Here is a 111,115-nt window from a genome sequence, read left to right on the forward strand (position 1 = left end):
TGTTCCGCGAAATGAAGCTCAAGCAACATTTCGAGAAACCCTCCGAGAAAAAAGCGCGCGAGAAAGCTGAAGCGATTCGTCGTGCCCGTAAACTGGCACGTAAGAAAGCACAGCGCGAAGGTCTCCTCTAAGATCTTCCTCCGGTTTTTTCTGGACGCTTTTGACGACCCCCGTGGCCCGCCCCGGGGGTTTGTCGTTTCTAAGATACATATTTTACGGCGGAATATCGGTTCTGCGGCTAAATAGTTAAACTTATAAGTGTATTCAGAGTCCATCCTTGCTATCAATAGTAGCAGGGCACCGAAACCTCACGTTTCCCAAGGCGGACGGCCCTGTTGCCGAAGTTGGAACGGTCGGCATTTCCCGGAGGAGGCACATCGCTCCCCCCCAAACCTGGCGATAGCCTTGCTCCCTGCACCAAGGCGTCTGCCCCTCCGGGTGACTTCCTCTTGAGCCCCTTATTGGTCTGATCTGCGCGTGCCTCCCGGCGCTCTCCGCACTTACCGGCTCCTCTCCCCTTCGGCCCAGGTCACCGGCATTTCAAGCGGACCGCGGAAAGCCCATCCGCCGAACCGTGCCTCCCCCGCAAGGGATAGATCCGGTAGCCGCTCAAACAGCATCGGTAGCGCCGCTTCGGCGATCAGCGCCCTTGATATCCAGGCCCCGGCGCAAAAATGTGGACCGGCGCCAAATGAAATGGCCGCGCTGATATCCTGATGGATGTCAAAGGCATCGGGGCGCGCAAACACCTGCTCGTCCCGGTTCCCAGAACCGAACATCAGAAACACACGGTCCTCAGGCTTCAGCGCCACCTCGTGCAGCACATAAGGCTGCGCCACCCGGCGCGGTGACATTCCGATGGGGGACATCCAGCGGGCATATTCCTCGAACGCCTGCAGCCAGCTGGCACGGCCGACGCGGACATCTTCCAGTTGCTCCGGATGGCGCAGCAAGGCCCAGACGGTCCCGGCGATCGCATCGCGTGGCTCGTTCTGCCCGCCCGAGATCGCCAGCTTGATATTGGCCCTGATCTGATCCTCCGGCAGGCCCGCAGCCTGCTGAACCCGCAACAGGGAATAGTCATCCGCGCCAGAAGCACTCTGCCACATCTCGGTAATGTGCTGGTCGATCAGCCGGGTGCTGTCATTGCAGCGCGCCTCAACCTCCGGATCACCTGCATAATTGGCACAGCCATCGATCATGCCCTGGCTCACCGCGTCCATCTCTTCGGCGCCCATGCGGGTCAGGCCGGTGACTGCCTTCAGCGCCTCTGCCGAGACCGGCATGGCGAAGTCACGCACCAGATCGCACGCCCCCCGGGGCGCCAGGTCGTCAAGGATCCGCGCCGTCGCGGAACGGAACTGTGCCAGCCAATGATGTTTCACCGTCTTGGGAGAGACCGCCGGAAAGATCGCCTTGCGCTCTCCCATATGGGCGGCGCCGTCCTTGCGCATCATGTTCTGCCCCATCAGCTGGGTCATCAGCCCCTCAGGCTGGTCCGAGGAAAACACCTCGATCCGCTTTTCCTCCCGGAAAATATCGTCACGGCGGGTGATCAGAACCGCGTCCAGCTGCGGCACATAGACCACCGGCGCCTCGGCGCGCATACGGGCCAGATCCGGATAGGGATCCTGCCAGAACGCCTGCGGATCGATGTCATAAACTGGCCTTTCCATCGCAGCCCCTCCCCCCGATTGTCAGCTTCAGGGAAGACTGCGCGGCAACTGTTGTCTTGTCAACTCGCCTGACCTAAGCTGCCTGGATGAGCGATTTACCCGACGATCTGTTCCTGATCCTGCCGGATGGCAGTGAGGACAGCCCCGCCGCGCCGACACTGGACTACAGCCGCAACCCGGTGGTCACGGTGACATTCGCAGGCAACCGGCTGACCCGGAACGCTGCGCGCGCCTACCAAAAGGAATTCGGAATCGGTGTCATGGACTGGCGCATGCTGGTCATGCTGACGCGCGATCCGGGCTGTTCCGTCGGTCAGGCTGCGAACCTCACCGGTATCGACAAGGCCGCCGTCAGCCGCGCACTGCAGCGCATGGAAAAGGCCGGTCTCGTCCGGGCCGAGGTACGGGGCGGAGATGAGCGGCGCAAATCCTGGTTCCTAACCGAGGCGGGGCATGCCCTGCACGCCCAGATGTTGCCGCGCGCGCTGGAGCGGCAGCGCGACCTGCTCAAAGGCTTCTCCCCCGAGGAGCTCACCGCCTTCACCGGGTATCTGCAACGGTTTCTCGACAATATGGCGGATCAGGCGGACACGCCCGAATAAAGATCACAACGGCCTTGAGGCAGGCAGCCTGAAACAGGCGCACGCCGCGCCCCGGCGCGGCGCCGCGCCCAACGGCGGCAGCACAGTCCGCAGGCTGTGCCGGAACCGGCGGGAGGGCCACCCCCATCCGTCTTTGCACAGAGGTCGCTCAGTAGATCTTTGGCACGTACAGCTCGTCCGGCAGAACCCTGCGTTCATAGTCGGGATTATATTCCCGGTCCGGCAAGGACACCTTCTCCTGCGGCACCTCTTCATAGGGCACTTTGGTCAGCAGGTGCTCGATGCAGTTCAGACGCTCGCGCTTCTTGTCGTTGCCCTCGACGATATACCAGGGCGCTTCGGGGATATTGGTGCGCTCGAACATATCCTCCTTGGCCTTGGTGTATTGCTCCCAGCGGATACGGCTTTCCAGATCCATCGGCGACAGCTTCCACTGCTTCATCGGATCATGGATCCGCATCATGAACCGCAGCTGCTGTTCCTCATCCGTAATCGAGAACCAGTATTTCAGCAGGATGATCCCCGACCGCACCAGCATCCGTTCAAATTCCGGAACGTCCTGAAAGAACTGTTCGACCTGATCCTCACTGGCAAAGCCCATCACCCGTTCAACCCCGGCGCGGTTGTACCAGGACCGGTCAAACAGCACGATTTCCCCCGCAGCCGGCAGATGCGGCACGTAGCGCTGAAAATACCATTGGCTCTGCTCACGGCGCGACGGTGCGGGCAGAGCCACGACGCGGGCAACACGCGGGTTCAGACGCTGGGTGATCCGCTTGATCACACCGCCCTTGCCAGCGCTGTCGCGCCCTTCGAACAGGATGCATACCTTGGCGCCGCTGTGCTGCACCCAATCCTGAAGCCGGATCAATTCCGCCTGCAGGCGCAACAGATTTCTGAAGTAGACCTTGCGATCCAGCATTTCGGGATGCTGCGAGCGGTAGATCTTGCGCAGCTCCATCGACAGCATTGGCTCGGCAAATTCAATCTCGAAGTCCTCGTCCAGCGTGTCCTGAAGCTCGGCATCCAGCCAGTCAAATGAATCAGGGGTTGTATCGCTGGTCACGGCGCGGCTCCTTGTTGTTACTCGTCTGTTTCGGCCGCTCTAACGCACGGATGTGATTGTTTGATGTCACAGCAGCACCCGCTGCCCGAATGGCCTGAAAAAGGCAGTTCCGATCCGGCCTGACCGGAACTGTCACAAAGGGCGTTAATTCGCCCGGGTCAAAGGCAAACGAAAATCCCGACCGGGTGCAAGCGCAAAAGCACCGGCTTCCGGCTTTCTGCCGAATTCAGCCGCGCGCAGCTGCAAGGATCATGTCAGATGCCTTTTCCGCGATCATGATTGTCGGCGCATTGGTGTTGCCGCTGGTGATCGTGGGCATCACGCTGGCATCCACCACCCGCAGCCCCGATACTCCGCGCAAGCGCAATTCGGGGTCCAGCGGCGCGCGTTCGTCGCTGCCCATATACACGGTGCAGGTGGGGTGGAAGATCGTGGTGCCGATATCCCCGGCCGCCTGCATCAGATCGGCCTCGCTATCAGATGCGATCCCCGGCTTGATCTCCTCGGGGCTGTAGGCCTGCATCTTGGCCTGCCCCATGATCGCCCGCGCCTGCCGGATCGCCGCCACGGCCACCTGACGGTCGCCTTCTGTAGACAGGTAGTTCGGCTGGATACTCGGCGCGGCCATTGGATCGGCCGAGGCGATCTCGACCCGGCCCCGGCTTTCGGGGCGCAGGTTGCAAACGCTGGCAGTCAGCCCCGGGAAATCATGCAGAGGCTTGCCGAACGCCTCCAGCGTCAGCGGCTGCACGTGATACTCCAGATCGGGCGTTTCCAGATCCCGGCGCGAGCGGGAGAAGGCGCCCAGCTGGCTTGGCGCCATCGACATCGGACCAGAGCGCTTCAGCGCGTATTCCAGACCGATTTTGGCCTTGCCGATCACGGAGTTCGCCAGCGTGTTGAGCGTATGCGCCCCCTCCAGCCGCCAGGCGCAGCGCAGTTGCAAATGGTCCTGCAGATTTGCACCGACCTGCGGTATGTCCCGCAGAACCTCGATCCCGTGCTGCTGCAGCAAGGCGCCCGGCCCCAGCCCGGACAGCTGCAGGATCTGTGGGCTGTTGATCGCACCTGCCGACAGGATCACCTCGGCGGCGGCATGGGCGACATGCACCTCGCCGCCCTTTTGATACTCGACGCCCGTCGCGCGGCCCTCTTCGATCAGGATCCGGCGGGTATGGGCCTGGGTTTCCACCTTCAGCCCCTGCCCTGTCGCCGTACGCAGGAATGCCTTGGCGGTGTTCATCCGCCAGCCCGCACGCTGATTGACCCGGAAATAGCCGACGCCTTCGTTGTTGCCGGTGTTGAAATCCGTGACTTTGGGCAGGCCCCAGGCCGCGGCGGCCTCCATCCAGTCATCCAGCACATCCCAATGCAACCGCTGGTTCTCGACCCGCCATTCGCCGCCCGCGCCATGCATCTCGGATGGGCCTTCGACGTAATCTTCGGATTTCTTGAAATAGGGTAGCACATCGTCCCAGCCCCAGCCCGCGAGGCCGCGCTGGCGCCAACCATCATAATCCGCTGCCTGCCCACGCAGATACAGCATGCCGTTGATGGACGAGCAGCCTCCCAGCACCTTGCCGCGCGGATAGATCAGCGCCCGACCATTCAGCCCCGGGTCGGCCTCTGTGCGATACATCCAGTCGGTGCGCGGGTTGTTGATGCAGTAGAGATATCCCATCGGGATATGCACCCAGTGATAATTGTCACGGCCGCCCGCCTCCAGCAGCAGCACCTGCTTGCCCGCCTCGCTCAGCCGCTTGGCCAGAACACAGCCGGCACTCCCGGCGCCCACGATGATGTAGTCGAACTGCATGATCTGCTCCCCCGTCTTTCCCTCGTCCTCCTGTTGAACCAGAAGCAGGACCGAAATGTAAGACAAATAAGTCCTCTATGCGCCGATCTGCATTCACAGCACACAACTGTCCGGCCAAACCAGCCAAGCAAGAGGCCCTCCCGCGCCCGCGGGGGCCCCGACTGCGTCCGCACCCCTTGGCAGCCTTGGGCGCGGCAGCGCGCCCAAGGCTGCCACGCCCAACGGGAGGCGGTCTTTTTCAAAAGACCGCCGACGGGCGGGAGCGCTACGAAGAGAAAGCTCAGACGGGCAGCGCCGTTGTCTTGAACACCGTGCGCAGAGCGAAACTCGATTGCATCTGCGCCACCCCCGGAAGCCGTGTCAGATGCTGGCGATGGATGCGGGCAAAATCATCGGTATTTTCGGCCACGACCTTCAGGATGTAATCCGCCGATCCCGCCATCAGGTGGCACTCCAGCACATCCGGGATCCGCGCCACCGCACGTTCAAAAGCATCCAACAGCTCGTCCGCCTGCCCCTGCAGGGTGATCTCCACGAAGACGGTTGTCGGAACGCTCAGCTTGCGGGCGTCCAGCAGGGCGACGTAGTCCTTGATATAGCCCTCAGCCTCCAGCCGCTGCACCCGGCGATGGCAGGCAGATGCGGAAAGGTTCACCCGCTCACTCAGATCCGCGTTGGAAATACGGCCCTGCCGTTGGAGGACCTCCAGAATACGACGATCCGTCGAATCAAGAGACATAATTGCGTAGTACCTTGCTCATATTCCGCATCTATTCGAATTATCTTCGATCCGCATCTTTTTATTTCGCCCAAAAAAGCAGCACATTTCCCAGCAGCGGATCTAGGGTTTTAGTATAGCAGGGAGGAAGCTACATGAAAATCGGATGCCCGACTGAAATCAAACCGCAGGAATTTCGCGTCGGCATGACCCCCGACGCGGCCCACGAAGCCATCGCACATGGCCATGACGTTTTCATCCAGACCGGCGCCGGGGCCGGTGCCGGATACACCGATGCCGACTATGCCGCCGCCGGTGCGACGCTGCTGGAGACGGCCGAAGAAATTTTTGCTACCGCAGACATGATCGTCAAGGTCAAGGAACCGCAAGCCGGTGAGCGCAAGATGCTGCGCGAAGGGCAGTTGCTGTTCACCTACCTGCACCTGGCCCCCGATCCCGAACAGACCCGCGACCTCCTTGCCTCAGGCTGCACCGCGATTGCTTATGAAACCGTCACCGACAGCTTTGGTGGCCTGCCGCTGCTGGCGCCGATGTCCGAAGTGGCCGGGCGGCTGGCACCGCAGGTCGGTGCATGGACCCTGCAAAAAGCAAATGGCGGCCGCGGCGTCCTGATGGGCGGCGTACCCGGCGTCCCTCCGGCAAAGGTGGTGGTGATCGGCGGCGGTGTGGTCGGCACCCATGCGGCCCGCATCGCCTCGGGCATGGGCGGCGATGTCACCGTTCTGGACCGCTCCCTGCATCGCCTGAAATACCTCGATGATGTATTTGGCCGAGACTTCCGCACCCGCTATTCCACCGCTGCCGCCACCGCCGAACTGGTCCGCGAGGCCGATCTGGTTGTTGGCGCAGTGCTGGTGCCCGGTGCAGCGGCACCGAAACTGGTCTCCCGCGCGCAACTCAGCGAGATGAAGCCGGGGGCTGTCCTGGTCGATGTCGCGATCGATCAGGGGGGCTGTTTCGAAACTTCGAAAGCCACCACCCACGCCGACCCGATCTACGAGGTCGATGGCGTGATGCATTACTGCGTAGCGAACATGCCAGGCGCCGTTGCCCGCACCTCGACCCAGGCTCTGGGCAATGCAACCCTCCCCTTCCTGCTGGCATTGGCGGACAAAGGCTGGAAACAGGCCTGCGCCGATGATCCGCATCTTCTGAACGGGCTGAACGTCCATGCGGGCCAGCTGACCTACTATGCCGTCGGCAAGGCGCTGGGGATCGATGTCGTTTCCCCAGCACTGGCGATCAAATCCTGAGTTCCGGTCCGCGAACCTGACTGATCATTACGGATTACCCTGCCACATCCTCCCCGCCAGCGCCTGCGCACTGGCGGGGATTTTTATCTTCCCCTATTCCGCCACCACCAGCCAGGCGACCCTGTGCCGGGTTGCTAAATGCAAACGTGGCCAAGAAATTCCCTGTCAATTCAAACAATCTTGATAGTAACAATAAGGCTGAGTCGGAGAATCCGATGTCGACCAAAGCAGGTCCGCGCCGGATGACAGGATTGAAAGAGGATCTATTGGTATGGAAGAGATGATTGAACAGGCTGGAGCCCTCTGGCCGCTGGCACTGAGCGCTGCCAAGGCGCTTGTTGTTCTTATCCTTGGCTGGGTGGCAGCGGGAATGATCAGCAACATTGTGCGCCGCCGCATCAACAAGACACCTCAGATCGATCCGACGCTAGGCAATTTTGCCGCCAGCATGATCCGTTGGGCGCTGCTGGCTGTGGTGCTGGTTGCGGTTCTCGGGATCTTCGGCATCGAAGCCACCAGTCTTGTCGCCATGCTGGGCGCTGCTACGCTGGCCATCGGTCTGGCCCTACAAGGCACGCTGAGCGATCTGGCAGCCGGTTTCATGCTGATCCTGTTCCGTCCTTACAAGCTGGGTCAATACGTCGACATCGGCGGCACCGCCGGGACGGTAAAGGATCTGAACCTTTTTGTGACCGAACTGGCCACTGCGGACAACGTGCAGATCATCATCCCTAATGGTCAAGCCTGGGGATCGATCATCACCAACTTCTCGGCCCATGACACCCGTCGGGTAGATCTGGTCTTTGGCATCGATTATGGCGACAGCGCCGACAAGGCCAAGGCAATCATCCTGCGACAGGCTGCCGCCGATGCACGGGTCATGACCGATCCCGAACCCTGGGTTCGCGTGACCAACCTTGGTGACAGCTCGGTCGATTTGACCGCGCGCCTGTGGTGCAAGGCATCGGATTACTGGGAGCTGAAATTCGCCATGACCCAGGCGGTAAAGGAAGCCTTTGACGCCGAAGGCATTTCGATCCCCTACCCGCACAGCGTGGAAATCCAGAAAACGGAGGGGTAAGCCTCCCGCCCGTTATCGGGTCTTGCGACCCTCTGCCCGTTGGGCCTGGCGCCCCGCCTTTGGCGGGGCGTTGTTGTTTCCAGGCCCCCTGTGCGCCCAATCGCAGACGCCGATGAAGGCAGCCGCGCCGCAGATCAGCTGCCGGACCCCCGGACCATCACGACGGTGGGATCGCCCCGATATACCGCCGCCTCTTCGCGCATCTCGTAGCCCAGTTTCCGGGCAACGTTCTGTGACACCAGATGTTCCGGGTCGAACAGGCAGACCGTTTCCGACCAGTCCATGCAGCGATCCGCCCAGTCATGGATAGAGCGCACCGCCTCGGTCGCGATGCCGCGGCCATGGGCATGGGCTGCCAGCACCCAGCCGGCCTCGGGCACACCGTTCAGCGGCGGAACGATGCCGCGCTTGAAGTCGGAAAACCCGACCTCTCCCAGGAACCGGCCATCGGTGCGATCCGTGACCGCCCAATAGCCAAAACCCATCGCCTGCCAGTGCCCCATGTTCCGCAAGAGCCGCGCCCACGAGGCTTCTGGGTCAGAGGGAACGCCGCCGATGTATTTCACCACCTCGGGATCACCCCAAAGCGCGGCCACATCGGGGAAATCCTCAGTCCGGTGCGGACGCAGGATTAGCCGGTCGGTTTCAAGGATGACCTCGCTCACCCGGGCAGCTTGCCCGTCAGCACATAGGTCAGGATTTCCACCACCTGCCGCGGCTCTTCAGCCACCGCCAGCGCGGCGGCGTGCACTTCTTTCAGCGCGTGCTGATGGTCCGGCTGGCTCAGCACGATGATCGATTTGCCCAGCGCCGCCGCATAGCCTGCGTCAAAGGCGGCATTCCACTGCTTGTACTTGTCGCCAAAGCGCACGACGACCACATCGGCATCCTCGATCCCCTTGCGGGTACGGATCGCGTTGACCATGGCCCCTTTGTGATCGTGCCAGTATTTGTTCTCTTCGGCGCCCAAAATGGCCACACCGCAATCATCGCTGGCCCCGTGGTCAGTGACCGGGCTGTTGAAAGCCACGTCCAGATCCGCCGCGCCAGTCACGATCTGCTCGCGCCAGTCCGTGTGGATTTCACCCGAAAGATATACGTTCAAAGTCATCGCACCCTCCATTCGCTGTTCCGCCATGCTTAGACCGGATCGCCCGAACGGACCAGCCCTGCCCCCGACAGATCACTTGCGGCGCGCAACCAGAAACCGGTTGGGCGGATCGGCCGGGTAGTTTCCGGTCTCGATGATCTCGAAACCCGCAGCCTCCAGCCGGGCCTGCCAATCGGCGACCGACAGGAAATGCACCACCGAGGGCGGCGCCTTGCCGACAAGCCGCATCACCGGAATCGCAACCCGCATCATCAGGCGCTGCAGCGCGCTTTTGCTATCGGCCAGGCAGGGCGTTTTCGAGATGAAGGTGCCACCAGGGCGAATGGTCCGGTAGATATGCGCCAAGGCGCCATCCAGATCGCCGATCAGGTGGAACAGGTTGAATGCCATCACCGCATCAAAGGGTCCCTCGGGCGCATTTGCGATGTCAGAAACGACGAACCGCAGATTGGTGACACCTTCCTCATCCTTCTTGCGCTGCGCGATGGCGATCATTGAAGGCGCCAGATCGGTGGCAGTATAACAGGCGACCGCCTTCCTGAGGCGCAGCGCGGTGGTTCCGGTGCCGCAGCCCAGTTCCAGAACCCGGTCGCCCGGATTCAGATAGGCCTGAGTGCGTTCCAACGTATAGTCATAAGCGGCCGGATCCCGGATCTGACTGCGGGCATATTTTTCGGCAATTCCGTCCCAGAACTGAATTGAGGTCTGCATGGTTTTGTCTCCTTTACGAGGAAACTACGAGAAAGCCACACATGCAGGAATTGCCGAAATATGCAGGCACGATATACGGTAATGTATGACCAGCACCCCAAACACCTTCGACTGGAACCACATCCGCGCCTTTCTCGCCACCGCCGAGACGGGCTCTCTCTCTGCGGCGGCCCGGCGTCTGAACCTGACACAACCCACGCTGAGCCGTCAGGTAGCTGCGCTGGAAGAAAGCCTTGGACTGATGCTGTTCGAGCGGATCGGCAAATCTCTGCAGCTGACGCAAGCCGGGGTCGAACTGCTGGAACATACCCGCCCCATGGGTCTGGCAGCGGACCGGATCGCCCTTGCGGCGCTGGGACAATCGGAATCCATCACCGGCACCGTCCGGATTACCGCCAGCGATGTTTATTCTGCTTACCTGCTGCCGGATGTGCTGCGGCGGTTGCGCCAGTTGGCGCCGGATCTGCACATCGACATCATCGCCTCCAACGACATCCGCGATCTGATGCGCCGCGAGGCGGATATCGCCATCCGCCACGTGCGCCCCGAGCAGCCCGAACTGATCGCCCGTCTTATCCACGAGGAAACCGCCCGCTTTTATGCCGCTCCGCAATATCTGGCAAAGGCCGGGCGGCCCGAAGACGTCCGAGATCTGAGCAGCCATGACTTCATCAGCTTCGGCGATGCAGAAGGGATGGTCGGTCATCTCACGCCCTTGGGGTTTCCCCTGACAAAGCGCAATTTTAGATATGAATCGCAAAGCGGGCTGGTCGCGTGGGAACTGGTCAAACGGGGGTTCGGCATCGCCCCCATGTCAGATCGCATCGCCCGGCAAACACCCGAGGTCGAGCGGCTCCTGCCGCAGATGGAGCCGATCCGGTTCCCCGTCTGGCTGACCACCCACCGGGAGCTGCACACCAGCCGCAAGATCCGCCTGGTATTCGATCTGCTGGCAGAGCACTTTTTTAAAAAAAATAAGGCCGCGCCCGGATCGGGCACGGCCTGAAATTCCAACCATTCCGCTCAGAAGATCAGCCCCGCAGAATGCCTCCGGTGGCCTTGCTCACCTTGGCGATGATCTTCTCGCTCACCGCTTCGATGTCTTTTTCCTTCAGCGTCTTGTCGGTCGGCTGCAGGCGCACGGTGATGGCCAGGGATTTTTTGCCCTCACCCAGGCTGCCGCCGATGAATTCGTCAAAGACGCGCACGTCCTCGATCAGCGCCTTGTCGGCACCAGCAGCGGCATTGACCAGGGTCAGCGCCTCGACACTCTCATCCACCACAAAGGCAAAGTCACGCTCGACCGCCTGCAGGTCGCTGATGTCCAGCGCCGCGCGGGTGGCACCGGATTTACGCGGCAGCGGCACCTCGTCCGGCCAGATGGTAAAGGCCACGGCAGGCCCTTTGACGCCCATTTCGCTCAGCGCCTTGGGGTGCAACTCACCAAAGACGCCCAGCACCTTTTTCGGGCCGAGGCAGATCTTACCGTGACGGCCCGGATGCCACCAGGCATCGCCGCCACGCAGCACCTGCACCTTGGCCGGTGCGCCGATGGCAGCCAGAACCGCCTCAACATCGGCCTTTGCATCAAAAGTATCGACCGGGCGCGCCGCGCCATGCACATCCTTGGGACCAGTGCGGCCAACCAACAAACCCGAGATCTGTTCGCGCTGCTCGCCCGGCTCGCCGCCGTGGAACACAGGACCCGCCTCGAACAGGGCTAGATCCATGAAGCCCCGCGCCTGATTGCGCGCGGCGGCCTGCATCAGACCGGCCAGCAGATCCGGACGCATATGGGACATTTCGGAGGAAATCGGATTGGCCAGCATGGTGGCATCGCTGCCGCCGCCAAACAGCGTCGCAGAGGCCTTGTCGATGAAGGTGTAGCTGACGATTTCATTGTAACCGAGGCTGGCCGCCGTGCGGCGTGCCATCTGCTGTCGGCGCTGCTGCGGCGTCATCACCGGCTTGGGGATACCCGGCGTCAGGCGCGCCAGCGGCTTGCCCTGCAGCTTGGTCAGCGAAGCGATACGCGCGACCTCTTCCACCAGATCGGCTTCACCCTGCACGTCGGGGCGCCAGCTTGGCACATGGGCCAGGTTGCCCTCCAGCCGGAAGCCAAGGCGGGTCAGGGTCTGACGCTGATCGCTTTCGGGGATATCCATACCGACCAGCGACTGCACCCGCTCCGGATCCAGCTTGTAGGCGCGCGAATGATCCGGCACATCGCCTGCGATCACAACTTCGGACGGCTCGCCGCCACACAAATCAAGGATCATCTGAGTGGCACGGTGCAGCCCTTCGAGGGTGAATTCCGGGTCAACGCCACGCTCAAAGCGATAGCGCGCGTCCGAATTGATCTTGAGCGCGCGGCCCGTGGTCGCGATCTGCACGTGATCCCAGAAGGCACTTTCGAGGAAGACATCAACCGTCTCGTCGGTACAGCCGGTCTCCTCACCGCCCATGATACCGGCGATGCTTTCGGGGCCATTTTCATCGGAAATCACCATCTGGCCTGCGCCAAGGGTGTATTCCTTTTCATCCAGCGCCAGCAGCGTCTCGCCACCTTTGGCACGATGCACCCGCAGATCGCCCTGCACCTTCGCGACGTCAAAAACGTGCAGCGGACGGTTCTGATCGAAGGTGAAGAAGTTGGTGATATCCACCAGCGCCGAAATCGGGCGCAGACCGATGGCTGTCAGCCGGTCCTGCAGCCATTGCGGGCTGGGGCCGTTCTTGACGCCCTTGATCACCCGGCCGGTGAACAGCGGGCAGCCATCCAGCGTGTCCTCGTCGATGGTCACTTTGACCGGGCTTTCGAAGTCACCCGGGACCGCCTCGTAGTCGTGGGTTTTCAGCGTGCCGATCCCGCGCGCCGCCAGATCGCGGGCAATGCCAAAGATACCCAGCGCATCGGGGCGGTTCGGAGTAATGGCGATCTCGATCACCGGATCAACCTTGGCCGGATCGTTCTCTGCCAGCCAGTCAATGAAGCGGTCGCCGACCGCGCCCGAAGGCAGCTCGATGATGCCGTCGTGCTCATCGGACAGTTCCAGCTCCCGCTCGGAGGCCATCATGCCGAAGGATTCGACACCGCGGATCTTGCCGACGCCGATGGTGATATCCAGACCCGGCACATACATGCCCGGTTTGCAGACCACCACGGTGATGCCCTCCCGAGCATTGGGCGCGCCGCAGACGATCTGCATCTCACCTTCGTCGGTGTCCACCTTGCAGACACGCAGTTTATCCGCATCAGGATGCTTCTCCGCGTGTTTGACATAGCCCAGGGTAAAATCCTTGAGCCGGTCGGCGGGGTTCGAGACCTCTTCGACTTCCAGTCCCAGGTCGGTCAGGGCCTCGGTGATCTCCGCAACGGAGGCATCGGTATCAAGGTGGTCTTTCAGCCAGGAGAGAGTGAATTTCATATCTCAGCGCCCTTTTGGCAAATCGGTTGACTGGCGGCCCGGCACTCCATTTCTGGCAGCGCGCCCGGCCCGGGGTGGGTGCGGAACGCGCCCGCCCATGGGGCGGGTCGGGCGCGTCGCAGGGCTAGGGCCCTGCGGTTCAAGCGTTATCGGCTCAACCCGCCATGCAGTGTTGGAACGTCCAGGCAGCTGAAGCCATAATGGCGCAGCCAGCGCAGATCGCTGTCAAAGAAGGCACGCAGATCGGGGATGCCGTATTTCAGCATCGCCAGACGGTCGATACCGATGCCAAAGGCAAAGCCCTGGTAGACCTCGGGGTCAATGCCACCGGCGGCGATCACCTTGGGGTGGACCATGCCGGAACCAAGGATCTCCATCCAGTCGTCGCCCTCGCCGATCTTCAGCTGACCGTTGTCCCAGGAGCAGCGGATATCCACCTCGGCCGAAGGCTCGGTGAAGGGGAAGTGGGAGGCGCGGAAGCGCAGCTCCACATCGTCCACCTCGAAGAAGGATTTGACGAATTCCTCCAGCACCCACTTGAGGTTCGCCATCGAGATGTCCTTGTCGAGCGCCAGGCCTTCGACCTGGTGGAACATCGGGGTGTGGGTCTGATCGTAGTCGGCACGGTAAACACCGCCCGGGCAGATGACGCGCAGCGGGGCGCCCATCTTCTCCATCGACTGGATCTGTACCGGCGAGGTGTGGGTGCGCAGCACATGCGGCGGGCGGTCGTCGCCTTCGGCCCGGTGCATGTAGAAAGTATCCATCTCGGCGCGGGCGGGGTGGTGGCCCGGAATGTTCAGCGCATCGAAGTTGTACCAGTCGGTTTCAACACGCGAGCCTTCGGCGACCGAGAAGCCAAGTTCGGCAAAGATCGCGGTCAGCTCTTCGCTGGCCTGGCTGATCGGGTGCAGGCTGCCGCGGCGCTGCGGGCGCGTGGGCAGCGTGACGTCCAGCCATTCCGTGCGCAGACGCTCGTCCAGCGCCGCATCGGCCAGCGCGGCCTTCTTGGCGGCCAGGGCAGAGTTGATTTCATCCTTGAGTGCGTTCAGCGCCGGACCCACGGTCTGGCGCTCCTCGGGCGTCATCTTGCCCAATTCCCGCATCTTCAGGGCCACCTCGCCCTTTTTCCCGACGGCGGCGAGGCGGATCGCCTCCAGCGCGTCCTCGTCGTGGGCATCGGCGATCTGCCCCAGATATTTTGCCTTAAGATCGTCCATGACGGTCCCCTGAATTTTGCTTGGCTCGTGCTACCACAGCAGCCGCTGAAAGCAAGGCCCGACGGACCAGCCTCCCCCAGCTTAGGGATCCGTTTACCTGGCCAAAGCGCAAAAAAAGCCGCCCCTGAGGGGCGGCTTTCTTAAATCTCAGCGTGGAACGCTTCAGGCTGCCAGTGCGGACTGTGCCTGCTTGACGATCGCACCGAAGGCTTCGGGCTCGTGCACGGCCAGATCCGCCAGGACCTTACGGTCGACTTCGATACCGGCCAGGTTCAGACCGTTGATGAAGCGCGAGTATGTCAGCGATTCGTCGTGGCTGCGGACGGCAGCGTTGATACGCTGGATCCACAGGGCGCGGAAGTTACGCTTGCGCGCCTTACGGTCACGGGTTGCGTACTGGTTTGCCTTGTCGACGGCCTGACGGGCGACCTTGAAGGTATTCTTGCGGCGGCCATAGTAACCTTTGGCTGCCTTGATGACCTTCTTGTGACGGGCGTGAGTTGTGGTACCACCTTTAACGCGGGACATGTGTCAAATCTCCTCTTAGCGGTCGTAGGGCATGAAGCCCTTGACGATCTTGGCGTCGGGGGCGGACAGGGTCGTGGTGCCGCGGGCATCACGGATGAATTTCTTGTGACGTTTGATCATGCCGTGGCGCTTGCCGGCCTGACCTGCCAACACCTTACCGGTGGCGGTCACCTTGAAGCGCTTTTTGGCGCTCGATTTCGTCTTCATTTTGGGCATTTCCGTCTCCTTCAATGCGAGTTCGGTAGATACGCGACTCGGCATGCCACTCTGGCCGGCCACGTGAACAGGGCCGCCATGTACGAAAACGGGATCACAAGGGCAAGCGGTTTCTTCTAAAAAACCTGGCCAATCACGTTGAAAAACGCATCTGGCACATCGCGCAGACGATAACCGCCCGGCTGCGTCAGAAATGCATAGGCGATCAGGCCCGCACTGCCCAGAAGCAGGAAGACAGAGACCTGTGGCCGCCGCTTGTCGCTATAGGCCGACAACATGGACGGTATCGCCAGCCATGCAAGCAGAAGGCCAAGCACCAGAAACAGGTCACTGTTCATGCAACATCCCTCCAACCGCAGCCCGACGCCGGGCTGGAGGAAAGCTTATTCCGGGTCGGTGCTGTAAATCAAACGTTCATCACAGGGGGCGACGCGGAGGATGTTGGTGGTGCCGGGCACGTTGAACGGCACGCCTGCGGTCACGACGATCTGATCTGTCTCGGAGGCGAACCCGCCGGCGCGGGCGGCGCGGGCGGCGTTGACCACCGCCCCCTTGAACCGGTCCTGTCCGCTGGTCACCACGCAGTGGCAGCCCCAGCTGAGCGCCAGACGCCGGGCGGTGCCTTCCAGCGGGGTCAACGCGATGATCGGAACACCGGGACGTTCCCGCGCGGTCAGCAGCGCAGTTGTGCCGCTCTGTGTGAAGCAGCAGATCGCCTTGATATCCGTCTTCTCGGCAATTTCGCGGGCGGCAGCAACGATGGCATCCGCAATCGTGTTGCCCTTGGAGGAGCGTGAAGAGGCGATGATCTGCGCATAGGTGGGGTCGGTCTCCACCTCGGCGGCGACGTTGTCCATGGTTCGCACCGCTTCGACCGGATACTGCCCGGCAGCGGATTCAGCGCTCAGCATGATGGCATCGGTGCCCTCATAGATCGCGGTCGCCACATCCGAGACCTCGGCGCGCGTGGGCATCGGGCTTTCGATCATGCTTTCCAGCATCTGGGTGGCGACGATCACCGGCTTGGCCGCCGCGCGGCATTTGCGCACCAGCCGTTTCTGGATCGGCGGAACAGCAGACACCGGCAGTTCGACGCCCAGATCGCCGCGCGCCACCATGATCCCGTCCGAGGCATCGAGGATTTCCTCGAACTGCTCCACGGCGGAAGGTTTCTCGATCTTGGACAGCACCGCAGCGCGGCCATCGACCAGGCCTTTGGCCTCAAACACATCCTTGGCCCTCTGCACGAAGGACAGTGCGATCCAGTCCACACCCAGGGTGCAGGCAAACTCCAGATCATCACGGTCCTTGTCCGACAGAGCCGCCAGGGGCAGAACCACATCGGGCACGTTCACGCCCTTGCGGTTGGAGATGGTGCCGCCGGTCACGACGCTGCAATCGGCAAAATCGGCGCCGCAGCGCTCCACCCGGAGGCGGATCTTGCCATCATTCACCAGCAGATGCGCGCCGGGCTCCAGCGCCTGAAAAATCTCGGGATGCGGCAGGCAGACCCGCGTGGCATCACCATCGGTGGGATCCAGATCCAGCCGGAAAGACGCGCCCTCTTCCAGTTCCTCGGAACCATTCGCAAAGACGCCCACGCGCAACTTGGGACCCTGAAGGTCGGCCAGAATACCGATCGAGCTGTCCAGATCCTTTTCCACCTTGCGGATGATCTCGTGCTTTTGGGTGATCTCTGCATGGGTCCCGTGCGACATGTTCAGGCGGAACACGTCGGCGCCGGCCTCGTGCAGGGCGCGGATCGTTTCATAGGTTTCGGACGCCGGTCCCAGGGTGGCAACAATCTTCACACTGCGGGAACGTTTCATGGGGTGGGTCCTTCTGGTGTCAGCTCAGCAATAGGCGGTGTTACCGCAAACATATCTTGCGGTGCTTATCGCGCAATTTCCATTTTGCCGCAACTCCCCTAAAGGTATCGTCAACAATCGATGACAGGCGCATGACATATACTCCCTTCTTTGTTCACGGGGCCGACCGCCCTGCCCGCTGGCTGATCACCTGCGACCATGCCACCAACCGCGTACCTCCCTTCGTCAACGGCGGCGACCTTGGCCTGCCGCACGAGGATATGGAGCGTCATATCGCTTATGATGTGGGGGCCTATGCCGTCGCCCGCCATCTGGGTGAGCTGCTGGACGCGCCGGTTGTGGCCTCCAATTTCTCACGGCTGGTGATCGACCCCAACCGGGGTGAGGACGATCCAACGCTGTTGATGAAACTTTATGACGGGACCATCATTCCCGCCAACCGTCACGCCGGTGCGACAGAGCGCGCGGCGCGGCTTGAGGCCTGCTACCGCCCCTATCACGCAGAAGTGAGCCGCCTTGCCGCGCGCCCGGACACGGTCATCGTCTCGATGCATTCCTTCACCCGACAATTGCGCGGACGTCTCCCACGCCCCTGGCAAATCGGCGTGCTCTTCCCCGAAGGTGAGCGGTTTTCCCCGGTGCTGATCGACACATTGCAGGCCGAGCCTGACCTTTGTGTCGGGATCAACGAGCCCTACACCGGCTACCTGCCCGGCGATGCCATCGACACCCACGGCACAGCCCATGGTCGCCCCAATACGCTGATCGAACTGCGCAACGATCTGATCGCTGATGCGGCAGGACAGCGGCAGTGGGCCGAACGACTCGCCAAGCTCCTGCCCCGGGCCCTTGCGAACTCGGGCCTGTAGCAGCGCTTGCCTCTGGACAGTGGCACCCACATATTACGGAACGCAAGACAACCGGGAGGATCCCCATGGACCAGCAAACCGAGATCGAACTTCAGGCCGCCGCATTCCGCCGCCTGCAAAAGCATCTGATGGAAGACCGCACCGATGTGCAGAACATCGACCTGATGAACATGGCCGGGTTCTGCCGCAACTGCCTCAGCCGCTGGTATCAGGAAGCAGCAAACGAACGCGGCATCGAAATGGACAAGAATGAAGCCCGCGAAATCTACTATGGCATGACCATGGATGAGTGGAAGTCCAAGTACCAGACCGAGGCCAGCCCGGAAAAACAGGCCGAGTTCGAAGTCGCCTTCAAGGAAAACGTCACAGACAAGGCCTGATCCCTGGCGGATTGCCCTCCCCCTGTCGCCATCGGCGCACAGGGGGTGTTCGCCACTGAGTATAACCCCGGCGGCCCGGATCCCTTAACATCTGAACCAACAGTATGTGTGATGGAGGTTCGGATGCGTTCAAGGATGCCAAGCTATTTCATTTCCCACGGCGGCGGACCGTGGCCCTGGATCCCGAACATGCGGGAGGCGCTGGCACCGCTGGCAGATGCGCTTGCCCGTATGCCGCAGGAAATCGGGCGCCGTCCCTCGGCGGTTCTGATGATTTCCGGCCACTGGGAAAAGGACACATTTGCAGTGATGAGTGCTGCAAAACCGCCGATGGTCTATGACTATTACAACTTCCCGCCAGAGACCTACGAAATCCAATACCCGGCGCCCGGCGCGCCAGAGCTGGCCCAGCACACTGCGGATCTGATCGCAGCGGCGGGATTGCCGGTCTCGATGGACGCGGAACAGGGATACGACCATGGCACCTTCGTGCCCATGGCCCTGATGTACCCGGAGGCCGATGTTCCGCTATTTCAGGTCTCCATGCGCCATGGTTACAGTCCAGAAGAGCATTTCGCCCTTGGCCGCGCGCTTGCCCCCCTCCGTGACGAGGACGTGCTGATCGTTGGCTCCGGTCTCAGCTACCACAATCTGCGGGAATTCGGCCCCCGGGCCAAGGTGCCCTCGGAAGAGTTCGACACATGGCTGAATGCGGCGCTGCAACTGCCAGCCGCCGCGCGGACCGAGGCACTGCTCAACTGGGAACAGGCCCCCTATGCCCGCGCCTGCCACGCGCAGGAGGATCACCTTGTGCCGCTCTTTACGGCCCTTGGCGCGGCAGAAGAGGAAGCAGCAACGCAGGTCTACCACCAGAAAGACATCTTTGGCGGCGTCACAGCCTCCAGCTTCCGGTTTGGGTAACGCCTCGTTTGCGGGCAGCCTCAAGACCGCTCGGACAAAGGCAGCTTATGATTGTATTTTGGCAATAATATCACGATAGAGTTGTGATACGTTTACGTTGATGTAATCGAAGGAAGACTTATTCAATGAAAGCCTTGTCTCTGGCCGCACATATTGCGCTCGCCACTGCTATACCGACCATCAGTTTTGGGGCCTCATTCTCGCATGCGGGCCTGCAGGCCGATACTTTGGTCCAGCATGGTGGAGGCTGCCGCAAAAGCTCTCCACCGGGCAAATGCTGCCATATGCAGACCAGCACAGGCAGAGTGCACTGCCACTGAAACAACAAAAGGCCGCCCCGTCAGGAGCGGCCTTAATTGTTGATACGGATACGCGCAGCGCTCAGATCGCGGCCTTCACCGATTCATCCAGATAGATCTCGCGCAGACGCTTGGCGATCGGGCCCGGCGTGCCGTCACCCAGCGCAGTGCCATCAATCTCCACGACCGGCATCACGAATGCGCTGGCCGAGGTGGTAAAGGCCTCATCCGCCTCTTTCGCTTCGTCGATGGTAAAGAGACGCTCTTCGATTTTCAGCTGCGCTTCTTCTGCCATGCGCAACACGGCCTTGCGGGTGATGCCGTGCAGGATGTCATTGGACAGCGGGCGGGTGACGATCACACCATCCTTGACGAAATAGGCGTTGTTCGAAGTGCCCTCGGTCACGTAGCCGTCTTCGACCATCCAGGCATCGTCGGCTCCGGCCTTCTTGGCCATCATCTTGCCCATTGACGGGTACAGCAGCTGCACCGTCTTGATGTCGCGGCGGCCCCAGCGGATGTCCTCAATCGAGATGATCTTGGCACCCTTCTTGGCGGCGGGGCTGTCGGCCAGACCCGGCTTGTTCTGGGTGAACAGCACAATCGACGGTTTGGTGGTCTCGGGATCGGGGAAGACGAAATCGCGGTCACCATCGGACCCGCGGGTGACCTGAAGATAAACCAGACCTTCGTCGATGCCGTTCAGTTCCACCAGCTTGCGGTGGATCTCCAGCAGTTCGTCCTTGGTGCAGGGTTCCTGCATGTCCAGCTCATCCAGCGAGCGTTTCAGGCGCACCGCGTGGCCTTCGAAATCAATCAGCTTGCCGCCCAGAACCGAGGTCACCTCGTATACCGCATCAGCCATCAGGAATCCGCGGTCGAAGATCGAGACCTTCGCTTCGTCTTCCGGCAGGTATTCGCCATTCACATAAACAGTACGGGTCATTGTCATCTCCTCAGCCCCAGAGTTCTGCCTTGGGCGGATGCACACCGGCAGCATCGTATTCCATTGTCGTTTCGCGGTCTTCGGACAGAAGCAGCGGCCCGTCAAGGTCCGTCACCATCGCCCCCTGCGCCAGCAGCACCGCAGGCGCCATCGCAAGTGACGAGCCCATCATGCAGCCAACCATCACGCGGTAACCTTCGGCCAGCGCCGCTTCGCGCAGTTTCAGCGCCTCGGTCAAGCCGCCGGTCTTGTCCAGCTTGATGTTGACCACATCGTATTTGCCTTTGAGTTTCGGCAGGCTGGCGCGGTCATGGCAGCTTTCATCCGCGCACACCGGTACCGGACGCTCCATGCCAATGAGCGCGTCGTCTTCACCGGCGGGCAAGGGTTGTTCGACCAGCGACACGCCCAGACGCACCAAATGCGGCGCAAGCTCGGCATAGACCTCGGCGCTCCAGCCTTCGTTGGCGTCGATAATGATATCCGAGTCCGGTGCCCCGGCGCGCACGGCTTCCAGTCGCGGCATGTCATCGGCGGTGCCCAGCTTGATCTTCAAAAGCGGGCGATGAGCATTCTCGGCGGCCTGCTCCTGCATCACCTCGGGCGTGTCGAGCGACAGGGTATAGGCGGTAATTTCGGGGCCGGGTTTCGGCAGACCGGCCAGTTCCCAGACCCGTTTGCCCGCCAGTTTCGCCTCAAGATCCCAAAGCGCGCAATCCACCGCGTTGCGAGCTGCACCGGCAGGCAGCAGGTCCTGCAGCTCTTCGCGGGTAAAGCTGTCGGGCAGGCCGGTAATTTCGGCGGTCACGCTGTCCAGCGTTTCATCATAGCGGGCATAAGGCACACATTCGCCCCACCCCACAGCCCCGTCTTTTTCGATCCTGACGGTCAGCACCTTCGCCTCGGTCCGCGAGCCGCGGGAGATGGTAAAGGCCCGCGCCAGTTTGAATACATCCGGCGTCACGGTGACTTTCATGTTCGATCCTTTCGGGGTCTTTGTTCGGCTTCTGGGGATGGGTGGGGCCGCACTCCACAGACGCCTGAATTCACATAAAAAGGGCGCCTGCTGCCAGACGCCCCCTTATAACAATCAGATTGCGGCGAGCGCGTCTACCAAGCGGTCGGCGCCATGGCGGTAGGGATCCACCGCGGGCAACCCCATGCGCTTTTCCACTTCCTCAAGGTAGGCAACCGCCTCTTCCTCGTTCAGGTGCTGAGTGTTCACCGAGATACCGACAACCTGACAATTCGGGTTGCCCTTGCGCGCCAGCGGCAGCGCGGTATCGCGCAGCTCTTCGAGGCTGGGCAGGGAATAGCCCGGCAGACCGCGCATATGTTCACGGGTCGGTTCGTGGCACAGGATCAGCGCATCGGGCTGACCGCCATGCACCAGCGCCATGGTCACACCGGAATAGGAAATGTGGAACAGGGAGCCCTGCCCTTCGATCATGTCCCAGTGATCTTCATCATTGTCCGGGGTCAGATATTCGATGGAACCTGCCATGAAGTCGGCGATCACGGCGTCCAGCGGCACACCGTGGCCAGTGATCAGAATGCCGGTCTGGCCGGTGGCGCGGAAGGTGGATTTCATACCGCGTTTTTGCATCTCGGCGTCCATCGCCAACGCAGTGTACATCTTGCCCACCGAGCAGTCGGTGCCAACGGCAAGACAGCGCTTGCCTTTGCGCTTCACGCCATTTGCAATCGGGTAGCCGACCGAAGGCACACGCACGTCATGCAGTGTGCCGCCGTGAGTTTGGGCAGCAGCGACCAGATCGCCTTCGTCGCGCAGCAGGTTGTGCAGGCCGGACGCGATGTCATAACCCATTTCAAGCGCCTTGATCAGCACTTCCTTCCAGGCGGGGGAGATGATCCCGCCGCGGTTGGCGACACCAATCACCAGCGTCTTTGCACCGGCGGCCTTGGCCTCTTCGAGCGACATTTCGGTCAGTCCCAGATCGGCGCCGCAGCCCGGCAGAGAGATCTGCCCGACCGCGTGGTCCGGGCGCCAGTCGCGGATGCCGATGGCAACCTTTGCCGCAAGCATATCGGGCGCATCGCCCAGGAACAGCAGATAGGGTGTCTCGATCATCTCGGGGCCTCCGTTAAACGTGATTCACCGCGAACGATAATCGAGCCGCCTTGCGAAGCGGTCCCATTTTTGCATTTGCAGGAAAGACATGATCGAAGTTTCTTCTACAAAAATACATTTTCATCGAAGAAAATTCCGACAATGGCGCATTACTCGCTCACTATTATGCGGCAACACGGGAATTCATTGCGATTGCAGCATAGTTGATGCTGCGCCTGCAAAGTCCCTCTTGCATGGGGTTGCGCAATTTCATACCACAATGACCAGTCAAATCGTAATTTCCTTTCCCAGCAAGGAGCGCCCTCATGAGCTTCCGCATCCAGCCCGCCGCCCCGGCCCGTCCCAACCGCTGCCAGTTGTTCGGCCCCGGCTCCAACACCAAACTCTTTGCCAAGATGGCCGCCTCGGCTGCGGATGTGATCAATCTGGATCTGGAAGATTCCGTTGCTCCCACCGACAAGGACATTGCCCGCGCCAATGTCATCGAGGCGCTGAACACCGTGGACTGGGGCAACAAATACATGTCGGTCCGCATCAACGGTCTGGACACGCCCTATTGGTACCGCGACGTGGTCGATCTGCTGGAACAGGCCGGCGACCGTCTGGACCAGATCATGATCCCCAAGGTCGGCTGCGCCGCCGATGTCTATGCCGTCGATGCGCTGGTCACCGCCATCGAGAACGCCAAGGGCCGTACCAAACCGATTTCCTTTGAGGTGATCATCGAATCCGCTGCGGGCATCGCACATGTGGAAGAGATCGCCGCCTCCTCTCCGCGCCTGCAGGCGATGAGCCTTGGCGCCGCCGACTTCGCCGCCTCCATGGGCATGCAGACCACCGGCATCGGTGGCACTCAGGAAAACTACTACATGCTGCATGGCGACACGCGGCACTATTCCGATCCGTGGCACTGGGCCCAGACCGCCATCGTCGCCGCTTGCCGCACCCATGGCGTTCTTCCGGTCGATGGTCCCTTCGGTGATTTCTCGGATGACGACGGCTATATCGCACAGGCCAAACGCTCGGCCACGCTGGGCATGGTCGGCAAATGGGCCATCCATCCGAAACAGATCGCCCTGGCAAACGAGGTCTTCACCCCCTCGGAAGAAGCCGTCGCCGAAGCGCGAGAGATCCTGGCCGCCATGGAACAGGCCAAGGCCAACGGCGAAGGCGCCACAGTATACAAGGGCCGCCTGGTCGACATCGCTTCGATTAAACAGGCCGAAGTGATCGTCGCACAGTCAGAGCTGATCGCAAAAGGCTGACCTTTGAACGCAGCTGACCATGGGGCGTCCGGAATCCGGGCGCCCCATTTTTATTCCGCATTCGCCAAACACATTCAATTTTTTTGATACATATCAACTCAAGAACCCTCCAGTGCTGGAATGTTGCCGCAGAACGAAACCGACAGAATCGGCAACCACTGGTGACGACATGAAAAAAGCCCTTCTTTCCGCAGCACTTGTTCTGGCAACTGCAACCGCCCTCCCCGCCCAGCAAGGCAAGAACCGGAGCGAGCTCTCCGCGCCCATCGTGCGCCTGACACCGCTGATCAAACAGAATGCCTCCGTGCTTGGCCTGACGGCAGAGCAACGCGCTGATCTGCAGAACTGGCTGGCGACCAGCCCGCCCAAACGCAAGGCTTTGGAAGCCGAGGCAATCGCGGCCCGCGCCGCCCTGCGCACCGCCATTCTGGACGGTGCCCCGGCAGAGGAGCGCGCCAGCCTTGCAGCCAAGGTCGGGGAGTATGAGGTCAAGCTGGTGACCATGCGCTCCAACTGCGCGGACCACTGGCGCACAGTTCTGACCCCGGAGCAGTTCGCGCAGCTCGTGGCCATGGCGCAGAAACAATAATCCCAGATCATTCTTTGGGTCGGCCCCGTTGCCTTTGGCGCCCTATTCCGCGACTAATTGACAGAAACGCGGGGCCGACATGACAGATCTGACCTTATTCCACACGGCCGACGTGCATGTGGCGACATTCGATGCCCTGGCACCCGAGGCCGATCTGACGCATGTGGTGCGCACCGACTGGCTTGAACGGGCCCAGACCGGCGTCGATGCCGCTCTCCGTCAGGAAATTGCCGAAGCGATCCGCGCGGCAGAGGGGCCCTCCTTGTGCACCTGCACCACCATCGGCGCAGTGGCTGAAGAAGCAGGCGCCACGCGAATTGACTGGCCGATGATGCAACAGGCCGCGGGCGCCGGTGGCCCGGTGATGCTGGTTTATTGTCTGGACAGCACCCGCCTTCCCTCCACCGCCCTGCTGGAACGCGCCTTTGCGACACAGGGCCGCGCGCCCGACATCCGCACCCTGCCTCTGACCGGCCTTTGGCACCATTTCACCAACGGCGACACAGAAGAGTTTCACAAACAAGTCGCCACCTGGGTGAGTACAAGCCTCACACTCACGCCCGGCACCGCTTGCGTGGTTCTCGCGCAAGCCTCAATGGCTGGCGCAGCCGCGCTGATCGACAGCGATGTACCGGTGCTGACCTCGCCCGAGACCGCCATGGCGGCCCTTCTGGGACAGGGTTAGGCGCGCATATCCTTGGGCGACCCCATGACCACATAGGTTGTGATCCCCGTGACATAGGGCGAGGTGCCCAGAATATCGGTGTGAAACCGTTTGTAGCTGGGCAGATCCGCGCATTCGACCCGCAACAGATATTCGATGGTGCCGGTGATATTGTGGCATTCCACCACTTCGGGCGCGGCCTGCATGGCGCGCTCAAACGCCTCTTGCGCCTCCTTCGTGTGTTCGCCCAGGCCGACACCGATATAGGTGACAAAGCCCACCCCCATCGCCTCGCGGTTCAGCACGGCCTTGTAGCCGGTGATGACTCCGGCGCGCTCCAGATCCTGCACCCGGCGCAAACAAGCCGAGGGGGACAGGCCCACACGCTCAGCCAGCTCTAGGTTGCTGATCCGCCCGTCGCGGGACAGCTCCTGCAATATTTGCTGATTTATGCGATCATTTTTAGCCATTAATTGCAACTTTTTGCACCCGGTGCAGCAAAACGCAATTTCATTCGGGCATTGACGCGTCAAATTCTCGCCATGACATACGATCTTCTCCTCGCGCTTGCGCTCTTCGCCTTTGTCTCGTCGATCACGCCGGGACCGAACAACCTGATGCTGATGGCCTCAGGCGCAAATTTCGGCTTTCGCCGCACCATCCCGCATATGCTGGGGGTGGCGTTGGGGTTCGTCTTCATGGTCGTTCTGGTCGGCGCCGGTCTGGTTGGGATCTTCGAAGCCTTCCCAGTCAGCTATACCGTGCTGAAGGTCGCCTCTGTGGCCTATCTTCTGTATCTGGCCTGGAAGATCGCCAACGCGGGGCCTGCAGAAACCGGCGAAGGCAAGGGCAACCCGATGACCTTCCTGCAGGCCGCCGCCTTTCAATGGGTCAACCCAAAGGCCTGGGCGATGGCCCTGACCGCGATCAGCGTTTATGCCCCGGATCAGACCCTTTGGGCGATCCTTCTGGTGGCGGCGCTGTTTGGGGCGGTCAACCTGCCCTCGGTCAGCTCCTGGACCCTGCTGGGGCAGCAAATGGCGCGGGTGCTGACCAATCCACGCCGCCTGATGCTGTTCAACTGGGCTATGGCGGCACTGCTGGTCGCATCGCTTTACCCGGTGATCTGGCCCGCATAACGCCACCGGCCTGCGCCGCCGCGAGCGACCGGGGACAAGACAGATGCGTGTGGCGAGTTGCATCCGGCGCCCGACAAGGCCATATATCGCACAAACCGCGCACCGTAAGGCGCTCAGTGAGGCGACATGACCCAGTATCTGGAATTTGAAAAACCGCTGGCCGAGATCGAAGGCAAAGCAGAAGAACTGCGCGCCCTGGCCCGCACCAACGAAGAGATGGACGTGGCCGATGAGGCCGCCGCGCTGGATGCCAAGGCCGAACAGCTGCTGAAGGATCTCTACAAGGACCTGACGCCCTGGCGCAAATGCCAGGTCGCGCGCCATCCCGAGCGTCCGCATTGCCGCGACTATATCGATGCGCTTTTCACCGAATACACGCCGCTGGCCGGTGATCGGAACTTTGCCGATGATCTGGCGGTGATGGGCGGTCTTGCCCGTTTCAACGATCAGCCGGTGATGGTGATCGGCCACGAAAAGGGCGCAGATACCAAGACCCGCATCGCGCATAACTTTGGCATGGCCCGCCCCGAAGGCTACCGCAAGGCCGTGCGCCTGATGGAGATGGCCGGGCGCTTCGGCCTGCCGGTCATTACGCTGGTGGACACCACAGGCGCCTACCCCGGCAAAGGCGCCGAGGAACGCGGCCAGTCTGAAGCCATCGCCCGTTCCACTGAAATGAGCCTGCAGATCGGCGTGCCGGTTGTGTCGGTCATCATCGGTGAAGGTGGATCCGGCGGCGCCGTCGCCTTTGCCACCGCCAACCGGGTCGCCATGCTGGAACATGCGGTTTATTCGGTGATCAGCCCCGAAGGCTGCGCCTCGATCCTGTGGAAGGACGCCGAGAAGATGCGCGAAGCCGCCGAGGCGCTGCGCCTGACCGCGCAGAACCTTCTGGAACTGGCCGTCATCGACCGGATCATCGCCGAACCGCTGGGCGGTGCCCATCGGGATGCCTCCGGCACCATTGCCTCGGTCGGCGCAGCGATCACAGCGATGCTGGATGAGCTGAAGGACAAGGACGGCGCTGCCCTGATCAAGGACCGCCGCCAGAAATTCCTCGATATCGGCTCCAAGGGCCTCGCGGCCTGATGTGACCTGACCGCGGCGCCGCAACAGCGGCGCCCGGCCCAACGGGCCGCAGGGTTTCGCAGAAACACCAAGGCCGGGCGGGAGCGCCCCTCCCGACCATTCACAATCACACCTGGATTGATTTTCCAGCGCCCTAGCCAGCAAGCAGGCGCAGACCCTGGGTCACATCCGACCGCACCGCCAGCCGCAATCCCGGCTCATCCCCTGCCTTCAATGCCGCGATGACCAGCTTGTGATTATGCGGCGGTTCGGTCCGGCGAAGACGGCCATAAAGCGCCCGCATGGTCGGCCCCAGCTGCAACCAGACCGTTTCCGCCATCGCCAGCATCGCAGGCGCCTGCGCCCGCAGGTACAGCGTGCGGTGAAATTCCAGATTGGCGCGGATGTATCCCACCGCATCGCGTTTCGACACCATTTCGGCCACGGTGACATTGATCGCCTGCAGCCTGTCGATCAGCGCCATGTGAGCCCGCGGCAGCGCCCGGCTCGACAATTCCACCTCCAGCAGCGACCGCAGCGCTGCAAGCTCCTCGATCCGTTCGTTGCTCAGCTCGGGTGTCGACACACGCCCCGAGGAGGACAGGAACAAGGCCCCCTCGGCCACCAGGCGGCGCACCGATTCCCGGGCCGGGGTCATGGAAACATCGAACTCACGTCCAATCCCGCGCAGGGTCAGCGCCTCGCCCGGCGCGATCTCTCCGTGCATGATACGCGTGCGCAGCGCCCGGTAGACGCGATCATGGGCTGACGACAGCCCGTCGGATGTGGAGCGGGTGGACAAGGTCATGGCCTGTTGTGATCACAAATGAAACCAAGGTCAATGCGCCACGCACGCGCAGCCCTGACGAGCCCGCACTTTCAGTCCGTGAACCGGTAGCGGTGCAACTGGCTGCCATTCTCCCTCAACCATCTGCGCGGCGCCTCATGATCGCCGAAAAGATCCTGAACCACGGCCCAGAAATCAGCCGAGTGGTTCATTTCCTGCAAATGCGCCACCTCATGCGCCACCACATAGCGCAGGACCTCTGGCGGGGCGAGGATCAGACGCCAAGAATACATCAGCGCCCCGGCCGAGGAACAGGACCCCCAGCGCGAGCGCGTGTCGCGCAGAACCAGCTTGTGAAACGGGCGGCCCAGCTGCGCCGAATAGGCATCCGACGCCGCGGCCAGCCGATCCCGGGCCAATTCCCGCAGGTAGCGTTCCAGAGACCGGGCCGGCCTGTCGCCAGAGACCGCGATCTCATCCCCGGCGACCCGCACGCCCCGCGCCTGCCCGCGCACGACCCGCAAGTCGCGCCCGGCCACCGGCAGCACCGTTCCAAATGTCACCGCGACCTGTCCGGGATGACGCGCCAAATGCCCGCGGATCCAATCTTCCTTCTCGGCAGCAAATTCCAGGGCGGCGCGTTCAGGCAGAGACTTGGGCAATGTCAGCGTGACCCGACCGTCCAGCGCGGAAATCCGCAGGCTGATCCGACGCGCACGCGCGGAGCGACGCAGAAGCAGTGGCACCGGAGGGTCCCCCGGCAGATGATGGGCGCTCATCGGCTCTCCCTTGCAGGCAAAGGCTTTGACAGTACCATCCTCATATGGCAAGGCACCTGAATCGTCGATACGACTCACCAGTAAATCAAGGGGATCCACATGCCCAAGGAAGAATGGGGTGTAAAGCGCGTTTGCCCGACCACCGGAAAACGCTTTTATGACCTGAACAAGGACCCGATCGTCAGCCCCTACACGGGCGAGGTCGTTGCCCTCGACACCGGCAAGAGCCGCATGATCGAAGCCGACTCGGAAGACGCTGCGTCGATGAAGGCCAAAGAGAACATGGACGGGGACGACGCAGTTCTGGAAGATGACGAAGACGTCGATCTGGATCTGGGCGATGACGTTCTGGACGATGATGACGATGACGACAACGTCTCGCTCGACGAGATTGCCGACGTCGCATCCGAGGACGACGAGTCCTGATCCAAGGCCCGCGTATGGGCCCGGATGCCGCCAAATGGCGGATTGACCGGGGCAGTTTCGGCCCCGTTTTACCCGGGCCCGGATGGGCCACAAAAAAACTCTGAATGATGGTGCATTTTGCACTTGCAGCCTGCTCCATCGTCCCTTAAACGACCACTCACACCGGATGGGGCAACAGCCAAGCCGGATGTGAATGGGGCCTTAGCTCAGTTGGGAGAGCGCTTGCATGGCATGCAAGAGGTCAGGGGTTCGACTCCCCTAGGCTCCACCATTCCCCCCCAGACATTGTAAACTAATCAATCCTCTGGCCATGCATTTTGCGTGTCTCCCGCTTTCGACCTATGGGCAAATCAGGGATGCTCAGCCTGCGTCAATCCAAGGCGGCTCAATCCGGTCACCGTTCACCCGCACCTCATCCTGCTCATTGTCGAGCACGACAGGATTGTCGTAGATCTCCAGCGTCGGGCGCACACCAAAGCGCCCTTCCATCCAGTCCGCCCATCCTTCATTGAACCAGGCTTCGGCATCTGCACGGGTATCGAACTCGTAAATTCCACCACCACCTGCGTCGCTGTTGAGGAAATACTTACGCCTCAAACCCTTGACGTCGTGGAAAATCTTTGTCGCTTCAACGGATTGGCGGGCAACCAGATCCGCATCCCGTTTTGGTCCTTCCAGCGGAATTCTGACGATGGCGATGATCATGACGATGGCCCTCCCCGGCTCGTTCATGGGCACGAGACAAGTCTAGGGCCATCGTCCGTTTCAAGACAATGACCCCTGTCAGCCTTGAGGCAGGGACTGTGTTATCGCCACGTCCAGCTTGTCGACCACCTCGGCGATCTGATCCTCCGAAATGATAAAGGGCGGCGCCAGCAGGATGTGATCACCATTGCGGCCATCACGCGTACCCGACATCGGATAGCAGATCAGCCCGGCCTCAAAAGCCGCCTTCTTGATCTTCGCCGCCAGCCCAAGTGACGGGTCAAAGGGCGTCTTGCTGTCGCGGTCACGGACCAGCTCGATCCCCCGGAACAGACCGCGCCCGCGAATGTCGCCGATATTGGGATGCTGGCCGAACCGCTCCTGCAGGGCGGATTGCAGACGATCGCCCATCGCCGCGCAGCGGGCCACCAGATCCCGCTCCAGCATCTGGCTCACCACCGCCAGCCCAGCCGCTGTGGCCACCGGATGGCCGATATAGGTATGCCCGTGTTGGAAAAAGCCGCTGCCGCCTTCGATGGTCTCGTAGATCTGGCGGGAGCACAGCATCGCCCCGATCGGCTGATAACCGGCGCCCAACCCCTTTGCGATACACAGGATGTCGGGCGCGACACCGTCGGCGTCACAGGCAAACAGGTGACCGGTGCGCCCCATGCCGCACATGACCTCATCCAGGATCAGCAGCACGCCATATTTGTCGCAGATCTCGCGGATGCGTTTGAAATAGCCTTCGACCGCAGGTACCGCCCCGGATGTGGCGCCCACTACTGGTTCGGCCATGAAGGCCATCACGGTTTCGGGGCCAAGACGCAGGATCTCCGCCTCCAGTTCGTTCGCGGCGCGCTGGCCATAGTCAAAACTGCTCTCGCCCTGGGCCCGGTCCACATATTCATAACAAGGCGCGATATGGGACACGCCGATCAGAAGCGGATCGAATTGCTGCCGCCGCCAGGCATTGCCCCCCGCCGCCAAGGCGCCAAGCGTGTTGCCGTGATAGCTTTGCCGCCGGGCAATCAGGTGCCGCCGCTCCGGCTCCCCCTTTTCCAGGAAATACTGGCGTGCCAGCTTGATCGCCGCCTCGGTCGCCTCGGATCCGCCAGAGACAAAATAGACCCGGTCCAGATCGCCCGGCGCATTGGCAATCAGCAGATCGGCGAGCGCCTCGGCCGGTTCCGAGGTCATGAACCCGGTATGGGCAAAGGCCAGCTGTCCCACCTGCTGCTGCACCGCCGCGATGACTGCCGCATCGGAATGGCCAAGGCAGGACACCGCCGCGCCGCCCGATCCGTCGAAATACCGCTTTCCTGTCGAATCAATCAGATAACAGCCATCGCCCCCCACGGCAGTGGGCAGGTTCGCCTTGGTATGACGGGGAAATAAATGAGACATTTTCAGCCCTCCTTGAGGCTGTGACCGGCATCCTGTGCGGCCCTGACCAGCGCCGCTACCGAGGCTGCATTGTCCTGCAGCATCTCGCCCTCCGGCGTTTCAATATTATTCTCAAATCCGATTCGCGCATCCCCTCCGGCAGCAATCGCCGCCAGCAGGCAGGCCCGTTCGTTGCGGCCAAAGGCGCAGGCGGTCCAGTTGAGTCTCAGATCCGCTGCCGCCGACAGAAACCCGGCCAGATCCTCCGGCTGCCCCAACACCGGCGGTGCGTAGCTTCCGAGGACAAAGATCGCATCGCGCATCGAGGGCGGCACCGTGCCATCGCCGTACCATTCCTTCAGCTGCGCGATACAGGACGACCCATACAGGATATGCTGAACCCGCGTTCCGACCTCAGCACTAAATGCATAGGCCCGCGCGGCTACTGCCAGATCCCGCGCCATTTCCCGGACCGAGACCGAGGCCGCCGCCGGGCGCAGCTGCATCAGGCAATGTAACTGGTCCTTGGGAGAGAAGAGACCCGCGCTTTCGGTGGTGATCTGCACCTTCATGCCGGGCGCCGCCTCCTGCACCGCTTCCATCGCCGTGCGATAGCGCCCGGCGTCCAGCGAATGCTGGCCCTCCTCATCCCGCACATGCAGGTGTAGCGCCCCTGCCCCGGCCACATAACAGTCCGCGGCCGTCTGCGCGATTTCCTCTGGTGTCACCGGCAGGTTCAAATGATCCCGCTTGCCACGCCGTGCCCCACTCGGGGCAACCATCACTGTGAACTCCGCCACGCCCATTCTCCGCTGGCCAATGCTGCGCCCGACCATGATGGGAAAAATGCACGCTCTCAATTAACACACGAAAGAACACACGTTCTTTTGATCTGCACCGGATCGCGATATACTGGGAAAACCCGCGTTTATCCCCGGATCACCCGCCCCGGAACACTGCCACGCCCGATTTTCGGGCAACCTGCCGGGCCACATGCGGAAAACCGCTGGAGCATAGCGGCGCACCCAAGGCAAAGAACGTAAGTTCTGCCCTTGAAAACAGGGGCCTGATGCGGGCCGCGCAGGAAACCTGCTGCACTGGCCACAAAGCTCATCACCATCTGGACCTAGTGCAAGCGGCAGATTTGGCGTTTCGTCAAACTCAGAAAAGTCCGGCTTGCTGTTTTGCGCGCCGGACCAGAACACCACTTTTTAGGGAAGGACATGTCATGGACGGCACGTTCAACGAAAACGACCTCAGCCGGGTGATTGACGCCGACAAGGCGCATGTCTGGCACCACCTGATCCAGCACAAACCCTTTGAGACCAGCGACCCCCGGATCATCGTCGAAGGCAAAGGCATGCGGGTGTGGGACCAGAACGGCAAGGAATGGCTGGACGCGGTCTCCGGTGGGGTCTGGACGGTGAACGTCGGCTATGGCCGTGAGGAAATCTGCAAGGCGGTCTATGATCAGCTGATGAAGCTTTGCTATTTCGCGCAGTCCGCAGGTTCTATTCCCGGCTCGCTCTTTGCCGAAAAGCTGATCGAGAAGATGCCCGGCATGAGCCGCGTCTACTACAACAACTCCGGCTCCGAGGCGAACGAGAAAGCCTTCAAGATGGTGCGCCAGATCGCGCACAAGAAATACGGCGGCAAGAAGCACAAGATTCTCTACCGCGACCGCGATTACCACGGCTCCACTCTGGCGGCGATGTCGGCGGGCGGCCAGGATGAGCGCAACGCCCAATACGGTCCCTTTGCCCCCGGTTTCGTACGGGTGCCCCACTGCATGGAATACCGCAAGCACGAGCTGGGTCTTGAGCATCTGTCGGGCGAGGAATTCGGCATCGCGGCCGCCAACCTGATCGAAGAGGTTATCCTGCGCGAAGGCCCCGACACCGTTGGCGCCCTCTGCCTGGAACCAGTGACTGCCGGCGGCGGCGTGATCGAGGCCCCCGAAGGCTATTGGCCGCGGGTGCAGGAGATCTGCAAGAAATACGAAATCCTGCTGCACATCGACGAGGTGGTTTGCGGGATCGGTCGTACCGGCACCTGGTTCGGCTACCAGCACTACGGCATCCAGCCCGATTTCGTCACCATGGCCAAAGGCGTCGCCTCGGGCTATGCTGCGATCGCCTGCATGGTCACCACCGAAGAAATCTTCGAGATGTTCAAGGACGACGCGGACGATCCGATGAACTATTTCCGTGACATCTCCACCTTCGGCGGCTGCACCGCTGGTCCCGCTGCCGCCCTGGCCAACATGCAGATCATCGAAGACGAGGGCCTGCTCGACAACTGCACCGCCATGGGCGAGCGGATGATGAACAACCTCAAGGCACTGCAGGAAAAGCACCCGGTGATCGGCGATGTGCGCGGCAAAGGTCTGTTCCTCGGCGCCGAACTGGTCACCGACCGCGAGAGCAAGGAACCGGTGGACGAGAAACAGGCGCAAGCCGTCGTGGCCGAGGTCGGCGCCCAGGGCGTTATCATCGGCGTCACCAACCGTTCGATCCCCGGCAAGAACAACACCCTCTGCTTCAGCCCGGCGCTGATCGCAACGGCCGAGGACATCGACGCCATCACCGATGCGGTGGACGTGGCCCTGACCAAGGTCTTTGGCTGATCAGGCCAATTGGACTACTTAGATTTTTGAAAGGCGGCCCTTTGCACCAGGCCGCCTTTCGCTTTTTCTGGCGGGGTGACACAGCACAAGGATCCCTGCCATGCCCGCTCCCCTCTGGATGACAGCATCCACCCTGACCTCGGACAATGTGACTCTGGCACCGCTTACGCAGGATCATGCCGCCGATCTGGCAGAGGCGGCGGGCGATGGCGCCCTGCACCGGCTCTGGTACACTGCGGTTCCCGCACCGGACCGGGTCCCGGCAGAGATCAACCGCCGCCTTGCCCTGCAAAAGGCTGGATCCATGGTGCCCTTCGCCATCCTCGACCCACAGGGCCGCGCCGTGGGCATGACTACCTATATGAATATCGACCACGGCAACCGCCGCGTCGAAATCGGCTCCACCTGGTACCGCAAATCGGTACAGCGCACCGGGATCAACACCGCCTGCAAGCTCATGATGCTGCGCCACGCATTCGAAGACCGCGATGCCATCGCGGTGGAATTCCGCACCCACCGCCTCAACCGGCAAAGCCGCGCCGCAATCGAACGGCTCGGCGCCCAGCTCGACGGTATCCTGCGGGCGCACATGATCATGCCCGACGGCAGCCTGCGTGATTCCGCTGTCTACTCCATAACCGCCGCCGATTGGCCCGCGGTCCGCGCAAACCTGGAATTCATGACCCAAAGGTGATCCCCCCGCGGGTCAAGGAGGCCGCAAGGCCCCGCCGTCAGGCGGCTTGTCCTTGACGCGCATTTTCTAAAACAATTGAAAACGGCCCTTACGGGGCAGACCTGCCCCGCAAGGGCCATCTCAGCACGAAAAAGCGCCGCGCGTCAGCGCGGCGCCTGTCCCAACGGGAGAGGGGCAATCTTCGATTGCCACGATCCGGGCGGGAGCGCCCCGCCCGTGGCCCCTCATAGCATCTGGAACAGAATGCCGGACAGGATTGCGCCACTCACACCCAGCCCCAGATAGGCGGCAAAGACCTGCGGCTTCACCAGCGACCAGACCGCAGCCATGGCCGGGATCGAACTCACCGCACCGGCAATCATGAAGGCCATCGCCGCCCCAACGCTCATCCCCTGCTCTATCAGTCCCGCCAGCAGCGGCGGCGCCACGTAGGAGTTGAGGTAGGCCGGCATGCCCACCAGCGCGGCCACGGCAATCGGCACCACGCCTTCACCGCCGACCAGACCCGCAATGACATCCGCCGGGACATAGGACACAAGCAGCGCCTCCAGGACATAGGCCAGCGCCAACCACTTCAGCAGGAACAGACCGTTGGCGACAAATTCGCTGCGGAACCGTTGCCGACGCTCAGGTTCGGACCAGAAGGCCCAGACCGGCTTTGCATCGGCCTTTGGCGCACCGCAGCCGCAACAGCTGGTTTTCTGCACCTGTTTTAGCGGGTTTGCAAAGACACCATGGCCCATCAGTGCCTTGATGGCAAAGCCCCCGAACAACCCCAGGGCCACGGCAGCAACCGCCTTGCCGATGGCAAAGGGCCAGCCCAGCGCCCCTGCGGTGATCAGCAACGTCGGCGGATCGATCAGCGGCGACGACAGCCAGAAGGCCATGACAGCCGACAACGGCGCGCCCAAAGCCAGCAGCCCGGCGATAAAGGGAATGACCTCGCAGGAACAGAAGGGCGCCAGCCCGCCAAACACCGCCGCAAGAAAGATCATCCGCACCTCGCGCCCCTCAAAGGCCCGCGCCACCAGAGCTTCGGCGCCGGTTGCCTTCAGATACGCCAGCAGCAGCACCGCAAACAGAATGTAACGACCGGTATGGGCCAGCGCATTCAGCGCAAAGATCACAATGGTCTGGAAATTTCCCATATCCAGCACCGCAACAGAAACCAGCAGCGCCACGATCACGGCCCAGGGCGTTTTGAGCCAGCGCAGCAGCGCCTGCGAGGCCCCGAGATTTTGAGTGAGATCAGCCATCGTTTGCAGCCTCCTGCATTTGATCCGAGCAGCATTCACAGAGAATGAAGTCCGCCAGCGACCGCAGCCGGTCGAAATCGGCCCGGCTAATCGTCGCGCGTCCCACCTTCTCCTGCACCACGACACCGGCGCCCGAAAGAAATTTCAAATGATGCGCCAGCGTCGAGGGCGCGATGCCCGTACGGGTCTGAATGTCCTGAACCCGCAATCCATCGCGCCCTGCCCGGACCAGACAGCGCAGGACCTTCAGACGCGCCTCTGACCCCATGGCCGCAAAACCACCTGCTGCTTCTTCCCACTGCATGACATGCTCCATTAAAACCATAAAACTAGTTATTTCGATTCGACACTCAAAATCAAGCTCAAAAAATCATCCGGGACGGTAAGTCCAGATTGCGCTCCCCCTAAGGCCAGCCTACTGTCCCGGAATGGCCATTTCCGTCGACACATTCTTTCTCAACCCGGATGCGCAGGGCACGCTTCAGGCGCAGATCCAGGAGATGATCGCCGAAGGCGTTCTGTCAGGCCGTTTTCGGGTTGGAGAGAAGCTGCCATCCTCGCGCAAACTGGCCAGCCACCTTGGCATCAGCCGCATCACCGTGACGCTGGCCTATACGGAACTTCTGGCCAATGACTATCTGACGTCGCGCGGGCGGTCTGGGTATTACGTCTCGGAAAACGCGCCGGTGCCGCCCAGTTACACGCCGCCGCAACGCTCTGATGACGCGGTGGACTGGTCGCAGGCCATTGCCCGCACCTTTACCGGTGGCGATACGCCCCGCAAACCGCGGGACTGGCGCAACTACCGCTATCCTTTCATCTATGGTCAGGTCGATGCCTCGCTGTTTGATCATGCCAACTGGCGGCTTTGCGCGCTCCGGGCGCTGGGGCAGAAAGATTTTGCCGCGCTGACCAACGACTATTTCGATCAGGATGATCCCCTGCTGATCGAATATATCGCCCGCCACACCCTGCCACGCCGTGGTGTCACCGCCCGCCCCGAGCAGATCCTGATCACCCTCGGGGCGCAGAATGCCCTGTGGCTGGTGATCCAGCTTTTGCTGAACCGGGGGCGCAAGGCGGCGATCGAGGATCCGACCTATTACACCCTGCGCGATCAGCTCACCCATGTGCGCTGCCAGATGGATTGCATTCCGGTGGATGCCGACGGTCTGCCGCCGGAGCAGATCGCGGAAGACACCGACGTGATCTTCTGCACCCCGAGCCACCAAAGCCCGACCACCGCCACCATGCCCATGGCCCGGCGCAAGCAACTGCTGGAGCGCGCCCGCGAGATCGATGCGGTGATTGTCGAGGACGACTACGAGTTCGAGATGTCCTTCCTCGGCGCCCCCTCCCCGGCGCTCAAATCCCTGGATACCGACGGGCGCGTGGTCTATGTCGGCAGCTTTTCCAAATCGCTGTTTCCGGGGCTGCGACTGGGCTATCTGGTAGGCTCTGAAAGCTTCATCCGTCAGGCCCGCGCCCTGCGCGCCAGCGTGCTGCGCCACCCGCCTGGGCACATTCAGCGCACTGTCGCCTATTTCCTTTCCCTTGGGCACTACGATTCCCAAATCCGCCGCACCGCCAAGGAGCTGCACAACCGCCGCCTGGTCATCGAAGAGGCCATCGCCGCGCATGGGCTGTCGATCTCGGGTGTTGGCGTCTACGGTGGCTCATCCCTCTGGATGCGCGCGCCGGAGGGCGTCGATACCGCCGCCGCAGCAGAGCGCCTGAGGGAAAAGAGCGTCATCATCGAACCCGGCGCGCCCTTCTTTGCGCCCCAACACCGCAAGCAGAACTATTACCGGCTGGGCTATTCCTCGATCCCGGCAAGCCGTATCGAACCAGGGCTGGCGCTGCTGTCCGAGGCGCTGAAACCGTCCTGAGGTTGCCCCGGCCACAGGCGCGCATGCGTTTTCTGCAACCGCGATACACCCCCATCAGGCCGCGCCATATCTGGCCCTAATCCGGACAGGTATCTGGCCCTAACCCCTCCCCTTCCGACAGCCTAAACCGGATGTAACGCCCGGCGCCGGCCCGGCCCTGTCAGCGTCTCATCAGGAGAACACACCATGAAAATGACCACCGAGGAAGCCTTTGTCAAAACCCTGCAAATGCATGGGATTGAACATGCTTTCGGGATTATCGGCTCGGCGATGATGCCGATTTCGGACCTGTTTCCCAAGGCAGGCATCACCTTCTGGGACTGCGCGCATGAAGGAAGCGCCGGCATGATGGCCGATGGCTACACCCGCGCCACCGGCAAGATGTCGATGATGATCGCCCAGAACGGCCCTGGCATCACCAACTTTGTCACCGCCGTCAAAACCGCCTACTGGAACCACACCCCGCTGCTGCTGGTCACCCCGCAGGCAGCGAACAAGACCATCGGTCAAGGCGGTTTCCAGGAAGTCGAGCAGATGAAACTGTTCGAGGACATGGTCGCCTATCAGGAAGAGGTGCGCGATCCCTCCCGCGTGGCCGAAGTTCTGAACCGGGTGATCATGCAGGCCAAACGCGCCTCGGCCCCGGCGCAACTGAACATTCCGCGCGATATGTGGACCCAGGTCATCGACGTTGCTCTGCCCGCCATCGTCGAATTCGAACGCCCCACCGGGGGCGAAACCGCGCTAGCGCAGGCGGCTGATCTGCTGTCGAACGCCAAGAACCCGGTGATCCTGAACGGTGCCGGTGTGGTGCTGTCCAAGGGTGGCATCGCCGCCTCCAAGGCGCTGGCAGAACGTCTGGATGCCCCCGTCTGCGTTGGCTACCAGCACAATGACGCCTTCCCCGGATCGCATCCGCTGTTCGCAGGTCCGCTTGGCTACAACGGCTCCAAGGCCGGTATGGAACTGATAAAGGAAGCCGATGTGGTGCTCTGCCTTGGCACCCGGCTCAACCCCTTCTCGACCCTGCCGGGCTACGGCATGGAATACTGGCCCACCGAAGCCAAGATCATTCAGGTCGACATCAACCCGGACCGGATCGGCCTGACCAAACCGGTGACGGTTGGCATCGTCGGCGATGCCGCCAAGGTGGCCACGACGATCCTTGACCAGCTGAGCGACAGCGCAGGTGATGAAGGACGCGCAGACCGCAAGGCACGGATCGCCGAAGCCAAATCCCGCTGGGCGCAGCAGCTCAGCTCGATGGATCACGAGGATGACGATCCCGGCACCACCTGGAATGAACGCGCCCGGGCCGACAAACCGGATTGGATGAGCCCCCGCATGGCCTGGCGCGCAATCCAGTCGGCGCTGCCCCGCGAGGCGATCATCTCTTCCGACATCGGTAACAACTGCGCCATCGGCAACGCATATCCGTCCTTTGACGAGGGCCGCAAATATCTGGCGCCGGGACTGTTCGGTCCCTGCGGATACGGTCTGCCTGCCGTGGTCGGCGCCAAGATCGGCTGCCCGGACGTGCCGGTTGTCGGCTTCTCCGGCGACGGTGCCTTTGGCATCGCCGTGAACGAGCTGACCGCGATCGGCCGCGATGAATGGCCCGCTGTCACTCAGGTGGTATTCCGCAACTACCAGTGGGGCGCAGAGAAACGGAACTCGACCCTGTGGTTCGATGACAACTTTGTCGGCACCGAGCTGGATCAGCAGGTCTCTTATGCCGGGATCGCCAATGCCTGCGGCCTGAAAGGCGTCGTCGCCCGCACCATGGACGAGCTGACCGCGGCGTTGGCACAGGCGGTCGAGGACCAGAAGAACGGCATCACCACCCTCATCGAGGCGATGATCAACCAGGAACTGGGTGAACCCTTCCGCCGCGACGCCATGAAGAACCCGGTCGAGGTCGCCGGGATCTCTGCCGACGACATGCGTCCGCAGCAGGTCGGCTGAACGCAATGACGCTGCCCTTTGATCTGCCATTTGATCTGAATGGAGGTCAGGGCGCCTATCTGGCCGCCGCATTGTTTGTGGCGGCCTTTATCCGTGGCTATTCGGGATTTGGCTTCTCGGCGATCTTTATCATTCTGGCAGCGCTGGTGACCAACCCACTGCCGCTGATCCCGGTGGTCTTTGCTTGTGAAATCACGATGACCGCCTTTCAGGCGCGCGGCATCCGGCCTCATATCGACTGGCAGCGGGCACTGTTGCTGCTGGGCGGGGCCGCCATTGCCACGGTTCCCGCCATCGCAATCATGTCCCGCCTGGGCGAAGATCAGGCCCGGCTTGCCATATCGGCACTTGTGCTGATGCTAAGCCTCATCCTGCTCAGCGGCTGGCAGCTGCGCCGCCCCATCGGGGGCAAAGGCAACCTCGGCGTCGGTCTTGTGGCCGGAATTGCCAACAGCGCCGGTGTCGGCGGCCTGCCCGCTGCCGCGTTTCTGACAGCCCAGCCCATCCCCCCGGCCGTATTCCGCGCCACCATGATCGTGTTTCTGACCGGTATCGACATGATGGCCCTGCCGGTGATGGCGGCAAACGGGCTGACCGGGGTCGACACGCTTTACGGGGTGCTGCTTGCCTTTCCCATCCTTGGCGCCGGGATCTGGACCGGCAGCCAGCGCTTTGCCAGCGCCGACCAGAAGAATTTCCGCCGTGGTATCGTGCTGTTGCTGACCGTTCTTTCGGTGCTGAACATCGTGCGGGTGCTCTGATGGCCGATGCACGGGTTCTGATCCTCAATGCCGGATCCTCTTCCATCAAATTCGCTGTCTTCGACAGCGCGTTCGAAGAGCAGGTGCAGGGTCTTGCCGACGGGATCGGCGGCGCCTCGCGGCTGATCGTGGACGGCGCCGAGACCGAAATCCCCTTTATCGACCATAAGGCCGCGCTTTCGGGCATCCTGAACGCGCTGGCGGATCGCGGCATCACGGCAGGCAGCTTGACGGCGATAGGCCACCGGGTGGTGCATGGCGGACGCAACCTGACCGCCCCCACCCGCATCACGCCCGAGGTCCGCGCCGAGATCGCCGATTGCACCCCGCTGGCGCCGCTGCATAATCCGCACAGCCTGGCCGCCATCGACACCATGGGGGAACTCGCCCCGGACCTGCCGCAGTTCGCCAGTTTCGACACTTCGTTTCACGCCACCAATCCCGATGTGGCGACCCGCTATGCCATCCCGCGGATGATCGAGACCAAGGGCATCCGCCGCTATGGCTTCCATGGACTATCCTACGCGGCACTGGTGCGGCGCCTGCCGGACCTGTCCGAGGAAAAACTGCCCGCACGGCTGCTGGCCTTTCATCTGGGCAATGGCGCCTCGCTTTGTGCCATCCGGGGCGGGCAATCCATCGCCACCACCATGGGCTATTCACCGCTGGACGGGCTGACCATGGGTACCCGGTCGGGCGGCATCGATGCCAACGCAGTTCTGCGCCTCGTGGAAGACAACGGGCTGGAACGCACCAAGGCGATCCTCAACCACGAAAGCGGGTTGCTGGGCCTATCGGGTGGCAAATCCGACATGCGCAAGCTGATGCTAGACCCCAGCGCCGACAGCGCCTTTGCCATCGATCACTTCTGCTATTGGACCCTGCGACACGCGGGGAGCCTGATTGCCGCGCTCGAAGGGCTCGACGCCATCGCATTCACCGGCGGTATCGGAGAGAACGCCACCGCCATCCGCGCGCGTATTCTGCGGGGCCTTGAATGGATTGGAGTGCGTATGGCCCCCGATGCCAATGAGGCCCTTCAGATGGCGCTACATTGCCAGTCTTCGGCGGTGAACATCTGGGTGATCCCGGCGGATGAAGAGCGGCAGATCGCGATGGACGCCCTTGCCCTGCTGCCGGAGGCGGCATGAACCGCACCCGGCATATCCCTCAGACCTGCGCGGCAGTCAGCACCGTGGCGGCGACGATGTCGTCAACGCTGGCGCCCCGGCTAAGATCGCAGACCGGGCGGGCAAAGCCCTGCAGGAACGGCCCCAGCGCCTGCGCACCTGCCAGTTCCTGGCACAGCTTGTACCCGATATTGCCCGCATCAAGGTTCGGGAAGATTAGCACGTTGGCATCCAGAGCCTCGATCCCCTTCTTGGCAGCGATGGCACCGTTCAGCGCCGCATCCGCCTGCACCGGCCCAGCAAAGCCTGCAAGCTCGGCTGCTTCGCGCACCCGCGCCACGCTGTCGCCGTCACCCGATGTGCCGGTGGAAAAGGACAGCATCGCCACCCGCGCCGTGCCCAGCAGGGCCTTGGCGGAGGCCGCCGAAGCGCGTGCGATATCGGCAAGTTGCGCCGCATCGGGTGCCACATTTACCGCGCAGTCAGCAAAGACCAGTTCGCGCCCACCCGGAAACACCATCAGGAAGAACGACGAGGGCAAGGACACCCCGTCGGCCAGCCCGATACCGATGCTGGCGGCCTCGATCACCCGGCGGGTGGGAACATCCGCGCCTGCGACCATCGCATCTGCCTCGCCCAGCGCAACCATCGCGGCGGCGCGGTACAAGGGTTTGGAAACCATGCGTTTTGCGATCACCTCTTTCAGACCGCGCGCGGTAACCAAGGCCTCCACATGGGCCTCGGACGGCTCCGCCAGCGGCAAGGGTTCGCACAGGCCTTCGGCCCGCAGGCGCTGCGTGGCCTCTGCCACCCGTGCGTCTTCCATTTCCGGGAAAACCACCCGCGCCCGCCGTGCCTTTGCCGCTTCAAATGCATTTTCCAGAACAGTCATATCATTCTCCCTTGCCACACGAAGGAGCCAGCAATGAGCGAAAACGTCAAGATCAACCGCGGCCTGAAGGGCGTCTACTTTGAACGCTCCGGCGTTTCAGATATTGATGGGGCCAAGGGCGAGCTGAGCTATCGCGGCTATTCCATCCACGATCTGGCTACCCATTCCACCTTTGAAGAGGTCTGTTACCTGCTGATCTACGGCGAGCTGCCAACCGCAGGGCAACTGGCGGATTTCGATGCCGATCTGAAAGCGGCGCGGGTGCTGCCGGATGAGATCCACGCAATCATCCGCGCCTGCAAGGACGGCCACCCGATGGATGTGCTGCGCACCTGTGTGTCGGCCCTTGCAGCGTTAGAGCCTGCCAGCCAGCAGGTCGGCGAGGAGGCCTTCCTCGCCAATGGCGTGCGTCTGACCAGCCAGGTGCCGATGATCATCGCCGCGCATGAAGCAATCCGCAACGGCCGCGATCCCGTGGCGCCCGACATGACCCTTGGCCATGCAGCCAACTGGCTGTGGATGCTGAAGGAAGAGAAACCCAGCGCGGATGCCGCGCGCCTGGCGGATGTGGATTTCATTCTGCACGCCGAACACGGCTCCAACGCCTCCAGCTTTGCTGCCCGCGTCACAGTGGGTACCGAGGCTAATCTTCATGGCGCCATCGTCACGGCGCTGTCGACCCTCGCAGGTCCGGCCCATGGCGGCGCCGCCGAGGACGTGATGAAAATGGTGCATGAGATCGGCACCCCGGACAAGGCCGCCGTCTACGTGAAGGCCAAGCGAGCGGCGAAAGAAGCCGTCACCGGCTTTGGCCACCGGGTCTACCGCAAGGAAGATCCCCGCGCTCGCCACATGCGCGAAGGCGTGCGCAAGCTGGGCGAGGAAATGGGCGCCCCCGAGTGGTATGAAATCCTACAGGCGGTGGTCGAGGCCATGTCTCCCTATGCGCGCCACGGGCTCAATGTGAATGTCGATTTCTATTCCGGCGTGATCTACCAGCTGCACGGCATCCCGATGGACCTATACGTGCCGATCTTTGCCATCGGGCGCATGCCAGGCTGGGTGATCCAATGCATCGAGCAACAGCGCGGCAATATCCTGATCCGACCGCTGACGCTGTACAACGGGCCGGAACTGCGCGGTTATGTGCCGATTGCAGATCGCTGATCCCCACCAATACGATTTCAAAGAACAGATTCCCGGAAGAGCCGGGAAAAACAGAAAACTCTCGCGCAGCAGACTGATCCGACCTAGCCTGCCCCGACGCGACGAACAGGGATGACCCATGGGTTTCAACCAGCCTCAGATCGACACCTCGCCCCCGGTTTCCGAGGAGATCCGCCAGACCACCTGCTACATGTGCGCCTGCCGCTGCGGCATCAACGTTCATATGAAGACCGGCAGCGATGGCAAGAAACAGGTCGCCTATATCGAGGGCAACCGCGACCACCCGGTGAACAAGGGTGTCCTTTGCGCGAAGGGCAGCGCTGGCATCATGCAGCACAACGCGCCCTCGCGGCTGCGTGCGCCGCTGAAACGGGTCGGCCCGCGCGGGTCAGGACAGTTCGAGGAAGTCACCTGGGACGAGGCGCTGGATCTGGCGGCCTCATGGATGGAGCCGCTGCGCAAAACTGCACCAGAAAAGCTGGCGTTTTTCACCGGCCGCGATCAGTCGCAGAGCTTCACCAGTTTCTGGGCGCAGAATTTCGGCACCCCCAACTATGCCGCGCACGGCGGCTTCTGCTCGGTCAATATGGCGACGGCTGGCATCTACACCATGGGCGGTGCCTTCTGGGAGTTCGGCCAGCCCGACTGGGACCACACCAAGCTGTTCATGCTGTTCGGCGTGGCCGAGGATCACGACAGCAACCCGATCAAGATGGGTATCGGCCAGATCAAGGCGCGCGGCGCGCAGGTGATCGGCGTCAACCCGATCCGCACCGGCTATAACGCAGTGGCGGATGACTGGGTCGGCATCACACCGGGCACCGACGGGCTGTTCATCCTCTCCATGGTGCATGTGCTGCTGAAGGCCGGGAAGATCGATCTTGATTATCTCAGCCGCTTTACCAATGCGCCGGTGCTGGTGAATGCCAGTGACGGCCCTGAACAGGGCCTGTTCCTGCGCGATGAGACCGGCAAGGAGTTGTTGATCGACCGCAATACCGGCAAGCTGACGCCCTTTGACCAGCCAGGCGTACGCCCGGACCTGCATGCCACCTATCGCCATGCCGGTGTCACCCACAGGCCGGTGTTCCACCTGATGGCAGAACGGTATCTGTCTGATGACTACGCCCCTGAAACCGTGGCCGAGCAATGCGGTATCCCCGCCAGTCGCATCCGCGCCATCGCCGCTGAAATTGCCCGTGTCGCCTTTGACGAGGCGTTCGAGCTTGATCAGGAGTGGACCGATTTCCGCGGCGAGACTCACAAGACGATGGTGGGGCGCCCAGTGTCCTTCCACTCCATGCGCGGGGTGTCTGCTCATGCCAACGGGTTCCAGACCTGCCGCGCGCTGCACGTCCTGCAGATCCTTCTGGGCACGGTCGAGGTCCCCGGCGGCTTCCGCTTTAAACCGCCCTACCCCAAGCCCGCGACCGCGCATCCCAAACCGCACTGCGGCGTGAAACCCGACTGCGCGCTGGATGGCCCGCATCTGGGGTTTGTGCATGGCCCCGATGATCTGGCCCTGTGCAAAGACGGCAGCCCGGCCCGCATCGACAAGGCTTTCACCTGGGAAAACCCGATGAGCGCCCATGGCCTCATGCATATGGTGATCTCCAACGCCCATGCAGGCGATCCATACAAGATCGACACACTGTTCATGTATATGGCGAATATGTCGTGGAACTCCTCGATGAACACCCGCGGGGTGATCGAGATGCTGACCGACACGGACGAGGACGGCGAGTATGTCATTCCGCGCATCATCTACTCGGACGCCTATTCATCGGAAATGGTGGCCTATGCCGACCTGATCCTGCCTGACACCACCTATCTGGAGCGGCACGATTGCATCTCGCTGCTGGATCGCCCGATCTGCGAGGCGGATGCCGCCGCCGATGCCATCCGCTGGCCGGTGGTGGAACCGGACCGGGATGTGCGCGGGTTCCAGACCGCGCTGGTGCAGCTGGCGAACCGGATGAAACTGCCCGGTTTCACCAATGAGGACGGCAGCGCGAAATATCAGGATTACGCCGATTATATCGTCAACCACGAGCGTAAGCCCGGCATCGGCCCGCTGGCGGGATGGCGCGGCGATGGCGAACAGTCCGGGCGCGGCGCGGTGAACCCTGAACAACTCGACCGCTATATCGAAAATGGCGGATTTCACGTCAGCCACATCCCGGATGCGGCGCTCTATTACAAACCGTGGAACAGCGCCTATCAGGACTGGGCCGTGGGCATGGGGATCTATGACAAGCCCGAACCCTATCTGTTCCAGCTGTATGTGGAGCCGATGCGGAAATTCCAGCTGGCCGCCGAAGGATATGGGGAGCGCCAGCCGCCAGACCATCTGCGCAAGCGGATCAAGGCCACCATGGATCCGCTGCCGATCTGGTACGAAACAGACCAGCAGGGCAACGAAGGGTTCACCGTCAACGCCCTCACCCAGCGTCCGATGGCGATGTATCATTCCTGGGGCAGCCAGAACGCCTGGCTGCGGCAATTGCACGGGCGTAATCCCCTGTATGTGCCAACCAAACTGATGCAGCAAAACGGCTTGTCGGATGGCGACTGGGCGCGGGTCACCTCTCCGCACGGAGAGATCACCGTGCCGGTGATGGAGATGGCTGCGCTCAATGAAAACACGGTCTGGACCTGGAACGCCATCGGCAAGCGCAAAGGCGCCTGGGCGCTGGATGAAAACGCGCCGGAAGCGACAAAGGGCTTCCTGCTCAATCACCTGATCCACGAGCTTTTGCCACCCAAGGGCGATGGTCTTCGCTGGGCAAACTCGGACCCGATCACCGGACAGGCGGCCTGGTTCGATCTGAAGGTGAAGATCGAAAAGGCCGCCCCGCCGGATGGCATCGCAGAAAGCCAACCCGCGCTTGATCCGATTGCATCTCCGGTGGGCACCGGTCCGGACAAACTGACATGGAAGGTAGGCAAATGACCGAGCTTCCCACACAGACAAATCGCAAGATGGGGCTGGTGATCGATCTGGACACCTGCGTCGGCTGCCATGCCTGCGTGATCTCCTGCAAAGGCTGGAACACCGAAAACTACGGCGCGCCGCTGTCGGATCAGGATCCCTATGGCGCCGATCCCTCGGGTACCTTCCTCAACCGGGTGCATTCCTATGAGGTACAGCCACAGGCCACAGGCGCCCAGCCCGCCCCCGCTGCGCAACTGGTGCATTTCCCGAAATCCTGCCTGCATTGCGAAGACGCACCCTGCGTCACCGTCTGCCCCACCGGCGCCAGCTACAAGCGGGTCGAGGATGGCATCGTTCTGGTCAACGAAAGCGATTGTATCGGCTGCGGCCTTTGTGCCTGGTCCTGCCCCTATGGCGCGCGTGAGCTGGATCTGGCTGAGGGGGTGATGAAGAAATGCACCCTTTGCGTGGACCGAATCTATAACGACAACCTGCCCGAAGAGGATCGCGTGCCCTCCTGCGTGCGCACCTGCCCGGCGGGCGCGCGGCATTTCGGGGATCTCGGCGATCCGGACAGCGAGGTTTCTCAAATGGTTGCGGAGCGCGGCGGCATGGACCTGATGCCGGAAATGGGCACCAAGCCTGTGAACAAATACCTGCCGCCCCGCCCCAAGGACCGGATCGAGGATCAGATCGACGTGCTGGCGCCGCTTCTGGCACCGGTCGCGGAGGGAGCCAGCGGTTTCCTCGGCTGGCTCGACAGGGCGCTTGATAAATTGCCCGGAGGAGACAGCTGATGCATCCGGCCCCTTCCGTCATTATCTTCACCACCCTGTCGGGTCTTGGCTTTGGCCTTCTGGCCTTTCTTGGCCTCGGCATGCCCGCCGTCACCGGCTGGGTTGCCTTTGTCTTCTACCTCATCGCCTATGCGCTGGCCGTGGGCGGGCTTCTGGCCTCAACCTTTCACCTTGGTCATCCCGAACGCGCCTGGAAAGCCTTCAGCCAGTGGCGCACAAGCTGGCTCAGCCGCGAAGGCTGCACTGCCGTCGCCGCGCTGCTGGTCATGGGGCTGTATGCGGCTGGGGCTGTTTTCTGGGACGCTGACTGGCGCCTCCTCGGCCTTCTGGGCGCTGTGCTCAGCATCGGCACCGTTTTCACCACCGCGATGATCTATACGCAACTAAAGACAATCCCGCGCTGGCACAGCCCGCTGACGCCGCTGGTCTTCCTCAGCTTCGCGATCGCGGGCGGTGCACTGCTGGCCGGACAAGAGAGCCTCGCGCCGTGGCTGCTAGCACTCGCAGGCGCGATCCAGCTGGCCTATTGGGCCAAGACGGACAAGGCGCTGGCGCACTCCGGCACCGACATTGGCACTGCCACGGGGCTGGGGAATCGCGGCAGCGTGCGCGCATTCGAGCCGCCCCATACGGGCAGCAATTACCTGCTTCGGGAATTCGTCTATGTGGTGGGCCGCAAACACGCGCTGAAGCTGCGCGTCATCGGCTTTGGCCTGGGGTTCGCGCTGCCGATTGCCCTGATGGTGATGCCGTTTGACAGCGTGATGATGAAACACCTGATGGCAGGCGTCGCGGTGCTGCTGCATATCGCAGGGATTGCCTGCCTGCGCTGGCTGTTCTTTGCCCAGGCTGAACATGTCGTCGGCCTCTACTACGGCAAACGCTGAACGCATCTGATTTGAACAACGAAAAAGGCGGCCCCGAAAGGAGCCGCCTTCTTAAATCGGAAAACCGGTTGGCCTTAGATCAGGCCTGCGTGCTTCATGGCCGCGTCGATCGCTGCCTTGGTGCTGTCTTCCAGCGTGGTCAGCGGGCAGCGGACCTCTTCGCTGCACAGGCCCAGTTTCGACAGGCCGTATTTCGCGCCCACAAGGCCGGGTTCGATAAAGATCGCTTCGTGCAGGGGCATAAGGCGATCCTGATAGTCCAGCGCGGTCTTGTAATCGCCCGCCAAAGTCGCCGCCTGGAACTCGGCGCAGAGCTTCGGTGCCACGTTCGCGGTGACCGAGATGCAGCCAACGCCGCCATGGGCATTGAAGCCAAGCGCGGTTGCATCCTCACCCGACAGCTGGATGAAGTCGGGACCACACGAACCGCGCTGCTGGCTGACGCGGGCCAGATCGCCGGTGGCATCCTTGACGCCAACGATACGGGGCAGCTTGGCCAGCTCGCCCATGGTGGCCGGTGTCATGTCGACGACCGAGCGGCCCGGAATGTTGTAGATCACGATCGGAATATCGGCGCAGTCGTGCAGGGCCTCAAAATGCGCCACCATGCCGCGCTGGGTCGGCTTATTGTAATAGGGCGTCACCACCAGCGCCGCATCTGCACCGATACGCGCCGCAAACTCGACAAAACGAATCGCTTCGACGGTATTGTTGGAGCCAGCGCCCGCGATGACCGGCACCCGGCCTGCCGTCGCCTTGACCACCTCGGCGATCACGGTCTCGTGCTCTTCATGGCTCAGCGTCGGGCTTTCGCCAGTGGTGCCAACGGGCACAATACCGGTCGAGCCCTGCTCGATATGCCATTCTACCAAGTGTTTGAGCGTATCCAGATCCAGCTCGCCGTTGCGAAACGGGGTGACGAGGGCTGGCATAGAGCCTTTGAACATGGGCACGCTCCCTTAGTTGCGAATGGTCGGCAGGCAAAGCGCCGCCGGAATAGTGGACTTGACCGGGTTTTGAGTTGATACCGGCGCGTCACGGATTATCGTCACAGCCTCTATCCCCGGTTCACGAGAAAATGCAAGACATGACACGCATTCTGGCCTTCATTCTGCTGCTCCTGCCCCTGCTTACCCCGCAGATAGCGCAGGCGGACAGGCTTGCTGACGCTCTGGACCTGGTCCGGGGGCAGCATTGGGACGCCGCCGGAGAGATGGCAGGCCCCGAAGCCACCGTCGCCCGCGACGTGATCGAATGGCACCGTCTGCGCGCGGGTGAAGGCTCGGCGCGCGATGTCATGGCCTTTTTGGCGCGTCGCCCCGACTGGCCCGGCCTGCCCTATCTGCGGGAAAAAAGCGAAGCGGCACTGGCCACGGCCGACCGCGAGACCATTCTGTCATTCTACTCTGGCAACCGCCCCCAGACAGCCGAAGGCGCGCTGAGCCTTGGCCGCGCGCTGATCGCGGCGGGGCGCCGGGGCGATGGTGAGGCCGAAATCGTCATGGCCTGGCGCACCATGCCGATGACGTCCGAGGTACAGGACGCCTATCTCGCCGATTTCAGCGCCCTGCTGAAACCGCATCATACGGCCCGGCTGAACCGGCTCTTGTGGGACCGCCACCATGTCAGTGCGCCGCGCATGCTGGACCTGGTGTCGGACGGTCCGCGCAAGCTGGCCGAGGCCCGTCTGGCCCTGCAGCAGCGCACCCCGGGCGTCGATGCCAAGATCGCGGCAATCCCAGCGGATTTGCAGGATGATGCCGGTCTGGCCTACGACCGGTTCGACTGGCGCGACAAAAAAGGACGCCGCGAGGACGCCATCCAGATGCTAATGGATCGCAGCACCAGCACCGACAAACTGGGAGCGCCGGAAAAATGGCTGCGCCGCCGCCGCGATCTGGCCCGGCAGGACATGCGGGATGGCAACCACGAACGCGCCTACCAGCTGGCCGCCCATCATTTTTCCACGCCCGAAGCAGGCTATGGCTATTCTGACTGCGAATGGCTGGCCGGCTATATCGCCCTGCGCAAGCTGAACGATCCCGGTCTGGCCGCAAAGCACTTCGAGCGCTTCCTCGCCTCGGTCGAAACCCCGATCTCGGTCGGGCGCGGCGGCTACTGGTTGGGCCGTGCCTATGCCGAGATGGGAGAAGTAAACAGGGCGCATGATGCCTACTCCCGGGCTGCCGCCTATCAAACCTCCTTTTACGGGATCCTCGCCGCCGAGGCGCTTGGCCGCCCCTTCGATCCGGATCTTGCCAATCCGCCTGCGCTGCCGGACTGGCGCAGTGCCCCCTACCTCAATTCCTCGGTCACCGAAGCGGGCCTGCTGCTGCTGCGCGCCGGAGAGGATGTGCTGGCCGAACGGTTCCTCACCCATCTGACCGAAAGCCTGCCGTCCGAGCAGGCCTTTCAGCTCGGTCAAATGGCGGTGGAAATGGACCGGCCGCATCTGGCGGTGATGATCGGAAAACGCGCCGCGCAATCCGGGATCGAGCTGAAGGGCGCCTATTACCCGCTGCACCCGGTGGCGAAAAAGGATCTGCCGATGGCGCCGGAGATGACGCTGGCCATCGCCCGGCGCGAAAGCGAATTCGACCCCGGCGTGATCAGCCACGCAGGCGCGCGCGGGCTGATGCAGGTGATGCCTGCCACGGCAAAACTGGTCGCAAATGAAATGGGCATCCTGTCCGAGCACGAGACCGCCCGCCTGACCGCTGAATGGGACTATAACGCAACCCTTGGCGCGCAGTATCTTGCCCGTCTCGCCGAAGAGTTCGGTGGCAACGTGGTGATGATGGCAGCTGGCTATAACGCAGGCCCGCATCGCCCCGCGGCCTGGATGGAACGCTATGGCGACCCCCGCGACGGCACCCCGAACATCATCGACTGGATCGAGCACATCCCCTTCAACGAGACCCGCAACTACGTAATGCGCGTCACCGAAAGCCTGCCGGTCTATCGCGCACGGCTGGGGCAGACACCGCTGCCGGTGCCGTTTTCGCGGGAGTTGACCGGATCAACGCTGGCGGCGTTCGCGCCATAGGGTGAACAGCCCCGCCGCCACCACGATCCCGGCGCCCAGCGCCACGTTGAACCGGATGGTTTCCGAAAAGATCACAAGCCCCAGCATCGCCGCCCAGGGCAGCTGCAGATAGGCAAAGGGCTGCACCGCGCTTGCCTCTGCCGCCTCATAGCAACGGATCAGCAGATAGTGCCCCAGAGCGCCGGTCAGGCACAATAGCCCCATCCAACCCCAGTCCGGCGCGCTCATTGCCTCCCAGTTCCACAGGCCGATCGGCGTCATAAAGACAACGCCGACAACGCCCACGTAAAAGAAACTGGTGGCCGAATTGTCCTTGCGCGCGGCATAGCGCGTCAGAAGCCCATAAAGAGCGAACATCAGTGCAGCCAGCAGCGGTACCAGTGCAGCCGGTTGGAACACGCCGATCCCCGGCTCCAGGATGATGAGCACCCCAAGGAAACCGATCAGAATGGCGCTCCACCGCCAAATCCCGACCTTCTCCCCCAGGATCGGCCCCGACAGGGCCGCGATCATCAAGGGGTAGGAAACAAAAACCGCATGGCTTTCCACCAGCCCCAACAGAGTAAAGGCCAGAACCATGACACAGATTTCCGCCGCGCAGACAAAGCCGCGAAAGATCTGTAGCCAGATCTGCCGGGTCCGCGCCACCTTTTTCAGACCGCCCGGCTGCCGCAAAGCGATGGAGACCACAAACAGAGACAGGAACCAATAGCGGATCATCACCACCATGTAGACGTTGTATTCCCCGGCCAGATGTCGCGAGATCCCGTCCTGAAGCGCAAACACGATGGTGGCGCCAATCATCAGCATCACGCCCAGCCGCGTGTTATTGCCTGCCTCGTGGACCTCTGCGCTGCTCATACCAGTTCCGCCTTTGTCATATGTCGTTTGCGCCCATAGCCGGGGATGCGTGTGACGGCAAAGCCCGCCGCCTCCAGCCCCCGGCGCACGAAACCCGCCGCCGTATAGCTCGCGGCGCTGCCCCCCTGGGCCGTGTGCCGGGCCACGTCGGCCATCAAATCCTCACCCCACAGCTCCGGATTCTTGGCCGGGGAAAACCCGTCCAGGAACCAGGCATCGGCCCGCCCCGTCCACTCTGGCAGCGACAGGCGCGCGTCGCCAGTGATCATCTCGAAGCAAAGCGTGCCCAGATCGCAGCTGCCCTGCCCCGTCCAGACCGCGAGGAACCTTTCGGCCCAGGGCGCGACCGCAGGAAAGGTCTCCAGCGCCCGGGCCATATCGGCAGGCACCATCGGGAAGGCCTCGAAACTGGTGAATTGCAATGCGCCCACCTGCCCGCTTTCCTCCCAGAGCTTCCAGGCGGCGAGCAGGTTCAGACCGGTCCCGAACCCCAGCTCGGCAATATGGAAACCGGGGCGGAACCGCGCAGGCAGATCATTCCCGGCCAGGAACACATGCCCCGTCTCCGCCAGCCCGTCGTGAATCGAAAAATAGGGGTCATCGAACTGATCGGACACCGGAATGATGCCATCACGCCAACTGAGCCGGGCCTGCTGGTCTGCCATGCTGTTTTCCCCTAAGTGATGTCACGGAACGGCGCGACACTGGCGAAAGGGCGGGCGAATGGCAATGGCAGATATCACGGTGCGCGGCGCGGGCATTTTTGGTCTTTCGATCGCCTGCATCTGCGCCCGGCGCGGCGCAAAGGTTCAGGTGATCGACCCCTTCGGCCCCGGCGCAGGCTCCAGCGGCGGCCTTGTCGGAGCCCTCGCCCCGCATGTGCCGGAAAACTGGAATGCCAAGAAACAATTCCAGTTCGAAAGTCTTTTGATGGCACAAGATTTCTGGCGCGATGTGGAACATGCGGGCGGCGTCTCCCCCGGCTATGGCCGCACCGGCCGTCTGCAGCCCATCAATGACGATCGAGTGCTGGATTTGGCCCGCCAGCGCGAAAGCACCGCTGCCCAGCTTTGGCGCACCGATGCCGGGCAACAGGCCGAATGGCGCATTTGCGCGGCAGAGGAGTTTGGGGGGTGGGCCCCACCCAGTGCCACCGGCCTTGTGATTCACGACACGCTCAGCGCCCGCATGCATCCGCGCCGAGCCTGCGCCGCACTCGTCGCCGCGCTGAAGGCACAGGGTGTGACTGTAGGCGAAGACGGCACCGATCAGGGTCAGGTTGTTCACGCCACCGGCCATGCAGGGCTACTGGACCTGAACCAAACGCTTGGCAAAACCGTGGGGAAAACCATCGGCAACGGCGTCAAAGGACAGGCCGCCCTGCTGCGCCATGATGCCGGAGAGGTTCCCCAGCTGTACGCCGACAGCCTGCACATCATCCCGCATGCGGATGGCACAGTGGCCATCGGCTCCACCAGCGAGCGGGAGTTCGAAAACGGCGCAGAGACGGACGCTCAGCTCGACGACATCCTTGCACGCGCCCGCGCCGCCGTTCCCATTCTCCAAGGCGCCGAGCTCATCGAACGCTGGGCCGGGGTGCGCCCGCGCGCAAGATCCCGGGCGCCAATGCTTGGCCCCTGGCCGGGCCGCAGCCGGCATTTCATCGCCAACGGAGGCTTCAAGATCGGCTTCGGCATGGCCCCCAAGGTCGCCGAGGTCATGGCCGATCTCCTGCTGGACCAGATCGATGCCATCCCTGCAGGCTTCCGCGTCGAAGACAACCTCTGACACCGCCGCCTCTGCCCCACCGTTTCGCTCCGGGTCAAGGGAGGCGCAGCCTGCGCGCATCGCGCGCCTTGCCCTTGAGGCGGAGCGGAACATCCCAAACTGGGACAGGCGCTTTTGAGGGCAGATCTGCCCCTCAAAACGCTTCTCAGCAGATCTTTTCACGCCGCGCAGCGGCGCCGGGCCCAACTGGCAGCGCCCTATTCGCAGAATATGGCCCGGCAGGCGGGAGCCTCCCCCTCATGCGAACTCTGCCGTGGCGCTCATGCATTGTCGTCCATCCGGGCCTCTGACCCACAGATCCTCGCCATTGCGGCAAAACGTAGCCGTTTCAAAATGCATCAATGGCGAGGAAGCGCGAAAGGCAAAGCTGCGCAAGGCCCCCCCCACCTCCTCGGCCAGCAACATCAGGTGTTGCGCCAAAAGCGGACCATGCACCACCAGACCGTCATAGCCTTCGACATCGCGCGCATAGTCGAGATCATAATGGATCCGGTGCCCGTTGAAGGTCAGCGCCGAATAGCGGAACAGCAGCGTCGATGAAAACGCCGCCTCCCGCGCATCACGCTCATCCGTCCGCGCCTCAGGCGGCACCGGTTTTGGCGCCTGTGGGCCCGGATCCTCGCGATAGACAAGATCCTGCCATTCGGTGAGGCACAGCTGTCCTTCCTGCCAGATCTCATGGCGCAGGGTGACAAAGGCCAGCGGCCCGCTGCGCCCGTTTTTATGTTCGGCCTTTTCCAGAACCGAGCGTTTTTCTGCCGGACTGCCGACCCGCAGGGGCGCGTCGAACTGCAACTGCCCCCCAGCCCACATGCGCCGGGGCAGACCCAAATCGGGGATCAGCCCGCCCGTGCCGCCGACCCGCGGATGACCATCGCGGCCCAGTGCCTCGGGCGGCTGCGGGGTCCAGAAGTACAGTTGGTGAAAGAACGGCGGCAGAGCGCTGCCCGCGCTGATATCCGCCTCCTGCCCCAGCGCCACCTGAAACGCTGCAGCGCGGGCCGGATCCATGACATCGGTTTGCCGGACCTCTGGGCTGGTATCGGAGCCAGATTCAGCATGGGGGGCGGGGTTTGTGGGACTGAAATCACTCATCCCGTGACCTTAGCCACGTCTTCGGAAAGGACAAGCCGCCGAAGACCGGGAGGGACGCTGACGCGCCCCAGCCCTTTACGGTTTGATCAGCGCTCGATTTCGCGGCGCAGGTTCTGCATCAGCGTTTCCAGCGTGCCCCGGTAGATCTCGCTTGTCAGCTGGCCGCTTTCGTCGAACTCCTTCGACGAATTGGCCAGATGCACCTCGGGCCCGGACACAAGGCGCGGCTGAAACGGCACCATGAAACCGCGCAGCACCATCTGCGCCCGCTCACCACCCGAGCGGCCACCCGCCGCCGACATGACTGCCACGGGTTTACCCGCCCAGGGCTTGCCCTTGGTGCGGCTGACCCAATCCAGCGCGTTCTTCAGAACCCCAGAGGGGCCTTTGTTATACTCCGGGGTCGAGATCAACACCGCATCCGCCGCAGCGATCTGATCAGCCAAGAGCTGCACCCCGGCAGGCACACCATCGCGATCTTCGTCATCGCCATCGTACAGCGGCAGGTTCAGGTCGCCCTCCACGTGGGAGCAGGCACCGAACAGACGCACCGCCTCCTTCAGCAGCATGCGATTGGTTGCAGCCCCACGCAGGGATCCGGAAAAAGTGAGAAGTAGCGGATCGGACATCAGAACATTCCTTGACTAACACATTGACACTCAAGGCCCTGTCATGGACCTGACTTACCAATAGCTTAAGCAAAGACCGGGATGCCTCATACCCGAGTGACCGCGCAAGTGTTGTGCATCAGCTGGCAAAGCCCGCGCCCGGGGCGCGGAAATGCACAGCCTGCGCGCGTCCTGGCGCAGGTCACCCGGCCTGCCAGGTTCAGCCGCCGGTGGGGATGACGACGATTTCCACCCGCCGGTTCTGCGCCTTGCCAGCTTCGGTCAGATTGCTGGCCACGGGCTGCTCTTCGCCGCGCCCGATGGTGCGGATCCGGTTGTAGGGCACACCGCCAGCCTGGATCTGATCGGCCACGGCATTGGCGCGACGCTCGGACAGGCCCTGATTATAGGCCGCATCCCCGTCACTGTCGGTATGGCCGATAACCTGCACGGTGCTGTTGGGATAGCGCACCAGACTGTCCGCCACTTTCAACAGGTCAGAACGAACCGACGGGCTGATTGCGGAACTGTCGGTGGCAAAGGTCAGATCATTGGGCAGCGATACCACCAGCCTGTCGCCGGTGTTAACGATCGAGATGCCGTCGCTCGAAATCGACTGACGCAACTCGGCTTCCTGCTTGTCCAGTTGGCTGCCGATCAGCCCGCCCGCAATCGCCCCGACCGCAGCGCCGCCCAGAACGGCGCCCGTCTTGTTGCTGGAATTCGAGAGGGCACCGATACCCGCACCCAGAATGCCACCTGCGATCAGGCCCTGCTTCTCCTTGCTGGGCGTACCATCACTGTTCAGCAGTGCCGGATCGGTGCAGGCGCCAAGGCCCAGCGCAACCGTCACTGCCGCAACCGTCGAGAATTTCAAAATCGTCATTTTGCCAACCTTCTTGCCTGTTTCGCGCGCCTCTGTCCGGGCTTGGCTCGTCCTTGCCCGGCGAGGTCTCACGCACCGCTGATTTTATTTGATTATATCATCGCTGCGGCGCTGCTGCTCAAGCGCAGAGTGCAAAACCTAGGCGGTTTGCCGCCCAGTTTCTTCGGCTTCGCCTGTCACAGCTGGAAAGTCCGCTTCTTTCTCCGACGCGCTGTCATCGCGCGCGGCCTCAAAAGCCAGCATCGCGCGTTTGACCGGCACTCCCCAGTGATAGCCGCCGATATCGCCGCCCTTGCGCAGGACCCGGTGGCAGGGAATGAGCCAGCTCATAGGGTTCTTGCCCACAGCCGTCCCCACGGCCCGCACCGCGCGTGGGTTATCAATGGCACGGGCGAGTTCGGAGTATGTGGTGACATGGCCCGACGGGATCCGCAGTAGCGCCTCCCAGACCTTGATCTGCAGCGGCGCGCCCATCATGTGCAGCGCAGCCTCGCCTTTTTGGGCAAAGATCGCCTCGGCCAAGGGGCGCAGCATCATCGGGTCTTCGACATAATCGGCATTTGGCCAGCGCGCGCGCATATCGGCCAGGGTCGGCTCAGCCCCGGTTTCGGCCGCAAAAGCGAGACCACAGATCCCCTTCTCGGTGCCCATGACAAGCGCCAAACCGAATGGACTGTCGAACCACCCCCAACGGATTGTCAGCCCCGCGCCTTTGCGGGCGTATTCACCGGGGCTCATCGCCTCCCAGCGCAGGAACAGATCGTGCAGCCGCCCGGAGCCGGACAGCCCCACCGCGTGGGCCGTTTCAAGGGTTGAAAACCGCTCTTGCAGCAGGCTCTTGGCGTGGCCCAGCCGCAGATACTGCTGATAGCGTTTGGGCGAAACACCAACCCAGGCCGAAAACACCCGCTGGAAATGCGCCGGGCTCATGTTCATGTGAGCGGCCAGCTCTGTAAGACCCAGATCCTCTCCGCCCGCGTCGATCAGCTCAATGGCCCGGCCTATGACGCCATAGTGATAGCTCTGTTCACCCGCTTCGCGCATCTTTCCCTGTTCTCCTGCAAAGGGTCCGGTCACACAGTAGAGCGGACACCGGCGACCGGCGACCCGGAATTTGCGCATTGCGGGGGCCCGAGCGATCTGTTGCAAGCACAACAGCGCCTGCGGCACGATGAAACCATTGGAGTTTTTTCATTTGCGCCCTTCGCCGCAGACCGGCAAAAGGAGCAGCATGGCCAAGCAACTCGACTATCATACACTGCGCGAAATCTTTTCGCGTTTTCAGGCCGCCGAGCCGGAACCCAAGGGCGAATTGGATCACGTCAACGCCTATACGCTGGTGGTGGCCGTCGCCCTGTCGGCGCAGGCGACGGATGCAGGCGTCAACAAGGCAACGCATGAGCTGTTCAAGATCGCCGATACGCCGCAAAAGATGCTCGACCTCGGCGAAGAGGGGCTGATCGAACATATCAAGACGATCGGCCTTTACCGCAACAAAGCCAAGAACGTCATCAAGATGGCCCGCATTCTGGTCGACGACTACGGCGGCGAGGTGCCCAATTCCCGCGCCGCATTGCAATCCCTGCCCGGTGTCGGCCGCAAGACCGCCAATGTGGTTCTGAACATGTGGTGGCATTACCCGGCACAGGCAGTGGATACGCATATCTTTCGGGTCGGCAACCGCTCGGGCATCTGCCCGGGCAAGGATGTGGACGCGGTCGAACGCGCCATCGAAGACAATATTCCGGTCGATTTCCAGCAGCATGCCCATCACTGGCTGATCCTGCACGGCCGCTATCACTGCAAGGCACGCAAGCCGATGTGCGGCACCTGCATCATCCGCGACCTGTGCCAATATGAGGACAAGAATCTATGAAGACCTACCAGATTGTCGGCATCGGCAATGCCGTCGTCGATGTGATCAGCCAATGCGATGACAGCTTTCTCGATCACATGGGGATCGAGAAAGGCATCATGCAGTTGATCGAACGGGATCGCGGCGAAGTGCTTTATGGTGCGATGGAAGGCCGCGTGCAAACCCCCGGTGGCTCGGTCGCCAATACCATTGCCGGTGCAGGTGCGCTTGGCATCGATGCGGCCTTTATCGGGCGCGTGCATGACGATGCTCTGGGCCGGTTCTACGCCGATGCGATGAACGAAGATGGCGTCGATTTCGTCAACCCGCCGGTCCCGGGTGGCGAGCTGCCGACATCGCGCTCGATGATCTTTGTCTCCCCGGACGGTGAGCGATCGATGAACACCTATCTTGGCATCTCCTCCGAACTCAGCTCTGCAGATGTGCCGAACGAGGTGGCCGGTCAGACCCAGATCATGTTCCTTGAGGGCTATCTCTTTGACAAGGACAAGGGCAAGACCGCCTTCATGGAGGCCGCCCGCGATTGCCGCAAGGGTGGCGGCAAGCCCGGTATCGCCATCTCCGATCCTTTCTGCGTCGAACGCCACCGCGCCGATTTCCTGTCGCTGATCGAGAATGAACTGGAATTCGTGATCGGCAACGAAGCCGAAATCCGCTCGCTGTTTGAAACCGAAGATCTGGAGGAGGCCCTGGCCAAGACCGCCGCAATCTGTCCGCTGGTGGTCTGCACCCGCTCCGGCGACGGGGTTTCGGTGATTGCGGGCGAGACCCGCATCGATGTTCCGGTCACCAAGGTCGTGCCCGTCGATGCTACCGGTGCTGGCGATCAGTTCGCGGCCGGGTTCCTCTTCGGTCTGGCAACGGGCCGCGATCTGGAGACCTGCGCCAAGATCGGCAACATCTGCGCCGCCGAGGTGATCAGCCATATCGGCCCGCGTCCCGAAAAGGACATGCGCGCGGTGCTGCAGGCCGAAGGGCTGCTCTAAGTCACAGAGCCAAATCCGTGGGCGGGAAAACTCCCGCCCATCGAATATGCCCCAAGGGGCACTCCCTTTCGTCGGGCTTAGGACGCAAGGGCATTAGCCCGCGCAGGGCCTCAATCGCTTCCGGCCGAGATCAATGCCTTGGACAGCAAGTCTTTGAACTGGTCCAGCTCCTCTGCCTTTAGCCCTTTAAGCAGCCCCGACTGGGTGGCCACATGCGCCTCCAGGGCCTCGTCGATCAGCGCACCGCCCTTTTCGGTTAAGGCAATCAGGAAACTGCGGCTGTCCGCCGGGTTCACCTTGCGGCGCACCAGCCCGTCCGCCTCCAGCCGGTCAATCCGGTTGGTCATCGTGCCCGAAGCCACCATCGTCGCCTTCAAGAGATCCCCTGGAGACAATTCATATGGCGCGCCCGCCCGGCGCAGTGTCGCCAGCACGTCGAATTTGGCGGCGTTGAGACCAAAACGTTGAAACGTCCTCTGCATCTCTGCCTGATAGGCAAGATAAAGGCGCCCCACCCGGCCGATTATTCCCATGGCGGACACATCAAGGTCCGGCCGCTCCCGTTCCCATTGCTGGGTGACAAAATCCACATGATCCATCTTTCCTGTTTTGCGGAGAGACATCTTGACGTCAAGATTAAATATTGTTACTTCGATGTCGAGATAATTTTGGAGAAGACCCCATGCTGTCCCGCGACCTCTTTCTGACCGCGCTGGCCCCTGCCATTTGGGGCAGCAGCTATATCGTGACGACCAACCTCTTGCCCGGTCATTCACCCTTTGTCGTGGCGCTACTGCGCGCCTTGCCGGCGGGGCTGTTGCTGCTCCTCTTCGTGCGCAGGCTGCCACCGCTCAACTGGGTGCCAAAGCTCATGGTGCTTGGCGCGCTGAATTTCTCTCTGTTCTGGAGCTTCCTGTTCCTGTCCGCCTACCGCCTGCCCGGCGGGGTGGCTGCGACCCTGGGCGCGATACAGCCGCTGGTCGTGGTCTTCCTGTCGGCGCTGGTTCTGCAATCGCCCATCAGGCCTGCGTCGCTCCTGGCCGCGGCGCTCAGCATCGCAGGGGTTGCCCTGCTGGTGCTGACGCCCGCGGCAAAGCTGGACATGATCGGAGTTCTGGCAGGCCTTGCTGGCGCCCTGTCGATGGCGGCCGGGGTTGTGCTGACCCGCAAATGGCAGCCGCCGGTGCCGCCCCTAACCTTTACCGCCTGGCAGCTGACTGCAGGGGGTATCCTGCTGATGCCCGTCACACTTTGGGCAGTGCCGGAAATGCCCACATTCACCGCAGAGAACATCCTTGGCCTCGCCTATATGAGCCTGATCGGCGGCGCGCTGACCTATATTCTGTGGTTCCGGGGCTTGTCGCGCATCGAACCCTCAGCCGTATCGCTTCTGGGGGTGCTCAGCCCGCTGACCGCCGTCATCCTGGGCTGGCTCTGGATGCAGGAAACCCTCAGCATCTACCAGCTGACCGGCGCCATCTTCGCCCTGTTCAGCGTCTGGTTGGGTCAGGCTGCAACCAAACCGGCACGCCCGCGCCCCGCGCCTGCGGAGTGACCCCGTCTGCTACTGCGGCGCCAGAGGCACACAGGCCTTGCCGCGGTGGCAGTCCAGCACCTGCTTGCGAAAGCTGTGCACATCGCCGCCAAAGGCAAAGCTGCCGCAGGGATCGAAACGGACGATCAGGTCCCTGCCCCGCTGTTCGGCAAAAATCAGATACTCAACACCGGATTTGGCCTTGCCGCACCACGGCCCCATGCATTGCACCTCGATCACCACATCGGCGCGCACGGCTTGATCGAAATCCCGTGCCCCCAGAAGGTCCCCGTTGAAACTTCCGCGAAACTGGGTGACCGGCGGGGCCGCATTGGGGTTTCCGGCAGGCGGTCGTGGCAGGCGACGTTCATCAAAAGACAGGCGACCCTGCAGGATTGCGTAGGAGCGGTTGGAATTCGCCGCCGCAAGATAGGCCTCCGGAACGCCCCAGGGCACACAGCTGAGCGCGGAAGCAGAGGTGGCAGTGCCGAACGCCACACAGGATACAAACAACGACGCCGCCCGGCGAACCAGCTTGGGAAGTCGTACCATTCTATAAGTACCTTTCGAATTCCTCGACCACCCGCGCATAGACCTCGCGCTTAAAGGGGACGATCTTCTCCACCAGATGCTCTACCGGCTGCCAGCACCAGGCGGAAAATTCCGGATGTTCGGTGTCGATTCTGATCTGATCGTCGCTGCCCAGAAACCGCATCAGGTACCATTTCTGCTCTTGCCCGCGATAACGCCCCCCCCAGAAGCTGGGCACCACGTCATGTGGCAGATCATAGGGCAGCCAGCCTTCCGATTCGGCTACAATCTCGACCAGAGAGGGCAGAACGCCGGTTTCTTCCTCCAGCTCCCGCAGCGCCGCGGTGCGCGGGTCCTCACCCTCGTCGATCCCGCCCTGCGGCATCTGCCAGGCATCCTTGTAGCGATCCGCGCGCTGTCCGACAAAGACCTCCCCGTCGGCGTTTATCATCATCACGCCGACGTTGCGGCGATAGGGCAGCTTGGCGATGTCTTCCGGTGTCATTGGCATTCCCTGGGTCTGTTCCCGGCGATTAGACCTGCTGCCGCCGGGGCACGCAAGGGGGTGACGCCGCGTTGACAGGTGACAAACGCCCGCCGTGGCGCGATCCTGCCCGGCAAACGATAGGGAGAGTGTCATGACTGCGTACCCAAACCTTCTGGCGCCGCTGGATCTTGGCTTTACCACGCTGAAAAACCGCGTGCTGATGGGGTCCATGCATACGGGCCTTGAGGAGACCCGCGACTGGAACCGGGTGGCGGAATTCTACGCCGAACGCGCAAGGGGCGGCGTTGCCCTGATGGTGACCGGCGGCATCGGCCCCAACCTCGAAGGCTCGGTCCTGCCCGGGGCCGCGATGATGACCACCGAAGAGGACGTGAAGAACCACAGCATTGTCACGGACCGCGTGCACACGGCAGGCGGCAAGATCGCCATGCAAATCCTGCACGCCGGGCGCTATGCCTATGGGCCAAAATGCGTGGCGCCCAGCGCCATCAAATCGCCGATCTCGCCCTTCCCGCCGACCGAGCTGGACGAGGACGGGATCGAGAAACAAATCTCGGACATCGTGAATGCAGCCCGGCTGGCAAAAGAGGCTGGCTATGACGGGGTCGAGATCATGGGCTCCGAAGGGTATTTCCTGAACCAGTTCTTGGTCACCCATACCAACAAACGCACCGACCGCTGGGGCGGATCTTATGAAAACCGCATGCGCCTGCCGATCGAGGTGGTGCGCCGCACCCGCGAAGCGGTCGGCAGTGATTTCATCATCATCTATCGCCTGTCGATGATCGATCTGGTGCCCGATGGCTCGACCCATGATGAAGTGGTGCAGCTGGCGCAGAAGATTGAGCAGGCAGGCGCTACGATCATCAACACTGGCATCGGCTGGCACGAGGCCCGCATTCCCACCATCGCCACATCGGTGCCGCGCGCGGCCTTTGCCTGGGTCACCAAGAAACTGATGGGCAAGGTTTCCATCCCCGTCGTCACCTCGAACCGGATCAACACGCCCGAGGTTGCCGAGGATGTTCTGGCAACCGGCTGCGCCGACATGGTGTCGATGGCCCGCCCGCTGCTTGCGGATGCGCATTTCGTGTCCAAGGCCGAAGCCGGGCAAGCCAGCCATATCGCGCCCTGCATCGCCTGCAATCAGGCCTGTCTGGATCACACGTTCGGGGGCAAACTGACCTCCTGCCTGGTGAACCCGCAGGCCTGCCACGAGACCGAACTGGTGATCGAAAAGGCCGCTACGCCCAAAACTGTCGCCATCGTTGGCGCTGGTCCTGCGGGCCTGTCCACGGCCCTTACCGCCGCCCAGCGAGGACACAAGGTGACGCTGTTTGACAAGGCGGATGAAATCGGTGGCCAGCTCAACATGGCCAAGCAAGTGCCCGGAAAAGAAGAGTTCTGGGGGCTGGTGGACTGGTACCGCGCCATGGTCGCAGATGCCGGTATCTCGCTGGAGCTGGGCCGCGAGGCCCAAGCCGAGGATCTGACCGGGTTTGACGAGGTGGTGATCGCAACCGGCGTCATCCCGCGCGATCCGGGTATACCCGGGCAGGACCGCGACAACGTACTGAGCTATATCGATGTGCTGCGGGGCAAGGCCCCGGTGGGTGAGCACGTCGCAGTGATCGGCGCGGGCGGGATTGGTTTTGATGTCTCCGAATACCTGCTGCACGAAGGTACCAGCCCGACCACAGATCTGCCGCTGTGGATGAAGGAATGGGGCGTCACCGATCCGGCCGAGCATCGCTCAGGCCTCGCCCCCGAAGGGCCGCAGCCCGAGGCACCGGCCCGCCACGTCACCCTGCTGCAGCGCAAAGCGGAGCGTCACGGCAAAAGGCTCGGCAAGACCACCGGCTGGATCCACCGCGCTGCGCTGAAGATGAAGGAGGTCGAATTCGTCGGCGGCGTGAACTATGAGCGGATCGACGATGCGGGCCTGTACGTCAGCTTTGGCGAGGCACGGGAAAACCCGACCGTGATCCCGGCCGACACCATCGTGCTTTGCGCGGGTCAGCTTTCGGAACGCACGCTGGCCGATGCGCTGGCGGCGAAAGGCATCACCGCCCATGTGATCGGTGGCGCCGATGTCGCAGCGGAACTCGATGCCAAACGGGCGATCAACCAAGGCACCCGCCTCGCCGCCACCCTATGACGGGTCCGGCAGGTCACGATCAGCAGCGGTGCGCTCCCGCATCCGCTGGCAGCCCGATTGCACCGCCTCCCTTGGCGGCCTTGGGCGTGCACCGCGCGATGCGCGGTGCCACGCCCAACGGGAGCTGGTCTTTTTCAAAAGGCCAGGCGACAGGCGGGAGGAACGCGCCTCTCGTTGCTATGATGGCTCGCCTCTCCAAGCCTCAAGCGGATCGGAAATCCTGTCCTACAGGCGCATTCTACCGCCTGTTCAGCCGTGCACCTCAAGGCTGTCTTCAGGTGCCTGATCGCGCTCTTCCATACCATAGTCCCGGATCACCCCGGCCACGCGCAGGCGATACCCGGCAAAGAGATTGTCGCGTCCCTGTTTCTGTGCGCCCCGATGTTCAGACAGTGCGCGCCAGCGCGCCACCGCCTCTTCATCCTCCCAGAAGGACAGCGACAGCAGCTTTTCGGGGTTTGTCAGGCTCTGAAACCGTTCGACCGAGATGAAGCCCTCCATATCCTCCAGCAGATCCCGCATCCGGGCTGCGACCTGCAGATAAGGCTCCTTCTTACCCGCTGCCGGTGTGACTTCGAAAATTACCGCGATCATGCGCTGTCTCCATGTGGTTCAGAAACCCGTTTGAGCCACGTCCTGTCCTCGCGGACAAGGAATTTCTCCCGCTGGGCAAGTGCGTAGTTCTCCCGCCCCAGAGGATCCTCGGCCAGACGGGCGCGGTAGTTTTCATAGGCGGCAAGACTGTCCACGTTATAGATCCCGTAGGCCAGCGTTGACGACCCTTCGTGCGGTGCGAAATATCCGATCAGGTCAGCGCCACAGCGCGGGATCGCCTGCCCCCAATTGCGGGCGTATTGCGCAAAATTATCATGCTGGGTGGGATCGATGTGATAACGGATGACGCAGGTCAGCATGGGAAACTCCTCTTGAGATCGTGATTGGATGGCAGGGATTTACCGCCCCCTGCCCGACAAAGGCTTCGGTGCGGAGCGAAGCATCGCCTTTTGTCCAGCCCCCGGCCCCTCCCGCGCCTCAGGATTTCGTTTCGCAAGCGTAAACGATGCAGTAAAAACCCCGCAATTATCCCAAGCTCGCCCCGTTCTTGCCCGAATTGCCCGTCAAAACCTGAGGTCAGACAACAGGACGAGGACGGGCAACGATGGATCGACTGACCGAAATGGAGGCCTTCGCAAATGTTGTGGACCAGGGCGGGTTCACCGATGCGGCGCGCAAGATGGGGATCTCCAAATCCGCTGTCTCCAAACACGTTTCCAGCCTCGAAGCCCGGCTTGGCGCACGTCTTCTGAACCGCACAACCCGGCGGGTGTCACCCACCGAAATCGGGCTGGCCTATTACGACCGGGCGCGGCGCGTCCTGAATGATGCTGGCGAAGCCGATGCGCTGGTGACCTCGATGCAATCCGCACCTTCGGGCCTGTTGCGGATCTCGGTCGCCACCGATTTCGGCGTCAATCACCTGTCGCCGGTCCTGTCCGAATTCCTGCGCGATTTCCCCGAGATCACCGTCAACATGGTGCTGAACAACCGCTATGTCGAACTGATCTCGGAAGGTTTTGATATGGCGCTGCGGATCGGCGAGCTGGAAGACAGCTCGCTCAGAGCCCGCAAGCTGACCGAAACCACCAAACGTATGATCGCCTCGCCCGCCTATCTGGAGCAATACGGGCGGCCGCAAAAGATCGACGATCTGAACACCCACAAGCTTCTGCATTATTCCAACCAGTCGAGTGGCAATGTCTGGAAGATCACCGCCCCTTCTGGCGAGAAACGTCAGGTTCGCACGACCGGCTGGCTGTCGGTGAACGACGGGCAATCGCTTCTGAATGCGGCCATCTCTGGCCTCGGCATCGCCTACCTGCCCAGCTACCTCTACTCGGAAGCCATGTCAGAAGGGTTGATCGAAGACGTGATGCCCAACCTGCCGGTCGAAACTCTGGGCATCTATGCCGTCTACCCGCCTGGGAAATTCACCCAGCCCAAGGTGCGCGCCTTCATTGATTTCCTTGTCCATGCCTTTGCCGACCGCGACCCGGTGAAGTGGTGACTGGCCCCTGAAACACACGACCCTCCCTCGTGAAACTGCCCCCCGCACACTGCGGGGGGCTCTTTTGTCTTGGGAACAAGGTCTCAGATCTCGATCACCAGATGCGGCGTCCCGTCCGAGGTCCGCTCCCGCGAGGTGCCCGAGGGACCGACCGTGCCCCGGATCCGTTTGCGGAAGTTCGAGAAACTGTCGAATGTGACCACGTCGACCGCCTCGTCGAAATCCAGTTCCAGCCGGAACCAACCGGGTCGCAGCATCTCGACCGCCAGCACCGTCGCCGCGAAGGGCTGCGACAGATAGGTCCCCTCGATCCGCCCACCGGGGGTGAAACCCTCTGGCGGCCGGTTACCCATCGCGGCGTGGAAAGTATTCCAATCGCGAAACCCATGCTGCCGGGCGACCAGTTCAAGGCTCTGACTGTGGCTGATCTCGCGCCCTTCGGCCTCCAGCCCGGTGCGCAGACGTTTGGCCTGCGCCTTGGCTTCGACCAGTGTCGGAAGTGTTGCGCTCATGACCGCGCCTCCTCTGTTGACGTGAATACCCCCCAGTTCAGCTGGGTGCTGCGCGCGCGGGCCCACAGGACCCAGACCGCCAACAGCAGCAGAAGGACCTCGGCCGACGGCCCCGCCCACCATATCGCCATTTCACCAAACCACAGCGGCAGGGCAAAGGTCAGCGGAATGGCAAATGCGAATGGCTTTGTCAGGCTCAGCACCGCCGCCCGGCGGGCATCGCCGATGGCCTGGAAATGGGCCGCCAGCATCATCAGAGGTCCCGACAGGACAAACAAGGCCAGCATCACCGGCATGATCCCTGCCACCTTTGCAACCACAGCAGGGTCGGTCACAAAGGCCGCTGCGATCTGAGGTGCAAACAGGCTGAACACCGCCTGCACAGACAGGCAGAACCCCAGTGCCACCAGAACGGCGATCTGCAGACTGTTATCACTGCGCTGCCACAGCCCCGCGCCAAAGTTGTTGCCGGTGATCGTCTGCATCGCTTGCGACACCCCCAAGAGCGGCAGGAAGCCAAAGGTGACGACCCGCGTCACGATTCCATAGGCTGTGACCGTAACCTCGTAGTCCGAACTGCCCACCATCTGCAAAGCTGTCAGGATCGCCGAGGAGCCAAGCGCGATACCAATAAAGCCAAGGCTTTGCGGAGCGCCCAGCGCCAGAATGCGCCCGCTGCCCTGTAGGATTACGTTGCGCAGCACCATGACCGGATGCAGCAGGGTGCCACGGCTGTGACGATAGGCAAGGATCACGCCCAGCGCCAAAAGCTGCGCCTCGACCGTGCCATAGGCCGAACCGGCAACGCCAAGATCCAGCACCGCGATCATCAGGTAGTTGAAACCGATATTGCCTATCGACACCAGCAGGCTCATCGCGGCCATCATGCCCACATGCCCCTCGTTGCGCAGGGCGTCAGAATTGACCGCCAGCACAAAGGTCAGCGGCGTGGCAAAGATCAGGATGCCAAGATAGCTGGCCGACAATTCGGCAAGCGCGCTGTCGCCGCCGGTGACCAGCCAGATCAGCTGCCCACCCAGGCCAAGGTAAAGCAGGATCAGTATGCCCCCCACGACTAGGGCCAGCCAATGCGCAGCGGCATAGATACGCTCGGCCTCATCAAAGCGGGAGCCGCCAAGGTGGCGGGCCAGAAGGCTCGACATGCCGGCAGAGACCAGCGTGGCGCAGGCCACGATCAGCATGTAAAACGGAAACACCACGGTGACCGCCGCCAGCGCCTGCGGGCCAACGAAATGCCCCAGAAACAGGGCATCGGCGACCGTCAGAAGGCCGTTCATGCTCATGACGAATATGATGGGTATCGCGGTTTTCGCGAAAATGACCGGCAATCGCCCGGTCAGAAATGTATTGGGAGTCGGATCTTGCATCGCTCTGAAGCCCTCATGCGTCGATCTCGCTCAATGGATGGGACCCGCGTTACCACCCGCGCGAGACGCGGAGAAGGTGACAGAAACAATAGCAATAAACAGAACTTCACCTCGACGAGTACACGTCTGCGGGGGGCGGGCGTCTGCGGCCTGCCCTTGGGGTAGAGCAGGCTTTTGCGCCGGTCAAGCCCTTTTCCGGTGGCCAGTGATGGCCCTGCCTCAGGGTTTTGGCCGTGGCAGCAACACCGCCTCGACCCGGCGGTTTGCCTCCCGCCCTTCGGCCGTGAGGTTCGATGCGACCGGCACCAGATAGCCGACACCGGCCACCTCAATCCGGGTTTCATCCACCCCGGACTTCTCCACAAGATGGGTCTTCACGGCCTCGGCCCGGCGCCGCGACAGGTCGGTATTGTCCTGCAACCCGCCAACCGTATCGGTGTGACCAACCACAACCACGGAATAGTCGGGAAATTCGGCTAGGAATTCGGCAAGTGCTTTCAGGCTTTCATAATTTCCCTGGCCCAGCGCCACATCTCCGGTCCCGAAATCAAGCCCCGGCAGGATCGCCCGGCCCTGCTCCAGCAATGCCTGCGCCAGATCGGTAGGGTCGGCATCTGGCAGGCTTTCGGTGCCTGCTCCGACAGCTTCTGCCGTCTCGGCCTGCTCTGCTGGAATGGATGGGGCCAGTTCCAGCGCCGCGGCTTCGGGCGGTGAGACCTCGATGATCTGAAGATAGGCCGAGGTGCCACTGCGCGAGGCCAGCAGAGTCACGGCGCTCTCCCCCTTCACGGCGGACAGGAAGTGATAATCGCCAATGCTGACGGCCATATCCGGGGCTGGAACCACCTCAATGCCGAATCGGAAATCAAAGCCGCCGCACTGGCGCGCCTCGCATTGAAAGAGCAGCTCGTATCCTGTCTCCAGCAACTGCTCCCGCAATGGCGCCAGAACCTGCAAAACGGTCGCCTCGCCCCGGATCCGATAGGTGCGGCGCAAAATCCGCCCTTCGATCGCGCGGGACGGCACCCCATCGGCGCCCACAGGGCCGGTTGGCAAGGCATAGGTGCCCAGTGGGGTTTCCCGCAGCGCCAGCGCCTGGGCGCCGACCGGTAAGGACATTTCAGCCTGGGCCAAAGGTGCCGAGACAAAAAGCGCGGCCCCGACAAACAGGGCCGCCGCCAATGATATGAAAAACCGCCCAATCACCGGTACTGGGCGTGGTAATCGTCGTTCGGGACCATAGCGGTGCCGCTGGCCACCCGGTTTGTCATGTTGAAGAAGGCTGCCACATTGGCAATGTCCCAGATGTCACGATCGCTGAAACCAACATCACGCAGGGCCTGCCGGTCGGCCTCTTCGACCTCGGCGCTGGCGCGGGTCAGTTGCAGGGCAAAATCAAGCATCGCCCGCTGGCGCGCATCCAGCGGCGCGACCCGGTAGTTCATCACCAGCATCTCGCCCAGCTTGGGATCACCCGACAGCTGACGCACCGCCGCGCCATGTGCCGCAAGGCAGTAGAAACAGCGGTTGTAGGAAGACACCACCACCGCGATCATCTCCCGCTCCAGCTTGCTCAGGTTGCTGTCGCCCAGCATCAGATCGTTATAAAGCGCGGTGAATGTGTTCAGCTTTTCGATGTCAAAGGCATGCGCCCGCAGCACATTGGGCACCATGCCCAGTTTGTCCTGACAGATATCGAAATACTTCTGCGTCGCAGGCGGCAGCGGATCCACCTGCGGCAGGTCAAGCGCTGTTGGGTTTTGCTGATCGGTCATGGTCTTCTTTCTCCTCCCTCAATGTTTGTGCCTGTAGTGGTACTGCCCCCTGCAGGTCATTCCAAGTGAGGCATAAAGACCATTTGCCCCGGCGTTCGCCTTGGTACAGACCAGCGCTAACTCGCGCGCGCCCTGTTCAGCCGCCCAAAAGGCCGCCTGCCGCACCATCCATGCGCCCATCCCCTTGCGCCGCTGATGCGGCAGGATTTCCAGCGCGTGCACCATGGCAACCTCATCGTGGATAGCCACGAACCCCGCCCCGGCGGGTTTGTCGTTGAACCGCCCAAGCAGTGCCGTCTTCGGCCCCGGTGCGCGCTCCATCACCGCCATACGCCCCGGCCCGATGCCACCCGCGATCCAGATCTCGCGCTGGATTTCCAGCGGCTCCCAAACGCAGAAGGTGGTGACCCGCGGGATCGGCACATCGGTCAGCTTTGCCGGTGGGCAGGTCCAGATATTGACCGGATCCTTGATCTCATACTCCAGCGCCGCCAACTGCGCATCCAGCACATCATCGCCATCGCGGATCATGAACAGGGGCTCCTGCCCCATGGCGCGCATGGCCTCTTCGGCAGCGGCAATCTGATCCTTGTTGACCGGACCATTGGTGGTGGCCGCCGATACCCGGCTGCCGCCACCCTGCCCTTCGCGCAGGGTGATTGGGCCAAGATCGCGTTTTGAGGCCGCTGGCCAGGTACCATCAACCACAGCGTAATACAGGGGATCGGTGCTCACAGGTCCAGCTCCCGTGCAAGGCGCGTGACCGCCACGTCGACGCGGGCGCCATCGGCGCCGCGCACAACCACATTGGCCCCAAAAGCCCCGTCCTTCTGAAACGGGTAGCAGCCGATCGACAGATCAGAGAAATCCGCTGCAAGCGCCGAAAGATTGCCTGCGATCTCGCCCTCGCCGCGCATCACGCGCAGGGTCTGTGACAACAGCGGGCTGCCACCGGTCAGGGTGGGCAGGACGCTGGCCACCATCGCCTCGAACACAGACGGGACCCCGGCCATCACATGCACGTTCTTGAGCGTAAAGCCCGGCGCCGCCGACACCGGATTGTCGATCAGCGCAGCGCCATCCGGGATGCGGGCCATGCGCAGGCGTGCTTCGTTCAGCTCGGTTCCCGATTTGTCGTAATGGGCCTGCAGGATCGCGCGGGCGTCATCCCGGACATCCAGATGCGCGCCAAATGCCTTGGCGATGCAATCGGCGGTGATGTCATCATGGGTTGGCCCGATACCGCCACTGGTGAAGACATGGTCATGGGTTTCTGACAGCGCGGTGACACCTGCGATAATCGCCACCTCGTCATCGCTGATCATGCGAACTTCGCGCAGGTCGATGCCGTGTTTGGTCAACTCTCCGGCCAGAAAATGCATGTTCGAATCGCGCGTGCGCCCCGACAGGATTTCGTCCCCGATAACCAGCATTGCAGCGGTTGGATTGCCCATGGCGCCTCTCCTCTTGATCCGGTGTTAAGGCAGGTATAGGCCCAAGAACATGCGCTTTGGAACCCCTCTGATCCCCGCCCGGCTGATCCGCCGCTACAAACGTTTCCTTGCCGACTGTCGGCTGGAGGATGGACGCGAGATCACTGCCCATTGCGCCAACCCCGGATCGATGATGGGGTTGGCTGAACCTGGGATGAAAATCTGGCTGGAGCCGAACGACGATCCGAAGAAGAAACTGAAATACGGCTGGCGCCTGGTCGATCACGAAAACGGCCATTTCACCGGCGTCGATACCTCGGTTCCAAACCGCGCATTGAAAGCCGCGCTGGAGGCCCGCGAGATTGCCGAGCTTGCCGCCTATGAAACCGTGCGGGCCGAGGTGAAATACGGCGAGAAGAGCCGCATCGATTTCCTACTGAGCCAGCCAGGTCTGCCCGATTGCTATGTCGAGGTGAAAAGCGTGACGCTGTCGCGTCAGCCAGGTCTGGCGGAGTTCCCCGACAGCGTTACCGCGCGTGGCACCAAACATCTGGGGGAGCTGGCCAATATGGTGGCCGAGGGGCACCGGGCGGTGATGCTCTACCTCGTGCAGCGCACCGATTGCGACCACTTCCAATTGGCGGCGGATATCGACCCGGCCTACGCCGCGGCCTTTGATGACGCGCAGGCAACCGGGGTCGAACGGCTGGTCTGCACCACGCGGATTTCGCCCGATGGCGTGTGGGTGGAGGCAGCCAAAAGGCTGCACTCCTGAGAAATTGCAAAGGGCTGGGCTCAGCCCATGACGTAAAAGCAGAGCTTGTTGCCGTCCGGATCGCGCACATAGGCACCATAGAAGAAGTCCGGCACACGCTCGCCCGGTTCGCCTTCATCGGTGGCGCCAAGGCTGATCGCCTTGTCATACATCACCTGCACGTTGTCCTTATCCCCGGCCGGGAAGGCCAGCATACCGCCGTTGCCGCTGGTGCAGACATCGCCGTTATGCGGGGTGCAGACGGCCAGCATCGGCGCCGTACGGTCCTTGCCGATAAAGGCGATGCGGCCTGCGTCCATCAGGACCTGGGCGCTTTCAGCCGCGAAGAGTTCAGTGTAGAAATTTTTGGCGTTCTCTATATCCGAGACACCAATCGTGACGTAGCCGATCATTATGTTTTCCTGTCGTTGATTTCAGATTCGGTCGCACGCTCTGGGAAAGCTGTGGCGTATTCAAATCACGAAACCGGCACCAGCAGGTCCGCCTCTGCCTGCCTGATATGCAGGGGATGCAGCGGCCTTGTAGTCACTGCACCGCCCCCTCTGGCCCTTTTGGCCAAGACCGCTTACATAGCAAGACAACAACACCCGAGGGAGCTCCGCCCGATGAGATCGAAAGACGGCCGCACCACCAAGGACGGCATCCGCATTCACGAACCCGCCGATTTTGCGGGCATGCACACGGCAGGCGCTCTGGCCGCACGCATTCTGGATGATATTGCCCCCCATGTCTTTCCCGGCCAGACCACTGGCGAAATTGACCGCATCATCACCCAGATGGTCGAGGATGCAGGCGCGAAATCCGCCACCATCGGCTACAAGGGCTACCAGCACGCCAGCTGCATTTCGGTGAACCACGTGGTCTGCCACGGCATTCCCGGCGACAAGAAGCTCAAGGACGGCGATATCCTCAACATCGATGTGACGGTGATCGTCGATGGCTGGTTTGGCGACACCAGCCGCATGTATGTGGCAGGCAAGCTGTCCCGCAAGGCCGAGCGGCTGATCCAGGTCACCCATGACGCCCTGATGAAGGGAATCGAAGCGGTGAAACCCGGAAACACCTTTGGCGATATCGGTCACACCATTCAGGCCTATGTCGAAGCCCAGCGCATGAGCGTGGTGCGCGATTTCTGCGGTCACGGTCTGGGACAGGTGTTTCACGCGCCGCCGAACGTGCTGCACTATGGCCGCCCGGGCACCGGTCCGGTTCTTGAGGAAGGCATGTTCTTCACCATCGAACCCATGGTGAACCTCGGCCGCGCCGAGACCAAGATCCTCGCCGATGAATGGACTGCCGTCACCCGCGACAAATCCCTGTCGGCGCAGTTTGAGCATTCGATCGGCGTTACCGCAGATGGGTTCGATATCTTCACCCTGTCGCCTGCGGGCAAGTTCCACCCGACCTACGGCTGATCAGGTCAGCCCAATCAGGGCTGGGACCTCCTGCATGCCGGTAAACACCTCTGCCCCCTGATCAGCCAGCGCCGCGCCCTGCCCGTGCGGCGCAAACCCAAGGCAGCGCATTCCGGCGCGGGCTGCGGCCTGCGCACCGGTCGCACTGTCCTCGATCACCAGACAGGAGCGCGCCTCTACCCCGAAATGGCTGGCCGCGGCCAGAAACAACCCCGGTTCAGGTTTCGCAACGCCCAGCGCATGGGCCGAGAACATCGCTTGCGGATGGAACCGCTCCCACAGCCCGTTCTGTCCGAGCGTGATGCGCATCTTCTCTTCGCTGCCGTTGGAGGCAACGCAAGTGGGAATGCTATGCTGATCGAGCCGCGCCAATAGATCCAGGATCCCCGGCACCAGCCCAACGCCTGCACGCAGCCGCGCATAGGTTTCGGCGTAGATTTCCTCGACCCAGTCCTGTGGCAGATCCGCGCCAAGCTTTCGCGCGTTGTCCATCACCCCCATCATGGTGCCGCCGACAAAATGCCCCATGGCCTCTGGCAGGGTCAGCGACAGGCCGTGGCGCGCCAAATTGTCCACCATGGCCTGATTGGACACGGTTTCGCTGTCCACCAGCACCCCGTCGCAGTCAAAGATCACCAATTGCGGCGTGGGAAATGTCTTGGGCATCTGAGGCTCCTTTAATGCAACCTGAACAAATACCGCTAAGCGCTACTGCCTGAACCGTCACATAGCAAATCTAACGCAGGCCGTTTCCTGCCCACCCCATTTCAACCTGAAACACTTCGCCACATCAGGGAGATATGGGTATCGCCGTATTTGCGGCTGTCCTGCGCCTCGTATCCCTCGGGCGGCTTCATCGGAGCATTTTCCTCCCACACGATCAGGGCGCCAGGCGCGATCCAGCCGCCAGCATCGGCTACGGCAAGCGCCTTTTGACCCAGATCCTTGCCATAGGGCGGATCGAGGAAGATCACGTCATAGGGGGCATCGGGGTTCTGCCCCAGCTTCAGGGCGCTGCGGCGGATCAGGGCCGTGCGATCCTCGGCCCGGCAAATACCGACATTCTTGCGGATCAGCCCCTGCGCCACGCGTCCGTCATCGACAAATGTGACCAAAGCAGCGCCGCGCGACAGCGCCTCAAGCCCCAGCGCGCCAGTTCCGGCAAAGAGATCCAGCACCCGGGCGCCGTCGATGGCACCGGTGTGCATCAGCACGTTGAACAGGCTTTCGCGCACCCGGTCGGTCGTCGGGCGCAGATGCGCACCCGCATCGCCCTTGCCCACGGCCGCCAGCGCGCGGCCGCGAAACTCACCTGCGATGATCCTCATGCCCGCAGCAGCGGTTTCAAGTCTGCTTCAGGATCGGCGACCACGGATTTGTCAGCCGTTTTACCCGCATCGATCAACCGTTTGCCGACCATATAGGCGCGCGGATCGTTCATCGCATCGACCGCCACCAGTTGATCACCTTTGTAATACCAGAAGGACACGCTTTGCCCCTCGCCCTGACGGGTGACCACGTTGTCATAGCCGCTGTTGAGGCCCGCGATCTGCAATTTCACATCATATTGGTCGGACCAGAACCAGGGCTGTGCCGCGTAATCCTTGCCTGCACCCAGCATGTTCTGCGCCACGATTTCGGACTGGTCGATGGCATTGGGCACGCTTTCCAGCCGGATACGTTCCCCCTTGTAGGGGAAAGAGGCGCAATCGCCCGCCGCCCAGATCGAAGGGTCCGAGGTCCGCCCCTGCGCATCGACCCGGATGCCGTTTTCAATCGTCAGCCCGGCCTGCTCGGCCAGAGTGGTCGCCGGGGCGATACCCACACCAACCACCACGAAATCCACGTCCAGCGTGCTACCATCGCCCAGCACCGCCCGGGCAACCTTCCCATCTTCGCCTTCCAGCCGCTCCAGCCCCGTGCCTTCGCGGATGTCGACACCGTGCCCCTTGTGCAGGGCGCGGAAATAATCGGAGGTCTCGGGCGCTGCCACCCGTTGCAGGATGCGATCTGCCATCTCGACCAGGGTCACCGACAAGCCACGCTTGGCGCAGACCGCTGCGGCCTCCAGCCCGATATAGCCACCACCCACGATCAGCACCCGCTTGCCTGTCGTCACATGCGGCGCCATGGCGTCCACATCGGACAAGCCACGGACAACGAATACCCCATCAAGATCGCCGCCGATGGCAGCCGGAAGGCGACGCGGATCGGAACCGGTGGTCAGAGCCAGTTGATCATAGGTGATCACCTCATCCCCAAGGCTGACCGTCTTTGCCGCCGGATCAATCCCTGTGACGGTGGCGCCCAGTTTCAGGGTGATGTCATTGTCGGCGTAAAAACTCTCGGGGCGCAGGAACAGGCGTTCTTTCTCCATCTCACCCAGCAGGTAGGCCTTGGACAGGGGTGGCCGCTGGTAAGGCAGCGCGGTTTCGGCTCCGATCAGGGTGATGTCACCGTCAAATCCATCTTTGCGCAATTTGGCCACAAGAGACGATCCCGCCTGCCCTGCTCCGATTACCACGATGTGGCTCATGTCCCCTCTTGCCTCCTGCGCATGTTCTGGTCACGGTCTGACCGGACCCTATATGGGGGACCATAGATAACGCAATCACGACAGAAGAGGAACGCGCGATGATTTCAGTCGGAGACACCCTGCCGGACGCCACCCTGGTGCAAATGGGGGCCGAAGGGCCCGAGCCGGTGCAGATGGCCGAGAGGGTCAAGGGCCGTAAGGTTGCCATCTTTGCCGTTCCGGGCGCCTTTACCCCGACCTGCCATTCCGCCCATGTGCCCAGCTTTATCCGCACCAAGGATCAGTTCGATGCCAAGGGCGTGGATGAGATCATCTGCATATCGGCAAACGATCCCTTCGTGATGAAGGCCTGGGGCGAAGCAACCGGCGCGGACAAAGCAGGTATCACCATGCTGGCCGACGCCCAAAGCGAATTTACCGATGCCATCGGCATGCGCTTTGATGCGCCGCCCGCCGGGCTGATCGGTCGCTCGCTGCGCTATGCGATGCTGGTCGAGGATGGCAAGGTGACGATCCTCAACCGCGAGGAAAACCCCGGCCAGTGCGAACTCTCTGCCGGTGAGGGCCTGCTCGACGCGATGGGCTGAGGCGGCGGCCTCTCCGCGGCACGGATGCGCCAGATCAGGATGGGGATGGCGCTCTTCGCCACCCCGAACTCCGGACCAACCCATCCGCAGAAAACCAATGCAGCCCGTTCATTTCGACCACTGGAACGGGCTGCATTTGTCAGATCGCGGCGCCTGATGGCGCGCCTCTGGAAATCGTTTCACCGGCCCGGCTTGCCCTGAAGCAGCCCGTGACCTTCGAACAAAACATTGTTTTTCAAGAATATATTTTTGTTAAACGTCCGCAAATTCCAAAGCGTCAGGTCCGCATTCCCTACCAAAAGTTCAACGCCTCGTTTGTCTGCGGCTCAGATTTGATGTTACGCTCATCAAGGAGGAGACAGATCAAAAATCACTTTCACCCCAGTGATCGATATGTGATGGGCGGTTTTTCAACCCCGCCGGGGTCGGCTGCGACACATGAGCCGCCGAAATTTTCAAACTGAGAGAAAGGACAACCGAGTGTTCAAGAAAATCATGGCGCCGGTGGACTTGGCGCATCAAGGGCATCTTGAGAAGGCCCTAAAGTGCACGTCAGATCTCGCAAAGCATTACGGGGCAGAAGTCGTGTTTGTTGGGGTGACCGCCTCTACGCCCAGCGCCACTGCGCATAATCCGGCCGAATATGCCGTCAAGCTCGATGAATTCGCCAAGGCACAAGCGGCAGAGCACGGGTTCACCGCATCGGCAGTGCCTGTGGTCAGCCACGATCCGACCACGGATGTCGACGATGCGCTGTTGAAAGCCACCAAGGACACGGGTGCAGACCTGGTAGTGATGGCCAGCCATCTGCCCAATGTGCTCGACTATATCTGGCCCTCGAATGGCGGAAAAATTGCCGAGCATGCGAAATGTTCGGTGTTTGTCGTGCGCGGCTGACCACAGAGCCGCGAACAGCATTTGTAAGATCTGATAAAGGGAGGCCTCCAAAATGGCCGACGAAACGACCAACCAGGGCATACCCGAGCCCGAAGGGACAGCAGAAATCATCGATACCGACTACACGATTGGTCAGGACAATATCGAAACGACAGTTGGACCGTTCGGGCTCGATGTTCACAACCCGGTTTTCCTGATTTCCGGGCTTTCCATCGTAGCCTTCGTTTTCTACGCGCTGGCCCTGCCAGAGCAATCCGCCGACATCTTCGGCAGCTTGCGCCCCTATCTGACCAGCACCTTTGACTGGTTCTTCCTGGGCGCTGCCAACATTTTTGTCCTGTTCTGCCTGTTGCTGATCGTGCTGCCCTTGGGCAAGGTGCGGCTTGGCGGTGCGGATGCGACACCGGATTACAGCTATATCGGCTGGTTCGCGATGCTGTTCGCCGCCGGCATGGGCATTGGCCTGATGTTTTATGGCGTCTCGGAACCGATGAGCCATTATTCGACCTCAATGGGTGGCATTGCCACTGGTGAGGATGGCGCGCGGACCGATTGGGCACCGCTGGGGGCAGCCGCCGGGGATCAGGCGGCTTCGGTCCGCCTGGGCATGGCAGCAACGATCTTCCACTGGGGGCTGCACCCCTGGGCGATCTACGCGGTTGTCGCACTGGCACTGGCGCTGTTTTCCTACAACAAGGGGTTGCCACTCACCATTCGCTCGGCTTTCTACCCGATCCTGGGCGAACGTGTCTGGGGCTGGCCGGGGCACACCATCGACGTGCTGGCGGTTTTCGCCACCCTGTTTGGCCTTGCAACCTCGCTTGGTTTTGGCGCGACACAGGCGAATGCAGGTCTGAATGAGCTGTTCGGCATCCCCGTGGGATCGACGACCGAGGTTGTTTTGATCACCGGCATTACGGCAATCGCACTGATCTCGGTGATCCGCGGCCTCGACGGCGGGGTGAAAGTGCTGTCCGAAATCAACATGGGGCTTGCGGCCCTGCTTTTGCTGTTCGTGTTGATCGCCGGACCCACGATCGCGATCCTGACCGGCTTCGTGGACAGCCTTGCTGCCTACATCCAGTATCTGCCCGCATTGTCCAACCCCATTGGCCGCGAAGACACCAACTTCAGCCAAGGCTGGACCGCCTTCTACTGGGCCTGGTGGATCAGCTGGTCGCCCTTTGTCGGCATGTTCATCGCCCGCGTCAGCCGTGGCCGCACCGTGCGCGAGTTCATCATTTGCGTGCTGCTGATCCCCTCGATGGTCTGCGTTCTGTGGATGAGCGTCTTTGGCGGCACAGCCATCCAGCAGGTCATTCAGGATGGCGTCACCACCGTGACCGAAGCGCCGCTTGAGCTGAAACTGTTCAAGATGCTGGCCGAACTGCCGCTGGCCTCGATCACAAGCTTCCTTGGGATCATCCTGGTGGTTGTGTTCTTCGTCACCTCTTCGGACTCCGGTTCGCTGGTGATCGATACCATCACCGCAGGCGGCAAGGTCGATGCGCCGGTCCCGCAGCGTGTGTTCTGGTGCGTCTTCGAGGGCGCCGTGGCGATTGCGCTGCTCATCGGCGGCGGACTGGCTTCGCTGCAGGCGATGGTCATCTCGACAGGCCTGCCATTTACCGTGGTGCTGCTTCTGATGTGCTGGGCGATCTGGCGCGGTCTGATCGCTGAAACCCGGGCGTAGACAACGCCCACATGTGAAAGAAAGGAAAGGGAGCCCGTATCAGGGCTCCCTTTTGCGTTGCCGTCTCGTTTGCCCTGCGGGCCTGTCATCAGACAGTCAGCGCAGAGTGTCCTGCCCCTGACGCATAGTCCTGCCGCTGTGAATCACGCCGCTCGGCTGCGACGCAGCCTCTTGGCATCGACCTTGAGATGGTAAGCCTGACAGGTTTCCCCTTCGATTTCGAAGCGCAATCCGGCCGGAGTAATGTTGATCCCCGCCTGACGCGTCAGCAAAGCAGCCGAAACAGAGGTCAGGCAAAGGAATGCATCAATGTTCCAGTCCTTGGCCAGCCGGGCAAAGCTCACCCCCAACTGTCCGCGCACACGCATGCGTTCGCGGCTGCTGAGCGTATCATCGACGAAGACCCTACTGACCTCCCAGATCTTCGGGTCCTGTGGCGCGGGCGCATCCAGAATGTCCGCAGGAAGATCCGGCAACAGGCCCAGTTGCGCATCGCGCAACATATAGCTAGCGCTGCCGCATTTTGCGGTGGTGGGCGTCACCCGGAAACCGCCATGGATCGTCATGCCATCATGAATCGCACAATAGATGCTCTCCGGGGTATCATACTGATCAAACTCAAGCCCGCGCACGTTGGGCAGGTCCCAGCCGCGCGCCTCGATAAAATGATGATAACGCGCGCGCAGGAGCTCGGTGAACAAAGCACCGGTCTCTCCTAAGTTGTCGAACGATATTTCTGTCGACTGCATCGGGCTGTCCCGCCGCCTTTTTCCATAGTCTCAATGTGACGCTGAAAACTTTCAGCAAATTTGAATCAACTTTCACAAGAAATCGTAAATTTTAAATTAACCGTGATGAGGGTTACCCCTCTCATCACGCACAACTTTTAGGCAAGTGCGCGTTATACGCGCCTTTTCTCTAAAGGCCGCTCAAGGATGGGCGCAGTTCCGCCGAAGCCGAGGTAACAAACCGGCACAGGTCCGACCGGACAGATCTGTTTCAGAGAATATGAAAGCGCCGTCGGACGCGGGCAGACTTTACCAGCAGGCCTGTATACCGTGGCGGAACGATCAGGCAGCAGGCACGCTCAGTACCGGAACCAGATCATTCCCCATTACATTGTTCAGGATCGGAGCCTCTGACCAACGCCCGGCGCGCCATGGCCAGCGGGGCGCCATCAGGCGGCGCGGATGAACCGTTCGGTTGCAACCCTTCGGATTTCAGATAGCAGCACGGACTTCTTGACCGGTTTTGCCAGATACCCAGCCGCCCCTAGCTTGAGGAACAATTCCTGGTCCTCTGGCGCAGCGTTGGCCGTCAGCATGATCACCGGCGTATTGCCGATCCTACCCCCACGGCGTGCCAGCTCCGCCAGGGTTTCGCGCCCGTCCATCACCGGCATCTTCATGTCGAGCAGCACAAGATCCACCGATTGTTTCTCAAGACAGGCCAGAGCTTCGACACCATTCCCTGCCTCGACAATCTCAACATCGCTGTTTTTCAAGAAGGCACGCACCACCACCCGGTTCGACGCGGTATCATCCACCAGCAAGATCGAGCGAACACCAAGATCGCTTCGGTCTTCAGCCGGAGTTTGCGGCGAAAGGGCCTCGATCTCCGAATTCTCAAGAACCCTGACCGGGCATGTAAAGGTGAAACAGCTTCCGCGGCCAGGGCTGCTCCTGACTGTGATTTCACCCTCCATCATATGCGCAAAACGCCGTGCAATCGATAGACCAAGACCCGTGCCCGGCACGCTGAGGGCGTTCTTGTCCTCTGCCCGGTAGAACTCCGTGAACAGCTGTGCGGTCTGATCCGGCGTCATGCCGCGTCCGGTATCCGACACCTCAACGGTGAGAACCGTCTGACCATCGACCTGTTCGCCGCGCGCCCCGACCAGCACCTGACCCGTCTCGGTGTATTTGACCGCATTGGACACCAAGTTTCCGATAATCTGGCGGACACGCAGCGCGTCGAATTCCGCATAGGCAGGCACGTTGTCTTCGATATCGACGATCAGTTGCAGCCCCTTTTCATCGGCGGGCGCCCGGAACATTTCAACCGCGCTGGAGATTTCGGACCTTGGCTCCGCATTTGTCAGGTTCAGCTCAAACTGTCCGGATTCGATTTTCGCGTGATCCAGAACATCGTCCAGAATACCGGTCAGCGCCTGGGCAGACTTACGCAGCAGATGGGTGCGTTCACGCAGCGTCTGCCGGTCGGTGCGTTCATCCTCGATCAGTTCGGACATGGCGCAAATGGCATTGAGAGGGGTGCGGATCTCATGGCTCATCGCCGCAAGGAACCGGCTCTTGGCACGGCTTCCGGCCTCTGCTTCGCGCAAGGCCTCGCGCAGGCGGCCGGTCAGCCGGTGCTGCACCCACATGGCATGCAGCATATAGGCCGACCCCAGAACCACCACGATGGTTGCGATCACAATCTCCACCGGGCTTGCGAAATTATAGAGGAAGCTACCAATCATATAGCCAAACACGCAGAGGATTGGCACCGCCGTCAGAATGCCAAAGAACATCCAGGCAGAGCGCGCCACCACACTGTGATTGAGCGCGATGATCAACAGCATTGAGCCCATCAGCTTGGGAAAGGGTTCTGACTGAAGAAACAGAAGCAGCGGGATCGCATTGAAGACCCAGACGCCAGCAAAGGCAGATCCGGCAAACAGAAGGACCGAACCGATTGTGACCTCTTTACTCAGCCTCTTGTAGACGTAGACACCGATGATCTCGATCAGCCCATAGACCAGATATATGGTAGCCACCACTGGGATTGGCACGAAGAAAAGGGACAGGAGCGAGACAAGCGTAATCGACGCGAAACGGGATGGCAGATCCGCGCGGACGAGATCGTTCTGGGTAGCTATGGCGCTTTTGACGTCTGGCGGCAAAGCAAACATACGCATCCTCCTTCCATTGCCCGTTCCCTCGTTCCTTGTGATGGCTAACGGACGCCGAAGGTCTTCAATCGCCCATCGGACCACGGGCAACTGAAAAACTCTACGTTGAGATTACGGCCAAATGATGACCAATGTTCAAAATAACTCGCGCATACGGCGAATTATCGCCTATTTGCAGCCAATCAATGCAATCTCAGGCTGCGCACCCCGACGCCAAGCGATGTTCCAAAGCCTCCCTCGCATCCTTTTCCGGGAAAATTGTGACCGGAACCTCTCGCTTCGGATGTAGGGTGCTGGGTGTTGAGCATTGGACTCGAAACGTGTGCCGAGAGGTCACTCTATGGGCCATAAGTCCCTCTTTTGCCCCGCTATCTGTCACGCGGCGCTCCTGTCGTTAGGTACGATGAGAAGTGTGACGGTCAATTCGGAAACCCGGGTGTTTGGACCGGTCGCCGACCAGGAAAGCCGCAACTGCATCCTTGCTGGCTGTCAGGGCCGACCCGCCAATTCCGCAGCCAGAAAATCGTTGAAAGCCATCACCTTAGCATCCGCGCTTAGGCGTGACGCGGCGAGCGTGTAGACCGTGCGTTCTGGCAGGTGCCAGTCTGGCAGAACCCGGACAATCCGGCCCGTCGCCTCAAGCGGGGCTGACAGGAAATTCGGCAAGCTGCCAATCCCCATATCGGCCTTGATCATGTCACGCAGGACAATGCTGCTGCCAAGCCGCAGCTGGGGCGAAATCGGCACCGTAACCCGCCTTTGCGGCCCATTAAATTCCCAAGTCAGCGGAGTTTCAGCAAGGCTATAGGACAGTGTTCTGTGTCTTTTCAGATCCTCCGGAGCCTCAGGCTGGCCGCAATCTGCAAGATATTCGGGGCTGGCGAAAACACCCTGGTGCACGGGCATAATTTTGCGCGCGATCAACCCCGAATCCGGCAGACTTGCACGGATGCGGATCGCCACATCAAAGCCGCCCTGAACCAGATCCAGCACGTTGTCGTCAAACACAAGCGACAGCTGCACGTCAGGATAGCGACTGGCGAACCGGGGCAACAAATCCGCCAGAACCGTCGTGCCAAAGGAATGCGGCGCATTGATCCGCAACTCGCCCCGCATCACCTGCGCCCCAGACCGCACCTGCTGCTCGGCCAGATCAACGGCCTGCAGGATGCGGTCGGCCTGCTCGTAATATAGCCGACCGTGTTCGGTCAGGGACATGCTGCGGGTGGTGCGCGTGATCAGCCTGCAGCCGAGGCTTTCTTCCAGCAGCTTCAGATCGCGGCTGAGCAAGCTGGACGACACGCCCAGATCCTCAGCCGCGCGCGCCATGCTGCCACGGTCGACAATGCGGCAGAAGGCCCGCATGACACCAAACTTGTCCATGGCTCTCTCCGTTGCTTCCCAGAAATAAAACACGATGCGCTTGCTCTGCAAAGCGCTTTGCCCGCGTGCCGCTCCGGGCGTAGCCTGCTCAGAGATGTTCCACTTGCCGCGCGACAACGCGCAGATGCGACCGCAACTCATCGACAGAACCAGTCAGCAACCGCGTGCCCGTTGCAGCGATGATCAGGGTCGGCACGGCCTGCACGCCGTTCACCCGGGCAAAATGCCGATCAGCGTCGACCTGCCGGGCCACCGCCGGATCCTCCATGCGGCACTTGAACTGATCCGGGGTCAGACCCAGTTCCTGCGCCAGATCCACCAGCACCTTCGGGTCGGCGATATTGCGGGCTTCGCTCAGATGAGCCAGCTGGATCCGGTCGAACATCTCCCAGTGCAGCGCCTGACCACCAAAAGTTTCCGCCGCCTTGCACGCGAGCGCCGCGTTCATGCCATGGGGATAATCGAAACGGGCCGCCCGCATCGCGTTGATATTGATGTGTTCCGGCTGATCGCTGGCCGCACGGCAATGGCGCCAATGATCCAGAATGGTACTCCGCGCCGCCTCAGGGCTGCCCCAACGCTGTGCCATTTCCTGGCGGCTGGCCTGCAGCACGAAGGTCCGGTGACGAATGTCGAGGTTGATTTCCTGTGCTACCGTGCGCAGGCGGGATGAAAGATTGAAACACCAAGCGCACACCGTGTCGTGGAAGAATTCGATCTTGATCGGTCTACTCATTTGAACATCCCCCCGATGTGCCAATCAGCGGCGCCCGGACGAATCTGCGACAGCGCGCGGTTGCGGTTCGATTGGGGGAGTAAAATGGCAGGGGAGAAGCGAACATCGCGGGCCTCGCTGACGGTTTCAAAGGGAAGGCAAGACAATCCGCAGATCCCGCCGGAAGATTAACCGGGAAATTCGAAAGACAATCTCTCATCAGCTTCAAGAATGCCCACAGGTCTCCCCATCAGGCAGGAAGCGCACCCCAGTTGCCAAAAGGTCTTGCCGTTCAGGAATTGGTATCCGCAGCCTTTGTCGCAATTGGTTGCGCCCCGGCCCAGGTTCCATCAGCAATCAATTCTGCGGAAACGGTTGTCAGGATTTCACTGACAGCCGATGCCGCGCGGGTCAGCGGCCGCGCGGTAGTGTGGGCTAGGTAAGTCCGGCGCCAAAGACCCGGCGCGTCGAACGGGCTTACCGACAAGCGCCCGGCGGCAGCCTCCTGCGCCACCGCGTGGAACGGCAACACCGAACACCCATAGCCCTGCTCAACCAACCGTTTGATATTGCTGTAACTGTCGACTTCGATATCGGGCGCGACCAAGATGCCTTTCGCGCGCAGCTTTTCCTCCAGCATGGCGCGCAGCCCATGCGCGCCGCTAGGCAGGATCAGCGGAATATCCGCAAGGTGGTCAAGCGGGGTCGGCCTTGCCCCGGCGTGCTCAGGCGGGGCCAGCATCACCAGCTCTTCATCCAGCAGCGGTTCTGACCGCACCCCGGCTTCCCGCAATTCAGCATATAGAACCGCCAGATCGACACCGCCATCCAGCAGCCATTCGCGGACAAAGCCGCTCATCGCTTCGGCGATGACGATCTTAATCTTCGGATAGCGCGCGCGGCACCGCGCGATCAGCGGCACCGACAGAATACCGCTGATGGTCCCCGGCAGCCCCAGACGTACCGTTCCTGTCGGCTCCCGGCCCAGACTGCGCAGATCTTCTTCGGTGCGCTCCAGATCCATCAGAAGCGTTCGGGCGCGACGGGCAAGTAGTTCTCCGGCCTCTGTTGCGGTAACCCCCTGTGGCGCGCGCAGCAACAACGGCGTTCCAAGGGCTTCTTCCATATTGCGCACATGCAGGGACAAGGCAGGTTGCGCCACATTCACCCGCTGCGCTGCCCGAGTAAAAGAACCCTCTTCGACGATAGCCAGAAAGTATCGCAGCTGTCTCAGATCCACGATCCGCGCCCCATATACAGAAACGTTATACCTATAAGCACTAATAGATATTTGATGTATGCAGGGCAAGCCGGGCATATCCAGAGCAATGGCGAAGACTTCGCAAGGCTCAAACCGGAGACCCCAAATGTACCAGCAGCAGACCGACGAATTTCAGGATATCCGCGATGCGGTGCGCGCGCTATGCGCCGAGTTCCCGGATGAATATCACCGCAAAGTCGACGAGGCCCGCGCTTACCCCGAAGAGTTTGTCGATGCCCTGACCCGTGCCGGCTGGATGGCGGCGCTCATCCCCGAAGAATACGGCGGATCCGGCCTTGGCCTGACCGAAGCGGCGATTATCATGGAAGAGATCAACCGCGCCGGCGGCAATTCGGGCGCCTGCCACGGGCAGATGTATAATATGAACACCCTTGTGCGGCATGGGTCCGAGGATCAGAAGCGCCGCATCCTGCCAAAACTGGCCAGCGGCGAATTGCGTCTGCAATCCATGGGCGTCACCGAACCCACCACCGGCACCGACACGACGCAGCTGAAGACCACCGCGGTCAAGAAAGGCGACAAATACGTTGTGAACGGCCAGAAGGTCTGGATCAGCCGGGTCCAGCATTCGGATCTGATGATCCTGCTTGCCCGCACCACGCCGCTGTCCGAGGTAAAGAAGAAATCCGAAGGCCTGTCCATCTTCCTTGTCGACATCAAGGAAGCGATGCAGTCGGGCATGACCGTCCGGCCGATCCCCAACATGGTCAACCACGAAACCAACGAGCTGTTCTTCGACAATCTGGAAATCCCCGAGGAGAACCTGATCGGCGAAGAAGGCAAGGGCTTCAAATACATCCTGACCGGGCTCAATGCCGAACGCACGCTGATCGCCGCCGAATGCATCGGGGACGGCTACTGGTTCACCGACCGTGTGACGCAATACGTCTCTGAACGTACGGTCTTTGGCCGCCCAATCGGCCAGAACCAGGGCGTGCAATTCCCCATTGCCGAAGCCTATGTCGAAATCGAAGCTGCCAACCTGATGCGGCAGAAGGCATGTCGGCTTTATGATGAAGGCCAGCCCTGTGGCGCCGAAGCGAACATGGCGAAATACCTCGCCGCCAAGGCCAGCTGGGAGGCCGCGAACGCCTGCCTGCAATTCCACGGTGGTTTCGGCTTTGCCTGCGAATACGATGTCGAGCGTAAATTCCGCGAAACCCGCCTGTATCAGGTGGCGCCGATTTCGACCAATCTCATCCTCAGCTACGTGGCAGAACACGTGCTGGGCCTGCCGAGGTCGTTCTGATGAGCCGCCCGTTGGAAGGATTGAAGGTGGTGGCCATCGAACAGGCCGTAGCCGCCCCCTTCTGCACTGCGCGCCTTGCGGATGCGGGCGCCGAGGTGATCAAGATCGAACGCCCCGAGGGAGATTTCGCCCGTGGTTATGACGATGTCGCAAAGGGCCAATCGAGCTATTTTGTCTGGCTCAACCGCGGCAAGACCTCGGTAACGCTGAATCTGGCCGCGCCCGAGGGCAAGGCGGTACTGGAGCGGTTGCTGAGCGATGCCGATGTGCTGATCCAGAACCTCAAGACAGGCGCGCTGGAGCGGCTGGGATTTGGCCCTGATCGGCTGGCCGAGAACTTCCCGCGTCTTATCACCTGTTCGATCAGCGGCTATGGGGAAGCTGGACCGATGGCAGAGCGCAAGGCCTACGATCTGCTGATCCAGGCGGAATCCGGACTGTGCTCGATCACCGGCGGGCCATCAGATCCCTCCCGTGTCGGCATTTCCATCGTCGATATTGCCACCGGGGCAACCGCCTATTCCGCCGTTCTCGAAGCGGTCTTGCGGCGTTACAAGACCGGAAAGGGCGCACGGATATCGCTGTCGATGTTCGACGTCATGGCTGATTGGCTGACCGTGCCGCTGCTGAACCACGAAGGCGGCAAACCACCCAAGCGGATCGGGATGGCGCATCCGTCAATCGCGCCCTACGGGGTCTTCACAGCCGGCGACGGCGCGCAGATTCTGCTCTCGATCCAAAGCGACCGGGAATGGAAGAAACTCTGCATCGATTTTCTCGATCAGCCCGATCTGGCCGATGATCCCCGCTTTGCCACCAATGTGGCGCGGGTGGCGAACCGGGATCAGACCGACGCCCTTGTCGCCCGGGGATTCGCCCGCAGAACTGGCGCCGAGGCCATCGAGGCCCTGCGCGTGGCGGATGTCGCCCTCGCTTCGGTCAACGACATGGAAGGCCTCTCAAACCACCCGCACCTGCGCCGTATCTCGGTCGAGACGCCGAACGGCGTAGTGTCCTACCCGGCGCCCGCCCCGATCTGGCATGGCGAGACGCCGCATTATGGTCCGGTGCCCGCACTCCGACCACAGGAGACCTGAAATGAATATCGATCTTGACCACCTGCGCAGTTGGATTGGCCACGAGGAAACCCGCTCCGAAGTGCTGATGCCGACCCTTGTGGAACGCTTCAACGCCACCTTTGACCGCGACGGACCGCTTGATGAAGGCGCCGAAGCCCCCCCTATGATCCACCTCTGCCTGTGTCAGCCGGTGGCCCCATCGGCAACCCTGGGGCTCGACGGGCATCCGGCACGCGGCGGCTTTCTGCCACCCGTGCCCCTGCCCCGGCGCATGTGGGCGGGCGGAGAGATGACATTTCACGCGCCGCTGTGCATCGGCGATACTGTCACCCGCAGTTCAGTGATCGAAGATGTTGCTTTGAAGACAGGCCGCAGCGGAGACCTGTGCTTTGTAACCGTGCGCCATCATTTCAACAGCGATAGCGGCGATCTGATCACGGAACGACAGGATATCGTCTATCGCGGCGCCCCCACCGGCACAACCAAGCCGCCCTCCCCCGCTGCGACGGCCCCGGCAGCACCCCACAATCGCGACATCGCCACCACGCCGACATTGCTGTTCCGTTATTCGGCGCTGACCTTCAACGGCCATCGCATCCATTACGACCGCCCCTATTGCCAGGAGGACGAAGGCTATCCCGGGCTGGTAGTACACGGCCCGATGCAGGCAACCCTGCTGGCACAATTCGCCGCCGACCTGCGCGGCGCCGCGCCCGCCCGCTTCAGCTTCCGCAGCCTGTCGCCTGTCTACGACACGCAAGGGCTTGGCCTGCGCGCCGCCGAGGCTGAGGCTGGGATCAGACTGTGGACCGCCGCGCCCGGTGGCCCTGTCGCGATGGAGGCACAGGCGCAATGGTGATGTCCGACGCAATCCGCGCCCCGTTGTTCGTTCCGGCTGACCGGCCGGACATTTTCGCCAAGGCATCCCGGTCCGGAACCGACGCGATCATACTCGATCTCGAAGATGCGGTATCACGCGACAACAAGGAGGCCGCCCGTGCCGCTCTGACATGCGATTTCACCGAGCTGCCCGTCATTGTACGCATCAATCCCCCCCGCACCCCCTGGCACGCGGCCGATCTCGCAGCCGTCGCATCCTTGCCGGTGGCTGGTCTCATGCTGCCCAAATCCGAAGATCCCGCCTTGATTACCGATCTGGCCGAAACGCTCGGCCCTGATGTGGCGCTGCTGGCCCTGATCGAAAGCGCCGCAGGGCTGGCGGCGGCCCGCGACATCGCGGCGGTGCCCGGCGTGACACATCTGGTGTTCGGCTCGATCGACTTCTGCGCCGACATCGGTGCTGCACATCAGCGCGAGGTGCTGCTGCCCGCCCGCAGCGAGTTGGTTCTTGCCGCCCGTCTGGCCGGGATCTGCGCACCCATTGACGGGGTCACTGCGCAGCTGGACGATCTGACCGAAACCCAGGCGGATGCCGCCCATGCGCGCGCCCTCGGCATGTCTGGTAAACTCTGCATCCATCCGCGGCAGGTCGGTGAGGTCCAGCGCGCCTTTGCCCCCTCCGCGATTGAAATCCACTGGGCAAAACGGGTCCTTGCCTCTGGCGACGGCGCGACGACCGTCGATGGCGCCATGGTCGATGAACCCGTCCGCCTGCGCGCGCGAGCCATTCTTGGGGCGCTCGCAACTGCCTGATCCCACCCCTCCGCCCAAAGCGAAAGGAAGTCTGAACATGAAGGTACTCGTGCCTGTCAAACGCGTGATTGACTATAACGTGAAGGTCCGCGTCAAAGCGGACGGAAGCGGTGTCGATCTCGCCAACGTCAAAATGTCGATGAACCCCTTTGACGAAATCGCCGTCGAAGAGGCCATTCGCCTGAAAGAAGCCGGTAAGGCGGATGAGGTCGTTGCGGTCTCGATCGGCGTAAAACAGGCACAGGAAACCCTGCGCACCGCGCTGGCCATGGGCGCAGACCGCGCCATCATGGTTGTCGCCGCCGATGACGTGCACACCGATATCGAACCGCTGGCCGTGGCCAAGATCCTCGCCAAGGTCGTCGAGGAAGAGCAGCCCGGTCTGGTGCTCGCAGGCAAGCAGGCGATCGACAACGACATGAACGCCACCGGTCAGATGCTGTCCGCACTGCTGGGCTGGTCGCAGGGCACCTTTGCTTCCGAAGTCGACATCGACGGCGACAGCGCCAAGGTCACCCGCGAGGTGGACGGCGGTCTGCAGACCATCTCTGTGAAGATGCCCGCCATCGTCACCGTGGACCTGCGCCTCAACGAGCCGCGCTATGCCTCGCTGCCGAACATCATGAAGGCCAAGAAAAAGCCGCTGGACGAGAAAACCGCTGCCGATTACGGCGTCGATGTCTCGCCGCGTCTCGAGATCGTCTCCACCACCGAACCGCAGGCCCGCTCGGCCGGCATCATGGTCGGTTCGGTTGACGAACTGGTTGCGAAACTCAAAGAAGCGGGGGCTGTGTAATGGCTGTTCTTCTCCTTGCTGAAGTGAATAATGGCGAACTGGCGATGGACGCCACCGCCAAGGCTGTCTCCGCCTCCAAGGCGCTGGGTGATGTGACCGTGCTTTGTGCCGGTGCATCGGCTGCCGCCGCAGGCGACGCTGCTGCCAAGATCGACGGCGTGGCCAAGGTGCTGGTCGCCGAGGACGCCTCGCTGGGTCACCGCCTGGCCGAGCCGACTGCAGCGCTGATCGTGTCGCTGGCTGGTGATTACAGCCACATCGTGGCACCTGCGTCCACCGACGCCAAGAACGTGCTGCCGCGCGTTGCTGCGCTGCTGGACGTGATGGTGATCTCGGATGTGACCGCTGTTGTCGACGCCGACACTTTCGAGCGTCCGATCTACGCCGGTAACGCGATCCAAACCGTGAAGTCGAAAGACGCCAAGAAGGTCATCTCCTTCCGGACCTCGACCTTCGACGCAGCTGGCGAAGGCGGCTCTGCCGCTGTTGAAACCACCGGCGCAGCCGAGAACCCCGGCCTGTCCGAATGGGTCGAAGACAAGGTTGCCGAAAGCGACCGCCCCGAGCTGACCTCGGCTGGCGTTGTTGTCTCCGGTGGTCGCGGTGTCGGCTCCGAAGAGGACTTCAAACTGATCGAAGGTCTGGCGGACAAGCTGGGCGCTGCGGTTGGTGCGTCCCGTGCTGCGGTCGATTCCGGCTATGCTCCGAACGACTGGCAGGTGGGTCAGACCGGTAAGGTCGTCGCCCCCGAGCTCTATGTCGCGGTCGGCATCTCCGGCGCGATCCAGCACCTGGCGGGCATGAAGGACTCCAAGATCATCGTCGCCATCAACAAGGACGAAGAGGCACCGATCTTCCAGGTTGCCGATTATGGCCTCGTGGCAGACCTGTTCCAGGCCGTCCCCGAACTCACCGAAAAACTGGGCTAAAAGCCCTGGCTCCGGCCCGCCCATGGCCCGATTGCAAGGGCGGGCGACCAACTTGCCTGACGGAGGCCACACATGCAGCGCTTTTCGAAAATTCTGATCGCCAACCGCGGCGAGATAGCGATCCGCGTGATGCGGGCTGCGAATGAAATGGGCAAGAAGACCGTTGCGGTCTACGCCGAGGAGGACAAGCTGGGCCTGCACCGGTTCAAGGCGGATGAAGCCTACCGGATCGGCGAAGGCTTGGGGCCTGTGGCGGCCTATCTGTCGATTGACGAGATCATCCGCGTTGCCAAGGAAAGCGGCGCAGATGCGATCCATCCGGGCTATGGTCTGTTGTCCGAAAACCCCGATTTCGTCGATGCCTGCGCCCGCAACGGCATCACCTTCATCGGCCCCAAGGCCGAGACGATGCGCGCCCTTGGCGACAAGGCCTCGGCGCGGCGCGTCGCGATCGAGGCTGGCGTGCCGGTCATTCCCGCGACCGAGGTGCTGGGCGATGACATGGACGCCATCCGCAAGGAAGCGGGTGAGGTCGGCTATCCCTTGATGCTCAAGGCTTCCTGGGGCGGTGGCGGTCGCGGCATGCGGCCGATCCTCTCCGAGGCTGAGCTGGAAGAGAAAGTTCTGGAAGGCCGCCGCGAGGCCGAGGCCGCCTTTGGCAATGGCGAGGGCTATCTCGAAAAGATGATCACCCGCGCCCGCCACGTCGAGGTGCAGATCCTTGGCGACAAGCACGGTGAGATCTATCACCTGTTCGAGCGGGATTGCTCAGTCCAGCGCCGCAACCAGAAAGTCGTGGAGCGCGCCCCGGCGCCTTACCTGAGCGAAGACCAGCGGGCCGAGATCTGTGATCTGGGCCGCAGAATCTGTGCGCATGTGAACTATGAATGCGCCGGCACCGTCGAATTCCTGATGGATATGGAAACCGGCAAGTTCTACTTCATCGAGGTGAACCCGCGGGTGCAGGTGGAGCACACCGTCACCGAGGAAGTCACCGGCATCGATATCGTGCAGGCGCAGATCCTGATCGCCGAGGGCAAGAGCATTGCCGAGGCCACCGGCAAGGCCGATCAGTCCGAGATCCGCCTCAATGGTCATGCGTTGCAGACCCGGGTCACCACCGAGGATCCGCTCAACAACTTCATCCCTGACTATGGCCGCATCACCGCATATCGGTCGGCCACCGGCATGGGCATTCGCCTTGATGGCGGCACCGCTTATGCGGGCGGGGTGATCACCCGCTATTACGACAGCCTCTTGACCAAGGTCACCGCCTGGGCACCCACCCCGGAAAAGGCGATTGCTCGCATGGACCGCGCCTTGCGCGAATTCCGCGTTCGCGGTGTCTCCACCAACATTGCCTTTGTCGAGAACCTGCTGAAGCACCCGACCTTCCTCAGCAATGAATACACCACCAAGTTCATCGACGAGACGCCGGAGCTGTTCAACTTCGCCAAGCGCCAGGACCGCGGCACCAAGGTGCTGACCTATATCGCCGACATCTCGGTGAACGGTCACCCGGAGACCGAGGGCCGCGCCGAGCCGAAAGCGGGTCTGAAGGATCCGCGCCCGCCGAAGGTCGAGACCGGCGCCCTGCCCTATGGCACCCGCAACCTTCTGGAGCAGAAGGGCGCCCAGGCGGTGGCCGACTGGATGAAGGCGCAGCGGCAGCTGCTCTTGACCGATACCACCATGCGCGACGGCCACCAGAGCTTGCTCGCCACCCGCATGCGCTCCATCGACATGATCCGCGTGGCACCCGCCTATGCGCAAAGCCTCAGCCAGCTGTTCTCGGTGGAATGCTGGGGCGGTGCGACCTTTGATGTGGCTTATCGCTTCTTGCAGGAATGCCCCTGGCAGCGGCTGCGGGATCTGCGCGAGGCGATGCCCAACGTGATGACCCAGATGCTGCTGCGCGCCTCCAACGGGGTGGGCTATACCAACTACCCCGACAACGTGGTGCAGGCCTTTGTGAAACAGGCCGCGATCACCGGCGTCGATGTCTTCCGGGTCTTTGACAGCCTCAACTGGGTGGAGAACATGCGCGTCGCGATGGATGCGGTGGTGGAGAGCGGCAAGATCTGCGAAGGCACCATCTGCTATACCGGCGATATCATGGACCCGGACCGGGCCAAGTATGACCTCAAATACTACGTCGGCATGGCCAAGGATCTGGAAGCCGCAGGCGCCCATATTCTGGGCCTCAAGGATATGGCGGGGCTCCTGAAACCCGCCGCCGCGCGTCAGCTGGTGAAGGCGTTGAAGGAAGAGGTCGGCCTGCCGGTCCACTTCCACACCCATGACACCTCCGGCATCGCCGGGGCGACCATTCTGGCCGCCGCCGATGCGGGCGTCGATGCAGTGGATGCAGCGATGGATGCGTTCAGTGGCGGCACCTCGCAGCCCTGTCTGGGGTCGATCGTCGAAGGTCTGCGCAACACCGACCGCGACACCGGGCTGGATATCGCCAAGATCCGCGAGATCAGCGATTACTGGGAACAGGTGCGGGCGCAATACGCGGCCTTTGAGTCTGGCCTTCAGGCTCCGGCCTCGGAAGTTTACCTGCACGAGATGCCGGGTGGCCAGTTCACCAACCTCAAGGCGCAGGCGCGCTCCTTGGGACTGGAAGAGCGCTGGCACGAGGTCGCCCAGACCTATGCGGATGTGAACCAGATGTTCGGCGATATCGTCAAGGTGACACCCTCCTCCAAGGTGGTCGGTGACATGGCGCTGATGATGGTGAGCCAGGGCCTCAGCCGCGAAGAGGTGGAGGATCCGCAGACCGACCTCTCCTTCCCCGATTCCGTTGTCGACATGCTGCGCGGCAACCTCGGCCAGCCGCCGGGCGGCTTTCCGGCGGGTATCGTGGACAAGGTGCTGAAAGGCGAAAAGCCCAACCTTGAGCGCCCCGGCAAACATCTGGAGCCGGTCGATCTGGAAGCCACCCGCGCCGAGCTGTCCCAGCAGCTGGAAGGCAAGGCAGTCGATGATGAGGATCTGAATGGCTACCTGATGTATCCCAAGGTGTTCCTCGATTACATGGGCCGCCATCGCCAGTACGGCCCGGTGCGCAGCCTGCCGACACGGGCGTTCTTTTACGGGATGGAACCGGGCGAGGAAATCTCGGCCGAGATCGACCCCGGCAAGACGCTGGAGATCCGCCTGCAGGCCATCGGCGAGACCGATGAGAACGGCGAGGTGAAGGTGTTCTTCGAACTCAACGGCCAGCCGCGGGTGATCCGGGTACCGAACCGTCTGGTGAAATCCACCACCGCTGCCCGTCCCAAGGCCGAAGCGGGCAACCCCGACCACATCGGCGCGCCGATGCCCGGCGTCGTCGCCTCGGTCGCGGTCCAAGTCGGCCAGCAGGTGCATGAGGGCGATATGCTGCTGACCATCGAAGCGATGAAGATGGAAACCGGCCTGCACGCCGAACGCGACGCGGTGGTCAAGGCCGTGCACGTCCAGCCCGGCGGCCAGATCGATGCAAAGGACCTCCTCATCGAACTGGAATAAGACACAAAGCCCAGACCCAAAAAACCACACTCGGATGCGCAGCGCCCCGGCCCCGTTAAGGCCGGGGCGTTGCCGTTGTGGGGCCGGTTCGCGGCCATACTCACCAGCTCCGGCAAGCTGCCATCGCGTTTTGTTATAACCGCTTGCACCCAATGGGATTGGTACCTGTGACCCCCTGCTGACATTCTGATGACGGCATCTTTTCAAAGGTGCCGCAGGATCCGCATCACGCGCGGGTTACCGGAAAACTCCGACGCAATCGTCGAATAAATTCAGGATGGAACATGGACGACGTCTTGTCACCGCCTGGGGCGCTTTCCAGCGCGCTTCAGGCCAATCCCCGCATTCCCTACCGGCTAGCGCATCAGCAACCCCCTTTGCAGGGGCCGGGCGGTAAACGCCTGATCGTCAACCTGGTGGTAAACGTCGAATACTGGCCGTTTGATCAGGATATGCCGCGCAAGGTGCTGACCGCACCGCATGGGCGGGAGCAGGTCCCGGACGTGCCGAATTTCTGCTGGGCGGATTACGGCATGCGGGCCGGGATGGCGCGCCTTCTGTCATTGCTGACATCGCGCGGGTTGCCGGTGTCCGCCAGCGTCAACGCGACCGTCATCGACGCCTACCCCGATTGCGCCGAAGCGATCCGCGATGCGGGCTGGGAATTCATCGGTCACGGCATGCATCAGACCAGTCTGCAGGGCGGCCGCAGCGAAACGGATGTCATCCGCAGCACATTGCACAAGCTTGAGCAGTTCACCGGACGCCCCGTGCGCGGCTGGCTGAGCCCGGGACTGCGGGAAACCACGGACACCCCGGACATCCTCTCTGCCCATGGTGTGGAATACCTCTGCGACTGGAACGTTGATGACGTACCGCAGCGGATGCAGGCCATGCCGGCCCCGCTGATTGCCATGCCCTACACGCTGGAGATCAACGACTCGGTTGTCTACGCCGTGGAAAAACACAGCTCTGCCGAAATGCTGAAGCGACTGCAGGCGACGCTGGCCTGTTTCGACAGCCCCGAGGAACCCGAAGGGGCGCGGGTGCTTGGGATAGGTCTGCACCCGCATCTGATCGGCGTGCCCCACCGCTTCCCCTATCTGGTGCAGATGATCGACCTGCTGCAGGCCCGCGACGACGTCACCTTCATGACCGGTTCGCAGATTGCCGACTGGTACACAGAGGAGGCAGCCCGATGAACCGAGATGAGCCCGAAATTCTGGACGATTTCGCCGCGCGCTTCGCACCGCATCATACTGCGCTGCTGATCATCGACATGCAGAAGGATTTCTGTCTCGACGGCTATGCCACCAGCCAGGCCGGGCGACCGCTGGATGCCGCGCGGGCCATCATTCCCACCTTGCAAGACCTGCTGAGCGCAGCCCGCGCGGCAGGCGTTCTGGTCTGCCATGTCGGGTTCTGGACGCTGGAGCGGCACCGCAGCGATACCGCCCCCTGGCTGGCCCAGCGCAGGCGCGCCACCTATGCCTCGGACCGGATCGCGATGGAAGGCAGCGAAGGTGCCGAGTTCATCCCGCAACTGGCCCCGAAACCGGGAGAGCCGGTGATCCACAAGCACCGCTACAGCGCCTTCAAGGGCACCAATCTGGACACCGTGCTGCGCGCCCGGGGGATCCGGTCGGTAGTGCCAACCGGCGTTTCGACCAACGTTTGTGTCGAAAGCACGCTGCGCGATGCATTCGAGACCGGACATTACACCGCCCTGCCCCGCGACGGCTGCGCCTCGTGGAATCAGGAACTGCACGAAGCAACCCTCAAAACCGCCAATGCCCGCTTTGGACTGGTCTGCGACAGCGCCGACCTGATCAAGGCCTGGAAAGGAGTCCCCCAATGAAAGACGCAATGACCAAACAGGACAGCCTGACGGCCGAGGCCGCAGGTTTCGCCGCCAGCCTCGCCTATGAGGATATTCCCGCAGAAACGCTGCATATCGCCAAACGCTGCATCATCGACGGGCTTGGCGTCATGCTGGCAGGCACCGAGCAGGAAGCTCTGCAGGTCGCCGACCGTTACCTGCGCAAGGCCGGAGCGCGACCGGTGGCCCGGCCTGTCGGCAATCCGGATCTGCAGCTTTCGGCGCAGCAGGCGGCCTTCTGGAACGGGCTGGCCGGGCATGCGATGGATTGGGACGACACCCAGGTCGCCGAAGGTCCAAACCGGCCCTATGGCTTGCTAACCCATCCGACCGTGCCGCCGCTGGCCGCCGCCCTGGCGCTGGCCGAAACCAATCCTAAGGTCAGTGGCAAGGACCTGATCACTAGTTTTGTTGCCGGGGTCGAGGTCGAGTGCAAGATCGCCGAGGCGATCAATCCCGACCACTATAACCTCGGATTCCACACCAGCGGCACAATCGGTACCTTCGGGTCGGCGGCTGCGGCAGCGCGGATGATCGGCCTGGATGGTGATCGTACCGCGCAGGCCCTGGGCGGCGCGGCCTCGATGGCTGCGGGAATCCGCGCCAACTTTGGCAGCATGGGCAAACCGATGCACGTAGGACGCTCGTCGGAGAACGGCGTCACCAGCGCGCTGCTGGCGCAGGAAGGCTTTACCTTCAACGGTGAGGCGCTCGATGGCAAATGGGGCTATCTGTCGGTGGCAGGGCGCGGCGGCGAGCCGGACCTTGTGATGGGTCGCTTTGGCAACCCGTTCTCGCTGAGCGAACCGGGCGTCAGCATCAAACCCTATCCCTGCGGAGTTCTGACCCATCCGTCGATGGATACCATGAAGGCGCTGATGGAAGAGCACGCGCTGTCCCCAGAGGATATCGAAAGCGTCACGCTCTTTGCTTCAAACAACATCCTGCATCCGATCCGCTTCCGCATTGCCCAGACCGAACTGGAAGGCAAATTCTGCATGGCCTTCCTGCTGTCGGCGATCATCCTGACCGGTCGGGCAGGCAAGGCTGAATTCACCGATGCCTTCGTGCAGAGCCCGGAGTGCCAGGCGATGCAGCAGCGCGTCGAGACGCAGTTCGATCCCGATATCGCGGCGATGGGGCACGAAAAGATCCTGTCGCGGATTGAGGTGGTGACGAAATCGGGCAAGACCATTCAACGCTTCTCGGACGACCGCTATCGCGGCGGGCCGGACAACCCGCTGTCCGATGAGGAACTGGAAGGCAAATTCATGGATTGCGTCTCGGGGATCCTGTCCGACGCACAGACCCGCAAGGTGCTCGATAGCATCTGGTCGCTCGACACATTGCCCAGTGCGCGCGGCCTTCTGGATCTGGTGAACGGCTGATCCCCCCAGTCCGGCGGTTTCGTTTTGTTCCGTGATCTTTCTGGTCTAAACTATGCCTGCCCCGGGCATCAGTCCGGCCGACAGATCGCAATGGACCATCACGAACCGCCGGACTTTTTTCCATGGAAATGCGCCAATTACATTATTTTGTCGCGCTTGCGGACGAGGCAAGCGTGTCACGCGCCGCCGTCAAACTGTCGGTGGCGCAACCTGCGATCAGCCGTCAGCTGAGACTTCTGGAAGAGGAACTGGGCGTGCCCCTGTTCCATCGTACCGGGCGCGGTATGAAACTGACCAGCGCGGGCCGTGTCTTTGATGGCCGCGTGCGCAAGATTCTGGCGGATATCGGAGAGATGGAGCACGATGTCCGTGCCTTGAAAGGCGTTATAGAAGGCAAGGTCACGCTTGGGGTGCCACCGACGGAAAGCCACATCCTGCTGCCGCGCCTGCTCGACACCCTGCGGCATGAACACCCGGGCGTCGATCTGCGCATCGTCGAGGCCTTCAGCGGTGATGTGAGCGAACTTCTGACCACCGGCCATATCGATGTCGCCCTGTTCTACAAGGCACCGCGGACCAAGCATTATATCGCTGATGAGCTGCTGCATGAGAGCCTCTACCTGCTGCAACGCGGAGACACGACCGGCCCGCCAGAGACGCCGATCCAGATCACGGACCTTAAGGATTACCCGATGGTGCTGCCCAGCCGCCGCCACGGCCTGCGCGCGCTGCTTGACCAAGTCTGCAACGATATGGGCGGCTCCTTGACCGTGGAACACGAGGTGGACTCTCTGATGACCATCGTGCGCATGGTGGAAACCGGCAATGTCGCCACCATTCTGCCCTTCAACGCGGTACAGCGCGAGATCGCGGAGGGACGCATAGTCGCCACTCAGATCGATCCCATGCATCTGCGTCGGACATTGGTTCTGGCCACGACCACGCACCACCCGGTGCGGGCGTCGATGCGCATCGTCGCCCAGCTCTGCGGTGATATCGTGCATGATATGGCCGCCAGCGGCGAATGGCAGGGCATCTTGTCAAAGCGGCAGGCCGATTGACCGCGCTAGGTCGCCGGGCACGCCAGCTCCATCAACTGCCGCACGTCCTGAAGCCTGTCGAGATCTGCAATACGGTCTTCCAGCGCCACAATCCGCGCCTCCTCAAGCGGCTGCAGGGCCGCGCGGCAATTGGCACGAAACTTGTCAGAACGTTGCCCGTCCGAAACCGGGTTCGACGGATGGCCCAGCGCCTGGCCAATGGTTTCCTCAGCCCGGGTGCCATCTGCATAGGTGATAGAGACACGGCTGGGGCCAAAGGCACTTGGCTCTGCCATGTCAAAGGTGTCCACTTCGATCCGCGCAGCCAAGGCCAGGACCTGCGGATCGCGCAGGGCCTGCGAGGAGAAATGCGCGCCCGCCACATCACCCGCCAGAAGACAACGCGCAACGCAATATGAGAGGCAAAGGCGTGCGTAATTCGCAGGCATCTCCGATCCGACCGGACGCCCTACCAGAGAATGGGCCACCGGCGATACGGTGACGGTCACGCGGTGCAGATCTTCCTCGCTGCAAGCACGGCGCCGCAACAAACGCAACACCGCCTCGATCGCGCCATGGGTGGCCCGACCGGTTGGAAAAGGCTTCTCGACCACGTCCTCGATCCGGCGGATGCCTGTCATGGCCGCAAGGGCCGTGGGCAGGTCAGCACCATCCTCGAAGAGGTTGAAATAACCGAAACGTCCTTCCAGGGTATCCTGCGTAGCCAGAAGACCGGCGCGGGCCAGATCGACGGATTCGACCGCAGCGCGCGCATTAAAACCGATCTGCAGGGCAAGCAGCATGGTGCCCTCTTCATGGGCCTGCATTGATCCGCAGGATTGCGCATATTGTGCACCAAAGGCGTTGATCAACTGGGCACGATCCAGATCTGCGATCTTTCCCGCCGCCGCCACCGCGCCGAAACCGCCCAGGACGGCGGGCCGGAAAAATTTCATCGGGGCCGTGCCTGCCAGCCCCAGGGTTGCAGCGACATCGACGCCCGCCACCACAGCCTCAATCAAGGCGCGTCCGCTGACGCCGCCGCGTGCCTCGGCGACGGCAAGGGCTGCGGGCAAAACGGCCGTCAGCGCATGCACCACGGCATCCTCGTGCAGGCAGTCGAACTCTGAATTGTGAATGCAGTAAGCGTTATAGAGCGCTGCCAGACCTGCAGGGAAGCGCCCCTCCCGGCCAAAGACATGCGCATCTGCGCCCTGCCCCCACCCGGCGCTCGATGCAAAAAGATCGCTGGTCCACTGCCCGGTGCTGCCGCCAAGCCCGACGCCGACCGTGTCCAGGATCAGCCGCCGCGCCGCCGCGCGCGTTTGCTCGGACAAGACATCATAGCGGGTTGCGATGACGTGATCGGCGAGGGTTGCGATGGCATCCATGAAACTATCCTTCCTGTAAGACGCGGCGTCTGATCAGTTCATCATGTCCGGCAGCCACAATGCGATCTGCGGGAAGGCAACGACCAGACCGATCATCACCAGCAGCATCCCCACGAACGGCAGGGTCCCGGACATCACATCATTCATCGACCCGCCATTGGGACGGGTGCTTTGCACCACGAACAGGTTCAGGCCGATGGGTGGCGTCACCAGCGCAGTCTCCAGTAGCAGCATCAGGATAATGCCGAACCAGACCGGATCGAACCCCAGCGATACCACGATCGGCGTAACGACCGGTACGGTGGCAATCATCATCGACAGGGTCTCCATGAAACAGCCCAGCACAATATAGAAGATCGCGATCACCAGGATCGTCTGATAAGGGCCAAGACCCAGGGTGCTGACGAAATGCTCCATCGCGGCCGCCAGCCCGATTGCCGCAAACACAAGATTCAGAAAATAGGCAGCGATGATGATCAGGATGATCATCGCGGTGGTGCGCATGGTGCCTTCGAATGCGGTCAGCAGAACCGGGCGCGATAGCGCACCAAAACCCGCCGCCAGGATCAGGGCCGCGATCACACCCAGTGCCGCCGCCTCGGTCGGGGTGGCAAAGCCGGCGTAGATCGACCCGACAACCACGGCAAAGATCGCCGCCGGAGGCAGCAGATGTGGCAGGCTCCTGAGACGCGCGCCCCAGCTGGTGGCAATGCGTTTCCCGCCCCATTTTGGGTTCAAGAGACAAGCCACCGCGATCAGCGCCATGAACAGCCCGGCCAGCAACAACCCCGGCAGGATCCCGGCGAGATAGAGGTTCGGCAGCGAGGTATTGGTCATCACCGCATAGATGATCATGTTAATCGAAGGCGGGATCAGGATGCCAAGCGTCCCGCCGGCGGCCAGCGTGCCAAGGAACAGTCGTTCGTTATAGCCATAGTTGGGCACTTCGGGCAGCGCCACGGTGCCGACCGTGGCCGCAGTGGCAACCGAAGACCCCGAGGTTGCCGCGAACATGGCGGAGGTGCCGATATTGGAATGCATCAGCCCCCCGGGAAGCCAGCCCAGCCATTGCGACAATGCCATATACATCCGCGAGGAGACGCCAGTGCGCAGCAGGATCTCGCCCAGCAGAACGAACATCGGGATAGCGACCAGAAGATTATTGGTACTTGTGGACCAAGCAAGATCACCCAGCGTGCGCACCAAGGGCATCGGAGAGTAGATTTCGGCCAAGATCAAGCCAAGGACGCCCATGACTGCGGCCACTGGCAGGCTGAGCAGGATCAGGACGATCAATGTGGTAAGAGCAGTGGCGAGCATAGCCGTTATCCTTGTCTCGCGTGGTTGAGGTCGGTCAGCATGGCATGTTCCTCGACCTCATCATCCACGGGTTTGATGCCTGCAATCCGGTTGATGCCTTCGGTATCACGGCGCCAGAGATATCCGAGCGAGCGCAGACACAAGAGCAGCAACGTCAGAACGAAGAAGACAAGCCCAGCCACCCACAGGGATTGCGGCAACCACAGCGGCACTTGCAGCGCAGAATTGGAACGCGATCCGAAATCAATGCTGTTTTTCAACAGCTGTCCGGCCCAATAGGTCACCAGGAGCATGAAGCCGGTCATTGCGCCGAGACTTAGAAGATCCAGCAGCGCGCGGACACGCCGGTTCGCAATATTGTAAAGAACGTCGATGCGGATATGGGCGTGTTCCAGCAGAGCAAAGGACAGGGTCCAGGAGACCGTGACCGCCAGCACATAGCCGGTGATCTCGTTCATACCGCCAAGGGTCACACCAAAGAACTTGCGCAGGAGCACCTCAACCATGACCAGGAAACAGATCACGACCAGCGCAAGGCCGGAAACCCAGGTGGCAAGGCGGCTGAGCCTGCGGGCGCCGTTCAGCACCCGGTCCAGAGGCGTTCCCGCCTCTGGAGTTTGGGTATCTGTCGTCTCGTGACGCGACATCTCAGTTCACTTCCACGGTCATCCCGACGACCGGACCGATCGTGCGGTTGAACTCGTCCACGCAATCCTTGCCACAGCGTTCGGCCCATTTCGGCAGGATGACGTCCCGGGTAATTTTCTCCAGGAGCTTGTAGTCTTCCTCGGTGACCGAGACGAGCGTCATGTCGGCCTTGGTCCCGACCTCGCAAGGTTCAATGCCCACGTTGCAATTGATGCCGTCCTGGGTTTCCTCGCCCGCACCTTTCCAGATGTCGGCTTCCAGCGTGTTCAGCTCCTCTTGCAAAAAGGACTGGGTCTCCGGGTTAAGCCGGTTCCAGAAACCAAGATTCGCAGTGGTGACCATCGTGCTCCAGCCGACGGGCAGCGCATAAAGATGGGTCGAAACCTCGAACCACTTGGCCGAATTACCCGACAGGGTGCCGGTGATGGCGCAGTCCACCACCCCGGTCTGCAGCGCGGGGATCACATCCGCAAAGGCCATCGTTACCCCGGTGCCGCCCAGCGCCGACACGAATTCCGACAGGGTGCGATTGCCGGTGCGGACCTTCTTGCCGGACAGATCGCTGAGGTCCTTGATCTCGCTGTTGCAGTAAAGAACCTGCGCCGGATAGGGCCAGGTGGCTAGGACCTTCACGCCGTATTTGTCCGCAAAATAGGAATCCAGCACCGGCTCATAGGCTTCGGCGATCGCATGGGCAGTGTGCACAGTCGGGGCCAGACCGGCAAGATCGGCGGCCTCGTTGCGGGCATCATCCGACGCAGTATAGCCAAGCACCGTGGTGCTGACATCCACCACCCCCTGGCCGGTCAGGCGCAAGATTTCGCCGCCCTTCAAACCCATCTGGTCAAAGCCGCGGGCATTGGCGGTGATCCGTCCCCCCGAGGCTTCGGGCAAGTGCTTGTCCCAGAATGCCTGTTCGTAGTTTTCATAGGACGACAAGAAGGAAACAGACCCCAGGACATTCATCTGGACGCTCTGGATTTCGGCCTGGCCTGCGGTTGCTGCGAGCGATGCAACCGCAAGAGCGGCGCCGATCCCGGTCAGCTTGGATTGAGGTTTCATCTCGGATATCTCCCTGATAGCGGTTCGGCGGCGATTTTTGGGTCCGGCACGCAAGGCCAGGCCACCGATCATTGTTGAGCATCACCAATGCTGGCGATGCTTCGAACCTACCGCCGTTTCGCCGAGACGCGAAAATCAACCAGATATGCCGAATTGTTATAGCTGTGCGCCCAAAGGAGCCTCAGGGGGATAACCTCTCCACCAAGTCGCAACCTCAAGAGTCACATTTGAGTGATTGCTCAAATTCCGCATTGAGTGATCACTCAACCTCTTTAGATAGGGTGCCATGCGGCGATCACGGCCGCGCAGAGAGACAGAATCTCCAACCCACCAACAAAGGCACCCACCATGACCAACTTCCAGCTGCACACCGAAGAAACCGCCCCCGCAGACGCCAAGCCCATGCTCGCCAACTCCAAGGCAGCATTCGGCTTTATCCCTGGCCTGCACGCCGTCATGGCCGAAGCGCCCGGCCTGCTGGAAGCCTACCAGCGCGTGCATGAACTGTTCTCCAACTCCAGTTTCGACGCAGATGAGCTGACGGTTGTTTGGCAGACCGTGAATGTCGAAAACGAATGCCACTACTGCGTTCCGGCCCATACCGGGATCGCCAAGAGCATGAGCGTCGATGATGCGATCACCGACGCGCTGCGCAACGGCACGCCGCTGCCCAATGCCCATCTCGAAGCCCTGCGGACCTTCACTCTGCAGGTCGTGCGTCAGCGCGGTGTCCTGAGCCCGGAAGAGGTTCAGGCTTTCCTCGATGCGGGCTTCACCAAGCGTCAGATCCTCGAAGTCGTCCTTGGCTACAGCCAGAAAATCATGTCGAACTATACCAACCACCTGGCCGAAACTCCGGTCGACAGCGTGTTCGAGAAATTCGCATGGTCCGCTGACGAAAAGGCCGCCTGATGACACTGTCCGGGGCGGTCGGGATGCGATCTCCCCGGACATACCGCACAGGGTGACACGCGGCTTGTCCGTGCCTTAGCTATGGCCCCGGCCGATCTTTGGCGTGAAAACCTGACTTGCGGTTCTGATCATCCATGCACTATGCGCCAGGGGCGCTCTGCCCCTGGCCAACAACACGCACAAACACGAAAGACGCAACATGACGGATCAGCCCCTTCGCATCGATATCATTTCAGACGTGATGTGCCCGTGGTGCATTATCGGCTTCAGTCAGCTGGCACAGGCGCTGAAAGAGACCGGAACAAACCACGAGATCCACTGGCATCCCTTCGAGCTGAACCCCGACATGCCTGCCGAAGGGCAGAACATGCGCGAACATATCATCGAAAAATACGGCTCCACGCCTGAGCAATCGGAACAGGCCCGGGCTCAGATGACGGAGCTTGGCAATGACCTTGGCTTTAGCTTCGCCTTTTCCGAAGACACCCGCATGCACAACACCTTCGCCGCGCATCAGCTGCTGCATTGGGCGGTGGAACAGGGGCGCGGGCACGACCTGAAAATGGCGTTTTTCACCGCTCACTTCACCGATGGCCGCAATATGTCGGATCCCGAGGTTCTGGCCGATGTCGCAGGCGAAATCGGGCTCGACCGGGCAGAGGCGCTGGCCGTGCTGCAGGATGAACGTTTCGCTACCACAGTCCGCGAACGCGAAGGGTTCTGGCTGCAACAGGGCGTGCGCGGAGTGCCTGCCATGGTGTTTGACCGTCAGCATCTTGTCACCGGTGCACAAGGCGTTGAAAACTACTCGCGCATTCTGGACCACCTGGCAAAACAAGAGGCCTGATTATGGCGCGTGCTGCCCCCTATGACCGAGACGCGACCCTGGACGCCGCCATGTCCTTGTTCTGGGAACGGGGGTATCACGCGACCTCTCTCAAGGATCTCGAAGCGGCGCTGTCGATGAAACCCGGCAGCATCTATGCCGCCTTCAAGAGCAAGGAGAACCTCTATCTCCTTGCCATGGAGCGCTATACCAACCGCTTCCGGGCGCTGTTCCGGGAGCGGATCGCCAAGGCCTCTTCACCGTTGCAGGGGATGGCAGATTACCTGCATGGTTTTGCAGCCCTGCCCGAGGAGGATGCCGCCCGACAAGCCTGCATGCTGGTCAAGACCATCGTTGCGACACGCTCAACCGAACCGGCCATCGCGGCCCAATCTGAGGTCTACCTGACCTTGATGCGGGACGAGTTCCGGCAGATATTCGAAGCCGCGCGAGCACGCGGGGAGATCCCTGCCGATAGCGATTGCTCTACCCTCGCCCGCCGTTTTCAGGCCTACGTAAATGTCTTGCGCCTCGAGCATCATCAGGGAACGGACGAGCGGGAAATCGAAGCCCTTGCCCGAAGCCTGGCATCAGAGATCGAGGCACTCCGCATAGGAAAAAAATAGCAGGACAAACAAGTCTGTGGGTGCGGGCCTGCAATACTGCAAAGGAGACACTGGGGCCTGTACGAGGTCTGATAGAGCGTGTCGAGGCTTCACCAGAAATGATGTGCTTGCCGATCACTTTGATCGATCTCGGATAGCACCAGCCTTCAATAGGTGGCGGATTGCGGCCAGATGTTTGGTCTTAAGCCTATTTAGCGGCTTGCCTGAGCCATTCGGCGAAGATCTTGACGCCGTGTTTGTTGCGCGACAGCGGATTGAGCACGAGGCAATAGTCAAACCCGTGCAGCTCAGGCCCTTGGATTTGCCGGTAGCGACCGGATTTCAGACCTTCATCGACAAGCACGCTGCTGGACAACAGCAGCCCCAGCCCCTGATCCAGCGCATTGAACGCCGCGCTTTCATCACTGAAACGGGTAATGCGATCGGGCGGGAAGGTTTCCCCGGCTTCCTTGAACCATTCCTCCCAGGTGGGGCCTCCCATGTCGGCATTGCGCCAGCGATACCCCAGCAACCGACTGTTCTGCGCGCCGGTCTCCGGTTGATCGGCCAGGCTGACAGGGATGTAGCGGTCCGAGACCAAAATCTCGGCCTCCTCATTCGCGGCGGACTGGGGGCCATATCGGATCGCCAGGTCCAGCCGACCAGTCCGCAAGTCCAGAACGTCGTCATCGGTTTCGACTTCGACCCGGATGTCGCCATGCTTGTCGAAGAAATCTGAGAGACGCGGAACCAGCCAGCGTTCCGCAAAGGCATACGTTGTCGTGACCCGGACCAGCGACTGCTCGACGTCCTTGTCGAGCATCGCGAAGGCTTCGCCAAGGGTATCAAAGGCAGTCTGCAGCTTGGGAAACAACTCCTGCCCCGCAGGCGTGAGAGCGATCTGGCGGGGGCGGCGTTCCACCAATTGAAACCCAAGATAGGCTTCAAGATGCCTGATCTGGTGGCTGATAGCGGTCGCGGTGACGCCGAGTTCGTCCCCTGCATCGGCAAAGCTCAGCCTCCGGGCAACCGCTTCGAAGGCGCGAATTGCGTTTAACGGCGGTAGTTTACGCATGGTGTTTCTCACCGGCGAAAGGAAATCTCAGCATGGCCTGAAGAATGGTCATTTGTTTTTCGGCCTCCTCTTTCTGAAGCTTGTGGAATGAAAAGGGAGGAACAAATGACACGTAACATTATCACCACCCGGCGCCAGTTGATCAAGGGGGGGCTTGCAGCCGCCGCCGCCATCGCCAGCCCGGCCATCCTGCGTGCGCAGGGCCGTCGCACCCTGTCGATGCTCACCTGGGCGGGCCATGCCGACCCGGATGTGATCGGCGCCTTCGAGGAGGCGCATAACGTTCGCATCCGCGCCAAGGAATATGTCGGCGGCGACCAGATGCTCGCGCAAATCGCGCAGTCTCCGGCCGGAACCTACGATGTAATCCTGTCGGACGCGGAATACGTCGTCCAATTGCAGCAGGCGGGTTTCATTGAACCGCTTACACCCGAGGATTACCCGTTCGACGATTTTTTCCCGGAGTTCCAGAACTTCCGCGGTCACTGGTTCGACGGTCAGCCCTATGCGGTCTTCCTGCGGTTCGGCTTCCTCGGCATGTCCCATAACCGCGCCGCGATGAGCGAGGCGGAAGCCCGCAGCTATCGCAGCATGTGGGGCTCTCAGCATGAGGGGCGGATCGGCCATTTTGACTGGCACCTGCCCAACCTGGGCGCGCTGAGCCTCCTCAATGGCAACGCGTCACCGTTTGACCTTGATGAGGCGCACTGGACGGAACTGACCGAGACGATGATGTCGCTCCGACCTCAAGTGCGCGGTTTCTATGACTACGGCGGGATGCTGTCAGCGCTGCGCTCGGGCGAGGTTTCCGCAATCCCCGGCATCGGGGACTGGATCACCGGCGTGCTGGCGCGCGATGGCGCGGATGTCACCACAACCATCCCCGAGGAAGGCGGCCTGCAATGGACCGAGTCGCTGTCGATTGGCACGCGGTCGGAAAACCAGGATCTGGCCCGAACATTCATCCAGTACATGCTGTCCCCCGAAGGACAGGTGAAGACCGCCACGCTCAAGGCCTATCCGGCGATGATCCCGACACGGGCTGGCTGGTCGCGGCTGAATGATGAACTGCCGGGCGAGGCACAGCGCCAGAACATGGTGCTGAACGGACCCAATGCGCTCGATGAGATCCGCGCCGGGCGCATCCGCCTGCGGGAGCTTCCGGTCCAGCAATCGCTGGAGACCTGGAACGACGCCTGGACGCGTTACAAGAACGCCTGATGTCCGGTCCGGCCCCGGCGTAATCGTCGGGGCCGCAGCCCTATCGGAGATATCGACATGACTTCCCCTGCTTTCCCGGCCCGCACCTCGGGGCGCCGGTTCCACTTCTTCTTCAATCGTGCCTGGCAGGCGCTTTGGGTCCTGCCGCTGCCTGCCTGGTTGCTGCTGTTCTTTGCAGTGCCGCTTGGCTTGCTGGTGGCGATTTCATTCTGGTCCGTGGTGAACTACCGGCTGACGCCGGACGCTACGCTGTCGGCCTGGCGTTATGTTCTGGGCCTCGATTTCCTCTGGGCTAGCTTCTGGCGCAGCTACGGGCTGTCGATGGCCAGCGCTGTCGCGATTTCGCTGCTGGCCTTTCCGGCCTCCTACGCGATGGCCTTTGTCGCAGCACCGCGCCAGCGACTGGTGCTACTGGGGCTTGCGATTGCACCGTTTTTCACAAGCTACCTCGTGCGTATCTATTCCTGGCAGGTTTTCCTGACCGAGGGCGGCGTGATTTCCTCCATCGTGCAGGCGTTGGGCGGCAAGGGGGAGAGCCTTCTCAACACCTATTTCGCGCTGTTCCTCGGCCACGCAACACTGGCGCTGCCGGTCGTACTGATCCTGCAAACCATCGCCCTTGCCAATGTGGACCGGACCGGAATTTCGGCTGCTGCCAACCTTGGCGCGCGTCCCGGAGCCATCCTGTTCCGCGTCATTCTCCCAGCGGCCAGGCCTGGGCTGACGCTGGGGCTGCTGTTCGCCTTCCTGCTGTCTTATGCCGAGTTTGTCAGCGCCTCCTATCTGGGCGGTGGCACCTTCCAGACCCTGCCGATCCTCGTGACCGACCTTGTCCGGGCCGGTCAGCAATGGCCGCGCGCCGCCGTGGTCTCGCTACTGATGATCGCCAGCCTGCTGGTCACCGCCTTTGTAACCGTCCTCTGGGCCTACCGCGAGAAAGGATAAGACATGCCTCCGCATCTGAAACACGCCTTGCCAAAAGCCTTCTGGATTGCCGGACTCGCATTGGTTTTCCTGCTGCTCTACGCACCGATCCTGTCTGCGGTCCTGTTTTCCTTCAGTGCCGACCGTTTCCCAAGCCTCGATATGTCCGGGTTCAGCGCCAAATGGTACGCGCAGGTCCTGACCGATCGTGCCATGCTGGAGGCCCTTTGGAACAGCCTGACGGTTGCCGGGATTACCGCGCTGATCGCCACAACCCTGGGATTTGCCGCAGCCTATGCGGACTATCGTTTCCGGTTCTTTGGACAGAAGGCCGTGCTCGCGCTGGCCTTGCTGCCGCCGACGGTTCCGCTGGTTATCCTTGGCCTCGCCATGCTGGCCTTCTTCTCCCGCATCGGCATAGCCGGCACGCTTGCGGCCGTAGTCGCCGCGCATGTGGTGATCGCCGCGCCCTTTGCGATGGCGGTCTGCCGTCTGCGGCTGGCGCAGCTGGATAAGACGCTGGAAACTGCAGCGCAGAACCTAGGTGCGTTGCCGCATTCCGCGCTCGCCCGCATCGTGCTGCCGCACACGCTGCCCGCCATTCTCGCTGCCTTCCTGATCACCTTTGCCGTGTCATTCGACGAGTATGTGATCTCTTGGTTCACGGGCGGTTTGAACCAGACCATTCCGGTTGCGGTTCTGACCACCCTTCAGGGGCAGGTCGATCCCACCATCCACGTTATCGGCACATTGAGTTTTTCCGTCACGCTGACGCTGGTTCTGATCGCGCTTGCCGTGGTCCTGAGCCAGAGCGGCGGCGCCATGTCCAAGGAGGAGACATCATGACTAACACGCACCTGAAATTGGACGGGCTTGCCAAGTCCTATGGCAACTTCGTCGCCGTCGTAGAGTTTTCGCTGGACATTGCGCAAGGTGAGTTCATCGCAATCATGGGGCCGTCCGGCTGTGGCAAGACAACGAGCCTCCGCATGCTTGCCGGTCTTGAAACCGCAGACCGTGGCCAGATCACCCTTGCGGGCAACCGGATCGACCAACTGCCGGTCTGGGAACGGGAAACCCCCATGGTCTGGCAAAGCCTGGCCTTGTTCCCCTTCATGACCGTGCGGGAAAACGTCGAGTTCGGCCTCAAGATGCGCGGCGTTGCGGGGGCTGAGCGCCGTCGCCGTGCCGATGACTGGCTGGAGCGGCTGGGCATTTCCACCTACGCAGATCGCAATGTCGCGCGGCTGTCAGGTGGTCAGCGCCAACGCGTCGCCCTTGCCCGGAGCCTTGTGCTGGAACCCAAAGTGCTGCTGCTGGACGAGCCACTCTCGGCACTTGATGCCCATATGGCGATCAAGATGCAGGGCGAGCTAAAGAAGCTGCAGCGCGAGCTTGGCATCACCTTTGTCTATGTCACCCACAGCCACTCCGAGGCCTTCTCGCTCGCCGATAGGGTTGTCATCATGAACGGCGGCCGGGTGGAGCAGATCGGCAGCCCGCAGGACATCTTCCTGCGCCCACGCAGCAAGTTCGTCGCGCAATTCGTAGGCGGGATCAGCCTGTTGGAGGGACGGATTTCCGGCAAAGAGGACGGCAAACGCTTCCTGGAAACACGCGACGGAAAGGTCCAGCTTGCCGACAGCAGCGGGCTGACACAAGGCGATAGCGCGGATCTGGCTGTGCGGGCGGACAGGATCTCTGTGACCGTCAACCCAGGCTGGGGTGAGAACGAAATCGCCTGCACGCTGGTGTCCGAGGAGTT

At 61.9% G+C, this 111,115-nt stretch carries 112 protein-coding genes and 1 tRNA gene (2 of these 113 running past the window's edge); 56 read left to right on the forward strand and 57 right to left on the reverse strand.

The window, feature by feature from the left end:
* Positions 1-131, forward strand: the 3' portion of a protein-coding gene (gene rpsU / locus JL2886_RS19195; RefSeq protein WP_005614280.1) for a 30S ribosomal protein S21. 76 nt of this gene lie to the left of the window's left edge; the window shows 131 of its 207 coding nt (coding positions 77-207); the start codon falls outside the window, past its left edge; its stop codon occupies positions 129-131.
* Between the two features lie 369 nt (positions 132-500).
* On the opposite strand, the gene JL2886_RS06755 is transcribed toward rpsU, so the two are convergent.
* On the reverse strand, positions 501-1,676 hold the full coding sequence (locus tag JL2886_RS06755) for a cytochrome P450 (RefSeq protein ID WP_065271311.1): 1,176 nt from the start codon (positions 1,674-1,676) through the stop codon (positions 501-503).
* An 86-nt stretch (positions 1,677-1,762) separates the two neighbouring features.
* On the opposite strand from JL2886_RS06755, the gene JL2886_RS06760 reads away from it, so the two are divergent.
* Positions 1,763-2,278, forward strand: coding sequence for a MarR family winged helix-turn-helix transcriptional regulator (locus JL2886_RS06760; RefSeq protein ID WP_065271312.1), 516 nt, complete (start codon positions 1,763-1,765; stop codon positions 2,276-2,278).
* A gap of 148 nt (positions 2,279-2,426) precedes the next feature.
* Here the strand turns inward: JL2886_RS06760 and ppk2 are convergent, their stop codons facing one another.
* From ppk2 to JL2886_RS06775, 3 genes are all read right to left on the reverse strand, one after another.
* Complete coding sequence (gene ppk2, locus JL2886_RS06765; protein WP_065271313.1) at positions 2,427-3,344, reverse strand: polyphosphate kinase 2; 918 nt, start codon at positions 3,342-3,344, stop codon at positions 2,427-2,429.
* Between the two features lie 226 nt (positions 3,345-3,570).
* On the reverse strand, positions 3,571-5,160 hold the full coding sequence (locus JL2886_RS06770; RefSeq protein ID WP_065273575.1) for a GMC family oxidoreductase: 1,590 nt from the start codon (positions 5,158-5,160) through the stop codon (positions 3,571-3,573).
* A 280-nt stretch (positions 5,161-5,440) separates the two neighbouring features.
* On the reverse strand, positions 5,441-5,899 hold the full coding sequence (locus JL2886_RS06775; protein WP_065271314.1) for an Lrp/AsnC family transcriptional regulator: 459 nt from the start codon (positions 5,897-5,899) through the stop codon (positions 5,441-5,443).
* A 134-nt stretch (positions 5,900-6,033) separates the two neighbouring features.
* Here JL2886_RS06775 and ald point away from each other — a divergent pair, with 134 nt between their 5' ends.
* Positions 6,034-7,152: an alanine dehydrogenase gene (ald, locus tag JL2886_RS06780; RefSeq protein ID WP_065271315.1), complete on the forward strand. Its 1,119-nt coding sequence runs from the start codon at positions 6,034-6,036 to the stop codon at positions 7,150-7,152.
* Positions 7,153-7,423: 271 nt separating this feature from the next.
* Entirely contained in the window at positions 7,424-8,233 is an 810-nt protein-coding gene (locus JL2886_RS06785) for a mechanosensitive ion channel family protein (RefSeq protein ID WP_065271316.1), read from the forward strand.
* A 134-nt stretch (positions 8,234-8,367) separates the two neighbouring features.
* Here the strand turns inward: JL2886_RS06785 and JL2886_RS06790 are convergent, their stop codons facing one another.
* The 3 genes from JL2886_RS06790 to JL2886_RS06800 all read right to left on the reverse strand — a co-directional run bounded on the left by JL2886_RS06790 (position 8,368) and on the right by JL2886_RS06800 (position 10,055).
* Positions 8,368-8,898 (reverse strand): GNAT family N-acetyltransferase, encoded by a 531-nt coding sequence (locus JL2886_RS06790; RefSeq protein WP_065271317.1) that lies wholly within the window; start codon positions 8,896-8,898, stop codon positions 8,368-8,370.
* Positions 8,895-9,344, reverse strand: a complete 450-nt coding sequence (locus tag JL2886_RS06795) for a YtoQ family protein (RefSeq protein WP_065273576.1) — start codon at positions 9,342-9,344, stop codon at positions 8,895-8,897. The genes JL2886_RS06790 and JL2886_RS06795 overlap by 4 nt, the downstream gene beginning before the upstream one ends.
* Before the next feature lie 72 nt (positions 9,345-9,416).
* Entirely contained in the window at positions 9,417-10,055 is a 639-nt protein-coding gene (locus JL2886_RS06800) for a class I SAM-dependent methyltransferase (RefSeq protein ID WP_065271318.1), read from the reverse strand.
* Between the two features lie 85 nt (positions 10,056-10,140).
* Between JL2886_RS06800 and JL2886_RS06805 the strand changes: the two genes are divergently transcribed.
* Positions 10,141-11,061 (forward strand): LysR family transcriptional regulator, encoded by a 921-nt coding sequence (locus tag JL2886_RS06805; RefSeq protein WP_065271319.1) that lies wholly within the window; start codon positions 10,141-10,143, stop codon positions 11,059-11,061.
* 25 nt (positions 11,062-11,086) lie between these two features.
* Here the strand turns inward: JL2886_RS06805 and pheT are convergent, their stop codons facing one another.
* The 6 genes from pheT to pyk form a co-directional block, all read right to left on the reverse strand.
* A complete protein-coding gene (pheT, locus tag JL2886_RS06810) occupies positions 11,087-13,483 on the reverse strand; it encodes a phenylalanine--tRNA ligase subunit beta (protein ID WP_065271320.1) in 2,397 nt (798 codons plus the stop codon).
* Positions 13,484-13,629: 146 nt separating this feature from the next.
* Positions 13,630-14,703: a phenylalanine--tRNA ligase subunit alpha gene (pheS, locus tag JL2886_RS06815; protein WP_065271321.1), complete on the reverse strand. Its 1,074-nt coding sequence runs from the start codon at positions 14,701-14,703 to the stop codon at positions 13,630-13,632.
* A gap of 162 nt (positions 14,704-14,865) precedes the next feature.
* Complete coding sequence (rplT, locus tag JL2886_RS06820; protein WP_065271322.1) at positions 14,866-15,231, reverse strand: 50S ribosomal protein L20; 366 nt, start codon at positions 15,229-15,231, stop codon at positions 14,866-14,868.
* A 15-nt stretch (positions 15,232-15,246) separates the two neighbouring features.
* Positions 15,247-15,447: a 50S ribosomal protein L35 gene (rpmI, locus tag JL2886_RS06825; protein WP_008560811.1), complete on the reverse strand. Its 201-nt coding sequence runs from the start codon at positions 15,445-15,447 to the stop codon at positions 15,247-15,249.
* A 116-nt stretch (positions 15,448-15,563) separates the two neighbouring features.
* Positions 15,564-15,785: a hypothetical protein gene (locus JL2886_RS06830; protein WP_065271323.1), complete on the reverse strand. Its 222-nt coding sequence runs from the start codon at positions 15,783-15,785 to the stop codon at positions 15,564-15,566.
* A 45-nt stretch (positions 15,786-15,830) separates the two neighbouring features.
* Positions 15,831-17,276: a pyruvate kinase gene (gene pyk, locus JL2886_RS06835; protein ID WP_065271324.1), complete on the reverse strand. Its 1,446-nt coding sequence runs from the start codon at positions 17,274-17,276 to the stop codon at positions 15,831-15,833.
* A 131-nt stretch (positions 17,277-17,407) separates the two neighbouring features.
* On the opposite strand from pyk, the gene JL2886_RS06840 reads away from it, so the two are divergent.
* The 3 genes from JL2886_RS06840 to JL2886_RS06850 all read left to right on the forward strand — a co-directional run bounded on the left by JL2886_RS06840 (position 17,408) and on the right by JL2886_RS06850 (position 19,446).
* Entirely contained in the window at positions 17,408-18,145 is a 738-nt protein-coding gene (locus JL2886_RS06840; RefSeq protein WP_065271325.1) for an N-formylglutamate amidohydrolase, read from the forward strand.
* A gap of 65 nt (positions 18,146-18,210) precedes the next feature.
* Complete coding sequence (locus tag JL2886_RS06845; RefSeq protein ID WP_065271326.1) at positions 18,211-18,525, forward strand: DUF1244 domain-containing protein; 315 nt, start codon at positions 18,211-18,213, stop codon at positions 18,523-18,525.
* Between the two features lie 123 nt (positions 18,526-18,648).
* On the forward strand, positions 18,649-19,446 hold the full coding sequence (locus tag JL2886_RS06850) for a DODA-type extradiol aromatic ring-opening family dioxygenase (RefSeq protein WP_237028435.1): 798 nt from the start codon (positions 18,649-18,651) through the stop codon (positions 19,444-19,446).
* 381 nt (positions 19,447-19,827) lie between these two features.
* On the opposite strand, the gene JL2886_RS06855 is transcribed toward JL2886_RS06850, so the two are convergent.
* The 3 genes from JL2886_RS06855 to dgcN form a co-directional block, all read right to left on the reverse strand.
* On the reverse strand, positions 19,828-20,691 hold the full coding sequence (locus tag JL2886_RS06855) for a D-amino-acid transaminase (protein ID WP_065271328.1): 864 nt from the start codon (positions 20,689-20,691) through the stop codon (positions 19,828-19,830).
* Between the two features lie 10 nt (positions 20,692-20,701).
* On the reverse strand, positions 20,702-21,667 hold the full coding sequence (dgcA, locus tag JL2886_RS06860; RefSeq protein ID WP_065271329.1) for an N-acetyl-D-Glu racemase DgcA: 966 nt from the start codon (positions 21,665-21,667) through the stop codon (positions 20,702-20,704).
* 114 nt (positions 21,668-21,781) lie between these two features.
* Positions 21,782-22,783, reverse strand: a complete 1,002-nt coding sequence (gene dgcN, locus JL2886_RS06865) for an N-acetyltransferase DgcN (RefSeq protein ID WP_065271330.1) — start codon at positions 22,781-22,783, stop codon at positions 21,782-21,784.
* Between the two features lie 305 nt (positions 22,784-23,088).
* On the opposite strand from dgcN, the gene JL2886_RS06870 reads away from it, so the two are divergent.
* From JL2886_RS06870 to JL2886_RS06880, 3 genes are all read left to right on the forward strand, one after another.
* Complete coding sequence (locus tag JL2886_RS06870; protein ID WP_065271331.1) at positions 23,089-24,048, forward strand: L-malyl-CoA/beta-methylmalyl-CoA lyase; 960 nt, start codon at positions 23,089-23,091, stop codon at positions 24,046-24,048.
* 169 nt (positions 24,049-24,217) lie between these two features.
* Positions 24,218-24,637: a Spy/CpxP family protein refolding chaperone gene (locus tag JL2886_RS06875; RefSeq protein WP_133245364.1), complete on the forward strand. Its 420-nt coding sequence runs from the start codon at positions 24,218-24,220 to the stop codon at positions 24,635-24,637.
* Positions 24,638-24,716: 79 nt separating this feature from the next.
* Complete coding sequence (locus tag JL2886_RS06880; protein WP_065271333.1) at positions 24,717-25,322, forward strand: hypothetical protein; 606 nt, start codon at positions 24,717-24,719, stop codon at positions 25,320-25,322.
* On the opposite strand, the gene JL2886_RS06885 is transcribed toward JL2886_RS06880, so the two are convergent.
* Positions 25,319-25,771 carry an Lrp/AsnC family transcriptional regulator gene (locus JL2886_RS06885; RefSeq protein WP_065271334.1) on the reverse strand — a complete coding sequence of 151 codons (453 nt, stop codon included), beginning with the start codon at positions 25,769-25,771 and terminating at the stop codon, positions 25,319-25,321. The two genes, JL2886_RS06880 and JL2886_RS06885, sit on opposite strands and share 4 nt — an antisense overlap.
* 72 nt (positions 25,772-25,843) lie before the next feature.
* On the opposite strand from JL2886_RS06885, the gene JL2886_RS06890 reads away from it, so the two are divergent.
* On the forward strand, positions 25,844-26,440 hold the full coding sequence (locus JL2886_RS06890) for a LysE family translocator (RefSeq protein ID WP_065271335.1): 597 nt from the start codon (positions 25,844-25,846) through the stop codon (positions 26,438-26,440).
* A 126-nt stretch (positions 26,441-26,566) separates the two neighbouring features.
* Positions 26,567-27,529 carry an acetyl-CoA carboxylase carboxyltransferase subunit alpha gene (locus JL2886_RS06895; protein ID WP_065271336.1) on the forward strand — a complete coding sequence of 321 codons (963 nt, stop codon included), beginning with the start codon at positions 26,567-26,569 and terminating at the stop codon, positions 27,527-27,529.
* Between the two features lie 133 nt (positions 27,530-27,662).
* Here the strand turns inward: JL2886_RS06895 and JL2886_RS06900 are convergent, their stop codons facing one another.
* Both JL2886_RS06900 and JL2886_RS06905 read right to left on the reverse strand, forming a co-directional pair.
* A complete protein-coding gene (locus tag JL2886_RS06900) occupies positions 27,663-28,316 on the reverse strand; it encodes a GntR family transcriptional regulator (RefSeq protein ID WP_065271337.1) in 654 nt (217 codons plus the stop codon).
* Positions 28,317-28,387: 71 nt separating this feature from the next.
* Entirely contained in the window at positions 28,388-29,074 is a 687-nt protein-coding gene (locus JL2886_RS06905) for a M48 family metallopeptidase (RefSeq protein WP_065271338.1), read from the reverse strand.
* Positions 29,075-29,173: 99 nt separating this feature from the next.
* Between JL2886_RS06905 and JL2886_RS06910 the strand changes: the two genes are divergently transcribed.
* Both JL2886_RS06910 and JL2886_RS06915 read left to right on the forward strand, forming a co-directional pair.
* Complete coding sequence (locus tag JL2886_RS06910; RefSeq protein ID WP_065271339.1) at positions 29,174-29,500, forward strand: TIGR02300 family protein; 327 nt, start codon at positions 29,174-29,176, stop codon at positions 29,498-29,500.
* Between the two features lie 195 nt (positions 29,501-29,695).
* A tRNA-Ala gene (locus JL2886_RS06915) sits at positions 29,696-29,771 on the forward strand.
* Between the two features lie 89 nt (positions 29,772-29,860).
* Here JL2886_RS06915 and JL2886_RS06920 read toward each other — a convergent pair.
* The 3 genes from JL2886_RS06920 to JL2886_RS06930 form a co-directional block, all read right to left on the reverse strand.
* A complete protein-coding gene (locus JL2886_RS06920) occupies positions 29,861-30,205 on the reverse strand; it encodes a hypothetical protein (RefSeq protein ID WP_133245363.1) in 345 nt (114 codons plus the stop codon).
* A gap of 78 nt (positions 30,206-30,283) precedes the next feature.
* Complete coding sequence (locus JL2886_RS06925; RefSeq protein WP_065271341.1) at positions 30,284-31,612, reverse strand: aspartate aminotransferase family protein; 1,329 nt, start codon at positions 31,610-31,612, stop codon at positions 30,284-30,286.
* A gap of 2 nt (positions 31,613-31,614) precedes the next feature.
* Positions 31,615-32,391 carry a 3-keto-5-aminohexanoate cleavage protein gene (locus JL2886_RS06930; protein WP_237028436.1) on the reverse strand — a complete coding sequence of 259 codons (777 nt, stop codon included), beginning with the start codon at positions 32,389-32,391 and terminating at the stop codon, positions 31,615-31,617.
* 428 nt (positions 32,392-32,819) lie between these two features.
* Between JL2886_RS06930 and JL2886_RS06935 the strand changes: the two genes are divergently transcribed.
* Together JL2886_RS06935 and JL2886_RS06940 are read left to right on the forward strand one after the other, a co-directional pair.
* A complete protein-coding gene (locus tag JL2886_RS06935; protein ID WP_065271342.1) occupies positions 32,820-34,217 on the forward strand; it encodes an aspartate aminotransferase family protein in 1,398 nt (465 codons plus the stop codon).
* Between the two features lie 100 nt (positions 34,218-34,317).
* Positions 34,318-34,911: a GNAT family N-acetyltransferase gene (locus JL2886_RS06940; RefSeq protein WP_065271343.1), complete on the forward strand. Its 594-nt coding sequence runs from the start codon at positions 34,318-34,320 to the stop codon at positions 34,909-34,911.
* Positions 34,912-35,135: 224 nt separating this feature from the next.
* Here JL2886_RS06940 and JL2886_RS06945 read toward each other — a convergent pair whose 3' ends face one another.
* Positions 35,136-36,167, reverse strand: coding sequence for a permease (locus JL2886_RS06945; protein ID WP_065271344.1), 1,032 nt, complete (start codon positions 36,165-36,167; stop codon positions 35,136-35,138).
* Entirely contained in the window at positions 36,160-36,471 is a 312-nt protein-coding gene (locus tag JL2886_RS06950; protein ID WP_065273578.1) for an ArsR/SmtB family transcription factor, read from the reverse strand. Before JL2886_RS06950 ends, JL2886_RS06945 begins: the two co-directional genes overlap by 8 nt.
* A 124-nt stretch (positions 36,472-36,595) precedes the next feature.
* Here JL2886_RS06950 and JL2886_RS06955 point away from each other — a divergent pair, with 124 nt between their 5' ends.
* From JL2886_RS06955 to JL2886_RS06970, 4 genes are all read left to right on the forward strand, one after another.
* Positions 36,596-38,056 (forward strand): PLP-dependent aminotransferase family protein, encoded by a 1,461-nt coding sequence (locus JL2886_RS06955; RefSeq protein ID WP_065271345.1) that lies wholly within the window; start codon positions 36,596-36,598, stop codon positions 38,054-38,056.
* Between the two features lie 186 nt (positions 38,057-38,242).
* A complete protein-coding gene (gene xsc / locus JL2886_RS06960) occupies positions 38,243-40,021 on the forward strand; it encodes a sulfoacetaldehyde acetyltransferase (protein ID WP_065271346.1) in 1,779 nt (592 codons plus the stop codon).
* A gap of 5 nt (positions 40,022-40,026) precedes the next feature.
* Entirely contained in the window at positions 40,027-40,782 is a 756-nt protein-coding gene (locus JL2886_RS06965) for a TSUP family transporter (RefSeq protein WP_065271347.1), read from the forward strand.
* On the forward strand, positions 40,782-41,933 hold the full coding sequence (locus JL2886_RS06970; protein WP_065271348.1) for an acetate/propionate family kinase: 1,152 nt from the start codon (positions 40,782-40,784) through the stop codon (positions 41,931-41,933). The genes JL2886_RS06965 and JL2886_RS06970 overlap by 1 nt, the downstream gene beginning before the upstream one ends.
* Positions 41,934-41,952: 19 nt before the next feature.
* On the opposite strand, the gene JL2886_RS06975 is transcribed toward JL2886_RS06970, so the two are convergent.
* Entirely contained in the window at positions 41,953-42,804 is an 852-nt protein-coding gene (locus tag JL2886_RS06975; protein ID WP_065271349.1) for a phosphate acyltransferase, read from the reverse strand.
* A gap of 33 nt (positions 42,805-42,837) precedes the next feature.
* On the opposite strand from JL2886_RS06975, the gene JL2886_RS06980 reads away from it, so the two are divergent.
* From JL2886_RS06980 to JL2886_RS06995, 4 genes are all read left to right on the forward strand, one after another.
* Positions 42,838-43,971 carry a citrate/2-methylcitrate synthase gene (locus JL2886_RS06980; protein WP_065271350.1) on the forward strand — a complete coding sequence of 378 codons (1,134 nt, stop codon included), beginning with the start codon at positions 42,838-42,840 and terminating at the stop codon, positions 43,969-43,971.
* 118 nt (positions 43,972-44,089) lie between these two features.
* A complete protein-coding gene (locus tag JL2886_RS06985) occupies positions 44,090-46,924 on the forward strand; it encodes a molybdopterin oxidoreductase family protein (protein ID WP_065271351.1) in 2,835 nt (944 codons plus the stop codon).
* Positions 46,921-47,703 carry a 4Fe-4S dicluster domain-containing protein gene (locus tag JL2886_RS06990; protein WP_065271352.1) on the forward strand — a complete coding sequence of 261 codons (783 nt, stop codon included), beginning with the start codon at positions 46,921-46,923 and terminating at the stop codon, positions 47,701-47,703. The genes JL2886_RS06985 and JL2886_RS06990 overlap by 4 nt, the downstream gene beginning before the upstream one ends.
* Complete coding sequence (locus JL2886_RS06995; protein WP_065271353.1) at positions 47,703-48,590, forward strand: dimethyl sulfoxide reductase anchor subunit family protein; 888 nt, start codon at positions 47,703-47,705, stop codon at positions 48,588-48,590. Before JL2886_RS06990 ends, JL2886_RS06995 begins: the two co-directional genes overlap by 1 nt.
* Before the next feature lie 74 nt (positions 48,591-48,664).
* On the opposite strand, the gene dapA is transcribed toward JL2886_RS06995, so the two are convergent.
* Positions 48,665-49,537 (reverse strand): 4-hydroxy-tetrahydrodipicolinate synthase, encoded by an 873-nt coding sequence (dapA, locus tag JL2886_RS07000; protein WP_065271354.1) that lies wholly within the window; start codon positions 49,535-49,537, stop codon positions 48,665-48,667.
* Between the two features lie 140 nt (positions 49,538-49,677).
* Here dapA and JL2886_RS07005 point away from each other — a divergent pair, with 140 nt between their 5' ends.
* Positions 49,678-51,636: a lytic transglycosylase domain-containing protein gene (locus tag JL2886_RS07005; RefSeq protein WP_065273579.1), complete on the forward strand. Its 1,959-nt coding sequence runs from the start codon at positions 49,678-49,680 to the stop codon at positions 51,634-51,636.
* Here the strand turns inward: JL2886_RS07005 and JL2886_RS07010 are convergent.
* Both JL2886_RS07010 and mnmD read right to left on the reverse strand, forming a co-directional pair.
* Complete coding sequence (locus JL2886_RS07010; RefSeq protein ID WP_065271355.1) at positions 51,610-52,497, reverse strand: DMT family transporter; 888 nt, start codon at positions 52,495-52,497, stop codon at positions 51,610-51,612. The genes JL2886_RS07005 and JL2886_RS07010 overlap by 27 nt on opposite strands.
* On the reverse strand, positions 52,494-53,162 hold the full coding sequence (gene mnmD, locus JL2886_RS07015; RefSeq protein WP_065271356.1) for a tRNA (5-methylaminomethyl-2-thiouridine)(34)-methyltransferase MnmD: 669 nt from the start codon (positions 53,160-53,162) through the stop codon (positions 52,494-52,496). Before mnmD ends, JL2886_RS07010 begins: the two co-directional genes overlap by 4 nt.
* A 58-nt stretch (positions 53,163-53,220) precedes the next feature.
* Between mnmD and JL2886_RS07020 the strand changes: the two genes are divergently transcribed.
* On the forward strand, positions 53,221-54,285 hold the full coding sequence (locus JL2886_RS07020) for an NAD(P)/FAD-dependent oxidoreductase (protein WP_065271357.1): 1,065 nt from the start codon (positions 53,221-53,223) through the stop codon (positions 54,283-54,285).
* Positions 54,286-54,522: 237 nt separating this feature from the next.
* Here JL2886_RS07020 and JL2886_RS07025 read toward each other — a convergent pair whose 3' ends face one another.
* From JL2886_RS07025 to JL2886_RS07040, 4 genes are all read right to left on the reverse strand, one after another.
* On the reverse strand, positions 54,523-55,380 hold the full coding sequence (locus JL2886_RS07025; RefSeq protein WP_420480634.1) for an FAS1-like dehydratase domain-containing protein: 858 nt from the start codon (positions 55,378-55,380) through the stop codon (positions 54,523-54,525).
* An 86-nt stretch (positions 55,381-55,466) separates the two neighbouring features.
* Positions 55,467-56,009, reverse strand: a complete 543-nt coding sequence (locus JL2886_RS07030; RefSeq protein ID WP_065271358.1) for an NADPH-dependent FMN reductase — start codon at positions 56,007-56,009, stop codon at positions 55,467-55,469.
* 199 nt (positions 56,010-56,208) lie between these two features.
* Positions 56,209-56,874 (reverse strand): OmpA family protein, encoded by a 666-nt coding sequence (locus JL2886_RS07035; RefSeq protein WP_065271359.1) that lies wholly within the window; start codon positions 56,872-56,874, stop codon positions 56,209-56,211.
* A gap of 138 nt (positions 56,875-57,012) precedes the next feature.
* Positions 57,013-57,918 (reverse strand): methylated-DNA--[protein]-cysteine S-methyltransferase, encoded by a 906-nt coding sequence (locus JL2886_RS07040; protein WP_065271360.1) that lies wholly within the window; start codon positions 57,916-57,918, stop codon positions 57,013-57,015.
* A 187-nt stretch (positions 57,919-58,105) separates the two neighbouring features.
* On the opposite strand from JL2886_RS07040, the gene nth reads away from it, so the two are divergent.
* Both nth and JL2886_RS07050 read left to right on the forward strand, forming a co-directional pair.
* Complete coding sequence (gene nth / locus JL2886_RS07045; RefSeq protein WP_065271361.1) at positions 58,106-58,750, forward strand: endonuclease III; 645 nt, start codon at positions 58,106-58,108, stop codon at positions 58,748-58,750.
* Positions 58,747-59,736 carry an adenosine kinase gene (locus tag JL2886_RS07050; protein WP_065271362.1) on the forward strand — a complete coding sequence of 330 codons (990 nt, stop codon included), beginning with the start codon at positions 58,747-58,749 and terminating at the stop codon, positions 59,734-59,736. Before nth ends, JL2886_RS07050 begins: the two co-directional genes overlap by 4 nt.
* Before the next feature lie 110 nt (positions 59,737-59,846).
* On the opposite strand, the gene JL2886_RS07055 is transcribed toward JL2886_RS07050, so the two are convergent.
* Positions 59,847-60,335, reverse strand: a complete 489-nt coding sequence (locus tag JL2886_RS07055) for a MarR family winged helix-turn-helix transcriptional regulator (protein WP_065271363.1) — start codon at positions 60,333-60,335, stop codon at positions 59,847-59,849.
* 83 nt (positions 60,336-60,418) lie between these two features.
* Here JL2886_RS07055 and JL2886_RS07060 point away from each other — a divergent pair, with 83 nt between their 5' ends.
* Positions 60,419-61,291: an EamA family transporter gene (locus JL2886_RS07060; protein WP_065271364.1), complete on the forward strand. Its 873-nt coding sequence runs from the start codon at positions 60,419-60,421 to the stop codon at positions 61,289-61,291.
* A 9-nt stretch (positions 61,292-61,300) separates the two neighbouring features.
* Here the strand turns inward: JL2886_RS07060 and JL2886_RS07065 are convergent, their stop codons facing one another.
* Positions 61,301-61,822, reverse strand: a complete 522-nt coding sequence (locus tag JL2886_RS07065) for a hypothetical protein (RefSeq protein WP_133245362.1) — start codon at positions 61,820-61,822, stop codon at positions 61,301-61,303.
* A 1-nt stretch (position 61,823) separates the two neighbouring features.
* Complete coding sequence (locus JL2886_RS07070; protein ID WP_065271365.1) at positions 61,824-62,306, reverse strand: RNA pyrophosphohydrolase; 483 nt, start codon at positions 62,304-62,306, stop codon at positions 61,824-61,826.
* Between the two features lie 133 nt (positions 62,307-62,439).
* Here JL2886_RS07070 and JL2886_RS07075 point away from each other — a divergent pair, with 133 nt between their 5' ends.
* Positions 62,440-64,467 (forward strand): NADPH-dependent 2,4-dienoyl-CoA reductase, encoded by a 2,028-nt coding sequence (locus tag JL2886_RS07075; protein ID WP_065271366.1) that lies wholly within the window; start codon positions 62,440-62,442, stop codon positions 64,465-64,467.
* Between the two features lie 249 nt (positions 64,468-64,716).
* Here JL2886_RS07075 and JL2886_RS07080 read toward each other — a convergent pair whose 3' ends face one another.
* Positions 64,717-65,061 (reverse strand): antibiotic biosynthesis monooxygenase family protein, encoded by a 345-nt coding sequence (locus JL2886_RS07080; RefSeq protein ID WP_065271367.1) that lies wholly within the window; start codon positions 65,059-65,061, stop codon positions 64,717-64,719.
* Entirely contained in the window at positions 65,058-65,381 is a 324-nt protein-coding gene (locus JL2886_RS07085) for an NIPSNAP family protein (protein WP_065271368.1), read from the reverse strand. Before JL2886_RS07085 ends, JL2886_RS07080 begins: the two co-directional genes overlap by 4 nt.
* Positions 65,382-65,626: 245 nt before the next feature.
* Here JL2886_RS07085 and JL2886_RS07090 point away from each other — a divergent pair, with 245 nt between their 5' ends.
* Positions 65,627-66,532 carry a LysR family transcriptional regulator gene (locus JL2886_RS07090; RefSeq protein WP_065271369.1) on the forward strand — a complete coding sequence of 302 codons (906 nt, stop codon included), beginning with the start codon at positions 65,627-65,629 and terminating at the stop codon, positions 66,530-66,532.
* An 83-nt stretch (positions 66,533-66,615) separates the two neighbouring features.
* Here JL2886_RS07090 and JL2886_RS07095 read toward each other — a convergent pair whose 3' ends face one another.
* The 6 genes from JL2886_RS07095 to JL2886_RS07120 all read right to left on the reverse strand — a co-directional run bounded on the left by JL2886_RS07095 (position 66,616) and on the right by JL2886_RS07120 (position 71,661).
* A complete protein-coding gene (locus JL2886_RS07095) occupies positions 66,616-67,044 on the reverse strand; it encodes a glyoxalase superfamily protein (RefSeq protein ID WP_065271370.1) in 429 nt (142 codons plus the stop codon).
* Entirely contained in the window at positions 67,041-68,432 is a 1,392-nt protein-coding gene (locus tag JL2886_RS07100) for an MATE family efflux transporter (protein WP_065271371.1), read from the reverse strand. The genes JL2886_RS07095 and JL2886_RS07100 overlap by 4 nt, the downstream gene beginning before the upstream one ends.
* A gap of 219 nt (positions 68,433-68,651) precedes the next feature.
* Positions 68,652-69,551 (reverse strand): OmpA family protein, encoded by a 900-nt coding sequence (locus JL2886_RS07105; protein WP_065273582.1) that lies wholly within the window; start codon positions 69,549-69,551, stop codon positions 68,652-68,654.
* 83 nt (positions 69,552-69,634) lie between these two features.
* Complete coding sequence (locus JL2886_RS07110; RefSeq protein WP_065271372.1) at positions 69,635-70,207, reverse strand: peroxidase-related enzyme; 573 nt, start codon at positions 70,205-70,207, stop codon at positions 69,635-69,637.
* An 18-nt stretch (positions 70,208-70,225) separates the two neighbouring features.
* A complete protein-coding gene (locus tag JL2886_RS07115; RefSeq protein ID WP_065271373.1) occupies positions 70,226-70,942 on the reverse strand; it encodes a GNAT family N-acetyltransferase in 717 nt (238 codons plus the stop codon).
* Positions 70,939-71,661 carry a competence/damage-inducible protein A gene (locus JL2886_RS07120; protein WP_065271374.1) on the reverse strand — a complete coding sequence of 241 codons (723 nt, stop codon included), beginning with the start codon at positions 71,659-71,661 and terminating at the stop codon, positions 70,939-70,941. The genes JL2886_RS07115 and JL2886_RS07120 overlap by 4 nt, the downstream gene beginning before the upstream one ends.
* 49 nt (positions 71,662-71,710) lie before the next feature.
* On the opposite strand from JL2886_RS07120, the gene sfsA reads away from it, so the two are divergent.
* A complete protein-coding gene (gene sfsA / locus JL2886_RS07125) occupies positions 71,711-72,415 on the forward strand; it encodes a DNA/RNA nuclease SfsA (RefSeq protein WP_065271375.1) in 705 nt (234 codons plus the stop codon).
* A gap of 20 nt (positions 72,416-72,435) precedes the next feature.
* Here the strand turns inward: sfsA and JL2886_RS07130 are convergent, their stop codons facing one another.
* A complete protein-coding gene (locus JL2886_RS07130) occupies positions 72,436-72,807 on the reverse strand; it encodes a VOC family protein (protein ID WP_065271376.1) in 372 nt (123 codons plus the stop codon).
* A 213-nt stretch (positions 72,808-73,020) separates the two neighbouring features.
* Between JL2886_RS07130 and map the strand changes: the two genes are divergently transcribed.
* Positions 73,021-73,830, forward strand: a complete 810-nt coding sequence (gene map / locus JL2886_RS07135; protein WP_065271377.1) for a type I methionyl aminopeptidase — start codon at positions 73,021-73,023, stop codon at positions 73,828-73,830.
* Here the strand turns inward: map and JL2886_RS07140 are convergent, their stop codons facing one another.
* The 3 genes from JL2886_RS07140 to JL2886_RS07150 form a co-directional block, all read right to left on the reverse strand.
* Positions 73,831-74,496 (reverse strand): HAD family hydrolase, encoded by a 666-nt coding sequence (locus JL2886_RS07140; protein ID WP_065271378.1) that lies wholly within the window; start codon positions 74,494-74,496, stop codon positions 73,831-73,833.
* A 101-nt stretch (positions 74,497-74,597) separates the two neighbouring features.
* The gene (rsmD, locus tag JL2886_RS07145; RefSeq protein WP_065271379.1) at positions 74,598-75,158 is read right to left on the reverse strand and encodes a 16S rRNA (guanine(966)-N(2))-methyltransferase RsmD; all 561 of its coding nucleotides are present in this window, start codon (positions 75,156-75,158) and stop codon (positions 74,598-74,600) included.
* Positions 75,155-76,366 carry an NAD(P)/FAD-dependent oxidoreductase gene (locus JL2886_RS07150; RefSeq protein WP_065271380.1) on the reverse strand — a complete coding sequence of 404 codons (1,212 nt, stop codon included), beginning with the start codon at positions 76,364-76,366 and terminating at the stop codon, positions 75,155-75,157. The genes rsmD and JL2886_RS07150 overlap by 4 nt, the downstream gene beginning before the upstream one ends.
* A gap of 98 nt (positions 76,367-76,464) precedes the next feature.
* Between JL2886_RS07150 and JL2886_RS07155 the strand changes: the two genes are divergently transcribed.
* The 4 genes from JL2886_RS07155 (at position 76,465) to JL2886_RS07165 (ending at position 79,543) form a co-directional block, all read left to right on the forward strand.
* Positions 76,465-76,953 (forward strand): peroxiredoxin, encoded by a 489-nt coding sequence (locus tag JL2886_RS07155; protein ID WP_065271381.1) that lies wholly within the window; start codon positions 76,465-76,467, stop codon positions 76,951-76,953.
* Between the two features lie 209 nt (positions 76,954-77,162).
* Positions 77,163-77,417 carry a hypothetical protein gene (locus tag JL2886_RS19420; protein WP_133245361.1) on the forward strand — a complete coding sequence of 85 codons (255 nt, stop codon included), beginning with the start codon at positions 77,163-77,165 and terminating at the stop codon, positions 77,415-77,417.
* Between the two features lie 16 nt (positions 77,418-77,433).
* The gene (locus JL2886_RS07160) at positions 77,434-77,850 is read left to right on the forward strand and encodes a universal stress protein (RefSeq protein WP_065271382.1); all 417 of its coding nucleotides are present in this window, start codon (positions 77,434-77,436) and stop codon (positions 77,848-77,850) included.
* Positions 77,851-77,902: 52 nt separating this feature from the next.
* On the forward strand, positions 77,903-79,543 hold the full coding sequence (locus JL2886_RS07165) for a BCCT family transporter (protein WP_065271383.1): 1,641 nt from the start codon (positions 77,903-77,905) through the stop codon (positions 79,541-79,543).
* Between the two features lie 143 nt (positions 79,544-79,686).
* On the opposite strand, the gene JL2886_RS07170 is transcribed toward JL2886_RS07165, so the two are convergent.
* The 5 genes from JL2886_RS07170 to JL2886_RS07190 all read right to left on the reverse strand — a co-directional run bounded on the left by JL2886_RS07170 (position 79,687) and on the right by JL2886_RS07190 (position 85,795).
* On the reverse strand, positions 79,687-80,292 hold the full coding sequence (locus tag JL2886_RS07170; protein WP_065271384.1) for an acyl-homoserine-lactone synthase: 606 nt from the start codon (positions 80,290-80,292) through the stop codon (positions 79,687-79,689).
* 428 nt (positions 80,293-80,720) lie between these two features.
* Positions 80,721-82,457, reverse strand: a complete 1,737-nt coding sequence (locus JL2886_RS07175) for an ATP-binding protein (protein WP_065273583.1) — start codon at positions 82,455-82,457, stop codon at positions 80,721-80,723.
* A 489-nt stretch (positions 82,458-82,946) separates the two neighbouring features.
* A complete protein-coding gene (locus tag JL2886_RS07180; RefSeq protein WP_065271385.1) occupies positions 82,947-83,840 on the reverse strand; it encodes a LysR family transcriptional regulator in 894 nt (297 codons plus the stop codon).
* An 88-nt stretch (positions 83,841-83,928) separates the two neighbouring features.
* Positions 83,929-84,576 (reverse strand): DsbA family oxidoreductase, encoded by a 648-nt coding sequence (locus JL2886_RS07185; RefSeq protein WP_065271386.1) that lies wholly within the window; start codon positions 84,574-84,576, stop codon positions 83,929-83,931.
* A gap of 271 nt (positions 84,577-84,847) precedes the next feature.
* Complete coding sequence (locus JL2886_RS07190) at positions 84,848-85,795, reverse strand: LysR family transcriptional regulator (RefSeq protein ID WP_065271387.1); 948 nt, start codon at positions 85,793-85,795, stop codon at positions 84,848-84,850.
* Between the two features lie 127 nt (positions 85,796-85,922).
* On the opposite strand from JL2886_RS07190, the gene JL2886_RS07195 reads away from it, so the two are divergent.
* The 11 genes from JL2886_RS07195 to JL2886_RS07245 all read left to right on the forward strand — a co-directional run bounded on the left by JL2886_RS07195 (position 85,923) and on the right by JL2886_RS07245 (position 99,387).
* On the forward strand, positions 85,923-87,086 hold the full coding sequence (locus tag JL2886_RS07195) for an acyl-CoA dehydrogenase family protein (RefSeq protein ID WP_065271388.1): 1,164 nt from the start codon (positions 85,923-85,925) through the stop codon (positions 87,084-87,086).
* Positions 87,086-88,183 carry a CaiB/BaiF CoA transferase family protein gene (locus tag JL2886_RS07200; RefSeq protein WP_065271389.1) on the forward strand — a complete coding sequence of 366 codons (1,098 nt, stop codon included), beginning with the start codon at positions 87,086-87,088 and terminating at the stop codon, positions 88,181-88,183. The genes JL2886_RS07195 and JL2886_RS07200 overlap by 1 nt, the downstream gene beginning before the upstream one ends.
* Position 88,184: 1 nt before the next feature.
* Entirely contained in the window at positions 88,185-89,024 is an 840-nt protein-coding gene (locus JL2886_RS07205) for an FAS1-like dehydratase domain-containing protein (RefSeq protein WP_065271390.1), read from the forward strand.
* The gene (locus JL2886_RS07210) at positions 89,024-89,818 is read left to right on the forward strand and encodes an HpcH/HpaI aldolase/citrate lyase family protein (protein ID WP_237028437.1); all 795 of its coding nucleotides are present in this window, start codon (positions 89,024-89,026) and stop codon (positions 89,816-89,818) included. Before JL2886_RS07205 ends, JL2886_RS07210 begins: the two co-directional genes overlap by 1 nt.
* Positions 89,819-89,855: 37 nt before the next feature.
* Positions 89,856-90,614 carry an electron transfer flavoprotein subunit beta/FixA family protein gene (locus JL2886_RS07215; protein WP_065271392.1) on the forward strand — a complete coding sequence of 253 codons (759 nt, stop codon included), beginning with the start codon at positions 89,856-89,858 and terminating at the stop codon, positions 90,612-90,614.
* Positions 90,614-91,543, forward strand: coding sequence for an electron transfer flavoprotein subunit alpha/FixB family protein (locus JL2886_RS07220; protein WP_065271393.1), 930 nt, complete (start codon positions 90,614-90,616; stop codon positions 91,541-91,543). Before JL2886_RS07215 ends, JL2886_RS07220 begins: the two co-directional genes overlap by 1 nt.
* 72 nt (positions 91,544-91,615) lie before the next feature.
* On the forward strand, positions 91,616-95,059 hold the full coding sequence (locus JL2886_RS07225; protein ID WP_065271394.1) for a pyruvate carboxylase: 3,444 nt from the start codon (positions 91,616-91,618) through the stop codon (positions 95,057-95,059).
* Between the two features lie 284 nt (positions 95,060-95,343).
* Positions 95,344-96,261, forward strand: a complete 918-nt coding sequence (locus JL2886_RS07230; protein WP_065271395.1) for a polysaccharide deacetylase family protein — start codon at positions 95,344-95,346, stop codon at positions 96,259-96,261.
* Positions 96,258-96,917 carry a cysteine hydrolase family protein gene (locus JL2886_RS07235; RefSeq protein ID WP_065271396.1) on the forward strand — a complete coding sequence of 220 codons (660 nt, stop codon included), beginning with the start codon at positions 96,258-96,260 and terminating at the stop codon, positions 96,915-96,917. The genes JL2886_RS07230 and JL2886_RS07235 overlap by 4 nt, the downstream gene beginning before the upstream one ends.
* On the forward strand, positions 96,914-98,326 hold the full coding sequence (locus tag JL2886_RS07240; RefSeq protein ID WP_197492343.1) for an MmgE/PrpD family protein: 1,413 nt from the start codon (positions 96,914-96,916) through the stop codon (positions 98,324-98,326). The genes JL2886_RS07235 and JL2886_RS07240 overlap by 4 nt, the downstream gene beginning before the upstream one ends.
* A gap of 122 nt (positions 98,327-98,448) precedes the next feature.
* Positions 98,449-99,387, forward strand: coding sequence for a LysR family transcriptional regulator (locus JL2886_RS07245; RefSeq protein ID WP_065271397.1), 939 nt, complete (start codon positions 98,449-98,451; stop codon positions 99,385-99,387).
* Between the two features lie 5 nt (positions 99,388-99,392).
* Here the strand turns inward: JL2886_RS07245 and JL2886_RS07250 are convergent, their stop codons facing one another.
* The 4 genes from JL2886_RS07250 to JL2886_RS07265 are packed head-to-tail and all read right to left on the reverse strand — an operon-like array spanning position 99,393 to position 103,787.
* Positions 99,393-100,757, reverse strand: a complete 1,365-nt coding sequence (locus tag JL2886_RS07250; RefSeq protein WP_065271398.1) for an MmgE/PrpD family protein — start codon at positions 100,755-100,757, stop codon at positions 99,393-99,395.
* Between the two features lie 33 nt (positions 100,758-100,790).
* Complete coding sequence (locus tag JL2886_RS07255; protein WP_065271399.1) at positions 100,791-102,077, reverse strand: TRAP transporter large permease; 1,287 nt, start codon at positions 102,075-102,077, stop codon at positions 100,791-100,793.
* A 5-nt stretch (positions 102,078-102,082) separates the two neighbouring features.
* A complete protein-coding gene (locus tag JL2886_RS07260; protein ID WP_065271400.1) occupies positions 102,083-102,724 on the reverse strand; it encodes a TRAP transporter small permease subunit in 642 nt (213 codons plus the stop codon).
* 1 nt (position 102,725) lies between these two features.
* Positions 102,726-103,787 (reverse strand): TRAP transporter substrate-binding protein, encoded by a 1,062-nt coding sequence (locus JL2886_RS07265; RefSeq protein ID WP_065271401.1) that lies wholly within the window; start codon positions 103,785-103,787, stop codon positions 102,726-102,728.
* 348 nt (positions 103,788-104,135) lie between these two features.
* On the opposite strand from JL2886_RS07265, the gene JL2886_RS07270 reads away from it, so the two are divergent.
* From JL2886_RS07270 to JL2886_RS07280, 3 genes are all read left to right on the forward strand, one after another.
* Positions 104,136-104,699 (forward strand): carboxymuconolactone decarboxylase family protein, encoded by a 564-nt coding sequence (locus JL2886_RS07270; protein ID WP_065271402.1) that lies wholly within the window; start codon positions 104,136-104,138, stop codon positions 104,697-104,699.
* A gap of 199 nt (positions 104,700-104,898) precedes the next feature.
* Positions 104,899-105,546, forward strand: coding sequence for a DsbA family oxidoreductase (locus tag JL2886_RS07275; RefSeq protein ID WP_065271403.1), 648 nt, complete (start codon positions 104,899-104,901; stop codon positions 105,544-105,546).
* A 2-nt stretch (positions 105,547-105,548) separates the two neighbouring features.
* A complete protein-coding gene (locus JL2886_RS07280; RefSeq protein WP_065271404.1) occupies positions 105,549-106,151 on the forward strand; it encodes a TetR/AcrR family transcriptional regulator in 603 nt (200 codons plus the stop codon).
* A gap of 187 nt (positions 106,152-106,338) precedes the next feature.
* Here the strand turns inward: JL2886_RS07280 and JL2886_RS07285 are convergent, their stop codons facing one another.
* On the reverse strand, positions 106,339-107,205 hold the full coding sequence (locus JL2886_RS07285; protein ID WP_065271405.1) for a LysR substrate-binding domain-containing protein: 867 nt from the start codon (positions 107,203-107,205) through the stop codon (positions 106,339-106,341).
* Between the two features lie 105 nt (positions 107,206-107,310).
* On the opposite strand from JL2886_RS07285, the gene JL2886_RS07290 reads away from it, so the two are divergent.
* The 4 genes in view from JL2886_RS07290 to JL2886_RS07305 are tightly spaced (at most 57 nt apart) and all read left to right on the forward strand, a layout consistent with a single transcriptional unit that may run on beyond the window.
* Positions 107,311-108,426 (forward strand): polyamine ABC transporter substrate-binding protein, encoded by a 1,116-nt coding sequence (locus tag JL2886_RS07290; RefSeq protein WP_197492344.1) that lies wholly within the window; start codon positions 107,311-107,313, stop codon positions 108,424-108,426.
* A gap of 57 nt (positions 108,427-108,483) precedes the next feature.
* A complete protein-coding gene (locus tag JL2886_RS07295; RefSeq protein ID WP_082996032.1) occupies positions 108,484-109,371 on the forward strand; it encodes an ABC transporter permease in 888 nt (295 codons plus the stop codon).
* A 3-nt stretch (positions 109,372-109,374) separates the two neighbouring features.
* Positions 109,375-110,196: an ABC transporter permease gene (locus JL2886_RS07300; protein WP_065271407.1), complete on the forward strand. Its 822-nt coding sequence runs from the start codon at positions 109,375-109,377 to the stop codon at positions 110,194-110,196.
* On the forward strand, positions 110,193-111,115 hold the 5' portion of the coding sequence (locus JL2886_RS07305; protein ID WP_065271408.1) for an ABC transporter ATP-binding protein. The gene runs 196 nt beyond the window's last position; the window shows 923 of its 1,119 coding nt (coding positions 1-923); its start codon is at positions 110,193-110,195; its stop codon lies beyond the right edge, outside the window. Before JL2886_RS07300 ends, JL2886_RS07305 begins: the two co-directional genes overlap by 4 nt.

The organism is Phaeobacter gallaeciensis, assembly GCF_001678945.1.
Taxonomy (GTDB): domain Bacteria; phylum Pseudomonadota; class Alphaproteobacteria; order Rhodobacterales; family Rhodobacteraceae; genus Phycobacter; species Phycobacter gallaeciensis_A.

Excerpts from the sequence above, each read along its gene's own strand:
- JL2886_RS06755 (WP_065271311.1), bottom strand. The coding sequence starts at position 1,676 with ATGGAAAGGCCAGTTTATGACATCGATCCGCAGGCGTTCTGGCAGGAT.
- JL2886_RS06760 (WP_065271312.1), top strand. The coding sequence starts at position 1,763 with ATGAGCGATTTACCCGACGATCTGTTCCTGATCCTGCCGGATGGCAGT.
- JL2886_RS06770 (WP_065273575.1), bottom strand. The coding sequence starts at position 5,160 with ATGCAGTTCGACTACATCATCGTGGGCGCCGGGAGTGCCGGCTGTGTT.
- JL2886_RS06775 (WP_065271314.1), bottom strand. The coding sequence starts at position 5,899 with ATGTCTCTTGATTCGACGGATCGTCGTATTCTGGAGGTCCTCCAACGG.
- ald (WP_065271315.1), top strand. The coding sequence starts at position 6,034 with ATGAAAATCGGATGCCCGACTGAAATCAAACCGCAGGAATTTCGCGTC.
- JL2886_RS06785 (WP_065271316.1), top strand. The coding sequence starts at position 7,424 with ATGGAAGAGATGATTGAACAGGCTGGAGCCCTCTGGCCGCTGGCACTG.
- JL2886_RS06795 (WP_065273576.1), bottom strand. The coding sequence starts at position 9,344 with ATGACTTTGAACGTATATCTTTCGGGTGAAATCCACACGGACTGGCGC.
- JL2886_RS06800 (WP_065271318.1), bottom strand. The coding sequence starts at position 10,055 with ATGCAGACCTCAATTCAGTTCTGGGACGGAATTGCCGAAAAATATGCC.
- JL2886_RS06805 (WP_065271319.1), top strand. The coding sequence starts at position 10,141 with ATGACCAGCACCCCAAACACCTTCGACTGGAACCACATCCGCGCCTTT.
- pheT (WP_065271320.1), bottom strand. The coding sequence starts at position 13,483 with ATGAAATTCACTCTCTCCTGGCTGAAAGACCACCTTGATACCGATGCC.
- pheS (WP_065271321.1), bottom strand. The coding sequence starts at position 14,703 with ATGGACGATCTTAAGGCAAAATATCTGGGGCAGATCGCCGATGCCCAC.
- rplT (WP_065271322.1), bottom strand. The coding sequence starts at position 15,231 with ATGTCCCGCGTTAAAGGTGGTACCACAACTCACGCCCGTCACAAGAAG.
- rpmI (WP_008560811.1), bottom strand. The coding sequence starts at position 15,447 with ATGCCCAAAATGAAGACGAAATCGAGCGCCAAAAAGCGCTTCAAGGTG.
- JL2886_RS06830 (WP_065271323.1), bottom strand. The coding sequence starts at position 15,785 with ATGAACAGTGACCTGTTTCTGGTGCTTGGCCTTCTGCTTGCATGGCTG.
- pyk (WP_065271324.1), bottom strand. The coding sequence starts at position 17,276 with ATGAAACGTTCCCGCAGTGTGAAGATTGTTGCCACCCTGGGACCGGCG.
- JL2886_RS06840 (WP_065271325.1), top strand. The coding sequence starts at position 17,408 with ATGACATATACTCCCTTCTTTGTTCACGGGGCCGACCGCCCTGCCCGC.
- JL2886_RS06845 (WP_065271326.1), top strand. The coding sequence starts at position 18,211 with ATGGACCAGCAAACCGAGATCGAACTTCAGGCCGCCGCATTCCGCCGC.
- JL2886_RS06850 (WP_237028435.1), top strand. The coding sequence starts at position 18,649 with ATGCGTTCAAGGATGCCAAGCTATTTCATTTCCCACGGCGGCGGACCG.
- JL2886_RS06855 (WP_065271328.1), bottom strand. The coding sequence starts at position 20,691 with ATGACCCGTACTGTTTATGTGAATGGCGAATACCTGCCGGAAGACGAA.
- dgcA (WP_065271329.1), bottom strand. The coding sequence starts at position 21,667 with ATGAAAGTCACCGTGACGCCGGATGTATTCAAACTGGCGCGGGCCTTT.
- dgcN (WP_065271330.1), bottom strand. The coding sequence starts at position 22,783 with ATGATCGAGACACCCTATCTGCTGTTCCTGGGCGATGCGCCCGATATG.
- JL2886_RS06870 (WP_065271331.1), top strand. The coding sequence starts at position 23,089 with ATGAGCTTCCGCATCCAGCCCGCCGCCCCGGCCCGTCCCAACCGCTGC.
- JL2886_RS06875 (WP_133245364.1), top strand. The coding sequence starts at position 24,218 with ATGAAAAAAGCCCTTCTTTCCGCAGCACTTGTTCTGGCAACTGCAACC.
- JL2886_RS06880 (WP_065271333.1), top strand. The coding sequence starts at position 24,717 with ATGACAGATCTGACCTTATTCCACACGGCCGACGTGCATGTGGCGACA.
- JL2886_RS06885 (WP_065271334.1), bottom strand. The coding sequence starts at position 25,771 with ATGGCTAAAAATGATCGCATAAATCAGCAAATATTGCAGGAGCTGTCC.
- JL2886_RS06890 (WP_065271335.1), top strand. The coding sequence starts at position 25,844 with ATGACATACGATCTTCTCCTCGCGCTTGCGCTCTTCGCCTTTGTCTCG.
- JL2886_RS06895 (WP_065271336.1), top strand. The coding sequence starts at position 26,567 with ATGACCCAGTATCTGGAATTTGAAAAACCGCTGGCCGAGATCGAAGGC.
- JL2886_RS06900 (WP_065271337.1), bottom strand. The coding sequence starts at position 28,316 with ATGACCTTGTCCACCCGCTCCACATCCGACGGGCTGTCGTCAGCCCAT.
- JL2886_RS06905 (WP_065271338.1), bottom strand. The coding sequence starts at position 29,074 with ATGAGCGCCCATCATCTGCCGGGGGACCCTCCGGTGCCACTGCTTCTG.
- JL2886_RS06910 (WP_065271339.1), top strand. The coding sequence starts at position 29,174 with ATGCCCAAGGAAGAATGGGGTGTAAAGCGCGTTTGCCCGACCACCGGA.
- JL2886_RS06920 (WP_133245363.1), bottom strand. The coding sequence starts at position 30,205 with ATGATCATCGCCATCGTCAGAATTCCGCTGGAAGGACCAAAACGGGAT.
- JL2886_RS06925 (WP_065271341.1), bottom strand. The coding sequence starts at position 31,612 with ATGTCTCATTTATTTCCCCGTCATACCAAGGCGAACCTGCCCACTGCC.
- JL2886_RS06935 (WP_065271342.1), top strand. The coding sequence starts at position 32,820 with ATGGACGGCACGTTCAACGAAAACGACCTCAGCCGGGTGATTGACGCC.
- JL2886_RS06940 (WP_065271343.1), top strand. The coding sequence starts at position 34,318 with ATGCCCGCTCCCCTCTGGATGACAGCATCCACCCTGACCTCGGACAAT.
- JL2886_RS06945 (WP_065271344.1), bottom strand. The coding sequence starts at position 36,167 with ATGGCTGATCTCACTCAAAATCTCGGGGCCTCGCAGGCGCTGCTGCGC.
- JL2886_RS06950 (WP_065273578.1), bottom strand. The coding sequence starts at position 36,471 with ATGCAGTGGGAAGAAGCAGCAGGTGGTTTTGCGGCCATGGGGTCAGAG.
- JL2886_RS06955 (WP_065271345.1), top strand. The coding sequence starts at position 36,596 with ATGGCCATTTCCGTCGACACATTCTTTCTCAACCCGGATGCGCAGGGC.
- xsc (WP_065271346.1), top strand. The coding sequence starts at position 38,243 with ATGAAAATGACCACCGAGGAAGCCTTTGTCAAAACCCTGCAAATGCAT.
- JL2886_RS06965 (WP_065271347.1), top strand. The coding sequence starts at position 40,027 with ATGACGCTGCCCTTTGATCTGCCATTTGATCTGAATGGAGGTCAGGGC.
- JL2886_RS06970 (WP_065271348.1), top strand. The coding sequence starts at position 40,782 with ATGGCCGATGCACGGGTTCTGATCCTCAATGCCGGATCCTCTTCCATC.
- JL2886_RS06975 (WP_065271349.1), bottom strand. The coding sequence starts at position 42,804 with ATGACTGTTCTGGAAAATGCATTTGAAGCGGCAAAGGCACGGCGGGCG.
- JL2886_RS06980 (WP_065271350.1), top strand. The coding sequence starts at position 42,838 with ATGAGCGAAAACGTCAAGATCAACCGCGGCCTGAAGGGCGTCTACTTT.
- JL2886_RS06985 (WP_065271351.1), top strand. The coding sequence starts at position 44,090 with ATGGGTTTCAACCAGCCTCAGATCGACACCTCGCCCCCGGTTTCCGAG.
- JL2886_RS06990 (WP_065271352.1), top strand. The coding sequence starts at position 46,921 with ATGACCGAGCTTCCCACACAGACAAATCGCAAGATGGGGCTGGTGATC.
- JL2886_RS06995 (WP_065271353.1), top strand. The coding sequence starts at position 47,703 with ATGCATCCGGCCCCTTCCGTCATTATCTTCACCACCCTGTCGGGTCTT.
- dapA (WP_065271354.1), bottom strand. The coding sequence starts at position 49,537 with ATGTTCAAAGGCTCTATGCCAGCCCTCGTCACCCCGTTTCGCAACGGC.
- JL2886_RS07005 (WP_065273579.1), top strand. The coding sequence starts at position 49,678 with ATGACACGCATTCTGGCCTTCATTCTGCTGCTCCTGCCCCTGCTTACC.
- JL2886_RS07010 (WP_065271355.1), bottom strand. The coding sequence starts at position 52,497 with ATGAGCAGCGCAGAGGTCCACGAGGCAGGCAATAACACGCGGCTGGGC.
- mnmD (WP_065271356.1), bottom strand. The coding sequence starts at position 53,162 with ATGGCAGACCAGCAGGCCCGGCTCAGTTGGCGTGATGGCATCATTCCG.
- JL2886_RS07020 (WP_065271357.1), top strand. The coding sequence starts at position 53,221 with ATGGCAATGGCAGATATCACGGTGCGCGGCGCGGGCATTTTTGGTCTT.
- JL2886_RS07025 (WP_420480634.1), bottom strand. The coding sequence starts at position 55,380 with ATGAGTGATTTCAGTCCCACAAACCCCGCCCCCCATGCTGAATCTGGC.
- JL2886_RS07030 (WP_065271358.1), bottom strand. The coding sequence starts at position 56,009 with ATGTCCGATCCGCTACTTCTCACTTTTTCCGGATCCCTGCGTGGGGCT.
- JL2886_RS07035 (WP_065271359.1), bottom strand. The coding sequence starts at position 56,874 with ATGACGATTTTGAAATTCTCGACGGTTGCGGCAGTGACGGTTGCGCTG.
- JL2886_RS07040 (WP_065271360.1), bottom strand. The coding sequence starts at position 57,918 with ATGCGCGAAGCGGGTGAACAGAGCTATCACTATGGCGTCATAGGCCGG.
- nth (WP_065271361.1), top strand. The coding sequence starts at position 58,106 with ATGGCCAAGCAACTCGACTATCATACACTGCGCGAAATCTTTTCGCGT.
- JL2886_RS07050 (WP_065271362.1), top strand. The coding sequence starts at position 58,747 with ATGAAGACCTACCAGATTGTCGGCATCGGCAATGCCGTCGTCGATGTG.
- JL2886_RS07055 (WP_065271363.1), bottom strand. The coding sequence starts at position 60,335 with ATGGATCATGTGGATTTTGTCACCCAGCAATGGGAACGGGAGCGGCCG.
- JL2886_RS07060 (WP_065271364.1), top strand. The coding sequence starts at position 60,419 with ATGCTGTCCCGCGACCTCTTTCTGACCGCGCTGGCCCCTGCCATTTGG.
- JL2886_RS07065 (WP_133245362.1), bottom strand. The coding sequence starts at position 61,822 with ATGGTACGACTTCCCAAGCTGGTTCGCCGGGCGGCGTCGTTGTTTGTA.
- JL2886_RS07070 (WP_065271365.1), bottom strand. The coding sequence starts at position 62,306 with ATGACACCGGAAGACATCGCCAAGCTGCCCTATCGCCGCAACGTCGGC.
- JL2886_RS07075 (WP_065271366.1), top strand. The coding sequence starts at position 62,440 with ATGACTGCGTACCCAAACCTTCTGGCGCCGCTGGATCTTGGCTTTACC.
- JL2886_RS07080 (WP_065271367.1), bottom strand. The coding sequence starts at position 65,061 with ATGATCGCGGTAATTTTCGAAGTCACACCGGCAGCGGGTAAGAAGGAG.
- JL2886_RS07085 (WP_065271368.1), bottom strand. The coding sequence starts at position 65,381 with ATGCTGACCTGCGTCATCCGTTATCACATCGATCCCACCCAGCATGAT.
- JL2886_RS07090 (WP_065271369.1), top strand. The coding sequence starts at position 65,627 with ATGGATCGACTGACCGAAATGGAGGCCTTCGCAAATGTTGTGGACCAG.
- JL2886_RS07095 (WP_065271370.1), bottom strand. The coding sequence starts at position 67,044 with ATGAGCGCAACACTTCCGACACTGGTCGAAGCCAAGGCGCAGGCCAAA.
- JL2886_RS07100 (WP_065271371.1), bottom strand. The coding sequence starts at position 68,432 with ATGCAAGATCCGACTCCCAATACATTTCTGACCGGGCGATTGCCGGTC.
- JL2886_RS07105 (WP_065273582.1), bottom strand. The coding sequence starts at position 69,551 with ATGTCCTTACCGGTCGGCGCCCAGGCGCTGGCGCTGCGGGAAACCCCA.
- JL2886_RS07110 (WP_065271372.1), bottom strand. The coding sequence starts at position 70,207 with ATGACCGATCAGCAAAACCCAACAGCGCTTGACCTGCCGCAGGTGGAT.
- JL2886_RS07120 (WP_065271374.1), bottom strand. The coding sequence starts at position 71,661 with ATGGGCAATCCAACCGCTGCAATGCTGGTTATCGGGGACGAAATCCTG.
- sfsA (WP_065271375.1), top strand. The coding sequence starts at position 71,711 with ATGCGCTTTGGAACCCCTCTGATCCCCGCCCGGCTGATCCGCCGCTAC.
- JL2886_RS07130 (WP_065271376.1), bottom strand. The coding sequence starts at position 72,807 with ATGATCGGCTACGTCACGATTGGTGTCTCGGATATAGAGAACGCCAAA.
- map (WP_065271377.1), top strand. The coding sequence starts at position 73,021 with ATGAGATCGAAAGACGGCCGCACCACCAAGGACGGCATCCGCATTCAC.
- JL2886_RS07140 (WP_065271378.1), bottom strand. The coding sequence starts at position 74,496 with ATGCCCAAGACATTTCCCACGCCGCAATTGGTGATCTTTGACTGCGAC.
- rsmD (WP_065271379.1), bottom strand. The coding sequence starts at position 75,158 with ATGAGGATCATCGCAGGTGAGTTTCGCGGCCGCGCGCTGGCGGCCGTG.
- JL2886_RS07150 (WP_065271380.1), bottom strand. The coding sequence starts at position 76,366 with ATGAGCCACATCGTGGTAATCGGAGCAGGGCAGGCGGGATCGTCTCTT.
- JL2886_RS07155 (WP_065271381.1), top strand. The coding sequence starts at position 76,465 with ATGATTTCAGTCGGAGACACCCTGCCGGACGCCACCCTGGTGCAAATG.
- JL2886_RS07165 (WP_065271383.1), top strand. The coding sequence starts at position 77,903 with ATGGCCGACGAAACGACCAACCAGGGCATACCCGAGCCCGAAGGGACA.
- JL2886_RS07170 (WP_065271384.1), bottom strand. The coding sequence starts at position 80,292 with ATGCAGTCGACAGAAATATCGTTCGACAACTTAGGAGAGACCGGTGCT.
- JL2886_RS07175 (WP_065273583.1), bottom strand. The coding sequence starts at position 82,457 with ATGTTTGCTTTGCCGCCAGACGTCAAAAGCGCCATAGCTACCCAGAAC.
- JL2886_RS07180 (WP_065271385.1), bottom strand. The coding sequence starts at position 83,840 with ATGGACAAGTTTGGTGTCATGCGGGCCTTCTGCCGCATTGTCGACCGT.
- JL2886_RS07185 (WP_065271386.1), bottom strand. The coding sequence starts at position 84,576 with ATGAGTAGACCGATCAAGATCGAATTCTTCCACGACACGGTGTGCGCT.
- JL2886_RS07195 (WP_065271388.1), top strand. The coding sequence starts at position 85,923 with ATGTACCAGCAGCAGACCGACGAATTTCAGGATATCCGCGATGCGGTG.
- JL2886_RS07200 (WP_065271389.1), top strand. The coding sequence starts at position 87,086 with ATGAGCCGCCCGTTGGAAGGATTGAAGGTGGTGGCCATCGAACAGGCC.
- JL2886_RS07205 (WP_065271390.1), top strand. The coding sequence starts at position 88,185 with ATGAATATCGATCTTGACCACCTGCGCAGTTGGATTGGCCACGAGGAA.
- JL2886_RS07210 (WP_237028437.1), top strand. The coding sequence starts at position 89,024 with ATGTCCGACGCAATCCGCGCCCCGTTGTTCGTTCCGGCTGACCGGCCG.
- JL2886_RS07215 (WP_065271392.1), top strand. The coding sequence starts at position 89,856 with ATGAAGGTACTCGTGCCTGTCAAACGCGTGATTGACTATAACGTGAAG.
- JL2886_RS07220 (WP_065271393.1), top strand. The coding sequence starts at position 90,614 with ATGGCTGTTCTTCTCCTTGCTGAAGTGAATAATGGCGAACTGGCGATG.
- JL2886_RS07225 (WP_065271394.1), top strand. The coding sequence starts at position 91,616 with ATGCAGCGCTTTTCGAAAATTCTGATCGCCAACCGCGGCGAGATAGCG.
- JL2886_RS07230 (WP_065271395.1), top strand. The coding sequence starts at position 95,344 with ATGGACGACGTCTTGTCACCGCCTGGGGCGCTTTCCAGCGCGCTTCAG.
- JL2886_RS07235 (WP_065271396.1), top strand. The coding sequence starts at position 96,258 with ATGAACCGAGATGAGCCCGAAATTCTGGACGATTTCGCCGCGCGCTTC.
- JL2886_RS07240 (WP_197492343.1), top strand. The coding sequence starts at position 96,914 with ATGAAAGACGCAATGACCAAACAGGACAGCCTGACGGCCGAGGCCGCA.
- JL2886_RS07245 (WP_065271397.1), top strand. The coding sequence starts at position 98,449 with ATGGAAATGCGCCAATTACATTATTTTGTCGCGCTTGCGGACGAGGCA.
- JL2886_RS07250 (WP_065271398.1), bottom strand. The coding sequence starts at position 100,757 with ATGGATGCCATCGCAACCCTCGCCGATCACGTCATCGCAACCCGCTAT.
- JL2886_RS07255 (WP_065271399.1), bottom strand. The coding sequence starts at position 102,077 with ATGCTCGCCACTGCTCTTACCACATTGATCGTCCTGATCCTGCTCAGC.
- JL2886_RS07260 (WP_065271400.1), bottom strand. The coding sequence starts at position 102,724 with ATGTCGCGTCACGAGACGACAGATACCCAAACTCCAGAGGCGGGAACG.
- JL2886_RS07265 (WP_065271401.1), bottom strand. The coding sequence starts at position 103,787 with ATGAAACCTCAATCCAAGCTGACCGGGATCGGCGCCGCTCTTGCGGTT.
- JL2886_RS07270 (WP_065271402.1), top strand. The coding sequence starts at position 104,136 with ATGACCAACTTCCAGCTGCACACCGAAGAAACCGCCCCCGCAGACGCC.
- JL2886_RS07275 (WP_065271403.1), top strand. The coding sequence starts at position 104,899 with ATGACGGATCAGCCCCTTCGCATCGATATCATTTCAGACGTGATGTGC.
- JL2886_RS07280 (WP_065271404.1), top strand. The coding sequence starts at position 105,549 with ATGGCGCGTGCTGCCCCCTATGACCGAGACGCGACCCTGGACGCCGCC.
- JL2886_RS07285 (WP_065271405.1), bottom strand. The coding sequence starts at position 107,205 with ATGCGTAAACTACCGCCGTTAAACGCAATTCGCGCCTTCGAAGCGGTT.
- JL2886_RS07290 (WP_197492344.1), top strand. The coding sequence starts at position 107,311 with ATGACACGTAACATTATCACCACCCGGCGCCAGTTGATCAAGGGGGGG.
- JL2886_RS07295 (WP_082996032.1), top strand. The coding sequence starts at position 108,484 with ATGACTTCCCCTGCTTTCCCGGCCCGCACCTCGGGGCGCCGGTTCCAC.
- JL2886_RS07300 (WP_065271407.1), top strand. The coding sequence starts at position 109,375 with ATGCCTCCGCATCTGAAACACGCCTTGCCAAAAGCCTTCTGGATTGCC.